This is a genomic window from Caballeronia sp. SEWSISQ10-4 2, assembly GCF_030464885.1.
Taxonomy (GTDB): Bacteria; Pseudomonadota; Gammaproteobacteria; order Burkholderiales; family Burkholderiaceae; genus Caballeronia.
Map to the genome: position 1 here is coordinate 1 of NZ_JALPRJ010000026.1, position 112164 is coordinate 112164.

104 protein-coding genes and 2 pseudogenes are annotated in these 112164 nt (G+C 60.7%); 37 read left to right on the forward strand and 69 right to left on the reverse strand.

The features are described 5' to 3' along the window. Positions 1–204: 204 nt before the first annotated feature. The gene (locus M0D69_RS18745) at positions 205–414 is read left to right on the forward strand and encodes a dodecin (protein WP_301783449.1); all 210 of its coding nucleotides are present in this window, start codon (positions 205–207) and stop codon (positions 412–414) included. A gap of 166 nt (positions 415–580) precedes the next feature. Here the strand turns inward: M0D69_RS18745 and M0D69_RS18750 are convergent, their stop codons facing one another. The 4 genes from M0D69_RS18750 to M0D69_RS18765 form a co-directional block, all read right to left on the reverse strand. Continuing rightward, entirely contained in the window at positions 581–1633 is a 1053-nt protein-coding gene (locus M0D69_RS18750) for a BMP family ABC transporter substrate-binding protein (protein WP_301783537.1), read from the reverse strand. A 205-nt stretch (positions 1634–1838) separates the two neighbouring features. Then, positions 1839–2768 carry an ABC transporter permease gene (locus M0D69_RS18755; protein ID WP_301783450.1) on the reverse strand — a complete coding sequence of 310 codons (930 nt, stop codon included), beginning with the start codon at positions 2766–2768 and terminating at the stop codon, positions 1839–1841. A gap of 8 nt (positions 2769–2776) precedes the next feature. Further along, positions 2777–3883 carry an ABC transporter permease gene (locus M0D69_RS18760; protein ID WP_301783451.1) on the reverse strand — a complete coding sequence of 369 codons (1107 nt, stop codon included), beginning with the start codon at positions 3881–3883 and terminating at the stop codon, positions 2777–2779. After that, a complete protein-coding gene (locus M0D69_RS18765; protein WP_301783452.1) occupies positions 3880–5472 on the reverse strand; it encodes an ABC transporter ATP-binding protein in 1593 nt (530 codons plus the stop codon). The genes M0D69_RS18760 and M0D69_RS18765 overlap by 4 nt, the downstream gene beginning before the upstream one ends. Between M0D69_RS18765 and M0D69_RS18770 the strand changes: the two genes are divergently transcribed. After that, positions 5471–5665 (forward strand): hypothetical protein, encoded by a 195-nt coding sequence (locus M0D69_RS18770; protein ID WP_301783453.1) that lies wholly within the window; start codon positions 5471–5473, stop codon positions 5663–5665. The two genes, M0D69_RS18765 and M0D69_RS18770, sit on opposite strands and share 2 nt — an antisense overlap. 76 nt (positions 5666–5741) lie before the next feature. Continuing rightward, positions 5742–6674, forward strand: coding sequence for a LysR substrate-binding domain-containing protein (locus tag M0D69_RS18775; protein WP_047896764.1), 933 nt, complete (start codon positions 5742–5744; stop codon positions 6672–6674). A gap of 18 nt (positions 6675–6692) precedes the next feature. On the opposite strand, the gene M0D69_RS18780 is transcribed toward M0D69_RS18775, so the two are convergent. Further along, positions 6693–8063, reverse strand: coding sequence for an 8-oxoguanine deaminase (locus M0D69_RS18780; RefSeq protein WP_301783454.1), 1371 nt, complete (start codon positions 8061–8063; stop codon positions 6693–6695). A gap of 236 nt (positions 8064–8299) precedes the next feature. Between M0D69_RS18780 and M0D69_RS18785 the strand changes: the two genes are divergently transcribed. The 3 genes from M0D69_RS18785 (at position 8300) to M0D69_RS18795 (ending at position 10188) form a co-directional block, all read left to right on the forward strand. Then, positions 8300–8455 (forward strand): hypothetical protein, encoded by a 156-nt coding sequence (locus M0D69_RS18785; protein WP_301783455.1) that lies wholly within the window; start codon positions 8300–8302, stop codon positions 8453–8455. Between the two features lie 92 nt (positions 8456–8547). Beyond that, entirely contained in the window at positions 8548–8901 is a 354-nt protein-coding gene (gene uraH, locus M0D69_RS18790) for a hydroxyisourate hydrolase (RefSeq protein WP_301783456.1), read from the forward strand. Between the two features lie 93 nt (positions 8902–8994). Continuing rightward, positions 8995–10188, forward strand: a complete 1194-nt coding sequence (locus tag M0D69_RS18795) for a urate hydroxylase PuuD (RefSeq protein ID WP_301783457.1) — start codon at positions 8995–8997, stop codon at positions 10186–10188. Between the two features lie 143 nt (positions 10189–10331). Here the strand turns inward: M0D69_RS18795 and M0D69_RS43800 are convergent, their stop codons facing one another. The 23 genes from M0D69_RS43800 to M0D69_RS18900 all read right to left on the reverse strand — a co-directional run bounded on the left by M0D69_RS43800 (position 10332) and on the right by M0D69_RS18900 (position 29693). Continuing rightward, positions 10332–10607, reverse strand: a complete 276-nt coding sequence (locus M0D69_RS43800) for a DUF1214 domain-containing protein (RefSeq protein ID WP_367619733.1) — start codon at positions 10605–10607, stop codon at positions 10332–10334. Continuing rightward, positions 10489–11010, reverse strand: coding sequence for a hypothetical protein (locus tag M0D69_RS43805; RefSeq protein WP_367619734.1), 522 nt, complete (start codon positions 11008–11010; stop codon positions 10489–10491). Before M0D69_RS43805 ends, M0D69_RS43800 begins: the two co-directional genes overlap by 119 nt. A 30-nt stretch (positions 11011–11040) precedes the next feature. Continuing rightward, a complete protein-coding gene (locus M0D69_RS43810; RefSeq protein WP_367619729.1) occupies positions 11041–11349 on the reverse strand; it encodes a DUF1254 domain-containing protein in 309 nt (102 codons plus the stop codon). Positions 11350–11620: 271 nt separating this feature from the next. Beyond that, positions 11621–12130 (reverse strand): ureidoglycolate lyase, encoded by a 510-nt coding sequence (locus M0D69_RS18805; RefSeq protein ID WP_301783538.1) that lies wholly within the window; start codon positions 12128–12130, stop codon positions 11621–11623. A 13-nt stretch (positions 12131–12143) separates the two neighbouring features. Then, the gene (alc, locus tag M0D69_RS18810) at positions 12144–13154 is read right to left on the reverse strand and encodes an allantoicase (protein WP_301783458.1); all 1011 of its coding nucleotides are present in this window, start codon (positions 13152–13154) and stop codon (positions 12144–12146) included. Positions 13155–13193: 39 nt separating this feature from the next. Continuing rightward, complete coding sequence (gene uraD, locus M0D69_RS18815) at positions 13194–13715, reverse strand: 2-oxo-4-hydroxy-4-carboxy-5-ureidoimidazoline decarboxylase (protein ID WP_301783459.1); 522 nt, start codon at positions 13713–13715, stop codon at positions 13194–13196. Next, entirely contained in the window at positions 13715–14662 is a 948-nt protein-coding gene (puuE, locus tag M0D69_RS18820; RefSeq protein ID WP_301783460.1) for an allantoinase PuuE, read from the reverse strand. Before puuE ends, uraD begins: the two co-directional genes overlap by 1 nt. Positions 14663–14806: 144 nt before the next feature. Next, positions 14807–15550, reverse strand: a complete 744-nt coding sequence (locus tag M0D69_RS18825) for an aspartate/glutamate racemase family protein (RefSeq protein WP_301783461.1) — start codon at positions 15548–15550, stop codon at positions 14807–14809. Positions 15551–15680: 130 nt separating this feature from the next. Then, the gene (locus M0D69_RS18830; RefSeq protein WP_301783462.1) at positions 15681–17183 is read right to left on the reverse strand and encodes an NCS1 family nucleobase:cation symporter-1; all 1503 of its coding nucleotides are present in this window, start codon (positions 17181–17183) and stop codon (positions 15681–15683) included. 317 nt (positions 17184–17500) lie between these two features. After that, complete coding sequence (locus M0D69_RS18835) at positions 17501–18259, reverse strand: GntR family transcriptional regulator (protein WP_301783463.1); 759 nt, start codon at positions 18257–18259, stop codon at positions 17501–17503. Positions 18260–18541: 282 nt separating this feature from the next. Then, complete coding sequence (gene ldcA, locus M0D69_RS18840) at positions 18542–19468, reverse strand: muramoyltetrapeptide carboxypeptidase (RefSeq protein WP_301783464.1); 927 nt, start codon at positions 19466–19468, stop codon at positions 18542–18544. Continuing rightward, positions 19465–20034 carry a tRNA adenosine(34) deaminase TadA gene (gene tadA, locus M0D69_RS18845; RefSeq protein ID WP_301783465.1) on the reverse strand — a complete coding sequence of 190 codons (570 nt, stop codon included), beginning with the start codon at positions 20032–20034 and terminating at the stop codon, positions 19465–19467. The genes ldcA and tadA overlap by 4 nt, the downstream gene beginning before the upstream one ends. Next, entirely contained in the window at positions 20031–20453 is a 423-nt protein-coding gene (locus tag M0D69_RS18850; protein ID WP_301783466.1) for a DnaJ family domain-containing protein, read from the reverse strand. The genes tadA and M0D69_RS18850 overlap by 4 nt, the downstream gene beginning before the upstream one ends. 259 nt (positions 20454–20712) lie before the next feature. Beyond that, entirely contained in the window at positions 20713–21477 is a 765-nt protein-coding gene (locus M0D69_RS18855; RefSeq protein WP_301783467.1) for an ABC transporter ATP-binding protein, read from the reverse strand. Continuing rightward, positions 21474–22334 carry an ABC transporter ATP-binding protein gene (locus tag M0D69_RS18860; RefSeq protein WP_301783468.1) on the reverse strand — a complete coding sequence of 287 codons (861 nt, stop codon included), beginning with the start codon at positions 22332–22334 and terminating at the stop codon, positions 21474–21476. The genes M0D69_RS18855 and M0D69_RS18860 overlap by 4 nt, the downstream gene beginning before the upstream one ends. 1 nt (position 22335) lies before the next feature. Next, positions 22336–23250, reverse strand: a complete 915-nt coding sequence (locus M0D69_RS18865; protein ID WP_301783469.1) for an ABC transporter permease — start codon at positions 23248–23250, stop codon at positions 22336–22338. Positions 23251–23301: 51 nt separating this feature from the next. Then, entirely contained in the window at positions 23302–24372 is a 1071-nt protein-coding gene (locus M0D69_RS18870) for an ABC transporter permease (RefSeq protein ID WP_301783470.1), read from the reverse strand. 2 nt (positions 24373–24374) lie between these two features. Next, on the reverse strand, positions 24375–25922 hold the full coding sequence (locus M0D69_RS18875; RefSeq protein ID WP_301783539.1) for an ABC transporter substrate-binding protein: 1548 nt from the start codon (positions 25920–25922) through the stop codon (positions 24375–24377). A 117-nt stretch (positions 25923–26039) separates the two neighbouring features. Beyond that, the gene (gene ddpX, locus M0D69_RS18880; RefSeq protein WP_301783471.1) at positions 26040–26603 is read right to left on the reverse strand and encodes a D-alanyl-D-alanine dipeptidase; all 564 of its coding nucleotides are present in this window, start codon (positions 26601–26603) and stop codon (positions 26040–26042) included. A 403-nt stretch (positions 26604–27006) separates the two neighbouring features. Beyond that, complete coding sequence (locus M0D69_RS18885; protein WP_301783540.1) at positions 27007–27240, reverse strand: pentapeptide MXKDX repeat protein; 234 nt, start codon at positions 27238–27240, stop codon at positions 27007–27009. A gap of 89 nt (positions 27241–27329) precedes the next feature. After that, on the reverse strand, positions 27330–28106 hold the full coding sequence (locus M0D69_RS18890) for a molybdopterin-dependent oxidoreductase (protein ID WP_301783472.1): 777 nt from the start codon (positions 28104–28106) through the stop codon (positions 27330–27332). A gap of 37 nt (positions 28107–28143) precedes the next feature. Beyond that, positions 28144–28767: a cytochrome b/b6 domain-containing protein gene (locus tag M0D69_RS18895; RefSeq protein WP_301783473.1), complete on the reverse strand. Its 624-nt coding sequence runs from the start codon at positions 28765–28767 to the stop codon at positions 28144–28146. Positions 28768–29093: 326 nt separating this feature from the next. Next, complete coding sequence (locus M0D69_RS18900; RefSeq protein ID WP_301783474.1) at positions 29094–29693, reverse strand: TetR/AcrR family transcriptional regulator; 600 nt, start codon at positions 29691–29693, stop codon at positions 29094–29096. 207 nt (positions 29694–29900) lie between these two features. Here M0D69_RS18900 and M0D69_RS18905 point away from each other — a divergent pair, with 207 nt between their 5' ends. The 4 genes from M0D69_RS18905 (at position 29901) to M0D69_RS18920 (ending at position 32964) form a co-directional block, all read left to right on the forward strand. Next, a complete protein-coding gene (locus tag M0D69_RS18905) occupies positions 29901–30605 on the forward strand; it encodes a glutathione S-transferase family protein (RefSeq protein WP_301783541.1) in 705 nt (234 codons plus the stop codon). Between the two features lie 362 nt (positions 30606–30967). Further along, the gene (locus tag M0D69_RS18910) at positions 30968–31540 is read left to right on the forward strand and encodes a sigma-70 family RNA polymerase sigma factor (protein WP_301783475.1); all 573 of its coding nucleotides are present in this window, start codon (positions 30968–30970) and stop codon (positions 31538–31540) included. Further along, a complete protein-coding gene (locus M0D69_RS18915) occupies positions 31537–32178 on the forward strand; it encodes a DUF1109 domain-containing protein (RefSeq protein ID WP_301783476.1) in 642 nt (213 codons plus the stop codon). The genes M0D69_RS18910 and M0D69_RS18915 overlap by 4 nt, the downstream gene beginning before the upstream one ends. A gap of 144 nt (positions 32179–32322) precedes the next feature. Next, positions 32323–32964 carry a DUF1109 domain-containing protein gene (locus M0D69_RS18920; RefSeq protein ID WP_301783477.1) on the forward strand — a complete coding sequence of 214 codons (642 nt, stop codon included), beginning with the start codon at positions 32323–32325 and terminating at the stop codon, positions 32962–32964. Positions 32965–33035: 71 nt separating this feature from the next. On the opposite strand, the gene M0D69_RS18925 is transcribed toward M0D69_RS18920, so the two are convergent. Continuing rightward, a complete protein-coding gene (locus M0D69_RS18925) occupies positions 33036–34628 on the reverse strand; it encodes an MFS transporter (RefSeq protein ID WP_301783478.1) in 1593 nt (530 codons plus the stop codon). Positions 34629–35137: 509 nt separating this feature from the next. Between M0D69_RS18925 and M0D69_RS18930 the strand changes: the two genes are divergently transcribed. Further along, positions 35138–35929: a DUF1223 domain-containing protein gene (locus tag M0D69_RS18930; RefSeq protein ID WP_301783479.1), complete on the forward strand. Its 792-nt coding sequence runs from the start codon at positions 35138–35140 to the stop codon at positions 35927–35929. A 130-nt stretch (positions 35930–36059) separates the two neighbouring features. Here the strand turns inward: M0D69_RS18930 and M0D69_RS18935 are convergent. Continuing rightward, a pseudogene (locus M0D69_RS18935) lies at positions 36060–36224 on the reverse strand (GTP-binding protein); the annotation flags it as partial. A gap of 250 nt (positions 36225–36474) precedes the next feature. Between M0D69_RS18935 and M0D69_RS18940 the strand changes: the two are divergent. The 4 genes from M0D69_RS18940 (at position 36475) to M0D69_RS18955 (ending at position 40560) form a co-directional block, all read left to right on the forward strand. Next, a complete protein-coding gene (locus tag M0D69_RS18940; protein ID WP_301783480.1) occupies positions 36475–38832 on the forward strand; it encodes a TonB-dependent receptor in 2358 nt (785 codons plus the stop codon). A 33-nt stretch (positions 38833–38865) separates the two neighbouring features. Beyond that, on the forward strand, positions 38866–39471 hold the full coding sequence (locus M0D69_RS18945) for a MotA/TolQ/ExbB proton channel family protein (RefSeq protein WP_301783481.1): 606 nt from the start codon (positions 38866–38868) through the stop codon (positions 39469–39471). Beyond that, entirely contained in the window at positions 39468–39866 is a 399-nt protein-coding gene (locus tag M0D69_RS18950) for a biopolymer transporter ExbD (RefSeq protein WP_301783482.1), read from the forward strand. Before M0D69_RS18945 ends, M0D69_RS18950 begins: the two co-directional genes overlap by 4 nt. A 457-nt stretch (positions 39867–40323) precedes the next feature. After that, the gene (locus M0D69_RS18955) at positions 40324–40560 is read left to right on the forward strand and encodes an energy transducer TonB (protein ID WP_301783483.1); all 237 of its coding nucleotides are present in this window, start codon (positions 40324–40326) and stop codon (positions 40558–40560) included. Positions 40561–40570: 10 nt separating this feature from the next. Here the strand turns inward: M0D69_RS18955 and M0D69_RS18960 are convergent, their stop codons facing one another. The 4 genes from M0D69_RS18960 to M0D69_RS18975 form a co-directional block, all read right to left on the reverse strand. Continuing rightward, on the reverse strand, positions 40571–41212 hold the full coding sequence (locus M0D69_RS18960) for a 2'-5' RNA ligase family protein (RefSeq protein ID WP_367619730.1): 642 nt from the start codon (positions 41210–41212) through the stop codon (positions 40571–40573). 61 nt (positions 41213–41273) lie between these two features. After that, on the reverse strand, positions 41274–41654 hold the full coding sequence (locus M0D69_RS18965; RefSeq protein ID WP_301783485.1) for a DUF190 domain-containing protein: 381 nt from the start codon (positions 41652–41654) through the stop codon (positions 41274–41276). A gap of 212 nt (positions 41655–41866) precedes the next feature. Beyond that, on the reverse strand, positions 41867–42187 hold the full coding sequence (locus M0D69_RS18970; protein WP_301783486.1) for a DUF190 domain-containing protein: 321 nt from the start codon (positions 42185–42187) through the stop codon (positions 41867–41869). 46 nt (positions 42188–42233) lie between these two features. Beyond that, positions 42234–42956: a carbonic anhydrase gene (locus tag M0D69_RS18975; protein WP_301783487.1), complete on the reverse strand. Its 723-nt coding sequence runs from the start codon at positions 42954–42956 to the stop codon at positions 42234–42236. A 224-nt stretch (positions 42957–43180) separates the two neighbouring features. Here M0D69_RS18975 and M0D69_RS18980 point away from each other — a divergent pair, with 224 nt between their 5' ends. Beyond that, entirely contained in the window at positions 43181–43846 is a 666-nt protein-coding gene (locus M0D69_RS18980) for a DUF3313 family protein (protein WP_301783488.1), read from the forward strand. Position 43847: 1 nt separating this feature from the next. Here the strand turns inward: M0D69_RS18980 and M0D69_RS18985 are convergent, their stop codons facing one another. After that, a complete protein-coding gene (locus tag M0D69_RS18985) occupies positions 43848–44189 on the reverse strand; it encodes a hypothetical protein (protein WP_301783489.1) in 342 nt (113 codons plus the stop codon). 408 nt (positions 44190–44597) lie between these two features. Between M0D69_RS18985 and M0D69_RS18990 the strand changes: the two genes are divergently transcribed. From M0D69_RS18990 to M0D69_RS19015, 6 genes are all read left to right on the forward strand, one after another. Beyond that, positions 44598–44903, forward strand: coding sequence for an EF-hand domain-containing protein (locus tag M0D69_RS18990; RefSeq protein WP_301783490.1), 306 nt, complete (start codon positions 44598–44600; stop codon positions 44901–44903). 96 nt (positions 44904–44999) lie between these two features. Further along, on the forward strand, positions 45000–46568 hold the full coding sequence (locus M0D69_RS18995; RefSeq protein WP_301783491.1) for an efflux transporter outer membrane subunit: 1569 nt from the start codon (positions 45000–45002) through the stop codon (positions 46566–46568). After that, positions 46552–47610: an efflux RND transporter periplasmic adaptor subunit gene (locus tag M0D69_RS19000; protein WP_301783492.1), complete on the forward strand. Its 1059-nt coding sequence runs from the start codon at positions 46552–46554 to the stop codon at positions 47608–47610. Before M0D69_RS18995 ends, M0D69_RS19000 begins: the two co-directional genes overlap by 17 nt. Next, positions 47607–50744 (forward strand): efflux RND transporter permease subunit, encoded by a 3138-nt coding sequence (locus M0D69_RS19005; RefSeq protein ID WP_301783493.1) that lies wholly within the window; start codon positions 47607–47609, stop codon positions 50742–50744. The genes M0D69_RS19000 and M0D69_RS19005 overlap by 4 nt, the downstream gene beginning before the upstream one ends. Further along, positions 50745–51458, forward strand: coding sequence for a response regulator (locus M0D69_RS19010; RefSeq protein WP_301783494.1), 714 nt, complete (start codon positions 50745–50747; stop codon positions 51456–51458). It abuts the gene before it with no gap. After that, positions 51455–52816, forward strand: coding sequence for an ATP-binding protein (locus M0D69_RS19015; RefSeq protein WP_301783495.1), 1362 nt, complete (start codon positions 51455–51457; stop codon positions 52814–52816). Before M0D69_RS19010 ends, M0D69_RS19015 begins: the two co-directional genes overlap by 4 nt. On the opposite strand, the gene M0D69_RS19020 is transcribed toward M0D69_RS19015, so the two are convergent. The 3 genes from M0D69_RS19020 to M0D69_RS19030 all read right to left on the reverse strand — a co-directional run bounded on the left by M0D69_RS19020 (position 52813) and on the right by M0D69_RS19030 (position 55123). Then, complete coding sequence (locus M0D69_RS19020) at positions 52813–53517, reverse strand: glutathione S-transferase C-terminal domain-containing protein (protein ID WP_301783496.1); 705 nt, start codon at positions 53515–53517, stop codon at positions 52813–52815. The genes M0D69_RS19015 and M0D69_RS19020 overlap by 4 nt on opposite strands. A 108-nt stretch (positions 53518–53625) precedes the next feature. Beyond that, positions 53626–54696: an NAD(P)/FAD-dependent oxidoreductase gene (locus M0D69_RS19025; RefSeq protein WP_301783497.1), complete on the reverse strand. Its 1071-nt coding sequence runs from the start codon at positions 54694–54696 to the stop codon at positions 53626–53628. Positions 54697–54838: 142 nt separating this feature from the next. After that, entirely contained in the window at positions 54839–55123 is a 285-nt protein-coding gene (locus M0D69_RS19030; protein WP_301783498.1) for a hypothetical protein, read from the reverse strand. Positions 55124–55379: 256 nt separating this feature from the next. Here M0D69_RS19030 and M0D69_RS19035 point away from each other — a divergent pair, with 256 nt between their 5' ends. The 8 genes from M0D69_RS19035 (at position 55380) to M0D69_RS19070 (ending at position 66062) form a co-directional block, all read left to right on the forward strand. After that, a complete protein-coding gene (locus M0D69_RS19035; RefSeq protein WP_301783499.1) occupies positions 55380–55961 on the forward strand; it encodes a TetR/AcrR family transcriptional regulator in 582 nt (193 codons plus the stop codon). Positions 55962–56158: 197 nt separating this feature from the next. Further along, positions 56159–56287, forward strand: coding sequence for a hypothetical protein (locus M0D69_RS19040; RefSeq protein ID WP_301783500.1), 129 nt, complete (start codon positions 56159–56161; stop codon positions 56285–56287). A gap of 445 nt (positions 56288–56732) precedes the next feature. Continuing rightward, positions 56733–57032 carry a hypothetical protein gene (locus M0D69_RS19045; protein ID WP_301783501.1) on the forward strand — a complete coding sequence of 100 codons (300 nt, stop codon included), beginning with the start codon at positions 56733–56735 and terminating at the stop codon, positions 57030–57032. Continuing rightward, a complete protein-coding gene (locus tag M0D69_RS19050; RefSeq protein WP_301783502.1) occupies positions 57032–57460 on the forward strand; it encodes a type II toxin-antitoxin system VapC family toxin in 429 nt (142 codons plus the stop codon). The genes M0D69_RS19045 and M0D69_RS19050 overlap by 1 nt, the downstream gene beginning before the upstream one ends. 370 nt (positions 57461–57830) lie before the next feature. Then, on the forward strand, positions 57831–59357 hold the full coding sequence (locus M0D69_RS19055) for a TIGR02677 family protein (protein WP_301783503.1): 1527 nt from the start codon (positions 57831–57833) through the stop codon (positions 59355–59357). Then, positions 59354–60646 carry a TIGR02678 family protein gene (locus M0D69_RS19060; RefSeq protein ID WP_301783504.1) on the forward strand — a complete coding sequence of 431 codons (1293 nt, stop codon included), beginning with the start codon at positions 59354–59356 and terminating at the stop codon, positions 60644–60646. Before M0D69_RS19055 ends, M0D69_RS19060 begins: the two co-directional genes overlap by 4 nt. Beyond that, on the forward strand, positions 60643–64815 hold the full coding sequence (locus M0D69_RS19065; protein WP_301783505.1) for a TIGR02680 family protein: 4173 nt from the start codon (positions 60643–60645) through the stop codon (positions 64813–64815). Before M0D69_RS19060 ends, M0D69_RS19065 begins: the two co-directional genes overlap by 4 nt. Continuing rightward, a complete protein-coding gene (locus M0D69_RS19070) occupies positions 64812–66062 on the forward strand; it encodes a TIGR02679 family protein (RefSeq protein WP_301783506.1) in 1251 nt (416 codons plus the stop codon). The genes M0D69_RS19065 and M0D69_RS19070 overlap by 4 nt, the downstream gene beginning before the upstream one ends. A 120-nt stretch (positions 66063–66182) precedes the next feature. Here the strand turns inward: M0D69_RS19070 and M0D69_RS19075 are convergent. The 8 genes and pseudogenes from M0D69_RS19075 to M0D69_RS19110 form a co-directional block, all read right to left on the reverse strand. After that, positions 66183–66632 (reverse strand): annotated as a pseudogene (locus M0D69_RS19075) (nucleotidyl transferase AbiEii/AbiGii toxin family protein); the annotation flags it as partial. After that, positions 66616–67437: a type IV toxin-antitoxin system AbiEi family antitoxin domain-containing protein gene (locus M0D69_RS19080; protein WP_301783507.1), complete on the reverse strand. Its 822-nt coding sequence runs from the start codon at positions 67435–67437 to the stop codon at positions 66616–66618. The pseudogene M0D69_RS19075 and the gene M0D69_RS19080, both read right to left, overlap by 17 nt. A gap of 457 nt (positions 67438–67894) precedes the next feature. Further along, on the reverse strand, positions 67895–69151 hold the full coding sequence (locus tag M0D69_RS19085) for a tyrosine-type recombinase/integrase (protein ID WP_301783508.1): 1257 nt from the start codon (positions 69149–69151) through the stop codon (positions 67895–67897). Positions 69152–69450: 299 nt separating this feature from the next. Beyond that, positions 69451–71031 carry a glutamine-hydrolyzing GMP synthase gene (guaA, locus tag M0D69_RS19090; protein WP_301783509.1) on the reverse strand — a complete coding sequence of 527 codons (1581 nt, stop codon included), beginning with the start codon at positions 71029–71031 and terminating at the stop codon, positions 69451–69453. Positions 71032–71236: 205 nt separating this feature from the next. Then, a complete protein-coding gene (locus tag M0D69_RS19095) occupies positions 71237–72052 on the reverse strand; it encodes a hypothetical protein (protein WP_301783510.1) in 816 nt (271 codons plus the stop codon). A gap of 2 nt (positions 72053–72054) precedes the next feature. After that, positions 72055–73515: an IMP dehydrogenase gene (guaB, locus tag M0D69_RS19100; protein WP_301783511.1), complete on the reverse strand. Its 1461-nt coding sequence runs from the start codon at positions 73513–73515 to the stop codon at positions 72055–72057. A gap of 212 nt (positions 73516–73727) precedes the next feature. Next, positions 73728–74057 (reverse strand): RnfH family protein, encoded by a 330-nt coding sequence (locus M0D69_RS19105; RefSeq protein ID WP_301783512.1) that lies wholly within the window; start codon positions 74055–74057, stop codon positions 73728–73730. Next, complete coding sequence (locus M0D69_RS19110) at positions 74057–74491, reverse strand: type II toxin-antitoxin system RatA family toxin (RefSeq protein WP_301783513.1); 435 nt, start codon at positions 74489–74491, stop codon at positions 74057–74059. The genes M0D69_RS19105 and M0D69_RS19110 overlap by 1 nt, the downstream gene beginning before the upstream one ends. Before the next feature lie 99 nt (positions 74492–74590). On the opposite strand from M0D69_RS19110, the gene smpB reads away from it, so the two are divergent. Continuing rightward, positions 74591–75040 carry an SsrA-binding protein SmpB gene (gene smpB, locus M0D69_RS19115; RefSeq protein ID WP_047896703.1) on the forward strand — a complete coding sequence of 150 codons (450 nt, stop codon included), beginning with the start codon at positions 74591–74593 and terminating at the stop codon, positions 75038–75040. 87 nt (positions 75041–75127) lie between these two features. On the opposite strand, the gene M0D69_RS19120 is transcribed toward smpB, so the two are convergent. From M0D69_RS19120 to ppsA, 3 genes are all read right to left on the reverse strand, one after another. Then, on the reverse strand, positions 75128–76069 hold the full coding sequence (locus M0D69_RS19120) for an SPFH domain-containing protein (protein ID WP_213764120.1): 942 nt from the start codon (positions 76067–76069) through the stop codon (positions 75128–75130). Positions 76070–76150: 81 nt separating this feature from the next. Then, the gene (locus M0D69_RS19125; protein ID WP_301783514.1) at positions 76151–76579 is read right to left on the reverse strand and encodes an NfeD family protein; all 429 of its coding nucleotides are present in this window, start codon (positions 76577–76579) and stop codon (positions 76151–76153) included. A gap of 97 nt (positions 76580–76676) precedes the next feature. Further along, positions 76677–79082 (reverse strand): phosphoenolpyruvate synthase, encoded by a 2406-nt coding sequence (ppsA, locus tag M0D69_RS19130; RefSeq protein WP_301783515.1) that lies wholly within the window; start codon positions 79080–79082, stop codon positions 76677–76679. 593 nt (positions 79083–79675) lie between these two features. Here ppsA and M0D69_RS19135 point away from each other — a divergent pair. Further along, positions 79676–80494, forward strand: a complete 819-nt coding sequence (locus M0D69_RS19135) for a pyruvate, water dikinase regulatory protein (RefSeq protein ID WP_301783516.1) — start codon at positions 79676–79678, stop codon at positions 80492–80494. Between the two features lie 85 nt (positions 80495–80579). Here M0D69_RS19135 and M0D69_RS19140 read toward each other — a convergent pair whose 3' ends face one another. From M0D69_RS19140 to rpsB, 16 genes are all read right to left on the reverse strand, one after another. Beyond that, positions 80580–81365, reverse strand: coding sequence for an RNA methyltransferase (locus M0D69_RS19140; RefSeq protein ID WP_301783517.1), 786 nt, complete (start codon positions 81363–81365; stop codon positions 80580–80582). A gap of 12 nt (positions 81366–81377) precedes the next feature. Further along, positions 81378–82109: a ribonuclease HII gene (gene rnhB, locus M0D69_RS19145; protein WP_301783518.1), complete on the reverse strand. Its 732-nt coding sequence runs from the start codon at positions 82107–82109 to the stop codon at positions 81378–81380. After that, complete coding sequence (lpxB, locus tag M0D69_RS19150) at positions 82109–83275, reverse strand: lipid-A-disaccharide synthase (protein ID WP_301783519.1); 1167 nt, start codon at positions 83273–83275, stop codon at positions 82109–82111. Before lpxB ends, rnhB begins: the two co-directional genes overlap by 1 nt. 11 nt (positions 83276–83286) lie before the next feature. After that, on the reverse strand, positions 83287–84075 hold the full coding sequence (gene lpxA, locus M0D69_RS19155; protein ID WP_301783520.1) for an acyl-ACP--UDP-N-acetylglucosamine O-acyltransferase: 789 nt from the start codon (positions 84073–84075) through the stop codon (positions 83287–83289). Positions 84076–84141: 66 nt separating this feature from the next. Next, on the reverse strand, positions 84142–84615 hold the full coding sequence (gene fabZ / locus M0D69_RS19160) for a 3-hydroxyacyl-ACP dehydratase FabZ (RefSeq protein WP_031364018.1): 474 nt from the start codon (positions 84613–84615) through the stop codon (positions 84142–84144). Between the two features lie 95 nt (positions 84616–84710). Beyond that, positions 84711–85814, reverse strand: coding sequence for a UDP-3-O-(3-hydroxymyristoyl)glucosamine N-acyltransferase (gene lpxD, locus M0D69_RS19165; protein WP_301783542.1), 1104 nt, complete (start codon positions 85812–85814; stop codon positions 84711–84713). Between the two features lie 28 nt (positions 85815–85842). After that, complete coding sequence (locus M0D69_RS19170) at positions 85843–86358, reverse strand: OmpH family outer membrane protein (protein ID WP_301783521.1); 516 nt, start codon at positions 86356–86358, stop codon at positions 85843–85845. A gap of 193 nt (positions 86359–86551) precedes the next feature. Further along, complete coding sequence (bamA, locus tag M0D69_RS19175) at positions 86552–88864, reverse strand: outer membrane protein assembly factor BamA (protein WP_301783522.1); 2313 nt, start codon at positions 88862–88864, stop codon at positions 86552–86554. 98 nt (positions 88865–88962) lie between these two features. After that, a complete protein-coding gene (gene rseP / locus M0D69_RS19180; protein WP_301783523.1) occupies positions 88963–90348 on the reverse strand; it encodes an RIP metalloprotease RseP in 1386 nt (461 codons plus the stop codon). A 7-nt stretch (positions 90349–90355) separates the two neighbouring features. After that, complete coding sequence (locus M0D69_RS19185; protein WP_301783524.1) at positions 90356–91561, reverse strand: 1-deoxy-D-xylulose-5-phosphate reductoisomerase; 1206 nt, start codon at positions 91559–91561, stop codon at positions 90356–90358. Positions 91562–91579: 18 nt separating this feature from the next. Continuing rightward, positions 91580–92413 (reverse strand): phosphatidate cytidylyltransferase, encoded by an 834-nt coding sequence (locus tag M0D69_RS19190; RefSeq protein ID WP_301783525.1) that lies wholly within the window; start codon positions 92411–92413, stop codon positions 91580–91582. Beyond that, the gene (gene uppS / locus M0D69_RS19195) at positions 92407–93189 is read right to left on the reverse strand and encodes a polyprenyl diphosphate synthase (protein WP_301783526.1); all 783 of its coding nucleotides are present in this window, start codon (positions 93187–93189) and stop codon (positions 92407–92409) included. The genes M0D69_RS19190 and uppS overlap by 7 nt, the downstream gene beginning before the upstream one ends. Before the next feature lie 64 nt (positions 93190–93253). Beyond that, positions 93254–93814 (reverse strand): ribosome recycling factor, encoded by a 561-nt coding sequence (frr, locus tag M0D69_RS19200; protein ID WP_301783527.1) that lies wholly within the window; start codon positions 93812–93814, stop codon positions 93254–93256. A gap of 97 nt (positions 93815–93911) precedes the next feature. After that, positions 93912–94625: a UMP kinase gene (gene pyrH / locus M0D69_RS19205; protein ID WP_047896685.1), complete on the reverse strand. Its 714-nt coding sequence runs from the start codon at positions 94623–94625 to the stop codon at positions 93912–93914. A gap of 331 nt (positions 94626–94956) precedes the next feature. Further along, the gene (tsf, locus tag M0D69_RS19210; protein WP_301783528.1) at positions 94957–95838 is read right to left on the reverse strand and encodes a translation elongation factor Ts; all 882 of its coding nucleotides are present in this window, start codon (positions 95836–95838) and stop codon (positions 94957–94959) included. 223 nt (positions 95839–96061) lie between these two features. Further along, a complete protein-coding gene (gene rpsB, locus M0D69_RS19215) occupies positions 96062–96814 on the reverse strand; it encodes a 30S ribosomal protein S2 (protein ID WP_301783529.1) in 753 nt (250 codons plus the stop codon). Positions 96815–97297: 483 nt separating this feature from the next. Here rpsB and map point away from each other — a divergent pair, with 483 nt between their 5' ends. From map to M0D69_RS19235, 5 genes are all read left to right on the forward strand, one after another. After that, entirely contained in the window at positions 97298–98107 is an 810-nt protein-coding gene (gene map / locus M0D69_RS19220; protein ID WP_301783530.1) for a type I methionyl aminopeptidase, read from the forward strand. 423 nt (positions 98108–98530) lie between these two features. Further along, entirely contained in the window at positions 98531–101116 is a 2586-nt protein-coding gene (locus tag M0D69_RS19225; RefSeq protein WP_301783531.1) for a [protein-PII] uridylyltransferase, read from the forward strand. Between the two features lie 169 nt (positions 101117–101285). Beyond that, complete coding sequence (locus tag M0D69_RS43815; protein ID WP_367619731.1) at positions 101286–102449, forward strand: hypothetical protein; 1164 nt, start codon at positions 101286–101288, stop codon at positions 102447–102449. Positions 102450–102583: 134 nt separating this feature from the next. Continuing rightward, positions 102584–103333, forward strand: coding sequence for a pseudouridine synthase (locus M0D69_RS43820; RefSeq protein ID WP_367619732.1), 750 nt, complete (start codon positions 102584–102586; stop codon positions 103331–103333). 215 nt (positions 103334–103548) lie between these two features. After that, positions 103549–103788 (forward strand): hypothetical protein, encoded by a 240-nt coding sequence (locus M0D69_RS19235; protein WP_047896678.1) that lies wholly within the window; start codon positions 103549–103551, stop codon positions 103786–103788. 233 nt (positions 103789–104021) lie between these two features. On the opposite strand, the gene def is transcribed toward M0D69_RS19235, so the two are convergent. The 4 genes from def to smc all read right to left on the reverse strand — a co-directional run bounded on the left by def (position 104022) and on the right by smc (position 111765). Next, positions 104022–104555 (reverse strand): peptide deformylase, encoded by a 534-nt coding sequence (gene def / locus M0D69_RS19240; protein ID WP_301783533.1) that lies wholly within the window; start codon positions 104553–104555, stop codon positions 104022–104024. Then, positions 104552–106648: an NAD-dependent DNA ligase LigA gene (gene ligA, locus M0D69_RS19245; protein ID WP_301783534.1), complete on the reverse strand. Its 2097-nt coding sequence runs from the start codon at positions 106646–106648 to the stop codon at positions 104552–104554. The genes def and ligA overlap by 4 nt, the downstream gene beginning before the upstream one ends. 135 nt (positions 106649–106783) lie before the next feature. After that, on the reverse strand, positions 106784–108028 hold the full coding sequence (locus M0D69_RS19250; protein ID WP_301783535.1) for a cell division protein ZipA C-terminal FtsZ-binding domain-containing protein: 1245 nt from the start codon (positions 108026–108028) through the stop codon (positions 106784–106786). A 221-nt stretch (positions 108029–108249) separates the two neighbouring features. After that, entirely contained in the window at positions 108250–111765 is a 3516-nt protein-coding gene (gene smc / locus M0D69_RS19255) for a chromosome segregation protein SMC (protein WP_301783536.1), read from the reverse strand. Between the last annotated feature and the right edge of the window lie 399 nt (positions 111766–112164).

A 112164-nucleotide genomic window follows, 5' to 3' on the forward strand; every position in this document is an offset into this window, starting at 1 on the left:
GTGATAAAAAATACATCTAACTCACGCAGACCGCTAAGGCCGAAAGCACCAACCCAGCACCAACTCAAGCCCACTCGCCCCGGCAGCCCCTAAAAACCCCGTCCACCGGCGCGAGCGAAACCCCACCTCACAAACCCCAAGTGCGAACGCCCCGCCTCAGGCGCATGATTTGCTCCATTCGCTCGGACAGTCAAAGGAGAAACCATGACCAACCACGTCTACAAGCAAATCGAACTCACCGGGTCGTCGACCCAATCAAGCGATGATGCAATTCGCGTCGCGCTCGAAAAAGCATCGAAGACGCTCCGCAACCTGCACTGGTTCGAAGTCATCGGCACCCGCGGCCAAGTAGAAAACGGCAAGGTCGCCCACTGGCAAGTCACGCTTAAAGTTGGACTGCGAATCGACGATTAAGATTAATTTCGACGCAGACAACAAAGGCCGCGCTTCATCGAAGCGCGGCCTTTTCTTATGCCTCATGCTATTTCTTATGACGTAAATGTTGACAAGCAACAGGTAAGTTTTGCGAACCGCGAACCGCGAGTCGCCTCGCGGCTTTGCAAAAAGCACCATCCGCCGATTACTTCGGCAGCGCTCCATCCACGCCTTCCACGTACCAGTTGATACGCTGCAATTCAGGATCGGTCAGATTCTGGCCAGCCGCGATCTTGACCGCACCCGACTGATCCTTGACCGGCCCCATGAACACGTCCCACTTGCCGCTCTGCAGCTGTTCACGCTTCGCCTCGACAGCCTGCATCGCCTTGGCCGGCACCACCGCCGTATTCATGTCCTCGATATCCACCGCCTTCTGCGGCATCCCCAGCCAGACCGGATCGGTCTTGACCTTGCCGTCCAGGAGTTGCTGGACCATCGTGTTGTAATACACGCCCCAGTGCGACACCACCGAACCCAAATGCGCGCTCGGACCGAACTTCTTCATGTTCGAATCCCAGCCGAATGCGTAGACCTTCTTCTCGGCAGCCGTCGCCAGCGTCGCGTTCGAATCCGTGTTCTGCAGCAGCACATCGGCGCCCTGCCCGATCAGCGTCTCCGCGGCCTGCTTTTCCTTACCCGGATCGAACCAGCTATTGATCCAGATCACTTTCGTATGGATCTTCGGATTCACCGAACGCGCGCCCATCGTGTACGCGTTGATGTTGCGGATCACTTCGGGAATGGGCACCGAGGCCACGAAACCCAGCGTGTTTGTCTTGGTGACGTAACCCGCCGCGACGCCAGCCAGATACGCGCCCTGGTACATGCGGTTATCGTAGACGCCGAAGTTCTTGGCCTTCTTGTAGCCCGTCGCGGTCAGGAACGTAATGTCCGGATAGTCGCGCGCCACCTTCAGCTGAAAGTCCTGGTAACCAAAACTCGTCCCGACGATAACCTTGTTGCCCTTCGCGGCCAGATCCCGGAATACGCGCTCCGAGTCCGCCGATTCCGGCACGTTTTCAACGCGCGTGATCTTGATCTTGCTGCCGTACTTGGCCTCTACTTCCTTCGTGCCGGCGTCGTGGGCGAAGGTCCAGCCTGCATCGCCGGGATTGGCGAGGTAGACGAACGCAATGCCCGGTGCATCGGCGGCCTGCGCGGGACCGGCGACCATCGTGGCGGATAACGCGAGCATCGTGCCCACGGCTCCAACCGCGCCCAAGGTGTTCAGCCAGCTTTTTTTCATCGTGATTCTCCTGTCGATGGTTCGATGTTGTTTATGAAAATCGTGGTGCAATCTCATCGGCTAAAATCGGGCCGTGAACAGCCGGCCATTCGTCCCCGGTCTACCTCGTCCAGCAGCGACATTCACGGTTCGAGCCGGAGCCAATCCCCCGGCATCAACTAGCCGCAAAAAACGGCTTCCCGAGCGATGCCGGCGCATTCAGCTTGATCGTGTTTGGATTGCGCGAGATCAGCACCAGCACGACGATCGTCGCAATGTACGGCAGCATGGCGAGGAACTGCGTCGGGATAGGCACGCCGATGGCCTGCGCGTAGAACTGCAGCGCCATCACCGCGCCGAACAGCAATGCCCCGATCAGCAGCCGCCCCGGCCGCCACGTCGCGAATACGACCAGTGCCAGCGCGATCCAGCCGCGCCCGGACGTCAGCTGTTCCTGCCACAAATGCAGGTAGACGATCGAGTAATAACCACCCGCGATCCCCGCCATGCCGCCACCGAAAAGCGTCGCGCCATAACGCACGCCGACTACCGGAAAACCCACGGAATGCGCGACCGAAGGCGACTCGCCCACCGAGCGCAATACCAGCCCCGCGCGAGTTCTATACAAAAACCAGCCGATAACGCCGAACATGATGAACGCGAGATAACCGAGTGGCGTCAGCGTGAAAAACGCCGGACCGATTACGGGAATGGAGGAGAGGCCGGGAATCGGCAGCACATCGATAGTCGCGCGCACCGCCGCCGACGTATAAGGCTTGCCGATATAGGCCGAGAATCCAATGCCGAAAATGGTCAGCGACAAGCCGGTCGCGACCTGGTTCGCCAACATCGTGATGGTGAGGAACGCGAACACGAGCGACATCAGCACGCCCGCGACGATCGCGCCAACAATGCCGAGCCATGGATTGCCGGTGATCGCGGTCACCGCGTAACCGGTCACGGCGCCCATCAGCATCATGCCTTCCACGCCGAGGTTCAATACTCCCGACTTCTCCGCGACAAGCTCGCCAGCACCGGCGAACATCAACGGAATGGCTGCCACAACGGCGCTGGAGGAAAGCGAACTGGCCTGATTGATGTCCATGGTTTTATCTACGAATGTGCGTGCGCCGCGACCCGGCGCCGCACGCGATAGTTGACGAACAGGTCCGCGCCCAGAAGGCAAAACAGCAGCAATCCCTGGAACACCCCGGCGAGCGCCTGCGGCAATTGCAGCGACGTCTGCACTGCTTCGCCGCCGAGATAAAGCAACGCCATCAAGAGGCTCGCGAGGACGATGCCGACCGGATGCAGCCGTCCGACAAACACTACGATGATTGCCGTGAAGCCGTACCCCGGCGACCAGCTCGCCTGCAATTGTCCGATCGGACCGGCCACTTCGCCCATGCCGGCCAATCCGGCGAGACCGCCGCTCAGAAGCAGCGAGGTCCAGATGGCCTTTTTATCGGAGAAACCGGCGTAGCGCGCGGCCAGCGGCGCCAAACCACCCACGTTCATCCGATACCCCGCGAAACTCTTGCGCATGAACAGCCACACGAGCGGGATCGCTACCACGGTCAGGAATACGGACGCATTGATCCGCGTGCCCTTCAGCCACGCCCAGCCCCAGTCGCTATAGAGCCGCGGAAACTGCGCCGAATCGCCGAACATCGCGGAAATCGGGAAATTCATGCCCTCAGGATCGCGCCACGGACCGCTCACCAGATAGATCAGCAACTGCGTCGCGACGTAGGTGAGCATCAGGCTCGTGAGGATTTCGTTGGTGTTGAAGCGGCTCTTGAGCAGCGCGGGAATCGCCGCCCACACCATGCCGCCGATCACGCCGCCAATCATCATCAACGGGAGGACCCACCAGCCGGTGGCGTCTCCAACATGAATCGCTATGCCGCCCGCCACGATCCCGCCAAGCAGCATCTGCCCTTCCGCGCCGATGTTCCACACGTTCGCCCGATACCCGACCGCAAGCCCAAGCGCAATCAGACACAGCGGCGACGCCTTCAGCACGAGTTCAGACCAGCCATTCACGTTCGACAACGGTTCGATAAAAAACCCGTGCATCGCGCGCAGCGGATCCTGGCCCACCAGCGTAAAAATCAGAAAGCCAATCATCAGCGTCAGCACCGCGGCGACCAGCGGCACGGCAATCTGCATGGCGCGCGACGGCGTCGGCCGCGCTTCGAGTCGATAAGGAAAATTCATTGTGTCGGAGCCGTGGTGTCGAGGGCGACGGTGTCGGCGCGGTTGCCATCGAAGAGACCGGCCATGAAAAGGCCGATTTCTTCTGCGTTTGTCAGGCCGGTCTCGCGAACCGGGGAAAGCTTGCCGCGTGCGAGGACGGCGAGGCGGTCGCAGATATCGAAGAGTTCTTCCAGCTCCTCCGATATCACGAGGATTGCTACGCCGCGTGCAGCCAGATCCAGCAGTTGCTGACGGATGAAACCCGCTGCGCCGACATCGACGCCCCAGGTCGGTTGCGCGACGACGAGCACCTTCGGCTCCTGCAGGATCTCGCGTCCCACGATGAACTTCTGCAAGTTACCGCCGGACAAGCTTTGCGCAAGCGCGCCGTTGCCGCCGCAGCGTACGTCGAAGGCGCTGATGCAGTGGTCAGCGAACGCGCGCATGGATTTCGTGCTGATCCAGCCGCCGCGCACCATGTGTTCGCGATGCCCGGTCAGCAGCGCGTTCTCTGCCAGCGACATAGCCGGCACCGCGCCGCGCCCGAGTCGTTCCTCGGGCACGAAGGCGAAGCCGAGCGAGCGCCGTCCGCCCGCGCTGTAGCGTGCCGCCGGCTGGCCGACGATGCTGATGGCATCGGCGGGAATGTGTTTATCGCGGATCTCGCCTGAGAGCGCGGCCAGCAATTCGGCCTGCCCATTCCCCGATACCCCCGCGATGCCGAAAATTTCCCCCGCATGCACCGAGAACGAGACGTTCTCCAGCGACGTACCGAACGGATCGGCGCTCGCGACAGACAGGTTCTTCACCGCGAGTTTCACATCGCCTGGCGTGTGTTCGCGGCGCGTGTAATCGGGCAACGAATGACCGACCATCAGTTGTGCGAGCGATGCATGCGTTTCCTTGCGCGGATCGACGCGGCCCGTCACGCGGCCGCCGCGCATGACCGTCGCGGTCTGGCAGAGCGCCTGGATTTCGTCGAGTTTGTGGCTGATGTACAGAATGCTGCAGCCCTCCGACGCCAGCCGTCTCAACACCGTAAAGAGCTTTTTAACCGCTTGCGGCGTGAGCACGGACGTCGGTTCATCCATGATCAACAGGCGCGGGTTCTGCAGCAGGCAGCGCACGATCTCCACGCGCTGGCGTTCACCCACCGCGAGACTATGCACGTGGCGTTGCGGATCGACATCGAGCCCGTAATCCGCCGATACGTCACGAATCCGCTTGCCTAGCGTCTTCAGGTCGAATTTATCGTCGAGAGCGAGGGCGATGTTTTCGCCCACCGTCAGCGTCTCGAACAGCGAAAAGTGCTGGAACACCATGCCGATGCCAAGCTTTCTCGCCGCCGCCGGACTGCCGATCTCGACCAGCTCGCCCTCCCAGCGAATCTCGCCTTCGTCTGGACGCACCGCGCCGTAGATGATCTTCATCAGCGTCGACTTGCCCGCGCCGTTCTCGCCGAGCACCGCGTGGATTTCACCCGGTTCGACGATGAGCGTCACGTCGTCGTTGGCCTTGACGGCGGGATATTGCTTGCTGATGCCGTGGAGCGCGAGGCGCGATGTAAGCGCACCGCCCGGCTGAATGGATGAGGAAATGGCGTCGCCCATGAAGACTCAGAAAGTGCGGAAATTGCGCAAAACCGGAATGACCGGCATGGCAGCAACGGAAACAAGCAGTCTGCGAGCAAAAGATACCCAAAATGGTGCGGGTCGTCGATTGCTCAAAATTGTGCGCGCAATTAGCAACAGCACGGTGTTGCGTCCGATGCAACGAATGTGCTTGCGGGTATGCCCAGCTTGACGTAGACAATGTGTCATATTAAAAATGATATGTTTTGTACCTTGGTCGATCAGCCTGACCGTATATTGGAGAGAAGATGAGTCAGCAACGCGAAGCGATCGACACTTATCTGTTACGCGTCCTTCACACCCTCTTGATGGAGCGCAGCGTCACGCGCGCGGCCGTCAAGCTCAATCAATCGCAACCGGCGATCAGCGCGGCGCTCAGGCGTCTGCGCGACATCACCGGCGATCCGCTGCTCGTGCGCGGCAAAGCGGGCATGGTGCCGACCGAATACGGCCTGCGCCTGCTCGAGCCCACGCAAAACGCGCTGCGCGAAATTGAGCGCATCAAGGTTCAGCAGCACAACTTCGAACCGTCCACGTCCGTGCGCTGTTATCGCATCGGCTGCCCGGACTATCTGAACGTGCTGTTCGTACCGACCGTTGTGGAGCGCTTTCGTATTGCCGCGCCTAACGCCACGCTCGAATTCCATTCACTCGGTCCCGCTTTTGACTACGAACTCGCGCTGGAGGAAGGCAAGCTCGATATCGTGGTGGGCAACTGGCCCGAGCCGCCGGAACAACTGCATTTGTCGAATCTTTTCGTCGACAAGATTGTCTGTCTCGTCAGTTCCAATCATCCGTTCGCCCGCCGCGGCGCGCTCACGCTCGATCAATATCTCAACGCGCCGCACCTCGCGCCTACGCCGTATTCCGTCGGCCAGCGCGGCGCGATCGATGTGCATCTGGCCCGCGAGCGCCTTAAACGCCATGTGGTCGTCACGCTGCCCTACTTCAATCTCGCGCCGTACGTGCTGATCAAGTCGGATCTCGTGTTCACCACCACGCGTCTCTTCGCCGATCACTATGCCAAGTTCTTGCCGTTGACCGTCGTGCCCGCACCGCTCGATTTTCCGCCGATGCAGTACTACCAACTGTGGCACGAGCGCTGCCATTACTCAGACGAAGTGCGGTGGCTGCGCCACCTCGTCGCCGATGCCACGCGCTCGCTGATCGAAGCGCCCTAGCCTTAGCAATAGCCTTGCTTAGCTGGCCATCGATATAAGCTGGCCCGCCAGCCGGTTATGACGTTCGACGATCGGTCCAAGATCGACGGTCGTCAACTGGCCGTGGCGTACGACCACGCGCCCGTCGATGACGCTCGTCGATACTTGCGACGGCGCGCAGAACACCAGCGCCGCGACGGGATCGTGCAGCGCGCCCGCGAAGCTGTGCTGGCTCAGATCGAAGGAAACGAAATCCGCCGCCATGCCCGGTGCCAACGCGCCGATATCGTCGCGACCCAGCACCTTTGCGCCGCCCAGCGTAGCGATTTCCAGCGCTTCGCGCGCGCTCATGGCATCGGGCCCGAAGCCCACGCGCTGTAGCAGCAACGCTTGCCGCACTTCGGCGACCATCTGCGCGCCATCGTTCGATGCCGATCCGTCGACGCCTATACCGACCGGCACGCCGGCATCGCGCATCGCCCGGATTGGCGCGATACCCGACGCCAGCCGCATGTTCGAACACGGACAATGCGCGACGCCCGTGCCCGTGCGCCCGAACAACTCGATACCCGCACGGTCCAGCTGCACACAATGCGCGTGCCACACATCCGGCCCCACCCAGCCGAGATCTTCCGCATACTCAGCCGGCGACATGCCGAACTTCTCGCGGCTATACGTGACATCGTTCACGTTCTCGGCCAGGTGCGTATGCATCGATACCCCGTATTCCCGCGCCAGCGCCGCCGAGTCGCGCATCAACTCGCGGCTGACCGAGAACGGCGAGCACGGCGCCACGACCACGCGCAGCATCGCGTAACGGCCTTCATCGTTATACGTTTCGATCAGGCGCTGTGTGTCCTTCAGGATCGCGTCTTCTTTCTCTACCACCGAATCGGGCGGCAAACCGCCGTCCTTTTGCCCGACGCTCATGCTGCCGCGCGCCGCGTGAAAACGCATACCGATCTGCTGCGCCGACACGATGCTGTCATCCAGGCGCGCGCCGTTCGGATAAATGTAGAGATGATCGCTCGACGTCGTGCAGCCCGAGAGCAGCAGTTCCGCCATGGCGGTGAGCGTTGATACCTCGATCATCTCGGGCGTCAGGTTCGCCCAGATTTTGTACAGGCTGGTGAGCCAGCCAAACAACTCGGCGTTCTGCGCGGCCGGCACGGCGCGCGTGAGGCTCTGGTACATGTGGTGATGCGTGTTGACCAGACCGGGAATCACCAAGTGACCTGAGAGGTCGAGCACTTCATCCGCGTGCTGCGGCAAGTCGCTTGTCGGTCCCACGGACACGATGCGATTACCTTCAATAAACAAACCACCGTCGCAAATCTCGCGCCGTGTCTCGTCCATGGTCACGAGCACTTGCGCGTTCTTGACCAGTAAGGTCCGGGCTTTCTGTTGCATGTCGATCTCCGATCTTCCACTGTTTTACCGAGGGCGCAAAAGCACCGCTTTGATTCGCGCCTATTACCCGGTTACCCAGCGTCGATCGCCGTCTTCGGGATGCCCAGCCAGCCGAGCTGTGCAAGGCGTTACTGTCCCTAGCCAAAAAGCCCGTGACAATGCGAACACTGCCATAGTTGTCTTCACAGACTCGATATGATCGCGAATTTTGGCTCGCGTAGCATCGGCGGGAAGCGATGAAAAAGGGCTCGAACGTAGGTGACTTTGCGGCAGTTCGCGCGGCCTGCGCTCATGTGCTGCAGATTATTTTGCTTATCGCGGGCGTTATCGTCACCGCAACTTTTTACAATGCTGTACACGGCGCGCATCCTCTCACGCCGACGGGTATGTAGCCACGCTTGTGGAGCCTCGATCCGCCGCTGAATGCCAGAACACAGACGGTTCGATGCGCAGCCGCTCCTCGCACACTATAAGGACAACGCGAATGGGCAAGCTAACAACCCACGTACTCGATACCGCGCACGGCCGCCCCGGCGCCGGCATCAAGGTCGAACTTTTCGTGCTCACCGGCGACGTCCGGCGCGCGCTTCTCACCACGCACACGAACGCCGACGGCCGTTGCGACGCCCCGTTGCTACAGGACGACGCGTTCGTCACAGGCGAATACGAACTGGTGTTTCATGCCGGCGATTACTTTGCAGCCAGTGGCGTGACGTTGCCTCAACCGCGCTTTGTGGATCGGGTGGTGTTGCGCTTTGGCATCGCCGACGCGACGTCGCACTATCACGTGCCCCTGCTAGTCTCGCCTTGGGCTTACAGCACGTATCGCGGCAGCTGAGGTTTTTCCTGGCGCCAGGTCAATTTGGCCGACGCTTTTTCATTCGGCGTCCGTCCGATGTGTGGATAACAGAATTCGTAGTGGAGACGTTTCATGCAAGGTTTTATTGTCGACTGGCTGAATCTGGCGTTGCGCTGGTTGCATGTGGTGGTGGCGATCGCGTGGATTGGGGAGTCGTTCTATTTCGTGGCGCTCGACAACAGCCTGAAGCCGCCGAAAGATCCGGCTGCGACCAAGCGCGGCGTGTTTGGCGAGTTGTGGCATGTGCATGGCGGCGGTTTTTACAACATGCAGAAGTACACGGTTGCGCCGCCGAACATGCCCGACGACCTGCACTGGTCGAAGTGGCCGTCGTACACCACGTGGATGTCGGGCTTTGGCCTGTTCATGGTGTTGTATCTGTTCTCGCCGAGCACGTATCTCATCGATAAGAACGTGCTCGATATGGGGCCTGTGGTTGCCGTTTCAGCGGCGCTTGGGTTCTTGCTCGCGGGCTGGATCGTGTATGACTCGCTGTGCCGCTTGCTGGGCAATCGCGACGGTTTGCTAGGAATCGGCGTGGGCGCTTACGTGATCATTGCTGCGTGGCTCGCATGTCACGTGTTTGCCGGTCGCGCCGCTTATCTGATTACTGGCGCGACCTTGGCCACGATCATGTCAGCGAATGTGTTTTTCGTGATCATTCCCGGCCAGCGCAAGATGGTCGAGGCCATGCTCAAGGGCGAAGTGCCCAATGCCATTTACGGCAAGCGCGGCAAGCAGCGTTCAGTGCACAACACGTATTTCACGTTGCCGGTGGTGTTCGTGATGTTGTCGAATCACTACGCCATGACGTATACGCATCCGTATAACTGGGCTGTGTTGCTGGTCATCATGCTGGCGGGTGCGTTGATCCGACAGTTCTTTGTGATGCGGCATCGTGGGCAGGTGTTGTGGTATTTGCCGGTGATCGGCGTGTTGCTGATGTTTGGCGCGTTTGCGTGGACCATGCCGAAGGGGCGGCCGACCGTGGCGCCGGTGGCGGGTGCGCCGGCGGTTCGTATCGCCGATATTGCGTCTGTGTTGCAGCAACGGTGCGCGACCTGTCATGCGGCGCATCCTACGATGATGGGCGCGGCTCCCGCGGGGGTTTTGCTTGATACGCCGGAGTCGATTTCGCTGAACGCACAGCGGGTTTATCAGCAGGCTGTGGTGTTGAAGGCGATGCCGCTGGGGAATGTCACCCAGATGACCGATGGTGAGCGGCAGAAAATTGCCGCGTGGTTTCAGGGTGGTGCTTTGAAATAGGCGTCAAGCGATAAATTGCGCCAATGCAGCCCGATTTGCTGAATGCATTGGCGGTGCTTTTCATTTGCTCATCTAATGCTTCGGCCGTCATAGGCGCACAACTTAGAGACAGGAACCGGCAGGCACTAGCCGGTTTCTTCCTTTCAAGAAGCAGGTTGCGCTTCGGGAAAATGCCAGTTTCCGTTCAACGCCTCGGTCTGAGGACGATACAGCCGAACCATGTAATTCCACCCTGGCGTGATCGGCAAGCAGTTGACTGTGTTTGCATCGCAACCGCCGAACTGGATCTTGATGGAACCGTCAGCGTCCTTCTTCGCGGTACCGTTGTTGAGCAAGTAGGCGCCGCACTTGTTCGGCTCGTAGTAGCCTTTGGCGTCGTAGACACTCCACGGACCAGAAGCCGTCGGCGGGCACGTCAGCGGCCCGAAGTGTGTAGATGGTTTTTCCGTCGTTCCTGGCTGGCGTGAAGTTGAGATAGCTTGCATCCTTGTCCGGATTGCCTCCCCACGCAGCCGCCGCGCCAATCAGACGTCGCACCGGATCGACCTCGTCCTTCCTGCCAAACGCGCCTTTGAAGGCTGGCATTGTCGACGCGAGGATCAATAGGGCATCACGCACCTTCTGTTGGCTAACCGCGTCCCACTTGGGAATGTCGAGATTACCCGGCGCTTCCTGGCTGACCTTGATGCGGTCCTGTAAGACGTGAACTTGCTTGATATCGTCAGGGCTGCTCGGGTCCACGAGCGTACGAATTGCGACAACCAGGTATCGCGTGCCGACGTTCTCCCGCGTCAAGGTATGAGTGCCCGCGCCATAGAACACGTTCGGAACGTAGTGATCCTCACTGATGACCTACATCGCCATGTAGCGTTTTCCCGGGTCGGGCATCGTGATTGTCACCGGTCCGGGGTCGAGGTCGAAGACACCGGACGAATAGAGCGTGTCACGATTCAGGCGCATCACGGTCTGATGCTCGATCGATGCAGGCTCCCGTCGATGCAAAAGCTTGCCCAGTCCTCCTTGTTTGGCCAATGCGACCACATACTTGTCGGATTCAGCGCGAACGAAGTTGTCGACGGTGACAGGAACGGTGGCGCCGCTGGGCGGCGCAGTTGCGGTTTGAGAATGGGCGGTGCCGAAGACGGCGATGGCCGCGCCCATGCTACAGGTGAGAAACAGTGCTTTCTTCGCGAATCGTTCCTTCCGGTTATGAGATCGGGGCCACCGGCGGCTCATTGCTGAGTTCCGCCAGGACGGCTCTTTACCCGACCGATATCAGAAACGTTAGTGGAGTGCAATTAATGCGATGCGGCGAATGGCACCGCTATTTTCAGCAGGCCAACCCCGACCGGGGCAAAAGTGGAAAGTACCTGTTCGTTACGCCGGACTCAAGGCGAACCGCCCGCGTCCGGCTACCGCATCTCCGTTGACATCACGGAAAGTGCGAGGAACCCTCGTCCATTAACCATACCGACTCATCGAGCTGGACCTCGTTAAGGTTGGCCCCCTCCCCACCCCGATCCACCACAATAAAATCGCTCACTTCGTCAAGTGCAATCAACGGGTGATGCCAGACGCCCTTGGCATAATTCACCCCTTGCCATCCGCGAGTAACGAAGCCGCGAATAGCAGATTCATCAAGCTCACCAGCGGGAGCCACAACGACAAGATACGGCCGATCGTTGAGCGGCAAAAACGCCTGACTTCCTAACGGATGCCGCTCGAGCATCGACACTTCAAACGGCAGCACCCTCGGCTGCCCGCGAAACAGATTCACGATCGGCCGGCCGCCTTTATCCTCCACATCGACTCGGGCAAGATCGTGAAACCGAATCGTCGTGCCGAGGTTGATCGGGATCTGCTTCGCGCCCTCAAGCTCGATTACGTCGCCAAACGGCTCGAACGCCGCCCGGGTCAGCGGTTCAATCGCCAACTTTTTCATCGCAAAGCCTGTCTCAAACCAGCGTGCCAAACAGCCGCAACCGCGATACGCCGCCGTCCGGGTAAATGTTGAACCGCACATGCGTGACGGGACCCAACGCAGCCAACTCAGACTCGAACACATGCTGCTTGTCCATCTGCAACTTCTGCTCGCCAAGCAACACCGGCCAGAACATCGCTTGAGTCACAAGCGAGCTGTCCGTGCCACCCTTCACATACGCAGCCTGCAACGAACACCGGTCAGGATAGTTACCCTTGAAATGCGCGGTATCCACTTCGATCTTCTTGATCACGCCCGGCTGAGCAAGCGCCACGATGCACCAGTCATTGCCCGGCTCACGGCGACGCCGCGTCTCCCAGCCATCCCCCATGTTCGCGCCGCGCCCGGGCATCAGCAAGGTCGAAGCCGGTCCGAAATGCTGGTTGTTCGCACCAACGATGTACGCGCCATTTTCCATGGCGGCGAGATCAAACAGCTCGCTGCGGCTCGCGCTGCTCCAGTCAAGCTGCGGCTGTCCATACACGCGCAATCTCGCGATGCCCCCATCCGGGTAAATGTTCACGCGCAGATGCGTAAACGCCTGCTCGCGAGCGATGTCGACGTAATGATGCGTGTTCCCCTGCAACGTCATGGACGGCACGACCTCGGTCCATTCGGTCGCCTGCGTCGGCGCACCGTCCACCACGTGCGCACCCTCTATGGACGCGGCCGGCGGGAAGTTGCCGGTGAAGTGGCTCGTGTCAATGTCGATGCCCTTGATCACACCCGGCCGCGCCAGTTTCACCACGCACCAGTCGAAGCCGCTCACGCGCTTGCGACGCGTTTCCCAGCCATCCATCCACTTGCCGTTATCGTCGTATTTGCCCACGATAAACACCGCCGGCTCGGGATTCAGCATGCGCTCTTTCGGCGCGAAAAATTCGTCGCTGGCTTCGAGCGCCTGCGCGCCAAGCCGCGGGTCCGCGAGGTTCACATAACGGTGCGTGAATTCTGGCGCGTTGGCATCGAGTGTCGGTAGGGCCATGATGTTTCCTTATAAGGTTTTGAAGTGGGTGCGTGGCTTTCAGGCCGTCAACAAATCGTCGAGCCTGAAGCGCGCTATCCGGTAAATTTGCTGCAGGCTTTCGCGCAACTCGATCTCGCGGCCGTGGTGCAAGCGCGCCTCAAAGTTCGCGATGATGCCGTGGCGATCGAACCCGCGCACAGCCAGGATGAAGGGGAAGCCGAACTTCTCGCGATACGCGGCGTTAAGCGCCTGCAACCTGTCGAACTCTTCTTGCGTGCACAGATCGAGGCCGGCGCCGCTTTGCTCGCGCGTGGATTCATCGGTGAGTTCACCGCGCACCGCAGCCTTGCCGGCGAGCTCCGGGTGAGCGTTGATCAATGCAAGTTGCCGCGTGTCGCTTGCATTATTCACGGCGGCCGTCATGGTCTCGTAAAGCGCATCAATATTCGCAAACGGTCTCTTTGACACCGCCTCTTCCGCCACCCATCGCGAGTGCTCGAAGATACCGGCAAGAGCGCCAACAAACGCGTCCACATTTAAAGTATTGAGTTGATCCAGGGTCATTCGTACAGTGGTCATCACGCGCTCGCTCCAGCCGTGCCTTCGTACGGATGATGCTCGCGCCAGTGACGCGCGATATCCACACGCCGCGTTACCCACACGCGATCGTATTGCTCGATGTGGTCGAGGAAACGTTGCAGCGCGCGGAAGCGTCCTGGACGCCCCAGCAACCGGCAATGCATGCCGATGGACAACATCTTCGGCGCTTCGCTGCCCTCTTCGTAGAGCACATCGAACGCGTCGCGCAGGTACGTGAAAAATTGCTCCGCCGTGTTGAAACCTTGCGGCGTGGCAAAACGCATGTCGTTGGTGTCGAGCGTATAAGGCACGATCAGTTGCGGCATCTTCGCGCCACCGCTCACCTCCACGTCCATCCAGAACGGCAGGTCGTCGCCGTAATAATCCGAGTCGTACAAAAAACCGCCGTGCTCCGCCACCAGGCGGTGCGTGTTCGGGCTGTCACGCCCGGTGTACCAGCCGAGCGGCCGCACACCCGTCACGCGCTCGATGGCCTCCATACCAAGCCGCATGTGCTCCGCTTCTTTCTCCGGCGACATGTCCTGATAGTGAATCCACCGATACCCGTGGCACGCAATCTCATGCCCCAGTTCGACGAATGCACGACCGAGATCCGGATGACGCTCGATCGCCATGCCGACGCCGAACACGGTCAGCGGCAAGCCGCGCTTTTCGAACTCGCGAAGGATGCGCCAGACGCCGGCGCGCGAGCCGTATTCGTAGATGGATTCCATGCTCATGTGACGCGACGGATACGCCGCCGCGCCCACGATTTCCGACAGGAACTGCTCCGATGCCGGATCGCCATGAAGTACGCAGTTCTCCCCGCCTTCCTCGTAATTCAGGACGAATTGCACGGCAATGCGTGCGTCGCCGGGCCAGTTTGGCTGCACGGGATACCGGCCGTAGCCGATCAGGTCGCGTGGGTACTTCGATTCATTCGACATGGCTGGATGAGTGCGTAGAAGTCGATGGGGCCGCACGCGGTCAAGGACCCGCGCGACGATGGGTCAGTTTAGCGAAAACACATCGCCGCGCCCATATTCATACGCAGATATTGCCTGTCAGGCGGGATGTATGGTCCCGCCGTTTTATGTGGGTTTACCTGGGCTAAAGGGCGCTAACGCGCCGTCGTATTGCTTCGCTAGGGGGCGCGCATAGTCGCCGCGTTTCGACGTTCGCAGTTTTAGCGCAATCAACGCCTCCGCCCATTTCACCGCCGTTGTCACGCCTTCTATGACCGGTGCACCGATCGCATCCTCGATCTCGCGGCAGAACTCGGCCATGCCCGCGCAGCCCAGGACGATGGACTCCGCATCGTCTTCCGCCAACGCACGGCGACACTCATCGATGATGATCGAACGCGCCTTCGAGCCGGGGATATCCAGGTCCAGAACCGCTACGTCGGTTGCGCGAACGTTCTTGCAGAAACGCTTCATGCCGTAACGCTCCGCCAGATGCCACGACATCGTGCAGGTACGTTTCAAGGTCGTCACTACGCTGAAGCTCGGTGCTATGACGCTTGCTGCATGCATCGCAGCCTCAGCTATGCCTATGACCGGACCTTTCGATAACTCTCTCGCCGCGTACAGCGCCGGGTCGCCGAAGCAGGCTATGACGTAACCGTCCATGCCCTCTTTCTCGCCCTTTTCTATCTCCTGCAGCAAGGCTAGTGAGGCAAGCGCTTCGTCGTAGTAACCCTCGATGGACGGCGGCCCCATCGACGCGCTTACCGAGATTATTTCTGTTCCTGTTGATGCTACTTCCCTCGCGCAACGGTCCATCGCCAACGTCATGCGTTCAGTTGTGTTCGGGTTAATCAGCTTGATGCGCATTTGGTTTGCCCTTTAGTTCTTGCCAGCGCTATTTGATTCGGATTGCGTAGCGCTTTCCTACACTGTGCCTAGCCAACCGTGGCCATCGCTTCCTTGGGTTCACGGACGCGATGGCTGCCTGATCCTGTCCTCATGCAAAGTTAGACACCGATTTCTTGTCCGCGATGATCCTGTAGAACAAAGCGCCCAACCCTGCTCCGATAAACCACGAGAAGTTGCCCGCGCCCTCCAGCGAAGGAACCATCACGCATGCTACTGCAATGGCCGCCGCCGGCAACAATGCTGCCACCGCACGCCAATTCACACCGTTGCTATACCAGTAGCGACCCGACTCCGACGTCGTGTACAACTCTTCCACCTTGAACTTGCCACGCTTCATCAGGTAGAAGTCCACGATCAGCACGCCATACAACGGACCAATGAAACTACCGAGCACATCGAGCGTGTAGTGGATCACTGCAGGGTTGTTGAAGAGGTTCCACGGGGTGATGAAGATCGATGCCACCGCGGCCATCATGCCGCCCATCCGCCAACTGATCAGACGCGGCGCGACGTTCGAGAAATCAAACGCCGGCGAAACGAAATTAGCCACGATGTTGATACCGATAGTCGCGATGGTGAAGGTCAACGCGCCCAGGATCACTGCGGTCGGCTGGTCGATACGTCCTACCGTTTCCACAGGGTCTGTGATCAACTGCCCAAAGACCGGCAAGGTCGCCGCCGTCGTGACAACCGTCACCAGCGAGAACGCCAGGAAGTTGACCGGCAAGCCCCAGAAGTTGCCTCGCTTCACGCTCTTGAAACTCCGGCAGTAACGCGAGAAGTCGCCGAAATTCAACATCGGCCCGGAGAAGTACGAGACCACCAGGGAGATCGCCGTGATCATGACCGGCACGACCTCCATGCCGTGGTATTTCACGCCGCCCAGATTCAAGCCGATGTTGCGCCAGCCCGCACGCCACACCATGTAGCCGGCCAGGATGAACATGACCACGTAGACCGCCGGACCCGCGAAGTCGATGAACTTCTTGATCATCTCCATCCCGCGCCAGAACACCACTGCCTGCAATACCCACAGCAACATGAATCCAGCCCAGCCCAGCGCCGATAACCCGACAAAGCCATATTTATGGACATCGGCGTAAGGCAACCATTGCGGCACGAATTTCAGCACCACGATCACCAGCGCACTCGACGCCAGGAACGTCTGGATGCCATACCATGCCACTGCGATCAAACCGCGAATCACTGCGGGAAGGTTCGCACCCAGCACACCAAAGGTCACCCGGCACGCCACGGGATACGGCACGCCTGCCTGCTGGCTCGGCCTTGCTATCAGATTGCACAGCAGGTTCACTATGCCGATTCCTATGAGCAATGAAATCAGCACCTGCCAGCTCGTCAGCCCCAATGCAAACAAGCTCCCCGCGAACACATAACCGCCCACGCTGTGCACATCCGACATCCAGAACGCAAAGATGTTGTAGGCGCTCCACGTCTGATGTTTGAGCGGCGCGAGGTCATCGTTGTAAAGCCGGTCGCTGTATCCGGCCGGATGATCAGGATCCCTACCTGAATCGTCTTCATAAGAAGGTATTGCAGCACTACCCGGGGTCGCACTGAACTGAACCATGACTTCTCCTTGAATGAGCTCGGCAATCAAGCCGCGAATAGTCGACTTCGTATAGCCTTCGTATAGCAATACGCACCGTCGCGTCGTCAACGCGCAGCGCTTTCTTGTCGGTATGGGCTAACCGTCCGGCAGCCGTGGGCAAATCCGCGTCCAGACGCAATTCATCCACTCGGCACGCGCAATAACGCGCATGCGTCCACGGAAAAGGCATGGTGAAAGACCACGCATTCATTGAATGCGGGCTTTGAACTTCATTCGGCTTTCAGATATAGGTATTACGTCGCGCCCTGAGAACGGTCGCGCGGTTTTGCTGCAAGTCAGGCGCTTTTATCGCGCTCACTTAGCTTCGGCTTTGCAAAGACTTCACGCAAATCGACCGCACCACGGGCGGGCCGGTCAAGCATCTTCAGTTCGACTTCCTGCAAGTGGCGCGCCATCAGTTCGGCGGCCTTGGGTGCATCGCCGGCATCGAGCGCGGCCAGGATATGTTCATGATCTTCAAAGCTGCACGAGCTCTTGCCAAGCGATTCGTACAGCGCCGATATCAGCGTGGAGCGAGCCACCAGCCCCGACAAACATTCGCACAACACGGTATTGCCGGTAAGCTGCGCAAGCTCCGTATGGAACTCGCCGGACAGCCGTATCCATGATGGAAAATCGCGGCTCTCATATGCTTTGCGCTCGCGTCCGATCGTGGCGCTGATCGACTTGAGCCGGCGCGTGCCGTGCCCTTTACAGATCCGCTCAACCACTGCCATTTCGATGATCCGCCGCATCTCGAACACTTCGTGCACTTCCTGCACCGAAGGGCTTGCGACGAACGCGCCACGATTCGGTTCAAGGTCGACCAGCCGCTCACTCGCGAGTTGGGCCAACGCCAGTCGCACGGTCCCGCGCTTCACGTCGAATACTTCGCATAACTGTGCTTCTGTCAGCTTCGCGCCGGGAGCGAGACGGTGCTCGAGAATAGCGTCGCGAATATTCGCCGCAATCGATTCCGCCGTCGCCGCTGCAACCGACGCCGCAGTGCCAATGACGCTCACCTTCGATAAGTCTTTCAGTTTCGCTTCGGACATGGTCGTGTTCGCTCTATGTGATACATCTTATGACGGACATAAAAACTGTCAACAATTTCGGAGAACTTTTTTTGTTTTGAGAATGAATTTCGTCAGGTCAATTCCTTAAGTCCCTTCGTAGCAAGGGATACAGTAAATTAATTAAGCAATAAAGGCGAAGATCAAGGTCTATTTTTGTTGACAATCTTATGCACGATATTCGTGCGAGTTTGCTCAGAAGCGGTGCGGTACGCAAAAAAAAAGCGCCCTTCCGGACGCTCGCTTCAATCGCATGACGCGCTGCTACGCCAGGTGCGGATAGTCGGAAAGCTTCATTTCAAAGCCGTGTGAGCGGGCGACAAGATGCGCGGTCGCGCCGAACGGCAGCGTCAGCAAATCGGGCACGTGCCCGAACTTCAATCCCGTCACGACAGGGATCCGGATCACCGACCGGACTTGTTCGAGCATGGTCTCGAACATATAGCCATTGTCGTACTCAGATAGCGTCCCGCCCGTGAATTCGCCAAGCACCAGCACCTGCTGCCGCGCAAGAATTCCCGACTGATGCAACTGATAAATCATGCGTTCAACGCGATACGGATGCTCGTTCACATCTTCAATGAACAGGACCCCGCCCTCCACCGGCGGCATGTACTGCGTGCCGATCAGCGACGCGATAATCGCCAGATTGCCGCCCCACAACATGCCGGTAACATCGATGGACTGGGCCTGCGGAACGTGGCTCGTCACCTTGAACGACGGTTTCGTGATCGCGTTCCAGAAATGCTCCATCGTGAATGCGCTCGGTTCTTCCGCGCCGAAATCGGCGGTGAGCATCGGGCCGCCAAAGCTCTTGATGCCGGCGCGAGCGTACAGCGCGAGCTGGATCGCGGTGAAGTCGCTATGGCCGACAATCGCGATCGGCCGGTCTTGCAAACGGCGTTGCAATCCCTCGTAGTCGAGGCCGTGAAGAATGCGCGTGGCGCCGTAACCGCCACGCACCGCAAGCACGATGTCAGGCAGGCTGCGCGACGGATCGGCAAGCCGGTTGATGTCTGCGGCGCGTTCGCAGTCGGTGCCACCGAAGCGTTCATGACGACGGTGCGCCGCCGACACATTTTCCAACCGGTGCCCCTGCGCACGCAGGCGCTCCGTCGCGCGCTCCACCGCTTCGGAATTAGGATAGCCGGAGGGTGCGACGAGATCGATGCTACGCGGCTGGTGGGTCATGAGCGAATGGAAAGAGGATCGGTAGAGTTGTCAGTTTGTCCGGCGTTGCGAGCATCGCGTGCCGCCCGCACAGCGCGTCGGCGTTCGGCAAAAAAACTGCGCAGCGCGTTCGCGCATTCGTCGCCGAGCACGCCGCCTGTGACGGTCGTGTGGTGGTTGAGATTGCCGATGGCGAATGCATCGACAACACTCCCGCACGCGCCCGTCTTCGGATCGTGCGCGCCGAACACCACGCGGGCAATCCGCGCATGCATGATCGCGCCCGCGCACATGATGCAGGGTTCAAGCGTGACGTAGAGTTCGCAACCCGGCAACCGGTAGTTTTCGAGCACCACCGACCCCGCGCGCAACGCGGCCATTTCGGCATGCGCCGAGGGATCGTGAGCGCCTATCGGATGATTGAAGCCGGTCGCGATAACTTCGTCGCCACGCACCAACACCGCGCCGACCGGCACTTCGCCCAACTCGCGCGCTTGCTCGGCCGCGGCCTGCGCGAGCGCCATGAAACGGCGGTCGCGTTCGGCGGCGGCCGTCAGGGCAAGATCGGTTGCGGGTGTAAGGGTCACTTTTTGGCGGCCTGATCGTGCGTCTCGGCTTGGGCGTTCCTGTCGTTCTCCGACAGGCGCTCAGACAAACGCTCGGCAATGCGCCGCCGGTATTCCAGCGGCATCACCGTGCTGCCGCCGCGCAACGATTCAAGCGCCATGTCGAGCGCCAGCATCTTGGCTTGCAGCTTGCGGCGGGTCGCCGGATCTTCCGTGCTGCCAGATTCGTTTTGCAGATCGCGCAGCGCCCGCAAATGTTCGACGGCAGGCGGCACAAAGCCGGCATTTTTCATAATGCGGTTGGCAACGCGGACTTCTTCGGGGACCAGGGCGTCGTCGTCGAACTCGAGAGGCTCGCCCGCGCCGGGCAGATTGTCGAACTCACCGCGCGCGGCAGCGGCCGAAATTCGCTGTTCGACCAGGGCATCTAGCAGTTTCATCGGCGTTTTAGGTGCCGGTGACCGGCGTGTCGAACGTTTGTTGAGAAACGTTTCGAGCAGCGGGATCGAGCCGGACTGTCACGTTTTCAGGGTTGCGCTTCGCGGCTTCAATCACCTTCAGTGAGCCGCCGGCTGCGTGGGAAGCCGGGTGAGCGATCCCGGCGCAACGCGCTTCGGGGATGCCAACTTGCCAATTTCACATTCTATCAGGGCGGTTCGTGCCGAACAGAAGCATGCCGCAAGGTGGAAAACCGCGGAGCTAAGCCGGATCGACCGCCTTGCGTCGATAACCTTCCGTCGCAAGCAACAAACTTCGGGTGTATTCGTGCGCCACGTTTTGCTCGCGCACCGCTTCGATGGGAAGCTGCTCCACGATCTCGCCATCACGCATCACCGCGACTCTCTGGCATAAAAATCCGACCACGGCCATGTTGTGACTCACGAGGATCATCGTGAGATTGCGTTCACGATGCAGCCGCCGCAGCAGGTTCAAAATCTCTGCCTGCACGGACACGTCGAGCGCGGACGTCGGTTCGTCGAGCAGCAGCACACGCGGCTCGACAATCAGCGCCCGGGCGATCGCTACGCGCTGGCGCTGCCCGCCCGACAGTTGATGCGCATACCGGAAGCGGAATGCGGGGCCGAGGCCGACTTCGCGCAACGCGTCAAGAATGCGGGCGTCATGGCGATCCATGCCGTTGATGGTGAGCGGCTCCCGCAGCGTCTGGTCGACGGTAAAGCGCGGATACAGAGACCCGTACGGGTCCTGGAACACCATCTGCACTTCGCGCCTGAACGCGCGCTCGATGTGTTTGCCAAGCGTATGGCGGCCGATCCGCATCGAGCCGTTGGCGATCGGCAGAAGTCCGGTCAGCGCACGAAGGACCGTCGATTTACCCGAACCCGATTCGCCGACGAGTCCAAACACTTCGCCTTCATCGACATGAAAGGTAGCCGAGCGAACCGCATCGGCGAAACCGGTTTTCGTTTTAAAGCGTACCTGTACCTCGTTTGCTTCGATCATGGCGCGACCTCGCTGAACCATGCGGGATCGCGTTGCAGCACCGGCAGTTCGTCCGGTGGATTGCGCAATGGCGGGCTCGCGGCCAGCAAACCACGCGTATACGGATGCTGCGCGTGGGCCAGATCGCGCGCCGCGCAGGTCTCGACCACACGCCCGCCGACCATCACCAACACGCGGTCGCAGAACGACATCACCAGCGGCAAATCGTGGCTGATGAAGATCAATCCCGTATTGTGCTTCGCGATCATTTCGTCGAGCACCGACAACACCTGCATGGAGACGAGCACATCGAGCGCGCTGGTCGGTTCGTCGGCGATCAGCAACTTGGGGCCCGACGACACCATCATCGCGATCATCACGCGCTGGCCCATGCCACCGGACAATTCGTGCGGATAGGCATCGGCGACGCGCTGCGGATCGCGGATATGCACCGCGTCCAGTGCGGCCACGATGCGTTCGCGCATCGCGTTCGCATTCAGCTTCGGCGACTGCCGCGCGAACGCTTCGCGCATCTGCTGCGCAACTGTCATCACCGGGTTCAGCGAATACTTCGGGTCCTGAAGGATCATGCTCATATGCGTGCCGCAAAGACGCCGCCGCTCCTTCGGGCGCATGGCGAGCAGATTGTGGTTATCGATGTTCATGGCATCGGCCGACCAGCGCGCCGACGACGGCAACAGCCCCAGCAATGCCCGTCCGGTCAGCGATTTGCCCGACCCCGATTCGCCGACAATGCCTAGCCTCTCGCCCCTCGCGACCGTCAGAGATATACCGCGTACCGCTTCAGTCAGCGTACCGTCGTGGGCCTCGAAGGCGATGCGCAGGTTATCGATCTCGCAGAGGGTATCGGCTTGCATGTCAGCCTCCTTGGCGGGGATCGAAGACATCGCGCAGACCGTCGCCGAGCAGGTTGAACGCAAGACTCACCAGCAAAATAGCGATACCGGGAATGGTCGCAACCCACCATGCATCGAGCAGCACGCCGCGCCCCGAGGCCACCATGAAACCCCATTCAGGACTCGGCGGTTGTGCGCCGAGCCCAAGAAAACCCAGCCCCGCAACCGTCAGGATGATGCCGGCCATGTCGAGCGTCGCGCGCACGATCACCGACGACGAACACATCGGGACGATATAACGCAGCAAGATCCTCATCGACGATGCCCCTTGCAAGCGCGCCACGTGGATGAAATCAGCCTGCACCAGCCGCAGCGTCTCGGCACGTGCGAGCCTTGCATACGGCGGCCACGCTGTAATCGAGATCGCGATCACCGCATTGATCACGCCTGGCCCAAGCGCCGCGGCGAACGCGAGCGCCAGCACGATCTTCGGAAACGCGAGCGCGATATCGGTCAGGCGCATCAGGACGGTATCGACGAAACCGCCGCAAAAACCCGCTGTCGTGCCGATCAGCAAACCCACCGGCACGACCAGCACCACGACCAGGATCGCGATACTTAACGTCAGCCGCGAACCAATCACAAGCCGCGCGAGAATGTCGCGGCCGAGCTGATCGGTGCCGAACCAGTGCGACGGAGAACCGGGAGGCAAGAGCCGGTCGCTTAGTACTTGCCGCAAGGGATCCTGCAGCGGCAGCAACGGGCCGATAGCGGCGAACACGATCAGCAGCAGCAGGATCACCAGCCCGAATACGCTCAGCGGATTGCTGGCGAAACGGCGCCAGCGCCGGTACGCCAGCCCCAACGCGGCTTGCCTGCGCGACGCGGGCGTGTCCGTAAGAAGCCACGCATGACACTCTTTGCGCGAGGACTTCATTGCGTTAGCGGAGTTGTCGGTGGATGGAAGCACGTCATGAACCTTTGACAGTCATCGGGCACGCGGATCGAACACGCGATACAGCGCGTCCGTCAGCAGGTTGAGCGTGATGAACGTGGCGCCGATCACGAGCGTGCTGCCGAGCACCGCGTTCATGTCCGCGTTGAGCAACGCGCCCGTGAGATAGGAACCGATGCCCGGCCACGCGAACACAATTTCCGTCAGGACGGAGCCTTCCAGCAGATAGCTATAAGCGAGCGCAATCACAGTCAGGAGCGGCACGGCGATATTGCCGAACGCGTGACGCCAGATCACGCGACGTTCGCTCAGGCCCATCGCGCGCGCGGTCACGATGTATTCCTGACTCAATTGCTCAAGCATGAACGATCGCGTCATGCGGCTTAAGTAGGCGATGGAATAGAACGCGAGAATGGCCGCGGGCAACACAATATGCGAAAGCGCATTCTTGAACACGTCCCACTCGCCGGCCAGAATGGAATCGACCAGCAGACTGCCTGTGCGGGTATCGACCAGACCGTCGTACAGCGGGTCGATGCGCCCCGGCCCCGATACCCAATGCAACTTGGCATAGAACAGCAGCAGGCCCATCAGCGCGAGCCAGAACACCGGCAGCGAGCTTCCCGCCAGCCCGATGAATCGCGCGACGTGATCGACCCAGCGGTTATGACGAACAGCCGCTGCCACGCCGAGCGGCACGCCGATCACGATGCCAATGAACGTAGACAGTGTGGCGAGTTCTAGCGTAGCCGGAAAGACACGTTTGATGTCGTCTATCACCGGGTTCGACGTCAGCAGCGACATGCCCAGATCGCCATGCAGCACGTCGCGCACGTAGATCATGAATTGCACGATCAACGGCTTGTCGAGCCCGAGCGCCACACGCGCCGCTGCATATGCCTGCGCCGACGCACGCTCGCCGAGCATCGCGAGTAACGGATCGATCGGGATTTTTCGCCCGATGAAAAACGTCACCCCGAGCAACCCGATGAACGTCACGGCGAGCATCAGCAGCCAGCGCACGAGCAGCCACGTCCGACGCACGCCGGCGTGACGGGCGAGCACGCCTTGCAGGCGCTGAAACGCGGTGAGTTGTGCGGCCACGCCTACTGTTTCTTCAGGTCACGGTACGACACGAGGTCGAAGATCGGCCCGACTTCCAGACCGGTCACGCCCGGTCGCACCGCAACCTGCGAGACCTTCTGGAACATGATCACAAACGGCGAGTTCGCGAGAAACTCTTTCTGCATCGCTTCATAGCGTTGCGCGCGCTTCGTCGTCGACGATTCCTCCAGCGCCGCCTGAGTCTCTTTCGTCAATTGCGGAATGTCCCACGAATTACGCCACGCAAGCATCTTGAAGCTCGATTTGTCGGAGTTATCCGGATTCCAGGCAAAGCCCTGCGCGTTGCTGTGCGGATCGATGTAATCCGCCGACCACTCACCAATATAGATGTCATGCTGACGCGCGCGATACTTGCCGAGGGTCTGTTTATTGTCGCTGGATATCAGTTCGACCTTGATGCCGCCAAGCGCCAGATTCGCCTGCACAGCCTGCGCGATTTCGCCGTACGGCGAGTCGTTACGCACGTCCATCTTCACCGTGAAGCCGTTCGGCACGCCCGCTTTTGCCAGCAGCGCTTTCGCCTTCACTACGTCCTGGCGATACGGATTCGTGTTCAGCGCACCGAGGAAACCTTCGGGCAGGAACGTCTCGTGAACCTTGTACGTGGTCCGCACAATGTTGTGCTGGATGCCGTTGTAGTCGATCAGCCATTTCATGGCTTCCTGCACATCGGGCTTCGCGAGATTCGGGTTCTTGTTGTTTAGCCCGAGATACATCAGCGTGGCTTGCGGCACCGAGGTCACGCGAATCGTGCCCTTCTTCGTCAGCGTATCCAGGTCGTCGGGGCTCAGGTCACGCGCGACATCGATATCGCCATTTTCGATCATCAACCGCTGGCTCGACGCTTCCGGCACATGCCGCATCACGATGCGTTTCATGGCCAGCTGCATCCGATAACCATCGAAACGCTGCAGCACGATGCTGTCATTCGCGGTCCACTTCACGAGCTTGTATGCGCCCGACCCCGCCTCGTTCGTCTTCAGCCACTCGTTGCCGAAATCGTTACCCTTCGCATGCGATTCGAGCAGTTTCCTGTCGAGCACGGAAGCGGGCCATGAGCCCAGCACGTTCAGCACGAAGGTGGGAGCGTACTTCTGGTCGGTCGTGATCGAGACTGTGCTGTCATCGATTTTTTTCACGTTCTGCAACGCGTTTTCCTTTGTCAGTCCGATGCCTGCGAGCACGGCCGCCGCGCCCTTATCGAGTAACGCGGTGCGCTGGATCGACCACGCGACGTCGTCGGCGGTTAGCGGGTTGCCCGAGTGGAACTTGAGGCCGGTGCGAATCTTGAAGGTGAACGTGAGACCGTCTGCACTCACTGCCCACGACTGCGCAACGTCGCCGTTGAAGCGAGCTGGATCTTTCAGGTCGACGCGAATCAGGCGATCATAGGTATTCGCAACGTATTCCTGCGGCACCAGTTCGTAGATCTCGCCCGGGTCGAGCGTGGTGAATTCGTCGAGCAAGGTTGCCATCACCAGCATGTCCTTCGGCGTGGCCGCTTCCGCGATGCGCGTGCCGGCAAGCATCAGTACCGACACTGCGGCAATGGCTGCCAGCGCGTTGCACAATACCCCGTTGAATACCCTTTTCATACTCGCTCCGTGAGAGATAGTGATTGTTAGATATTCTGCGCGCACCAGCGGCTACATGAGCCGCAACGGGCCGCTGTCGGTGTTGTCGATTACTTCGAGTGCTCGCGAGCCGGGCAATTCGTAATGCCACCACTCGCTGGGAATATGGGTGAACCCTGCGCCATGCATCACGCCAAGCAGCAGCGTCCGGTTGCGCTGGATATGCTCCGGCAGACCCGGATGGAAGTGTTCCGAGGCGATCGACATCTCGTCGAAACCGGTGCCCATATCGAGGTCCTGACCGTTTGCATCGACCAGTGTCAGGTCGATCGCCGTACCGCGGCTATGGTTTGATCCGCGCTTCAAGTCGGCGATGTAGGTCGGGTCGGGAAGGAAGTCCCATAGCACCTGCTGGGCTTGCGGCGGACGGTAAGCGTCGAATATCTTGAGCGTCATGCCAATGTTGGCCGCCAGCTCGACAGCTTTCTTCAGGGCGGCTTCGGCAGGGGCCAGGAGCAGGCAATGCGCCGTCTTGTAGATCGGCTTGCCTGTCAGGTTGCGATCGGTTGCGTAGACCAGGTCGATCGCGACGCGGTGCGTTTCAGGGGTGATTCTCAGCAGACGGTGATCGGGCATCGGCGGCGTTGGTTTCAAAGCTCACGGGTTCGTGCGGTGCCGTTATTGTTTATCAAAACGAGGAGTTTGGGGGTGAATGTGGCGGACATACCTCACTCTGTGGATAAAGGTCATATTCGCACAGGGCGTTGGAGGGGTCGCGCTCAAGGCGTAGTCAACGCACCTGACTCTGCGCCGACGGTCGCACCGGTGGGAATCTCAGGCCCCGTCAGCGATCATCGAACCTCAATTAAACCTCGCCAAAAATCGGGCGTTTGGGTTCGAAAGGAGGATGGTGAAGATACTCGCGGTACGGCAGGCGCCGCCCGATTGTGGGGATACTAAGCGCTACCGGACAAGAACCGGCAGCAATCGAAAGCGGTTCGATGCACACCCGTCGAACCGCTTTCGAAGCGTAGACAGATTACTGCGCCATCGCGCCCGAAGCCGGATGGTCCATCTTCTTCATCTTGTCGTCCTTCTTCATCGCGTCCTTTTTCATCGCGTCTTTCGACATCGAATCTTTCGACATGGCATCCTTGGACATGGTGTCCTTTGCCATCGAATCGTGGGCCATGGCATCGCTAGCCTGAGCGTATGCCATTGAACCACCCAGGGCCAGCGTTGCTGCGAGTGCTGCAGTGATGAACAGTTTCATATCAACCTCTTCTTGGAGTAAAAGTATCCGGTCCTGCCGGGGTGAATCGAAGTACCTGACGCCGCGATGTTGCTCGGTCATTCGTGCCGTCAGGAACCTCCGAACCAGTTGTAGCCCTGATCGACCCAATAGCCGCCAGGGAATTTGTTGGTGACGAAAATCTCCATGATGTGCTTCGGATTCTTATATCCCAGTTTAGTAGGCATCCTTAGTTTCATCGGATAACCGTACTTGGGCGGCAATTGCTGGCCATCGAAAGTGAACGTCAGCAGCGTCTGCGAATGCAAGGCTGTGGGCATGTCGATGCTTTCGTAGTAGTCGTCAGCGCATCTGAAACCGACATACTTCGCCGACGTATCCGCCCCCACCTGCTTCAGGAACTCCGAGAATGGCGTGCCGCCCCAGCGTCCGATCGCACTCCATCCTTCCACGCAGATGTGCCGCGTGATCTGCTCCGCTTTCGGCAACGCGTATAGCTCGGGCAAGCTCCACGTTTTTGTGTTCTGCACCAGCCCGCTTACTTTCAGGCGAAAGTCGGAGCCATCGACTATGGGAACGTCGTCGATTCCATAGAACGCGTTGAACGGAAATGGCCGCGTGATCTGCGCTTCGGTATAGGTCGGCGCCAGACGGTTCGGATCGAAGAGCCAGCCTTGCACGGTATCGTTCAGACGCGAGACACGGCTCAGGAACGTCTCGACGGATTTATCGTCAGATAGACTGCAGCCGCTCAGCATCGCGAGGCCGCCGAGCGTGACAATGCGCTTGCCGAACAGGCGGCGGGACGGCATGTCCAGTTCACGGCGAACGTCGATGATCAGCGACTCGCGGTCTACGCTCACGCGGTTTGGCTTCACGGGTTTCATGATCGAGATTCCTCGAGTCTTTAAGTAATCGGCTGACTCAGCGGCCACGAATCATCGTGAGCAACGAGCGCGGCACCAGTGACACCATCACCAGGTGCACGACAATGAATGCCGCCAGCAACGCCATGGCCGAGAAGTGCACAACGCGCGCAAAGTCATAACCGCCCATCAGTTCGCGCAGCAACGGAAACTGCACCGACTTCCAGATTGCAAGGCCGGACAGGATGAGCACGGTGATATCAAGCATCACGAACAAATACGCAAACTTCTGCACGGCGTTGTATTTGCTCGGATCGGCATGCGATAAATGTCCCTTAAGCGCTTCGCCCAGGTCATGCAGAATTGCGCGCGGCGACAGCGGAAAAAACTTGTGCCTGATGCGGCCCGTGACAACGTTCATCGCGAGATAGAAAATCCCGTTGAAGAACAGCAGCCACATGGCAGCGAAGTGCCATTGCAACGCGCCACCCAGCCATCCCCCAAGCGTGATGCCCGGCGGAATCACAAAACCCTTGAATACCGGCGACGCGTCGTAGATCCGCCATCCCGACAACATCATCAGGATTGCCGCGAGTGCGTTCAGCCAATGCGAGATGCGTACCCACGCAGGCTGGATCGTCCGTACGGGACTCACACTGCCCGCTTCATGTGTTGCGTTCATCTGGACCTCCACGACTTGCTTTCGTCTTGCGCAACGATCTGTTTTGAACCGCTCCTTCATCGTCTGCATGAAGTCTTCAAGAGAGCGTTGTTTGTGGTTAGTTGCCAGGTAATTCGTCGGATTTATCTGGCGGGTTACATCGTCGAATGAAATTTTTGTTGGCGCGAAATCGGTCATGCAGTGCGCGTATGTGAGTTAGTTCGTCGAAGAAGGCCAACGGGTTACAGCGGAAGATTTTTTGTCGCCGACAACCCGTCGCAGCGAGCACACGACTTAAAAGAAGGGTCGACTAGGCGATGAAGAGCTATGCCAGGGCGGCCGCTCTGTTATCCGGCAAAGGACCGGTCATCGAGCAATACAAGCACGGGACGCAGGAGTCCCTCCAGCAACGCGGGTTCCGGCCGGGAGCGCGCCAGGACGCGAATACCAAGCAGGACCGCCAGCAGCAGCCGCGCGAAATCTTCAGCCGGCTGCACGGTCGAGATCTCGCCCGATTGCTGACCTGCCGCCACGCAGCGGCGAAAATAGGCTTCGAGCTTCACCAGCACATCCGCCACGACCTGCTGGAACTCGGGATCGTGAGGCGCCACTTCCATCGCCGAATTGACCAGCATGCAGCCCTTGCGATCCTCGTCGGTGAGCGACCGGTGCACGATCTCGTGGAAGAACGCCTTGATCGATTGAAGCGGTGAGAGCTCACCTTCGCAACGCCGGATACGATCGTCGACGCTATGCGATACATAGTGAGCCAGCGCCTTTCCAAATAGCCCCCGCTTGTCGCCGAATGCGTTGTAGAGGCTCGCGCCCGTGATGCCCATGCTCTGCGCCAGTTCACGAACCGATGTGGCTTCGTACCCGTGGTTCCAGAAACACAGGACCGCAGCGTCGAGCACTGCGGCTTCGTCGAACTCTCTTGGCCGTGGCATGCGATCCTTCACTCCCTTGACCGAGGCAATATTGCCATTCCGGTTTCGTTCGGATATTCTAAATCGATCGATCTAGAATGCAAATAATCGAGGTCATCAGGCAATAAAGCCTCTGTCTTCGCGTGAACCTTACAAATTTATTGCGTGCCGGACTCGCCGATTGGCGGCGCCGAAAACGGTCTCATCGAACTCACACTCAAGGACGACATGATCCGTTTCTACTTTCATCCAACGCCGAATCCCGCCAAGGTCGCGCTCTTTCTCGAAGAGAGCGGACTGGAATACGAAGTGTGCCCCGTCGACACCAGCAAGGGCGAGCAGCATCTGCCGGCATTCAGGAGCATTAACCCGAACGGCAAGGTGCCTGCCATCGTCGATACCGACGGTCCCGGCGGATCCGAAGCACGGGTGTTCGACTCCAGCGCCATCCTGCTGTATCTCGCCGACAAAACGCAGCGCTTTGCCGGCACACCTGCGGACCGGCCCGAGTTGTTGTCGTGGCTGTTCTTCATCAGCTCGGGACTCGGCCCCTTTTCGGGCCAGGCGGTGCACTTTCAGCATGCCGCACCGGAAAAAATCCCTTACGCGATCAACCGATACCGGCGGGAAATCGAGCGGCACTATCGTGTGCTTGACGAGCACTTGTCCAAGCGCGAGTACATCGTCGGAGACAGTTATTCGATTGTCGATATGTCCGCCTGGGGATGGCTCGAACGCGCGCCGCGCGTATTGGCCAGCGAGGAGCCGCTTGCCGCATTGCCGAATCTGCGCCGTTTCTTCGATGCCATCAGTGCACGACCGGCGGTGGAACGGGCACGCGCGGTGGGACGCGACTTTACGTTCAAGCGAGAGATCGACGAAGCGGCACGGCGGGCACTGTTCCCATCGAACTATCCCGAGACCGCGCGTTAAGCGCGCCAGGCGGCTATTTCGACCCAACGCGCAATCGACAGCAGCAAGCCGATCCGGCACAATCCGCGCACCTCGCCGTCGGCCGCCGATTCTGCGGCTTACGTTGCGCGGCTTTAGCTGCGCTAACGCGGTCGTCCGCACGGCAGCTAAAACCGATCCTGACATTAAAATCGCGGTAATCTCCGGCCCAGAATCTGGAGCGACGAGCCGCGCGCTGCATGATCCCGCGTTGCTCGGATCGTGAAATACCAGCAGTAGTATTGCCGCCACGAACCGTGTTCGTCCCCCGGCGCTGGGAACGTCGACATCCATCGACGCGCCCGTCGCAATTTATTTGAAGCGCGCTGTAACCCGATTCCGCGATGAAGCGAATAATACAAAGTGGTTCTGTGCCTGGCGTCGAAGAACGGCTGAGGGCGTTGTTCATACGCGGCCTGAATGGCGACGCCGTCGCCTATCGGGCGTTCCTCGACGACTTGACCGGACACCTGCGCGGTTTCCTGCGAAAGCGCATTTATTACCTGCAGGACGATATCGAAGATGTCGTGCAGGAAATCTTGCTGGCCGTGCATAACAGCCGCCACACCTATCGTCCGGACGAGCCGCTGACTGCCTGGGTACATGCAATCGCGCGATATAAACTGATGGATTTTTTCCGCGCGAGATCGCGGCGTGAAGCATTGAACGATCCGCTGGACGACACGCTCGAGATCTTCGCGACCTCGGATGAAGAACCCGCCGATGCAAAACGCGATGTCGGCAAGCTGCTCGAACAGTTGCCCGACCGCCACCGGTTGCCGATCCTTCACGTGAAGCTGCAAGGGCTCTCCGTGACCGAAACCGCGGCGCTGACGGGTATGTCGGAGTCGGCTGTTAAAGTGGGCATCCACCGTGGATTGAAGGCGCTGGCAGCAAAGATTCGAGGCACCGCATGAAAACCGAGGACCTGATTTCGCTTTTATCGACTGGCGTGGCGCCCGTCGACTCCCGCGCTCCCGCGCGCCGCTTCGCGCGTGCGATCGTACTGGGCGGGCTGGGCGCGCTTGTGCTGATGGCGGTGATTTTCGGCTTACGGCCGGACATCGCCGTGATGTCGCGCACGCCCATCTTCTGGGCCAAGTTCGCTTTCCCGACAACGCTCGCCGCGACCGCATTGTTCCTGGCGGCGAGGTTGTCGCGGCCTGGGACAACCATTGGCAAGTGCTGGGCAATGCCCGCGGTGCCCGTGCTCGTAGTGTGGAGCGCGGCGGTGGCCGTCTTGTGTCTCGCCTCCCCCGACGCCCGCATGCCGCTCGTCATGGGCTACACGTGGCGTACCTGTCCGTTCAATATCCTGTTGCTGTCTGTGCCCGCGTTTGTCGCCGTGTTCTGGGCAATCCGTGGACTCGCACCGACCCGGCTACGGCTCGCCGGTGCAGCGGGCGGCATGCTTGCGGGGACCATCGCGACGATGGCCTATTGCTTCCATTGCCCGGAGATGAGCGTCGCGTTCTGGGCCGTCTGGTACATGCTCGGGATGACTCTTGCCACGCTGATTGGCGCGTTGCTCGGACCACGATTCCTGCGCTGGTAAGCGGAACAAATCATAAAAATTATCACGCGGGCGTAACCCGGCCGCTGCCGGAAACGAATAGAAATCATGCGCTAGCGCATGACGCTGCTTGGCACGTAGGACGTAGGACGGGCAGCGCCGTCGTTTCCAATCAGCGGAGTGGTCATGAAAACCAGCGAGTTCGTTTCGATGCTTGCCACCGGCATCGTGCCGACCCATCCGCATGTCATCGCGCGACGCTTCGCAACAGCACTATTCTTCGGATTGACGGGCGCTACCTGCATGGTGGTCGCCATCTACGGCGTTCGCGGCGACATGCCGCAAATGCTGACAACCCCCCTCTTCTGGTTAAAGGTTGCGTTCCCGCTTGCTGTCGTAGGCGCGTCGCTTTTCATCGCGATGCGTCTTTCACGCCCCGGGGCCGACACAGCAATGGCCTGGGTAGCGCTCGCCATTCCGCTCGTGCTGATCTGGCTGACAGCCCTTGCTGTCATCGTCGCGGCTCCGCCGACGTTGCGGCTTCAGCTCGTGCTCGGTAAAACCTGGCAAGTCTGCACGATGAATATCGTGATTCTGTCGGCGCCTACGTTCATCGCCGTGTTCTGGGCCATGAAGGGGCTCGCGCCGACGCGGCCGGTCATTGCAGGCGCAGCGGCGGGCCTGTTGAGCGGCGCGCAAGCGGTACTGGTCTATACGCTCTACTGCGTAGAGATGACCGTGCCGTTCTGGGGCGTGTGGTACGTGCTAGGCATGTTGGTGCCTACGGTCCTCGGCGGTTTGCTCGGCCCCAGGGTGCTGCGGTGGTGATCGACTCGCGATGCCGACTCGTGACGCCGACTCGTAATGCCGATCAAGCTGACGCTTTAGCAGCTGACGCTTTAGCGGCTCCGTGTCCCGGTATCCAGCCGGTCCACGCGCACCGGCGGCACGAACCACGCAAGGCAAAGCCCCACGATCGCCGCTGCGGCAGCAAGTCCGAGTCCCACATGAATCGATTCGATCAACGCACCGCGTGCAGACTGCATCATCGCGTCGCCGGCATGACCCGCCATGATCAGACGGGCGATGAGCGCTGCCTGTTCCGCACGATCGATCAGCAATTCAGGGCTCGCGAATGACTTGAACCACTGCGTTGCCTGATACGTATCCAGCGACCGGTGCACACCGCTCGTATAGAGGCGGCCGAGCAAGGCGCCGGTCATCGCCGTGCCGAGCATACCGCCGAACATGCGCAGAGATTGAAGCAAGGCCGTCGCCGCGCCGAGATGATCGCGGGCAACAAGCTGCTGCGAAAAGAGCGTGAGGTTCGACACCACCAGACCGAGCCCGACACCACTGAAGCCCATGCACGCCATCCACACAAGATGAGGCACGGTCCCCGTGATCGCGACGAGACAAAGCGCCGCGCACGCGAACAGCGCGAAGCCGATATACATCACCCCGTTCGCACGCCTGATGCGCGTGACGATCCGGTTATTCACGACGCTGCCCACGGTGGTGCCGAGCAGCAGCGGCGTAATCAGCATGCCCGAGTCATGCGGCGACATCGCGAAGCCGCCTTGAAACAGCAAGGGCACATAGAAGACCAGCGAGAAGAGCGAGAAACCGCCGAGTACGGCCATCGCAAACAGGGCGATGAGCTTTCGATCCATCAGCATGTCGACGGGAACGATCGGGTAAGCCATGCGTTTTTCCCAGAACAACAGCACCGCAAAGCCGGCCACCGTAAGCGCGCCGAGCACAAGCGTGTTTCGCGTGATGCCATCGGCGGGAGCCGACTCGATGAATAGTTGCAGCACGCCGAATGTCGAAGCCAGCACGATCGCCCCGAGCCAGTCCAGTTTCACCGGGAGGGCCGAGCGCGGCCGTCGAAGGTGCGGCAGGAAAGCGCGCACGAACAGCAACGAGACGATGCCCACCGGTAGATTGACGAAAAACACCAGCCGCCAGCCGCCGTATTGGGTCAGCATGCCACCAAGCGTCGGGCCGACGATATTCGCCAACGCAAACGCCGAGCTGACGAAGACGAGCCAGCGCAGACGGAGCTTCGGGTCGGGGAAAAGATCAGCGACGGTGGCGAACATCGTGCCCACCAGGATGCCGCCGCCGATCCCCTGTAGGCCGCGCGCGATCACGAGGAACAACATGTTGGAGGCCAAGCCGCACAGGACCGACGCGACCGTAAACAGCGCGATCGCGGCCATCAGAAACGGCTTGCGACCGAACAAATCGCCTAAGCGCCCGAAGATCGGAATCGTGATGACCGACGTGAGCATGTATGACGTGGCGACCCATGCGTAGAGATCGAATCCCTTGAGATCGGCGACGATCCGCGGTAACGCGGTCCCCACAATCGTCTGATCGAGAGCGACCAGCATCGCGACGAACGATACGCCAAGCATCGCCAGCACCGACTCGCGGAATGGCAGCAACTGCCCGGCTTCATTGGGTGCAGCGATATCCGGGGTCATGGCGTTCTCCTGATGCTGTCGGGAACTGCGGCGGTATGTACGGTGGTTCTGGCGGCTTAGGCAGTGCAGTTGTGCACGAGGCAAGTTCTGCCGCCTGGTCAAACTAATACGCGGCAGCACGAGCATTGGATGCTCGTCCCTCGAATGCGGTCACGATGATGTCGGTAGTTCGGTTCATCGCCCCGTGTGGTTACACGCGAGGCAATCATGAGTGCATTCTCCGCGCGCTTGCGCGGCGCGCATAGGGCTTGGGCTGCCCTCTCTTATTCAGACAGGGTGATATGCGTTTTATGCGAGTGTTCCGTTCGGATCAGATCGTCTAGTCGAACCATCAGGAACACACGCAGGGAATTGCACGCTCGCTGTAACCCGTTCCTGCGGATCATCGAAATAACTTTCAGGTTAGGTGACTTCTTAATCGGGCATTCGCTGGCCTGATTCAAACCGCAGACGATAGCGAACAGGACCACGTTCGTACGGCGTCTTTCTTTTCACCTTCGGAGTCCGTTATGCGAGCTTCATCGATTCTGTCTCTTGCTGCGATTCTTGCCGCGATTCTCGTCTCCTTTTCCGCCGCGACTGCCAGCGCCGCTTCCGCCAACGCATGCAGCGCGTCCAGCCCTGAGCATCGTGCCGCGCTCGTCGAACTCTATACAAGCGAGGGCTGCAACAGTTGCCCGCCTGCGGATAACTGGCTGAGCGAACTCGATCATGCACGCAAGACAAGCACCATCGTGCCACTGGCGCTGCATGTGGACTACTGGGATAGCTGGGCGTGGAAGGATCGCTTCGCGCAACCCGCATTCACCACGAGGCAGCAGCAACTGACCTTCACCGGTGGCGGGCACGTCGTCTACACGCCAGAAATATTCGTAGGCGGCCGCGAGTTGCGCAGCTGGTCAAATGGCGCGAGCTTCGAGTCGCGGATTCAGCAATTGAATAGCGAAGCACCGCTCGCCGATATCCGTATCGATGGACATCCTTCCGCGCCCGGCCATGTCGCATTCAACGCTGCATTCGTGGCTCGCAAGGACCTTCCCGACGATGCGGTCGCATATGCCGCCGTGTATGAAAACCAGCTCGTCAGCGCGGTGAAAGGCGGAGAAAACAGCGGTGCGACGCTGCATCACGACCGCGTGGTGCGTCGCTGGATCGGACCCGTGCGGATTGTCGACGGGCGCGCGTTAATCTCCGGCGACTACGCGTCGGAGGATAAGCACGCCGGCGTGGTGGCGTTCGTCGAACGCGGAGCGACGGGCGAAGTGCTGCAAGTGGCGGAGCTGCCATCGTGCGGCAGTTGAAGCCCCTGGCTTAGCAACGCCAAAGCCTGTTCCGTGCCTTGATCATCGCTACCCCATGCGGGAAAACGGTCCGTGAATCGATGCGGCCGTTGCTCATCTCCACCATCTTTTCGTCCGTTCGCGCCAGCTATGCACCACCGCCGCGAACCAGCGCGGCGTCGATATTGACCTCGCCCATGTCATTGATGAACACCACGACGCGCCTGCCCTCCCGATTGTTCAGTATGTGATTGAGCAAGGTGGTTTTTCCTGCGCCTAAGAAGCCCGGTAAAACAGTCACCGACAGCTTGTTCATCGTTGTCCGCCCAAAAAGTTCTCGCGCAGTTATCTAAGAATGTTATAACATTGCATTCATAACTTGTAGAAATTCTTGTCCGATTGGCGTTCCGCGGCCCGACCTTGGCCGCGCGGCTTGTCGCGTCTGCCCGATGCGCCCGTTCAAATTACATTAGGACTACGTTCTTTCTGAAGGCAGATCGAGTTTCCGAAACCGCCAGACCCCGATGCAGCGCACATCCAACGCAATTCATTCAGAAAAATAATCGATGAAAAATCGCACGCTCTTCGCTCACGCAGCTCTATTGCTCTTCGCTCAGATCGCGGCTGGACACGCGTATGCCGCAGGTTCGGATGGCGCCGTGTCAGGCTCCGTCACCGACAATTCGGGCAAACCCATCGCCAATGCCAGCGTTGCGCTGCAAGATGCCAGCGGCGCGTCTGTGGGAGCCACCAGCACGGACGCCAGCGGGCACTTCTTCGTCCACCATGTCGCACCAGGCACTTACGCAGTCGTCGTAGCCGCGCCGGGCTACGCGAGCGGCTCCAGCATCGCGACGGCGAACGACGGCGCGGATGCTTCCGTATCGGTCGCGCTCAGCAAAAGCGACGCACTCGATGTGCAGGTCAACGCGAAGCGGCTCGATCGTGCGCGCAACGGCCTGCTGCCTGAAACGGGCAGCAGTGTGTATCGCTTCAGCCAGGCGGATATCGATACCCTCCCCGCCGGCCAGAACACGCCGCTCAATCAGGTGTTACTGCAAGCGCCGGGGGTCGCAAGCGATTCCTACGGACAGCTGCACGTGCGCGGCGATCACGCGAACCTGCAATACCGTATCAACGGCATCATCATCCCAGAGCCGATCAGCGGTTTCGGCCAGTCGCTGGATACGCGCATCATCGATCAGCTCAATCTTTTGACTGGCGCATTGCCGGCACAGTACGGCGACCGGACCGCTGGTATCGTCGATATTCGTACGAAGAACGGCGACCAAGGCGACGGCGGCTCCATTGATGTGTTCGGCGGTAGTCACCAGACCATCAAGACCAGCGCCGATGTCTTCGGCAGCAGAGGACCGTTCAGCTACTATTTCAGCGGCTCGCTTGGCGAGAACAATCTCGGCATAGAGAACCCGACGTCGAGCGCAAGCCCGATCCACGATCACACGCGTCAGGGCGACGCGTTCGGCCTCATGTCCTACATCATCAATCCACTCACGCGCGTGAGCCTGATGTTCGGCACGACGAGCAACCAGTTCGAAATCCCCAATACGCCGGGCCTACCGACTGCCTTCACCTTGAACGGCAACACCACGTTCGATTCAAGCAAGCTCAACGAGACACAATCCGAACTCAATCAGTTCGCGGTCGTCGCCCTGCAGGGCACCAACGGCGGCGCGCTGGATTATCAGGTCGCACTCTTTACCCGCTACTCGCGCACGCAATTCAACCCTGACCCGGTGGGCGACCTCCTGTTCAACGGTGTGGCCGCAAGCGACTTCCACAGCGACACTGCCAACGGCGTGCAAGCGGATACGACCTACCGGCTCAACAATAAGCACACGCTGCGAGCGGGCATTTCGTTCCAGCAGGAACATGCGGTTTTCAACAACAATCTGAGCGTGTTCCCCGCCGATGCCGACGGCAACCAGACCTCCGATCAACCGTTCAACGTACCGGATTCGAGCAGCAAGACGGGTTATCTGTACAGCGCTTACATCCAGGATGAGTGGAAACTCACCGACAAACTCACGATCAACTACGGCCTGCGCTACGACAAGATGGACGAGTATGTCAGCGCGAGCCAGCTAAGCCCGCGCGTCGGACTCGTCTATGCATTGACGCCTTCAACGACGGTTCACGCCGGTTATTCGCGTTATTTCACGCCACCTGCTTTCGAGCTGGTGTCGGGCGAGGATATCGCGCGCGTCGCCGGCACGACTGCGCAGTCGTCGTCGACCAGGAACGACCCTGTGCAGCCGGAACGCAGCCACTATTTCGATCTCGGCATAACGCAACGGCTGACATCGACGATAACGGTCGGCGTCGACGCCTACTACAAGAAATCGACGAACCTGCTCGACGAAGGGCAATTCGGCACTGCGTTGATCTTCACGCCATTCAACTATAAATACGGCCGTGATTACGGCGTCGAATTTACCGGCAACTATAAGCGGGGCAATGTCTCGGCGTACGTCAATGTTGCGTACAGCCGCGCACAGGGCAAGGACATCAACTCGGCGCAGTTCAATTTCAGCGCTGACGAACTCGCTTTCATCAGCAACCATTATGTGTTCCTCGATCACGACCAGCGCGTGACCGCGTCGTTCGGCGGCGCGTACCAGTTGGGCAGGACCATCTTCACACTCGACGGCATTGTCGGTAGCGGGTTGCGGAGCGGTTTCGCGAACACGGACCGCTTGCCGGTCTATACGCAGGTGAATCTGGGCGTCATCCATCACTTCAACTTCAACGAACCGTTGATCGGCAAGTTCGATGCGCGCCTGTTGCTCATCAACGCGTTTAACCGTGTGTATGAGTTGCGCGATGGTTCGGGCATTGGTGTGGGCGCACCACAATATGGGCCCCATCTCGCCATGTATGCCGGGATCACCAAGAATTTTTAATCCATTGGATAACTAAACAAAAGGCTTTTGATCATGCAGGATTGGGCAGGTATTACTGCTGCCGCGCAGGTGGGTGGCTGGGTGGTGTACCCGCTCACGCTGCTCGCGGTGCTGGCGATCGCTATCGTCATTGATCGCGCGTATATGTTTGTGCGGTTTGCAAGCCAGCCGGGAACGAACCTCGGCACGCTGCCGTCGCAGCACGCGTTCAGGCGTCTCGACGAGACGGTGATCGTGCAAGCCGGGACGCCACTGTGGTTAGTCGAAGCCCGGGCGCAATCGCTTGCTACGTGCATCGAACGAGACATGAGCCGCGGCTTCTGGGTATTGGAGACAATCGTCACGGCAGCGCCCTTGCTCGGGCTGCTGGGAACCATTGTGGGAATGATGCATTCGTTCCAGCTTTTTGGCGGCAACGGCCTGGTCAATCCGGGCGGCGTAACCGGCGGCGTAGCGCAATCGCTCGTGGCCACCGCTATCGGACTGGTCGTCGCATTGTTCTCGCTCTTCGCATTCAATTATTTCTCGCGACGCCTTGAACGCCTGATCGATGATCTCGAAGTGCACGCCAACGAGCGTCTCAACGAGATTCGGCTCAAGGCAGAAAGCACCGGAGAGCTGGCCGGAGACGGACGATGAAGTTCAAGCGCTCGCGAGCATCGAAGCGCGGACGTATCGAGATCATTCCGATGATCGACGTGATGTTTTTCCTGCTCGCCACCTTCATGCTGGCGTCGCTGGCCATGCAGCGGCTTGATGCTGTCCGGGTCGATCTGCCATCGGGACAGGCGCAGCACATGTCGGAGGATCAGCCGCTGACGTTGGCGGTCGATCGCACGAACGCCATCTTCCTGAACCGTCGGCCGGTGCATCTCGATCAGGTGGAAGCCGGGGTCAGGCGACTTCTCAGGCCGGACCGGAACGTGGTAATTGCAGCGGACGATAGCGCGGCACAAGGGGCCGTCGTTCAAGCCATGCTGGCAGCGCGACGGGCCGGCGCCGAGCATTTTTTTATCGCGATACATCGTGATTGACAGGACGCGGCGGCGAGAGGGCCCGGCCAATGAGCCGCCAATCAGATTTGGCGTTGCCCTTCTGATTGCATTTGCCCTGTGGGCAGCGCTGTTGACCCAGATCGTGAACCCGCTCTTGCGGCCTTCGCCGAACGCGGCTGCGCCGGAGCAAACGGTGATTGAGATGCGCCTTGTCGAGTTGGCCGCGCCCCCCGCACCTGCGCACGCTGTTGCTCCTGCGGTCACCCCGCAATCTCATGTTCGACGAGATCCAACCCCGGTTCGGGTGACGCCATCGCACGAAACCCGGCGGCCGGTCGCGGAGCATGCAGTTGCGAAAGAGGAAAGCCCCGCAATACCAGTGCAGCCGGAAGCGAGCTCCACAGCAACGCCCACGGCTGCGGTGGCAACGCCGGCATCGGCAAGCAATAAAACTGCCCCATCGGCGGGTTCCACGGCACGTGTTATCAGTCAACCCATGCCTGCTCTCCCCGACGATCTTCGCGAAGATGCGTATCAGGCGGTCGCCGTTGCGCGCTTCGATATCCACGCGGATGGAACGATCGAAGTAGAACTTTCAAAGCCGACGCAGAACCCGCGCCTGAATGCGCTACTGCTCGAGGCGCTGCGGAAATGGCGCTTTTTCCCCGCGATGCAAGGCGGCCATGCTGTGGAAAGTCATCAGGACGTGCGAGTGCATTTCAACGTAAGTTGACCGCGTTCCGTCAAATCGACGACCGCGTTAAAAGCGGCCATCGTGCAAGCTGCACATGCTTCGTTTGACCAACCAGGCTGTCCACGAGAACGAACTCGCGAGCGGTCCAGCGGACGGGCTCGATAGCTCGTTCATCGACTTCGCGCTTGTCGTACAGCAAAGTCAGGTGCGGCGTGAAACTCGACGTCGAATTGCAATTAAATCCGGCCTTCTTCAAGGTCGTACCAAGAGCCCCATGGAACTCCTTCAATGCCGCAGCGCCGTCGCTTCCAAGCAGGACGAATGGACGGTCGTGGTCCGTCCGGTGAAAACTACGGGCAAGGTCGAGAATAATGTCGAAGGGCGGCATCCGGATGGTTGCCGCCACGGCTTCCAATGTCGAGGCTACACGCTGAGGGAAATACGGATATGTGTCGATGGAATGCAAGGTGACGTGAAAGTGTCCAATCGGAAGCGGCCTCCGTTTCAAGCCATGTTCAATACGCAGATGCTGTGCCCGCTGCTCGATACGCATGGCGGTGTCCGGGTCCGGCAAGATCGCGAAGAACAGATGATGACGGTCAACTGGCCGTGGCGCAGGTCTCGCGTCTAATCCAGGTAGAGATAGCTGCTCTGGCATAGGATTGCCACCCCATGGATCAAAGGGCTTCATTCAGAACTTTGCAAGTATCGGAGCCAATGCACAGGAGTTCTCGCTTGAAACCGCCCCGCTTTCACCCCAGCTTACTACCCATCGATCGATGAAACCGGAAGAGCGTTCTCGCTTTCTTCGGCGGCTGTTCGTCACCCAAAAAACCAAATTCGATAGGTGCGCGTGTGTAGAAGACATGCACGTTTTCCGCTCGCACAGCCTCCAGGATCTCGTCGGCTTCACGCTCGGTCACAGCCAGAATAACCTGCACCGGTTGGTCCGCGAGCTTAAGAATATGCGCCGCGTGATGAGCGCCGGCGTGGCCAATACCTTCCGCTGCGCTGATAACCGTCGCCCCTCGAATACCGCGCTTGCGAACCTCCTGCAAAATCCATTCACAAACCGTCAGATGACCGCATTTGCGGTTCTGCTCCGTGTAGAACGTCAGTTGATACCCGTTCATACCGACCTCCACAGTAACGTCCCGCGTACTGACGGAACGCCACCCTTACAAGCTTTCGCGCAACCCACTACCGGTGCAGGAAAAATATAGACTGCGAGGCTCCCGCGAAAAATCGCGCATAACTTAATTCTAGATCAGCGCTTGAACGTCGTCGCGTTTGCGCAATGCAGCAAGTGAAGCCCTACGGCAACGACTCTCCGCCTGCGATCCTCTCACGTCTCTCCCAGCACCTCGTACTCGACCAAACCACGCGTATAAAACAGGCTTGCCCCACCCTGCCTGAGACGGTCGAGCAACGCATCGATCCGCCCGTCCTCCGCAACGACCGTCACCGCGACCGGTTGATCGGCCAGTTCGAAAAACCGCGCGGCGTGATACTTGCCGTGCATATCGACGGTTTCTGTTACCTCAACGACCGTCGCCCCGACAATGCCGGCCATCTTGACCTCTTCGAGAATCCAGTCGACCACCGTCAGGTGATGCTGGCGATGACCCTGCGTTGCGGCATAGACCGTAAGCTGGCTTCCTTTCATAGGATCCTCCGCTTGGCAACGGGTCACGCAAACACAGGCGATGAACTCACTCAACGAGCCCGACCTTCCCCGAAGCGAGATCGTAGATCGCTCCGACCACCTGCACCTTGCCCGCCCTCACGTACTCTCCGATCAATGGCTTCGAGACCCTCAACCGATTGGCGTTCAGCCGCACGTTTTCGATAGTCGTGTCCGCCACCAGATCGCCGTGCCCATGCGCCTTGGCAATCTCGATCGCCGGCCTGATCGCCTGGACGAGTTCCGGCAAATGCCCCGGCAACACCGCGTGTTCCCGAATCGCCTTGACCGCCGCGGAGACCGCACCGCAGTTTGTATGTCCAAGCACCATGATTAATGGTACGCCCAGGAACTTCACCCCGTATTCGAGACTCGCCAATCCATCGTCGTTGACGAAATTTCCCGCAACCCGCACGACGAACAGATCGCCCGGACCCTGGTCGAACGCCAGCTCCGGAGAGACACGCGAATCCGCGCAACCGACGATCGCAGCTATCGGATATTGCGCCGCGGCGCGTGTGGCCCGGCCGGCAGAATAGTCCTTGTTTGATGGAGCATTGGCGACATAACGGCTGTTGCCTTGCAGCAGGCGGGAAAGCGCCTCCGCGGGTGCAATCGCGTTGGGACCAGGTCCCGCGGACGATTCATCGGCACGCGCGTCGGGGAGCGAAAAAGCAGCCACGGTCGCAGACGCCAAACCGGCGAACAACACGCGACGCCGTGACAGGGAGCACATCGGATCAACACACATGGATCGACTCCAAAGGGACAAACGCCCGCACCATTCGCCTGGTGCAGGTGCAAACCAGCCAGCTCTCTTCGATGGTGCGGCAATCACGCTTGAATGAACGTATCCTTCGCCTCACAACGCTTCAATCACCCGGGCGACGCCAACAGCATGACCTATAACTTAGGAGCCGGCGGAAACGCCGAAATATCAGCTCGCGGCATACGAATTCGCTAACGGAGCGCATTATGAATGGACGATCCAGATCGTTGCTGCTGTCGCTGTGGATGAGCGTTGCAACAAGCCTTGCCTGCAGCATCGCCAACGCCGAGAACCTCATACCCGCGAGCGTGCCGCTTACGCCGATCACGCAATTCCCCGGCACCACCGGCTACATCGCTCCGGACTATGACGCGCGGCGCGCTTTGCTGCATAGCGTATATATCGCGCCGATCGAAATCTTTCTCGCACCGGACTCGCTGTACAAGGGCATCGAACCCGGCCAAATGGCCGAACTGACCAACGCCTTCAGCAATGCGTTGCGCGAGAACGTGCTGAAAAACGCCAACGTGGTCGACACTCCGCAGCCCGATTCCATGATCCTGCAACTCGCACTAACCGATGTCCAGCTGACCAAGCGGTCACTGCGTTTGCGCGACCTCACGCCAATCGGCGCTGCGATCAACGGAGCGAAACGCGTGGCAGGCATCAGCAAGATATCGCTCACTACGTTGACCGTGCAGGCCATAGGCGTTGCCCCTGACAGTGACATTGCGCTCTTCGCCATCAACAATCCGCCGGCTCCCGGCGACGCAGGAACAGAGCCGGTGCGTCTGGATCAGGTGCCTGCGCTGCTCGACAAAAAAGCCGAGCGCTTGCGCGCGGCGTTCACTGCGATACGCGAGCAACGCTAGCTCAGTTCATCCCGGCCACGGGAACCGCGACAACAGGTTGTGCGTAGCTGACATTCGCGGCAGGCACAGCAGCGTAGCTGCCCTGCATGGGCATGTAGACCACGGACGCAGGCTTCGGCGCGGGCACATACACCGTCGGTGCAGGCGCCACAACGACCGGAGCCGGGCGCACCACCGTGACATAGGTCGGCTGGACCGGGACCGTGTAATAGACAGGCCGCGGCGGCGGTGCATAGACCACCGCGGGTACTGCGTAGACAACAAATGTTCTGGCTTCGGCGCCGGTGGAGAGAGCCAGGCCGAGAGCGGCGGCTGCAGATGCACTGATAAGACGAATGTTCATTTGGATTCCCTTCGATGCTATCGGCAGGTGTCGTCTTCGCTTTGGAAGCCGTTCCGCCGTGTGGTTCGCATTGCATGAGAGCCTTGCGAATCCGTTGAAGCGCTCGTGGCGCCGACCACCGAAAGATACGCAAAGTGAGCCTGAAAGCCACGTCAAAACATATTTCATTCGATGTCACGGATCGCCGGTTTCCAGACACCGGGGCAAGCCATTTTTGTATGGAGCAGATGTTTCATTCGCGCTCCGGATACATGACATACGGCGACACTATTCGTAGCCCGTTTGTCATCCTTTTTCCGGTGCCGGCCGATAAGCTTCGGTCTGCCATCGGTCGGGTCGGCATCAAACGGCAAACGCCAAACACCGGCGACCGATGGCAAACGAACCCATCACTCTCTGGAGAACCTCATGAAAAAAGCCCTTTCCATCCTCGTCCTGTCAATCGCCGTCTCCCTCGGCAGCACTGCCGCGATGGCGCAAACCACCCCGCAACCGATGGCCAGCTCGCAGCGCATGGAGCGCGCCATGCAGCAACTGCAGGCGCGCTTTGCTGCCGCCAACTCCACACACGACGGCAAGCTGACCAAAGCTCAGGCCGCGCAAGGCATGCCGATGGTCGCGCAGAATTTCGATCAGATCGATGCGCAGAAAGCGGGCTACATTACCCTGCCGCAGATCGAGCAATTCATGCAGCAGCGCGCGACATCGCACTGACGGTTGCACAGTTTCCGATGAAAACTTCTTGATCCGTGCATACGATGGTTATTGTCTGTTGAACTGAGGACCGCTTTGCCCTGCTAAAGAGGCGCGATGAAAACAACCGCGGATCGCCAGCTTTGCCTTTCTGTTGCAACCAGCGCGGCGCTCATCCTGACGCTCGCCGGTTGCGTAACGGTCGGCCCCGACTTTCACCAGCCGGAAGCGAGCGTGGAGAACCAGTGGTTCGAAAGTCTGCCCTCGCAGGCGCAGTCCTCGCCGGATGCGCAAGCTGCATGGTGGAAAACCTTCAATGACCCGGTCCTCGCCGCGCTCGAACAACAAGCTTACGAACGTAACCTGTCCTTGCAGGTGGCCGGCCTGCATATCTTCGAGGCCCGCGCGCAACTCGCGATCAGCGCGCGCAATCTGGTTCTGCAGCAAGGCAGCTTATCTGCGGGGGTGGCGCGTCTCGACAACTCGGGCGTCGGCCCATTTCCGCCAGAACACATCTGGACCGAACACTTCCGCGCGACGGCAAGTTGGGAGCTGGATTTCTGGGGGAAATATCGTCGTCAGATCGAGTCGGATCACGCGCGGCTGAAGGTCTCTGAAGCTGCATACGACAACGCGCTCGTCTCCCTGTTCGCCGATGTCGCGAACGCGTATATCGACCTGCGTGCGGTCGAATTGCGAACGCAAGTCGCGAAGCAGAACCTTGCCGCGGTGCAGCAGACGCTCGGTATTACCCAATCCCAATACAAGCGCGGCGCTTCCAGCATGCTCGATGTCGAACAGGCGCAGGCGCTGCTGGCAGAAACGGAAGGACAGGTTCCGCCGCTCGAAAAAGCGCGTGCACAGGACCGCGACACGCTCGCGGTATTGCTCGCGCAAACGCCCGATTCCGTCGATGCCCTGCTCGGTTCCGCATCGTCGATTCCTGCTGCGCCTTCAGGTATCGATACCGGTATTCCCCGGGACCTGCTGCGTCGCCGCCCCGATGTCAGGCAAGCCGCGCTGACGGCCGCTTCACAGTCGGCGCTGATCGGTGTCGCCAAGTCCAAGCTGTATCCATCGTTTTCACTGACCGGGATGTTCGGGATGTCGTCCGGCGACCAGCATTCGCTTGGACCGCTCGAATGGGGCAGCAAGACCGTCACACTGTTTTCCGCCGGCGTAACGTTGCCGATTTTTGATCGCGGGCAGTTGCAAAACGCCGTGAGGATCCAGGACGCGACCTTCCAGGAAGCGTTATTCGATTACCAGAACACAGTGCTGCAGGCGCAGCGTGAAGTGGAAGATGCGATCGCGACGCTGCGCACGACCAGCGCGTCGCTTGGCTCGGCTCAACGTGCCGCCGATGCATCGCAACGGGCGTTGAAGCTTGCCAACGCGCAGTACCTCGCGGGCTCCGTAGCGTTCGATTCAGTGCTCAGCGCATCGCGTTCGATGCTGCATGACCGCGACGCGCTCGCACAAAACCAGGGACAGTTGGCGCTGGCGGCGGTATCGCTGTATCGAGCGCTCGGCGGCGGCTGGCAGGTCGCCGAAGGGCGGCAAGTCGTGAACGACGAAGCAATCGCGGAGATGGAAAAACGCACGGACTGGGGGCGGCTGATCGCACCGCCCGACTACTCGCCGCTCGCACGCAAAGTGGAAGACGCCGATGAAACAAAAAAATAACGCGATCCTCGCGCTCGTGGCCATGCTGTTCGCCGGATGTCACGATCGGGGAGAGACTGCCGCGGCGCAGCCGCCGCCAACTGTCACTGTCATGCGACCTGTACAGCGTCAGGTGACTGAACAGGTAGAAGTGCCGGGCTCGGTCGCGCCGTCGCTTACGGTCACGCTGGTTGCACGCGTGACGGGGGTGCTGACATCGATCGGCTTCGTTGACGGCTCGCGCGTAAAGAAGGGCCAGTTGCTGTTCCAGATCGAACCGGACGTGTATCGCGCGCAGCTTGCCTACGATCAGGCGACCCTCGACAACGCCAACCAGGAACTCACGCGCCAGAAAGAGCTGACCGGCGACAACGCGACCTCGAAATCCAATCTGCAAAAGGCGCAGGCGACCCGCGATCAGTCGACCGCCAAGCGCGATATGTCGCGCATCAACCTTGGTTACACCGAGATTCGCGCGCCGTTCGCGGGACGCATCGGCGCGCGTACGGTTGACGTCGGCAACATTGTGGGAACCTCGGACTCGTCGAAGCTTGCAACGCTCGATCGCATCCAGCCCGCTTACGTCGAGTTCACGCTCAACGAACGCGATGCGAATCGAATCGGTCTGTTCAAGCCCGGCAAACGCACCGTACATGTGTCCCTGCCCGGCGACAAAACGGGTGACGACATCCCGCTCGATTTCGTCGATACCCATGTCGACTCGGCAAGCGGTGCGCTCAAGCTCCGGGCCACCGTCAGTAACGAAGATGCTCATCTGATTCCCGGCATGTCGGTCACCGTGCAGGTCCCCGCAGGCGCGCCACGGGACGTGTTACTTGTACCGGAAACGTCCATCACGCGCGATCAGACCGGCGCGTCGGTAATGGTGGTCGACGCAAACAGCACGCTCGAGAAGCGCCTGATCGAAACGGCCCGTTTGTATGAGCCGCTGCGCGCGGTGACGTCGGGCCTCGCGGCTTCCGATCAGGTTGTCACAGGGGGTGCTTTGTCGGTCGCTCCCGGACGCAAGGTACAGACCGCAAGCGCGCAAGGACAACCATGATCCGCTTCTTCGTCGAGCGGCCCGTGCTGGCCAATGTCATCGCGCTGATCGTGATGTTGCTCGGCGGCGTCGCACTGATCAATTTACCCATAGCGCAGTATCCGCCGATTACGCCGCCGACAGTGCAGGTGGTTGCGCGGTTCCCCGGCGCGAGCGCGGCAACGGTGATCGACCGCGTGGCCTTGCCGATCGAGACGCAGGTGAACGGCGTGGAAGACGCCATCTACATGCAGTCGACCAGCACCAACGACGGCACCTATACGCTCACGGTGACCTTCGCGGTAGGCACCGATGTCGACAAGGCGCAGGTACTGGTGCAGAACCGCGTATCGGCCGCTACCGCTCTGCTGCCGCAAGCGGTTCAGCAACAGGGCGTGACTGTCAGGAAACGCTCGACCGCCATCCTGCAGCTTTACACGCTGCAATCGCCCGACCCAAGGTACGACTCGCTCTTCCTCGGCAACTACGCGACCATCTCCCTGCGCGATACGCTCGCGCGCATTCCCGGCGTGGGCGATGTCAGCGTGTTCGGTACCGGTCAATACAGCATGCGGATATGGCTCGATCCGCGTCAGTTGAGTCAACGCAATCTCACCGCCGCCGACGTGGTGCAGGCGATCCAAAGCCAGAACAAGGAGGTCAGCGCCGGGCAACTCGGCTCGGAGCCCAATGCGGGCGGACAAGCATTCCAGTTGACCGTCACCGTGCGCGGTGCACTCTCCGACCCGCATGAATTCGACGACATCATCATCAAGGCCGATCCCAGCGGCGGTGGCCGCTTTGTACGCGTCCGGGACGTTGGCCGTACGGAACTCGGGTCATCGAGTTATGGCCAGTTCTTCAATCTCGACGGCAAGCCTGCCGCGGGTATAGCGATCTATCAGTTACCCGAAGCAAATGCGCTGGAAGTGGGTAACGCCGTGCGTGCGGCGATGGCTCAACTCGGCGCCACGATGCCCAAGGGCATCAGTTATTCGCTGCCGTTCGACACCACCACTTTCGTTCGGCAATCCGTCGATGACGTCTACATGACGCTATTCGAAGCTGCCCTGCTCGTGCTCGCCGTGATCCTGCTGTTCCTGCAGAACTGGCGCGCGATGCTGGTCCCTGCCACGACCATTCCCGTGACGATCATCGGCACGTTCGGCGTGATCTACATGCTCGGCTTCTCGATCAACCTGCTAACACTGTTCGCGATCGTGCTGGCGATCGGCATCGTGGTCGACGACGCCATCGTCGTGGTCGAAGGCATCACCGAGCATATCGAGCGCGGCAAGACGCCGAAGCAGGCCGCCATCGATGCAATGCATGAACTGCTTGGGCCTATTGTCGGCATCACGCTGGTGCTGGTCTCAGTGTTCCTGCCGTCGGCGTTTCTCGGCGGCGTGACGGGCCAGATGTACCGGCAATTCGCGCTCGTTGTGGTGGCTACCACGCTCATCAGCGCAGTCAACGCGGTGACGCTCAAGCCCGTGCAAAGCGTGAAGTGGCTGCGCCACAAGCGGCCCGAGAAACCGAACTTCGTTTATCGCGGTTTCGATACCGCGTATCAGCGGGTCGAGCGTTTCTATCTACGGATCGTAACGTGGTTGGTTCACCGCACCTTGCTTGCGCTTCTGATCGCGCTCGCGCTGGCGGCGGGGTCCGCGGTGCTGCTTACGCGCGTGCCGACCAGTTTCATTCCGCTCGAGGACCAGGGATACATGGTGATCGCCGTACAACTCTCCGACGCCGCCACGCTCGCGCGCACCCGCGAAGCCACCGCGGAAATCGAACGGCGGATCAAAGCAATTCCGGGCGTGAATCATGTTGTGTCCATCGGTGGAATTTCTCCACTCGATAACAACGCGTCGCTATCCAACGCAGCGCTTGTCTATGTCACGCTCGACGACTGGGCAAAGCGCGGCAAGAACGAAGACCTGCGCTCGCTGTACATGCGTTTCAACAGCGAACTCGCCAAACTGCCCGACGTACGCACACTGGTGATCGTACCGCCGCCCATCCAGGGACTCGGCAACAGCGGCGGCGTGCAGATGCAAGTGCGTCTGACCGACGGCAGCCAGGACTATCGACGCCTGCAGCAAGCTACCGATGCGCTCGTCGCACGTGCATCGCAACGTCCCGAACTGCAGCGCGTGTTTACGCCGTTTCGCGCCTCGGCGCCTGCGGTCGATCTTGTTATCGACCGCTCCAAGGCGGAGTCTTTGCAGGTGCCGGTGGGCAACGTTCTCGACCTGCTGCAGGACTATGTCGGTTCGAGTTATGTGAACCAGTTCACGCGCTTCAATCACACCTTCCCGGTCTTCGTTCAGGCCGACGGCGCGTACCGCCGCGAAGCCGATGACATCCGCCGCATCCAGATTCGCAGTACGACGGGCAGCATGGTCGAACTCGGCACCTTCCTCGATATCCGCACGAGCGAAGGGCCCGCTGTCGCGTCGCTTTACAACCTCACGCCCGCGGCGGCCGTGAACGGCAATCCCGCCGATGGCTACAGTTCCGGCGATGCCATCGCCGCACTCGAACAAGAGGCCGCACGCGTGCTGCCGGCGGGCATTGGTTATGAATGGACGGCCATGTCCTATCAGGAGAAGCTGGTCGGCAACTCCGCGTACTGGATCTTCGCGGTCGGCGTGCTGCTTGTCTTCTGCGTGCTGGCTGCGCAATATGAAAGCTGGTTGTTGCCGCTTGCCGTCGTCCTCGCCGTGCCGCTCGCGCTGCTCGGCACAGCGGGCACGCTCGCCGCTCTCGGCGCAGCCAACAACTTGTATACGCAGATCGGACTCGTGCTGCTGATCGCGTTGTCAGCCAAGAACGCGATCCTGATCGTGGAGTTCGCGCGGCATTTGCGCGCCCAAGGCAGCGACATCGTCGATGCCGCCGTCGAAGCTGCACGCCTGCGCTTCAGGCCGATCATGATGACTTCGTTCGCGTTTATCCTTGGCGTAGTGCCGCTTGTGATCGCGACCGGAGCAAGCGCCAGCGCGCGGCGTTCGCTCGGCATTGCCGTGTTCTCGGGGATGCTCGCCTCGACCTGCGTGGCCGTGCTGTTCATCCCGTCTTTCTACGTACTGCTGCAGCGGCTTGCCGAACGTCACGAAGCGCGTACACCCGACGCATCAAAGGAGGCATGAATGGAAAGTCTGCCGAAGATCATCGTTCTCGACGATGAAGCCGAATTGCGCAACATGCTGCAGCGCTTCCTGAGCAGTCACGGGTTCGAAGTGCGGGTGGTTGCCGACAGCAAGCGGCTCGACCGCTATCTGCAACGCGAGCCCTTCGACTTGCTGATCCTCGACCTGATGATGGAACAGGAGGACGGGTTGTCGGTCTGCCGGCGCCTGCGCGCCGAAGGCCAGACGCTGCCGATTCTCATCCTCACCGCGAAGGGCGATCCGGTCGACAAGGTCATCGGTCTTGAGACCGGCGCCGACGACTACCTCGCCAAGCCGTTCCTGCCGCGTGAACTCGTTGCACGCGTTCGTGCACTGCTAAGACGCCAGAAGATCGCCGCGGGCGAACCTGTACTCAGGTCGCAGACCGTGCGTTTTGGTGACTTCTGCCTGGATCTCGGCAAACAGCGCCTGTATAAATCGGGCGAGCCGTTCGAGATTCATTCAACCCAGATGCTGCTGTTGAACGCGCTGGGCGCCTCGCCGAACCGGCCCGTCAGCCGCGACAATCTGATCGCACGCTCGCGCGGACGCGATCACGATGCGCTCGATCGCAGTATCGATGTGCAGGTGCTGCGGTTGCGGCAGATCGTGGAAGCCGATCCGTCGAAACCGCGCTTCATCAAGACAGTCTGGGGCATAGGCTACATGCTGGTCGCGGAAGTCGAACCATGAGCCGTTTCACGCTGCCGCGCTCGTTGTTCGCGCGCAATATCGCACTGCTCGTGGCGCTGGTCATTGTCAGCCAGATTGGTTCGTTAAGCGTATTAATGAACTTCGTTCAGAGGCCTCGGATCGAACGCGCCGCCGAGACCTTCGCGATCTACGTGCAAACGCTCGACGACCTGTTGAAGACTGCTGCGCCCGATGCGCAAATCGATCTCGCGGTCCGCTTCGAAGCTAGCCGGCAATTCCCGGCCGGCGCCGCCTCCGAGCCTTCGGTGACATGGCGCAATTTTTATCGGACCTATCAGCGCGATGTTTTTATCGATACCTTGCGCGAGCATCTGCCCGCGAGCATGCCTGTTCAATGGCAGACAGGAAGCGAGCAACGGCTGTGGATTCGCGCTCATCTCGGTCATGAACCCTACTGGATCGCACTGCCCGTTCCTGAAGCCGCGCACAACGACGGCATGCTTTTCACGATCGCGCTATCGATTGGACTCGGCGCGCTTGCCATCGTCACTGCCTACCTGATCCAGCGGCACATCAACCGGCCGTTGCGCGATCTCGCCGATGCAGCGCGCGGCTTGAGCGCAGGAGCCGCACCGCAAACGCTGCGTATCGATGGTCCGACCGAGATCGCGCAAGTCAGCGCTGCGTTCAACCAGATGGTCCACGCGTTGCAGGAGGCCGATGCGACCCGTTCATTGATGCTTGCCGGCATCTCCCACGATATCCGCACGCCGTTGACCAAGCTGCGCCTCGCTGTGGCAATGACGACTCCATCGGACGAGCATGATGCGTTGGCGGTATCGACGGATCATTATCTCGATCAGATCGACGCCATTCTCCAGCAGTTCATGGACTACGCCGGCAGCGGCACGCGTGAGGTGACTGAGGTCACTGACCTTAACGCGCTGGTGAGCAATCTTGCGGCGGACTTTGCGGGACTCGGTCACGTTTTCGAGTTGACTCTCGGCGAGCTCCAGCCGTTCGCGTTCCGGCCAATCAGCGTCATGCGCGTGCTGATGAACCTGATGCAGAACGCGGTGTTGTACGGTCGCGTGGGCTTGTCGGTACGGACCTGGGCTGACGATGTTATTCACACCGCGTATGTCGAGGTCGCCGATCGTGGTAAGGGCGCGAGTGGCAGCGATCTCGACGCGTTGAAAGCGCCGTTCAAGCGGGGGCGTTCGACGGGCGCGCATCCGGGGGGGACGGGATTGGGCCTGGCTATCGTCGAAAGGATCGCGAAGTTGCATGGCGGCGAACTTCAGCTGCTGCAGCGTGAAGGCGGCGGGTTTGCAGCTATCGTTTCGTTGCGAACGGCAAAAGGTCTGCCTTCGCGGGAAGGACATGGCGAAGCTTAGTGGCCGTTACGACTGATGCACGCCACGCGCACTGCATGGCAGTGCCGGACAAGATTGGGTTGCGCCAAGACAAACTGCTTGAGCGGCGTGTCGATGTCGTAGAAGAAGACGTTTGCCACGAAGCCATAAACGCTGGCGTCGATGCTGCCGGGTTCCGGGCCGAACATGAATTCATTATCGCCAAGCAGGTTCGCTATGGCCTGCAAGTCCGCGATACCGCGGGCATACGCCTCATCCGGCTCAAAGCGGCCGATACCTTGATAGTGATACCGCTCGAAGTTGAATTTTTGCGCCGCGTCGAGGCTATCCGCCGTGATGCCGGAATGTGTTTTTAAAAACGCTTCCTTGAACAATGGCCAAAACCGCGGATCGCGCCAACGCGAATACGACATGACCCAATAGAGATCATCCAGCGTTCGGCGGATCAGAAGGTGCAGATCCTGCTGGGCATTCGTCAGCGAACCGTCGATGGTCAAACTGTACTTACGCTTGAGATGAGCGACGATGGCATCGCTGTCGCCAATCGATTCCTCGTCGTCGACGATATACGGAAGCTGCCCGCGAGGCGCCGACTTTGTATCGAGGATATGCCGATGATCGAAAGGCAGCCCGCATAGCTTGAGGAACGCGAATACCTTCAGACCATACGGATTGTTGTCTTCAAGACCAAACAATTCCGGGTAGGAAAAGAGTGTGATCATGCGACGCTCCCTGATAGGGGTGCTGCGTGGCGAGGTTGAACTGCTTCAGTTTATTCCAGCCGGCTCCCGGTAACCACGAGATCAGCCGCAAGAATGTTAGTCCGCCCCTCACTCATGATGTCCCGAACCCGACGCAATACGCTCAGCCAGCCCCGCGTCGTAACTGGAATGCACATGCACCCGCTTCTTGTCGGGATACGCATACGTGTAGGCCTTCCTCAACGCCAGCGATGCCTCATGAAACCCCGAAAGAATCAGCTTCTGCTTGTTCGGATAGTTCGCGATGTCCCCTACCGCGAAGATCCCATGTCGTGAGCTTTCGTAATTCGACGTATCCACATCGACCCGTCCGCCAATGATCTTCAAGCCCCAGTTCGCAATCGGTCCGAGGTCCGCGACCAGGCCGTACAACACCACCAGATGTTCCGCATCGATCTGCGCTGTGCCGCCAATCTGCCGGATTTCGATAGATGCCAGCTTGTCCCCAGGCGCATGCAACGCCGCAATCGAACCCACCATGAATTCCATTTCGCCTGCATCCACTGCACGCCTCATCTCGTCGACGCTCGATGCAACCGCGCTAAATCCATTGCGCCGATGTACCAGCACGACCCGGCGCGCAACCTTGCGCAATGCCAACGCCCAATCGAGCGCCGAATCGCCACCACCGGCAACCACCACGGCCTTGTCCGCGAAATCAGAGAGATTGCGCACGCTGTAGTGGACCTGGCGCTCTTCCAGCGGCACCGCTTCGGGCAACGTAAGACGCTGCGGCACGAACGCTCCGTTCCCGGCTGCCAGCATGATTGCGGCCGTATCGAATACGAGGCCCTGCCCGGTCGTCACTGTCCACCGGCCGTCGTCGCGCTGATGCACCGTCTCTACACGCTGGCTTAGGTGAATGGGCACGTTAAACGGGTGGCATTGCTCCATGAGCCGGTCCACCAACTCACGCGCGGTACATGATGGAATAGCAGGAATGTCGTAGATCGGTTTGTCGGGATACAACTCGATGCATTGCCCGCCAATTCGTTCGAGCGTATCGACGATCTGACACGACAGGCCGACAACGCCCGCCTCGAACGCAGCAAAAAGCCCAACCGGCCCCGCGCCGACGATCAGTATGTCGGTGCGTATCGGTGATGATGTTTGAATGGGCGAACCTGCTTCTGAAGTCATTCGGTATCCGTGATGGTGTGCAAGCGAACGCATTGCATCTCGCGATCACCATACAGAAGCAGCTAACGCTCGGCAACGATGCCACCACCAACGGCGTGGGGACTCACGGTCATGTTTCTACGTGGACAAACCAAATTGCCGATCACTTGCGCGAAGCGATAACGATCTCGCGCGATGCACCCGATGGCACCACCGCAGTCAGCACATTGCGGGGCAAGTGCCGCGAGTCCTCCTTCGATACCGCCCCGACAAATTTCCATCCTGTCGGCATCTTTACAAACGTAAAACCGGTGGGCTGGTCGACGAACACGTCGAAGGTTTTTGCCTGGTCGTGAGCAGCGGTCACAGATGCGCTCGATTGAGCGAACGAAGCAAACGAAGCGCCAAGAGCCAAGGCGGCTACTACTGCGCGAATCAATGATTTCATGATTGTTCCTTGAGGTTCAGATTGCAGTTAGCGAGCAACGACACTATATTTGTGTCGATCAACATAAATATAGTTAAGCACAGCAACTGGAACCTGTCCAGTATTTTTGTTATAGTCGACACATAAATAGAAAATCGCTTGTCGCAGGTGGTTCCAACTTCAGGAGAGGCTCATGTCGTCATTGGATCAGCAGACCGAACGCCGGCCGCGCGGCAGACCTAGAGCGTTCGACAGGGAAGCCGCACTGAGACGCGCCATGGAGGTGTTCTGGACGAAGGGGTTCGATGGCTGTTCCATGAGCGACCTTGTCGATGCAATGGATATCAATTCGCCCAGTATTTATGCGGCTTTTGGCAGCAAGGAGAATTTGTTCCGCGAGGCGATAGATCTATACGCAATATCCGAAGGCGCGATAACGCGGCAAGCGATAAGGGAACATGGCAGCGGCCGGGAGGCGATTGCAGCCGTGCTCAAGCGGAATATCGACATGCTTACCCAAGCGTCCGCTCCAAGGGGATGCATGGTCATTCTCGGCACGGTAAACATCGGTGTGGGACATGAGGAGCTTCGAGCCCTTCTTCAAAGCCGGGCGCAGAGTGTCGCGGAGCTGATCGAACAAAGGCTCGTACAATCGCTGGCAGACGGCGAGCTCGCGGCAGACGCGGATACGGATGCGCTGGCAACGCTTTGCATCACCGTGCTGAGCGGATTATCGGTCCAGGCGCATAACGGGGTTACCCGGCAAACCCTGCTCGATGCAACCGATGCATTCGTCTCGATGCTCCCCTTCACCAACAGGAAGAAGAAAAAGGAAGCACGACGATCGCTGTCGGTTTGACCGACACCTGAGCCGCATGTACGAGACGCTGGCGGCATGTGGACTTGTGATTGGAGTGCCCGCGTCCAAGTGGAAAATATGGCGGACAACAAAGACAAAACGCGGCGCAAAACGCCGCGTTTTTTGAGTCTTACGATCCCGGGCAAGCTGCTTCAAATTACTCCCACTCAATCGTCAATCCGTGGCTGGAGCCTTGTGTGGACGGCGTTTCCGCCCGGTCGGGCGGCGTCGATACCGTCAGCGATACCGAAATTTCTGCCTGGCACTTTATGGCTTTCGCCGGACCGTATCGGAGAATCAACCCCGCTTTGCTTGAAAAATCGTGAAGACCGGGCATCTCAAGACGGTTTGCGAAGGTGATACCGTTCACGATACCGTCAGCCTCTTTCCAACGCGGTCCGACCAAAGCCAGCCGGTGCCACGATCATCAACTCCGGCCATTTCTCCTGCCAGAAACACGTAAAACGCTGCAGCCGCAAGAGCCGAACCGCAGTGCGCGCTCGTTGTGGAGGTGCTGCGCTAGCGCTTCCGACAACTGGACGCCGCTGTCATCTTCGAAACGAACTGGAGAAACCGTTTTACCGGCCGCGCTGGGTGGAGAATACGAGGATCAAGTCACGGACGATGGCGATCCTGACCTCCTGCAGTCATCGGCGTAGAGACGATCAGGGCCCGAGCCTCAGAGCAAATATCTAACAATAGCCCGGCGACAGCGGCCCTTGCTCAAATCTCGATTCCCGGCTATATTACTGGATACATCCGGAGGGCATCGTGGGTACAGCACAAAATCGCGCCATTCAGAACTATCGCACTCGCCTCAGCGAGCGTGGCCTTGCACGCTTTGAAGTGCTGGGCCGCGATGCTGATCGCGACCTCATCCGTTCGTTGGCTCGCCGCTTGGCAGAAGATAGCCCCGAAGCCTCACAACTGCGTGTTGTAGTAAGCCAAACTATCTCTGGTAACCCACCCACAAAGGGCGGAATCTTGGCTGCTCTTCGGCGCTCTCCGTTGGTAGAAACCGATATTGAGCTGGTTCGTTCACGCGATGAAGGACGTCACGTAGATATCTGATGCGCTACCTGCTCGACACCAACATCATCAGCAACGTCACCAAACCAAGCCCATCCGAGTCATTGCTGATGTGGATGGCCCAACAGAACGACGAAGACCTTTTCATCGCCTCCCTTACGGTCGCAGAGATCCGTCGGGGCTTGCTGGAGAAGCCGGCGGGCAAACGGCGTGATCAACTCGATGCCTGGTTTTTCGGGCCTGAAGGTCCTCAATCGCTGTTCGCCGGGCGCGTACTTTCCTTCGACGAAAGCGCCAGTCTTATTTGGGCTCGCCTGATGGCCGATGCAAAGACCGGAGGACAGCCAAGGAGCGCATTCGACACTATCATCGCGGCCGTCGCCGAGGCCAACCATTGCGTTGTAGTGACCGACAATGAAAGAGACTTTCATGGCGTCGAGACGTTCAATCCTATTCGGGCACGTGCTTGATCGGCAGCATTCGATCAACTGACATGATCTTCTACGAAGACGTGTTTGAATTGGAACGAGGGTCGCCAGGAGTCAAATGCGCGGGAGTGCCCGTGTCGTCGCGACAGGTCAGGGTGGGGGCGAATTCGAGAAGCACATTGATGCATCTTTTTCAGCATTGCTCATGGAGAAGTCCTTCACGAGAAACTGCGAGTCTCTGAGACGAAAGCGAAACACGAAACGCCCACTCCGCGCCCCGAATCCAACGAATCGGGCATGGGGCAAGCGGCAACCTAGGCGCCTCCACGCAAGGACGGACGGCCACCAGTAGACAAGACCGATGGCGCACTGATACGCCCATGACAACAGGCAACCGGGAGCCGAAACGCCGATGCCCGCATCAATCGATACCGCCGACCTCTTCCGGCATGTGAGCGCCGACAAGGCAGCGTTCTACCGCTGCATCATGGACGTATTCGCCGCAGCCAAACGGCAGTATCGCCTGCAACTGCGGCCAGACGAAGTCCTCACCGAGGCAGCCTGGTCCGACACGGCACCGCGTCTCGAGGACGTGACCACGGCGCTGACCCAGCTTGCCGCGTGGGGCAATCTCGAATCGCAGCCCGATACCGCACGCGTATCGAGCTTGAGCGACTTCTACCGGGCCCGCTTCCTGTACCGGCTTTCGCAAGGCGGCGAGGCGGTCGAGTCCGCACTGGCTGTCTTCGCGAGGACGCTGAAGCGCCGGGCGGAACTTCAGACCGTTGCGCTCGAGGACATCGCCAACCGCCTGAGAGCTTTGGAAGTGCTCTGCAACCAGGCAGAACCGGATGCGGCCAAGGTCCATGAGAACCTCCGCGATCTGGTACGTGTGTTCGAAGGTCTCACCGACAATGCGCAGGCCTTCATGGCCGGTGTCGCGCGCAGCATCGAACTCCAGCAGGCCGAGGCGCGCGCAATCGCGGCTTATAAAACCCGGCTGATCGATTATCTGGAACGATTCATGAGCGATCTCGTGCGACGCTCCGACACCATCGCACGGTTGATCCTGGCGCTGGGCCCCCGCATCGACTCCATGCTGTGGCTCGTCGCCGAGCGTGAAGCACGAGATGCGGCGCCGGGCGATGCACAACCTGACGCCGGCGACTCGCGCAGCCGCAGTTGGCAGGCGTGGCGGGAACGCTGGAAGGGCTTGTGCGGCTGGTTTCTCAGCAACGGTCACGAACCTCCACAGGCGGAACTGCTGAGGGCACGGGCGCGCTCGGCCATCCCGCAGTTGCTGAACGCGATTGCCGCGCTCAACGAGCGGCGCAGCGGCCGCAGCGACCGTTCGGCGGACTTTCGCACCCTCGCCTATTGGTTCGACGCCTGCGCCGATGACTCCGCCGCACACCGGCTCGCCCGGGCCGCGTTCGCTCTGAATCCGGCGCGGCACTTCTCGCTCAACCCAGCGGCCGATGCCGCCCTGCCAGCGAGCACCCGCTGGGCCGACGCGCCGCCGCTGCAAATCCATCCGCGGCTGCGTGAATACGGCGAAGCGGCGCCGCGCGGCCCCCTGCCGCGCGTCGTCGATCGCACGCGGGCGCGCGCACTGCTTGCCGCGCAGCTCGCGGAGGAATCCCGACAGGTAGACGCCGCGCGCGAACGGCTTGCCACCGGCGCGCCAATCCGCTTGTCCGACCTCGGCGCGCTCGACGTACACGCTTTCGACTTGTTCCTGAACCTGCTCGGCGAAGCGTTGACCGACCAGCACCACCCGGATGCAGCCGTCGAGCGAATGACCGGCGACGGACTGCTCCACATCCACTTGCAGCCGCTTGCAGCCGACAGCCGCGCGGTTATCGAGACGCCCCGCGGCGTCTTCGCGGGCCGCGACCATGTGATCACGATCTCGCTGGTCGAGGAGACAGTCCAATGAAGCAGGCAAGCATGGCAGACCTCGACAGCCAGGACATCGAGCAACAACAGCACCGCTACCAGCGCGAAGAATTTCGAAGCGCCGTGCGCGCCCTTCTGATGAGTCCGCTAATGAGTCCCGGTCACGAGGACTTCTCCGCAGTTCGGCGGCAGGCAGATGTCCTGCGCGAATGGTTCTCGCGCGAAACCGGCTGGGCACTGCAGATCGAACGGGAAGGCGCGCGTCTCTACAAGCGCCCGGCAGACCTCATCGATAGCACACGCGGCCTGCCTGACTACGACCGGCGCCGCTATGTCCTGCTAAGTCTCGCCTGTGCTGTGCTTGAACGCGCCGATGCGCAGATCACCTTGCGCGTACTCGGGGAACGGCTGCTGGCGTTCGCGACCGATCCGGTGCTCGCCCTCGGCAATTTCAGTTTCACGCTGGGCACGCAGCACGAGCGTCGGGACCTTGTCACAGTCTGCCGCACGTTGCTGGAGCTTGGCGTGCTACAGCGCGTCGCCGGCGATGAGGAAGCGTTCATCAATGCAGGCAGCGACCAGGCCGACGCGCTGTATGACGTCCAGCGCCGCGCACTTGCGGGCATGCTCGCGGCAGCGCGCGGCCCATCGACGTGGCAACCCGAAGAAGCACCCGTAACACTGGAGGAACGCCTCCATGCGCTGGTCAACGAATACGTGGCGGACAGCGACGAGGGCCGGCGCACTGCGCTGCGCCACCACCTCGCGCGCCGGCTGCTCGACAACCCGGTCGTCTACACCATGTCGCTCGAGCCCGAGGCGCAAGCCTACTTCGTCAATCAACGCGGGGTGCTCGCCGCACGCCTGTGCGAGGCCACCGGCCTCACTGCAGAACAACGCGCCGAGGGACTCGCTCTCGTCGACGAGTCCGGCACACTCACGGATCTCGCCATGCCTGCAGAAGGGACGGACGCGCACGTCACGCTGCTGGTCGCGGAGTACCTCGCCGCCGACGAGCGCGAGCGCACCACACAACGCAGCAATGCGCCTTTCAAGCGCACACAGGACATTGCCGACTTCTTGCGCGAAGCGCGCGATCGCTATGGACGCTTCTGGCGCAAGTCGGCACGCGAAGCCGGCTCCGAGCGGGAACTCGCCGCCATCGCCATTGAGCGCCTCGACAAATTGCAACTGATCGAACGCCGTGCCGACAGTGTGTGTCCGCTCCCGGCGCTCGCCCGCTTTGCCCTCGGCGAGGCGGACGTGCGCACTACCAGCCCCCGCCGCGGCACTGACGTGCCCGACCCGGACACCTTTACATTGACATGAACGACAGCCTTCCCGATTGGTCCATCCGGCCGACCCGCCCCCGCGCGCTGCCCGTTCCCGCCCGTACCCGCTGGCAGCCCTTGCGGCTGGGCCTTGTGGAGCTATTTCACTACGATAGCGAGGAGTTCTGGTTCCACGACGGCCATTTGCTGCTGCGCGGCAACAACGGTGCAGGAAAATCCAAGGTGCTGTCACTCACGCTCCCCTTCTTGCTCGACGCGCAGCTCAAGTCGTCACGCATCGAACCCGATGGTGACGCGGGCAAGAAAATGGCGTGGAACCTCCTGTTGGGCTCTTACGATCGCCGCATGGGCTATACCTGGATCGAATTCGGCCGTCTAGACGAGCATGGCACGCCGCGCTACCTGATGCTCGGCGCCGGGTTGTCAGCGGCCGCTGGCCGCCCGCAAGTGGACAGCTGGTTCTTCGTGCTCGAAAGCGCCGATGGGCAGCAGCGCATTAATCAGGATATCTGGCTAACCACCCCACAGCGCGTCGTGCTAACGCGCGAACGCCTGCGCGAAGCACTCGTGGACCGTGGCCAGGTGTTCGAGACCGCGGCGAGTTACCGGCGCGCTGTTGACGAACGGCTGTTCCATTTGGGCTCACGGCGCTACGACGCGCTGATGGACACGCTCATCCAGTTGCGCCAGCCGCAGTTGTCAAAGAAGCCCGACGAAGTCGCGCTGTCGAATGCGCTCACCGAGGCGCTCCCACCGCTCGCACAGGAACTGCTCGGCGATGTCGCTGAGGCGCTCGGGCAGTTGGAGGAGGATCGTCGGCAACTCGACGAGTATCACGCGCTATCCAAAGCGATCCAGCACTTCGACGACCGCTACCGCGTCTACGCCGGGACCCAAAGCCGGCGCCAGGCTGCAGTCCTGCGGCATGCGCAGACCGAATTCGACAACGCCAGCCGCGCCCGCAATGAAGCGGCCGCACGAGCATTGGCGGCGCAAGAGTACGAAGTGCGCGCCAAGTCCGCACACGAGGATGCGGAATTCGCGCTCGGTCGCGAGCGCACCCGCCTCGAGATCCTTCTCGCCGATCCAACGATGAAGGACGCGAACCAACTCGCAATGGCCGTGAAGGAAGCCGAAGCCCGCAAGGAATCGCTGCGCCGCGCCACGTCGGTGCTCGCGGAGACCGAGCAACGCGTGCGACGGGCAATCGACGCCACCACAAGCTACACCGACCGCGTACACGAAACACAAAGCACGCTGGCCGACACGCGGCGGCGCGGGACAGCCCAGGCGGAAACGGCTGGCATTGCTACGCTGTTCGCCGCCAATGCGCTCGGCTCGCTCGACAGTGACGCGCTCGCCGCGCTGACGCCGCAGACGTTCGACTCGGCCCAGGCAGACATGCGCGAGACGATCGCACACCGACAGGACGACATCGCGCTGGTTCGGAAGCGCCAGGGAGAGCTCGTGCGCACCGAAGCGCACCACCGTCAACGCCAGCAAACACGAGACGAGCGTCACGAAGCGGCACAGGAGGCTATCGAGAGACGCGAGCAAGCCGATACCAGCGTCGAACGCGAGGGCCAGGCGTTGGTCGACGCGTGGGAGCGCCATTTTGCCGGTCTAGAGCAGCTCCAGGTAGACTCGCGCGTTCCGCTCGCCGACTTGGTCAACTGGGTGGCGGGATTGAGCGGAGAGAACCCGGCGCGTCAGGCACTGCAACGGGCGCAGCAGCAGGCAAGCATGCGCCTTGCGCTTCAGGGTCAAGAGCTCGAAAGCAAAAGGGTGGACCTGGGGACCGAAAAGCAAAGTTTGGAGCAGGAACGGGAACGACTCGAATCTGGCGCCGACGCGCAACCGCCCATCCCGTACACACGCAGCGAAACAGCACGCGCCACCCGGGCGGGCGCACCGCTATGGCAGCTGACGGATTTCCGCGAGACAGTCGGTGAAACACAACGCGCGGGACTAGAAGCCGCGCTCGAAGCGGCCGGTCTGCTCGACGCCTGGATCGCACCTGACGGACTTCTCTACGTGGATAGCGGTGAAGCCATGCCGCTCGACACCCAGCTCCTGCGGCGCCCGGCCCATACTCACTCGCTCGCCGACTGGCTGCAACCCACTGATACACCGAATGATAGCGTCCCTCGCGATGTGGTCGCGGCGCTGCTCGCAGGAATTGCCTGCGGCGAGCACGACCCGGCCAATTCCGAAGCCTGGGTGTGCACGGATGGCCGCTACCGTTTGGCCGCGCTCGCAGGTTCGTTCAGCAAACCGACGGCCGAATACATCGGCTACAGCGCGCGGGCGGCGGCGCGAGCCCGGCGAATCGCGGAGATTGCCGCACGCCTCACTCAGCTCGCCGACGAGTTGGCCGCGCTCCACGCGCTGCTTGACCAGCACGCGCTCGATGAACAACAAGCGGCCGGCGAATGGCTCGGCGCGCCGGGCGATGAGGCCCTGCGCCAGGCGCACCTGAGCGCGACGACCTGCGCTCGCGAATATCTGCTGGCGCGCGACCGGCTGGCGCAGGCCGACGCAGACCTTCGCGCGGCCGAGGCGCTTGTGCAAGACGCCCGCGATGCGCTTAAACGCGACGCCGCCGACCTGCGCCTGCCAGAGCGCGCCGATGCTTTGCCGGATATCGAAACCGCGCTCAATCGGTTCACCGAGACTCAGTACCGGTTGGTGCAAGTGACCGGCGAGCTGCGTCTGGCAATGACCGAACTGGAACGGCAGCGGGAACGCGAGAGCGAGATGCGGCGGGATCAGTGCGAGCACGCGACCCAGTTGGCCGACTCCCGAGTCGAGGCCGAGCAAGCGATAGTACGGCTGGAAGTGCTGCAAGAGTCCGTCGGCAGCAAGGTCGACGCATTGCAGCAACGCGTGCGCGCCGTGCAGCAGGCCGTCCACGATGGCGATGCGTTGCTGAAGGCTGCTGCTCAGGAATGGCGCAAGAGCGGCGAAGCGCGGGCCATCGCCCAGGAACAGGCCGAGACCCGCGAGCGCCAGTTACTGCAGAGTACCGACGTGCGCGCGCAGGCGGTTGCCCGCTTCCAGCAGTTCGCTGCAACCGGCCTCCTCGCGGCAGCGCTGCCCAACGTCGAGTTGCCGGACATGACGAACGCGTGGACGATCGAGCCGGCGCTCACACTCGCACGCCGCGTGGACCAGGCGCTCGGCGCAATCGACTATGACGACAAGGCTTGGGAACGCGTGCAGCGGCGGATAGGGGAGGAATTCGTGGAGCTGCAACGCGCGCTCAGTGCGCTCGGCCATCAGGCGACCGCGGATCCGAGTGACTGGGGCTTCATCATCCAGGTTGTCTACCAGAACCGCTCCGAGCGCCCCGCCACGCTCGCGGCGCGTTTGAGCGAGGAGATCGCGCATCGCGAAGAACTGCTCACGGCGAACGAGCGCACGGTGCTCGAGAATCACCTGCAAGCCGAAATTGCCGCCGAGGTTCAGCGGCTTTTGCAGACCTCCGAGAAACAGGTCGACGCGATCAACGCGGAATTGCACAAACGCCCGACCACCACCGGCGTACGCTACCGGCTGATGTGGCTACCTCTGTCGGAGGAAGAAGGGGCGCCGGTCGGCCTCGAAGCGGCGCGCAAACGCCTGCTCAACACGAGCACGGAGCTGTGGTCAACCGAGGATCGGCGAATCGTGGGAGCAATGCTGCAGCAACGCATCGCCGCCGAGCGCGAGCGCGCCGATTCGGGCGTACGCAAAGACGACGGTGGCAGTCTGCTCGACCAGCTAGCACGCGCGCTGGATTACCGTCGGTGGCACCGCTTTCGGGTCGAGCGCTGGCAGGATGGCCAGTGGCGCAAGCTCTCCGGTCCCGCGTCGAGCGGCGAGCGGGCGCTGGGCCTGACCGTGCCGTTGTTTGCCGCGGTCGCGAGCTTCTACAGCCACAGCAACTCTGCGCTGGCGCCGCGCCTGATGCTGCTCGACGAAGCGTTCGCCGGTATCGATGACACCGCCCGGGCACACTGCATGGGCCTCATCCGCGAATTCGATCTCGACTTCGTCATCACGAGCGAGCGCGAGTGGGCTTGCTACTCGACCCTGCCGGGAGTCGCGATCTGCCAGTTGCAACGGCGCGAGGGCATCGATGCCGTGTTCGTCTCGCGCTGGACCTGGGATGGCCGGGCCAAAGCGCCCGACGCCGACCCGGACCGCCGGTTTCCGACACCATGAGTGCGCCGGTGGACGCCCGGCTGGAGCGGCTGCTTGGGGGCATCGAACTCGCGGCGCTGCGCGAGCGGCTGCGCCGTTTTCTTGGTAGCCGAAACGCGGATGGGCGAGCCGCCACGCTCCGCGTCGTAGGGCTGTCTCCGCATGAGTACGACGTGTTGGCGTCGTTGATGGGCAAAAAGCCGCGCTTTTCGAACTCGATGCTCGTCGACATCGATCTCATCGACGCCGCGCTGCATCGGGCCGGCCTCGCCGCCTCGTTGCGGGACGCGCTCGAACACCTTGACGGTCCGATCGTCCATGCACCGGCCGTTCGCGCCGAAGCCCGGGCGCGTTGGGCAGATGTCGCTGCCGGTGCACGGCATGGGGATCTTGCCGGCTTGTTGCACACGCCGCTTGGACTAGGCCTCTTAAAACGGCTTGCACGACAGGACCCGACCGTAGGGGTCCGGCTGCGGGAGCGCGCCGAAGCCGTGCTGATGCGTCTCCCTGCCTCCGGCCTGTCGCGCGCGCAACTGGCGGCGCAGACGCTCGGCGACGCGCACGCGCTCGATGTGGGCGAGGCTACCGCGTCACTCGTCCTCGCCGCATGGCGACAGCATGAAGAGCGCAGCATGCGTGCCGATACCGAAGATGCCTTCGATACCCCAAGCAATGAGCGCATCCGCGATGTCTGGGCGCGCGCCGGCGTGCTGATCAACGAGTTGGCGCGACCGGCCCTGTTCCTGAATCTGCCGATGGCTGACGGCGCACACCCGCTCTCGCCCGCAGGCGAGCCCGGTTACGCCTCCTTGCGCATGCTGCTGCGCTCTCCACCGCGTTGCGCGGTGCGCGGCCGCGAAGTCTATGTCTGCGAAAATCCCAACTTCGTTGCAATTGCTGCAGACCAGCTCGGGCGCCATTGCGCGCCTCTGATCTGCACGGACGGTATGCCGGCGGCCGCGCAGCGCGCCCTGCTCGGCCAGCTCGTTCAAGCGGGAGGGCAACTGCTGTACCACGGTGATTTCGATTGGGCGGGAGTGCAGATCGCGAACCACGTAATGCGGGCATATGGTGCTCGACCGTGGCGATTCAGTTCTGCCGACTATAAGACCGCGGTTGAGGAACATGCACGCTCGGAACATCGGCTGGAGGGCCCGGTCGTCGAGGCGCTTTGGGATGCAGCGCTCGCGCCGGCGATGCAGGAGCATGGGCTGGCGTTTGCGGAAGAAGGGTTGAGCGACGAGTTGGTGAGAGATCTGAAGCGGTAGGGGTTCGGGATAGGCAGCTTGTAGAAGCGGCGGCGCGCAAGGCGCGATGGCAAAAGAAAGAAGTATGGACCGCTCATTACCGGTCACAGCCGCAAAGCTGCGTGAAGATCCTCGTGCTCTCTCCAGCACCTGCACCGAGGCGAAACCGAACGCCTCCTCGACCCTCGGGCGCACCACCATGTTCCGCGCTGGATGCACCGTACCGCGCATGACCGGCGTTGTCTCGATCTGCACACGCGCACGACCGCGGCTGGCCACCAACCGCGTGACGCCAGCGCCCTCACCTGCCGATAACTGCACCTGTAATTGCAGGGGCCGGGCACGCAACATATCGGCCAGTCGCACAAGCGCTTCTGCGATCAGCTTCGCATCCTCGGCATAGTCATGCACCGGCAACCAGGCCAGATCAATGTCCACCGACAACCGTGGCAAGTCGTGCTCGAACAGGTTGATAGCCGTGCCACCCTTGAGCGCGAACCTCGGCTCCTGTGCCAGCACCGGTAGGATCTCGACCAACAGCCGAACCCGGTCGGTGTAGCGGCGATCCCAGTGATCAAGCCAGGTGTTCATCGAGGTCTCCCGGCAAGGTGATCTTATAAGCCGGATGCAGACGACCGCCAGGCACCAGCGCGCGCTTTCCCCGCCCCAGATCGACGCCATCCATCGGCACGTGTGACAGCCACGCGTGCCGATGGCGATCGGCCAGCGCCAGGAACAGCCGCTTGGCCTTGATGCTGCGGCAGTGGCGCAGCATCAGGCCAACCCGCTGCGGCCGCAGCGTCGTCATGGCCTGCATCAGCGCATCCACTTCGTAGACCTGCGCCGCATCTGATACGCCATCGCACAATTCCAGCATGGCTCGCTCCGGCGTTGAACAAATCAGGGCATCGGCACCGGGAGCAGCCTGGTGCCATGCCAACCCCTGATCCGACAGCTCCGCCTCGGATACCTCTACCGTGAACGACACGGGTGGCAGATCGAATGGCCCCTTGCCCAGATACTCGACGCGCTGCGCCAATGGGAGCTTGCAGAGCCAACCCGGAGGCCGTCCCGGCCCATACAGCGTGACCGTCCCCACATCGCCCAGGCGCAGGTAGTGTTCGTGCCCCTGCAGGCCGAGCGCGAAACGGCCTCCAACGCGCAGCGGCATCCCTTCATCGACCTGCAGGCTGCGAATCACGCCCTCCCACTGCAGGCGGCCTCCCTTGCGCATATAGACGCCGCGCGCAGGCGACACCAGCCACCCGCTGCTCACGTAGCGCGCGACGAGGCTGTTGGAATAGTCGTGAACCCGCAGCCATCGACTCGACACCAGACGCGTATCGCCCAGTTCGGCCAGTAGAAGGTTCAATTTTCCTGTATTTTGATCACCCATAGTGATCAAAATACTCTTCTTATAAACCCCTGCCAAGCCCCGCGAGTTCGATAGAGGGGAAAAACAATCACTCATAGTGATCGTTTTTGGACGACTACAAACCAATTCATGACTAGCAGTCGCCGACGCAAGGGAAATCATCGCTCCATCCCCCTTGTCATCGGCGATCTGAAAGTCGTCAAGAACTGACGGTGTGAAACTCACAGCGTGGAACCAACCTTTCTTGGTTCATTTTCTTCGGGTCTGATTTATTCACGGCCTGATTCTTCTTTGGTTTTTCTTCGCTCCTCTCCGTTGTAGCCCTCACAGTTGTTCACATTCTGAGCGGATTAGCCGCTGAGGGCAGCCGCGGTGCAGAACCAGTTTGGCATTTGATCCCGCCATCGCGCTCTCGCCCCATCACGGTGAATTTCGAACCGTCCGTTTTAGGTGAATTTGACGCCGCCGCTGACACCCCTTACACCGTCGCACTCAGTACCGGTACGACCACGTTCTCCGGCATCAGCTTCGGCACGTAGGTCTGGCCACCGCCCCAGGCATCGACCAGGTTGGCCCACTCTTGCAGCATGTGGCGCCGCTGCTCGGCGTACTCGGCCTTGTTGTAGACCGAACGCGAGGAACGTCCGTCCTCGTGCGCCAGGCACTTCTCGATCCAGTCGCGGTTGAAGCCGATTTCGTTCAACAGCGTCGAGCCGGTGCGGCGCAGGTCATGGACGGTGAACGGTTGTAGCGGCAGCCCTTTGGTTTTTGCAGCCGCCGCCACAAGTTGCGTGACACGATTCAAGGTTGCATTGGACATGAATCGCTCCGCATCGTAACGAGAAGGGAAAACGAACCTTGAGCCCGCCGCACAGGCGTGCAGCGTGACGAAGATGTCGAGCGCCTGGCGCGACAGATAGACCACATGCGGATTGCGTCCCTTCATCCGCTGCTTCGGGATCGTCCAGGTCGCGCTCTCGAAATCGACCTCATCCCAGGTGGCCTGGACCAGTTCGCTCTTGCGCACCAGCGTCAGCAGAATCAGGCGCAGCGCCAGCTTGATGGTCGGATAGGTCGCCACTAAGTCCATCTGTTGCACCATCAGCCGGATTTCCAGCGGCGACAAGGCGCGATCCTTCGGCACGAAGGTGGCGATCGAGGCCACTCCCACGCTGTTAGCGGGGTTGTCCACCTTTTCACCGTGGGCGATGGCGAAGACATAGACCTGCTTCACGATGTCCCGAATCTGCACCGCAGTGGCCGGCGCCCCGCGTTCCTTGACCTTGTTGCACAAGGCCCGTAAGTCTTCGGCCTGGATTTCGGTCAGCAGGCGATTCTGGAAAACCGGCAGGATGTCCCGGTCAATGATGTGCTTGCGCATGGCGCGGGTGCTGTCAGCCAACCTTGCATTGGCCAGCCATGTCTCCATCGCCGTGCCGAAGGTCTTGATGGCGACCACACGGCGTTTCTCGCGTTGCTTTTTAAGCGCGGGCGATATGCCCTTGAGAACGGTTTTCCGCGCGTCCAGGAGCAGTTCGCGCGCCATCGCCAGCGAAATACCGTCAGGGCCATAACGCCCGAGGGTCAGCGTTTCCCGGCGTCCGTTGAAACGGTAGTCGTAGAGGAAAGTGACGGTACCGCTGGGCGATACCGTCACGTACATCCCGTCCCAGTCAGAAGCCTTATAAATCTTGGACTTAGGCTTCAGATTGCGCAGTGCAGCGTCGGCAAGCATCGAGGTTTTCCTCCTGTTTTTTGACGGCTTTTACCGTCAGGGATCAGGAGACCTGCTGATGCCCGGAAAGCCGCATAAAACAAGCTTTCCCGAGAAGACTTTTACCGTCAAAGACGGTAAAAGTCTGAATAGTGAACAGGAGGGTCTTAATTCGGCCTCGATTCTTACCGTCAGTTCTACCGTCAACCTGTTTTGCTGGCCGACGATAGCTACCGATAGATACCGTAACGTATTTACTTCTAAATCAACACGTTATGGCAGTTTTCCGATAGCTGGCGATAGCCTCGAAGGACGTTAATTCACTCCCACTCGATCGTAGCCGGCGGTTTCCCCGAAATATCATAAACAACGCGATTAATCCCGCGAACCTCGTTAATGATCCGGTTCGAAACATGCCCTAACAACTCATGCGGCAGATGTGCCCACTGCGCGGTCATGAAATCCAGCGTCTGCACGGCCCGCAGAGCCACCACATACTCATAAGTCCGTCCATCGCCCATCACGCCCACGCTTTTCACCGGCAGGAACACCGCAAAAGCCTGACTCGTGAGTTCATACCAGGACTTGCCCGATTCCTTATCGAAGGTATTCCTCAACGTTTCGATAAAAATCGCATCCGCATGACGCAGCAGATCCGCAAACTCGCGCTTGACCTCGCCCAGAATCCGCACACCTAACCCCGGCCCCGGGAACGGATGCCGATAAACCATCGCCGGCGGCAATCCGAGCTTCACGCCCAATTCCCGCACTTCGTCCTTGAACAATTCGCGCAACGGCTCAAGCAACTTAAGGTTCAGCGTCTCGGGCAAACCGCCCACGTTGTGATGACTCTTGATCGTATGGCCCTTCTTGCCCTTGCCCGCCGACTCGATCACATCCGGATAAATCGTCCCTTGCGCGAGCCACTTCGCGTCTTTCAGCTTATTGGCTTCCGTCTGGAACACTTCAACAAACTCGGCGCCAATAATCTTCCGCTTCGCCTCCGGATCCGTCACACCGGCAAGCTTCGACAAAAACACTTCGCTCGCATCGACGTGAATCACCTTCACGCCAAGGTGATCGGCGAACGTGGTCATGACCTGTTCAGCTTCGTTCAATCGCAGCAAACCGTGATCGACGAACACGCACGTCAATTGCGCCCCGATCGCGCGATGCAAAAGCGCCGCCGCCACCGACGAATCCACACCACCCGACAAGCCGAGAATCACGTGCTCATCGCCGACTTGTGCGCGGATCTTTTCCACGGCTTCATCGACGTAATGCCCCATCTCCCAATCCGGCCGCGCACCGCACAACTCGAGCACGAAGCGGTCGAGCATCGCCCGTCCCTGCACCGTGTGCGTGACTTCCGGATGCCATTGAAGGCCGTAGAAATGGCGCTCGTCGTCGGCCATTGCGGCGACCGGGCAAGCCGGCGTCGATGCCATCAGCTTGAATCCGACCGGCATGTCCGACACCTTGTCGCCGTGGCTCATCCACACTTTCAGCATGCCGTGACCTTCGGCAGTCTGGAAGTCTTCAATGCCGTTCAGGAAGCTCGTGTGGTTATGCGCCCGCACTTCGGCATAGCCGAATTCACGGACATTGCCGAGTACGACCTTGCCGCCGAGTTGTTCGGCCATCGTCTGCATGCCGTAGCAAATACCGAGCACCGGCACGCCGAGATCGAAGACGGTTTGCGGCGCACGCGGCGAACCGCCTTCGGTAACCGAGTTCGGACCGCCCGACAAAATGATGCCCTTCGGCGCAAAATCGCGGATGAACGCTTCGTCGACGTCGTACGGATGGATCTCCGAATACACATGTGATTCGCGGATGCGTCGTGCGATCAACTGGGTGACTTGGGAGCCGAAATCGAGAATCAGGATCTTGTCGTGCATGGCAGCGGCCAGAAGGCGAGTGAACGGAAACGGTTGGCAAAAGCGAAAGCGCAAGCAGCAGGAGCAGTGTCCCGCGCATTGCGTCGCGCAGAAAGTTTAACGGCCGGCACTTGTTGCCGACCGCAGCAAGACAGATTCATCGATACAACGAAACCCGAAGCTCCGTTCCTCGATCGGTGTTCGAACGACGCACTCGCCCGAGCGTTCAGTGCGGATCGCGGCGAACCGGGTCGATGAGCTGGCCCGTGATTGGATCAACAGTACGACCTGTAACCGGGTCGATCGCTCGACCGGTTTCAGGATCGATCTTGTGACCGCTGACGGGATCGAACGCCCGGCCGGTGGCGGGATCGAGCGAACGGCCCGTCGCCGGGTCGATGGCATGTCCGGTAGCAGGATCAAACGCAGTAGCCGATGGCGCGGGCGCTTCGGAACGTGGAATAGCCTCGCCCACGACCGGCTCGGCCATCTCACTATCCCAGCGGGGATTCGCCGGCGCAACGGGATCGGACGACAAAGGCCTCGGCGGCGGAGTCACACGCTCCACACGCTCTTCGGCCTTGGTCTTCGCCGCACGCTTCTCGGCGCGCTCAGCGGCAGCAGCCCCGGCCAGCGCGGCGCGCTCGCGCCGCCGCACAGCACCGGACAAGCGCACGCTTCCGAGCCCGAGCACCAGCATGACCACACCGACCAATGCCGCAATTACCTGCCCGAAACCCGTCAACTCGGGCGTGTGCAGCCCGAGCAGCCAGACCATCATCACGATTGCCGACAACCACTCCACATGTCCCGACACCTTGGCGGCCGTCGCGGTCAACGCGCCATCGATAGCAGCATGAACCGCAAGCCACGCGATACCAATGAGCGCCACCCCGAACAACTGCCCTACAAACGGCGGCTGCACGGTCACGAGATGCATCGATGCCCATAGAGCTGTCCATGGCGTGAGCAGAAACAGCACGCCGAAGGCCAGGAAGATCAGTGCATTGATGACAAGGACAGCGCGCAGCAGCGGTTTCATGGTCAGTCCACGTGGTAGTTGGGCGCTTCCTTCGTGATCTGCACGTCGTGCACGTGCGACTCGCGCATGCCGGCGCCCGTGATCTGGACGAATTCGGCCTTGTCGTGCATTTCAGCGATATTGCGGCAGCCGCAATAACCCATGCTTGCCCGGACGCCGCCGACCACCTGGAACAGAATGGCGTTGACCGAGCCTTTATAAGCGACCTGCCCTTCGATGCCTTCGGGCACGAGCTTGTCGATATTCGCCGAGTTGTCCTGGAAATACCGGTCCGCCGCGCCGTCCTTCATCGCGCCGACCGAACCCATGCCTCGATACGCCTTGAACTGACGGCCCTGGAACAGGAAAACGTCGCCGGGAGATTCTTCCGTGCCGGCAAGCATGCTGCCCATCATCACGGCGTCGGCACCTGCGGCGAGCGCCTTGCTGACATCGCCGGAAAAACGCACGCCGCCGTCCGAGATCACCGGCACGCCGGAGCCGCGCAATGCGTCAGACACGTTCGCCACCGCCGTGATTTGCGGTACGCCGACGCCCGCCACGATCCGCGTCGTGCAGATCGAACCCGGGCCAATACCCACTTTCACGCCGTCCGCGCCGTATTCCACGAGCGCCTTGGCAGCTGCAGCCGTGGCGATATTCCCGCCGATCACTTCAATATGCGGATAGTTCTGCTTCACCCAGCGCACGCGTTCGAGCACGCCCTGGCTATGCCCGTGCGCCGTATCCACGACGATCACGTCAACACCCGCCGCCGACAACAGCTCGACACGCTCTTCGTTTTCCGGACCAACGCCGACTGCCGCGCCAGCGCGCAGCTTGCCGTGTTCGTCCTTGCAGGCATCCGGGTGTTCGGTTTGCTTCGTGATGTCCTTGACGGTCATCAGGCCGCGCAATTCGAACGCGTCGTTGACCACCAGCACGCGTTCCAGCCGATGGCTGTGCATCAGCGCCTTGGCTTCCGCGAGCGGCGTGCCTTCCTTGACGGTCACGAGACGTTCACGCGGCGTCATGATCTTGCGCACTTCGTCGTCGAGACGCTCTTCGAAGCGCAGATCCCGGTTCGTCACGATACCGATCAGTTGCGGCCCTTCCACCACCGGAAAGCCGGAAATGCCGTGCTGTTTCGTGAGAGCAATCACGTCGCGCACTTTCATTTGCGGCGGAACGGTGATCGGATCGCGCACCACGCCTGATTCGAAGCGCTTTACTTTCGCGACTTCGCGGGCCTGTTCGGCTGCGGTAAGGTTCTTGTGGATGATGCCGACGCCGCCGAGCTGGGCCATCGCGATAGCGAGCCGGCCTTCGGTGACTGTGTCCATGGCGGCGGACAGCAGGGGCATATTCAGGGAGATCTTGCGGGTAACCTGGGTTTTCAGGCTGGTGTCGCGCGGGAGAACGTTGGAAAACGCGGGCACGAGGAGCACGTCATCGAATGTGAGTGCTTTCTGGATCAGACGCATGGCAAATCCTATGGGCGCAAAACCGAATTATACCGATAGTTCCCCGGATTTTCACTGCCCGAACAGCAGCTTAGCTGGCGTCTCTCGTTTTCCGGCGCAATTTACGGGCCCCGGCCGGGCGGGCGATTTACATCGCCGTTTCGGTTTTTCGCTCGATTTACGTTCGATATAAGTTCGGTTTTGCGGATGCCAGGACGCCGCGGCAATGCCCCTTATCGCGCTTCTTTACGCGTCCACCGCCGCCCTTCAATGGATCCGCCGCGCCGCGTCTTCTCCACCCGCCTCTGCCGCGCAACTTTCGGATCGACCTTCAAGGGCCGATAAATCTCCACCCGGTCGCGATCGGCGAGCACCTCATCCAGCGGCCGGATCTTCCCGAAAATGCCCACTTTCTGCACATCAAGATCGATCTCGGGAAACCGCGCGAGCAATCCGCTCGCCTCTATAGCCTCCCGCACAGTCACGCCCTCGCCCAGCGAAAGCGCGCAAATCGCGCTGTTTCCCTCCGGCAACGCGTAGCAAACCTCAATAGAAAGTGTCATCACTTCCCATACCGCTGATCGGCGCGCTTCACGAACGAATCCACGAACGTGTGCGCAATGTGACTGAAAACAGGCCCGATGATCTTCTCGAGAATGATGTTCGAAAACTCGTAATGCAACGCGAACTCGATCTTGCAGGCATCGGCCCGCAGCGGCGTGAACCGCCAGTACCCGGTGAACTTCTTGAAAGGACCGTCCATGAACTCCATATCGATTGTGGTCGGCCGCGTGTGCACATTGCGCGTCGTGAAATGCTGCTTGATGCCCTTGAAATTGATGTGGATCTTCGCTTCCATGCTGTGTTCGTCGTGCTGGCCTACCTCAACGCCTCCACACCACGGCAAGAAATTCGGGTAATCGGCGACATCGGTAACGAGGTCGAACATCTGCTCTGCAGAGTGGCGGATCAATACAGTTTTCTGGACATCTGCCATAAAGGGCGCAACGCGTGGCAAGAGTGGGAAGCTTTGCGGGCTTTACCGAGCCCGCGCTGCTAAAATCAGGATTTTAAACGAGTTAGGCACTTTTCATTCATGAGCATCATCGACAACAGAAAAGCCTTCTTCGATTACTTCATCGAAGATCGCTACGAGGCGGGGCTCGTGCTGGAAGGGTGGGAAGTCAAGGCTCTCCGGGCCGGCCGCGGCCAGATCAAGGAAGGCTACGTCATCATCCGCGACGGCGAATTGTTCCTGATCGGTGCGCACATCAGCCCGTTGCCTGAAGCATCGACCCACATCCATCCGGATCCGGTCCGCACGCGCAAACTGCTGCTGCATAGCGAAGAGATTTCGAAGCTTATCGGCAAGGTCGAGCAGAAAGGCCACACGCTCGTGCCGCTGAACTTCCACTACAAAGGCGGTCGCGTGAAGTGCGAGATCGGCCTGGCGAAGGGCAAGAAGCTGCACGACAAACGCGAAACCGAGAAAAAGCGCGACTGGGAACGCGAAAAAGCGCAAATCATGCGTGGCGCCAAACATTGAGCGCCACCAGCATGGCAATGAGTCTGTCAAAACAAAAAGGGCGTCGACTTACAAGGTCGACGCCCTTTTTTATTCCACCAACGTAGATCAGCTCTTCCGGATCACTCCACCGCCCGTTCCGTCGCCCTTGATGATGCTCAGCGCCGACGCGATCATCGAACTCATCTCCGACAAATTCCCCGGCACAATCAGCGTATTGCCCTGCTTCGCGATATTCCCGAACGCAGTGACATATTGCTCGGCGACCTTCAGGTTCACCGCTTCCATGCCGCCGGCTGTCTGGATCGCCGCGCCAATCTTCTCAATCGCCTGAGCATTCGCCACAGCCACCGCCAGAATGGCCGATGCCTCGCCTTCGGCCTGATTGATCTGCGCCTGCCGCTCGCCTTCGGACTTATGAATGGCCGCTTCGCGCGCGCCCCATGCAATATTGATCTGCTCCTGCTTGCGACCTTCCGACGCAGCGATCACCGCCCGCTTCTCTCGCTCGGCGGTGATTTGCGCCTGCATCGCGTGGAGGATTTCCTTCGGCGGCGTCAAATCCTTGATCTCATAACGCAGTACCTTCACGCCCCAGTTCGCCGCAGCCTGATCGAGCGACGTGACAATGCTGTGATTGATGTAATCGCGCTCCTCGAAGGTCTTGTCGAGCTCGAGCTTGCCGATCACCGAACGCAACGTGGTCTGCGACAACTGCGTGATCGCGTAAATAAAGTTGCTCGATCCATACGACGCTTTCATCGCGTCGGTCACCTGAAAGTACAGCACGCCGTCCACCTGCAACTGCGTGTTGTCGCGCGTGATACAGACCTGGCTCGGCACTTCGAGCGGAATTTCCTTCAGCACGTGCTTGTACGCCACGCGATCGACGAACGGCACGACGATGGTCAGCCCCGGCGTCAGGGTCGCGTGATAGCGTCCGAGCCGCTCCAGCACCCATGCATGTTGCTGCGGCACGATCTTGATCGTCTGCGCCGCAATCGCAATGACGATAATCAACAAAATGGCCCCAATGATAGTCACGTCCATCTCTACTCCTTGTTATGCGTGTCTTGCTTATCGATCTGCTTATCGATCTGCTTAGGAAACCTTAAACCCCGGTCCAACGTCTCAGCGTTTTGCCGCCACCACCAGCGTGTTGCCGGAAAACGCCGTGATCCTGTACATATGCGCGCCTTCGGTTTCCCCCGGCGCCAGCTCAATGTCCCATTCCGCCCCGCGATACAGCGCCCTCGCGCGACCCTCGTGCCACTCGTTCACCTTCAGCGTCTCGCCTATATCCAGGTTCACGCCCGGATCATGCGAGGCGTCGCGCCGTGTAACGTGGCCGAGCTTCGAGCGCCGCAGCACGGCCACGGCGATTATCGCGACCAGCGCGGCCACGAGCAATTCAATCTCCAGTCCTACTCCAAACAAATGCGCGATCCCGCCCGCGATAAAACCCAGCGCGATCATCAACAAATAAAACGTGCCGGACATCAGCTCGAGCAAAACGAGCGCCCCGGCGCCGATCCACCAAAAAAGTCCGTTAGCAGCCATGCGTTTCCTCCAAACAAAAACACCCCGGAATGTCCGGGGTGTTATAGCACGCTTACTGTTTTGAAAGGTTGACGTCCTTTCAGTGCAGCCGCATGTTTTACTTATTCAATGCAGCCGCAAGCGTCTTCCACGTGTCGATGATCGTGTCCGGATTCAGCGACATCGACTCGATACCTTGCTTCGCGAGCCATTCGGCGAGGTCCGGGTGATCCGACGGACCCTGACCGCAGATGCCCACGTACTTGTTCAGCCGCAGACACGTTTCGATCGCGCGCTTCAGCATGAACTGCACAGCCGGGTCGCGTTCGTCGAAGTCGACCGCGAGCAACTCCATGCCCGAATCCCGGTCCAGGCCCAGCGTGAGCTGCGTCAGGTCGTTCGATCCGATCGAGAAACCGTCGAAGAACTGCAGGAACTCTTCGGCAAGGATCGCGTTCGACGGAATCTCGCACATCATGATAAGCCGCAAGCCGTTCACACCGCGCTTCAGGCCGAACTTCTCGAGCAGGCCGACCACTTTCTCAGCCTGCGCCAGCGTACGCACGAACGGCACCATGATCTCGACGTTGTCGAGGCCCATCTCTTCGCGCACCTTCTTCAACGCGATGCATTCCATCTGGAAGGCTTCGGCGAAGTCCTCCGAGATGTAACGCGATGCGCCACGGAAACCGAGCATTGGATTTTCTTCGTCCGGCTCGTAACGCGAACCGCCGATCAGCTTCTTGTACTCGTTCGACTTGAAGTCGGACAAACGCACGATCACCGGCTTCGGATAAAACGCGGCCGCGATCGTGGCGATGCCTTCCGTCAGCTTGTCGACATAAAACGCTCGCGGCGATGCATGACCGCGCGCGACGCTTTCCACCGCCTTCTTCAGATCGGCATCGACATTCGGATACTCGAGAATCGCCCTCGGGTGCACGCCGATGTTGTTGTTGATAATGAACTCGAGCCGCGCCAGACCCACGCCTGCATTCGGCAGATGCGAGAAGTCGAACGCGAGTTGCGGATTGCCGACGTTCATCATGATCTTGACCGGAATGTCGGGCAGTTCGCCGCGCAGGACTTCGGTCACTTCAGTTTCGAGCAGGCCGTCGTAGATCTTGCCTTCGTCACCTTCCGCGCACGACACCGTCACCAACTGGCCTTCCTTCAGCAAGTCGGTTGCATCGCCGCAACCCACCACTGCCGGCACGCCCAGCTCGCGCGCAATAATGGCCGCGTGGCAAGTCCGCCCGCCGCGATTCGTAACGATTGCCGATGCACGCTTCATCACCGGCTCCCAGTTCGGGTCGGTCATGTCGGCCACCAGCACGTCGCCCGGCTGAACACGATCCATCTCCGACGGATCGTGAATCACACGCACCGGCCCTGCGCCGATCTTCTGTCCAATCGCGCGCCCGGTAGCAAGCACATTCGACTGGCCCTTCAGCTTGAAGCGCATTTCGGCCTTGCCGGCGCTCTGGCTCTTCACCGTTTCAGGACGTGCCTGCAGGATGAAGATCTTGCCGTCGCGGCCGTCCTTGCCCCACTCGATGTCCATCGGACGCTGATAATGCTTTTCGATGATCACCGCGTACTTCGCGAGCTGGATCACGTCTTCGTCGGTGATGGAAAAGCGGTTGCGCTGCTCGTGCGACACGTCGACGGTCTTCACGCGGCCGGCTTCGCCGGCGCTCGTGAATTCCATCTTGATGAGCTTCGAGCCGATCGAGCGGCGGATGATCGGGTACTTGCCTTGTTCGAGCGTGGTCTTGAAGACGTAGAACTCGTCCGGATTCACGGCGCCCTGCACGACCGTTTCGCCCAGGCCGTAGCTCGACGTGATGAACACGGCGTCCTTGAAACCCGATTCGGTATCGAGTGTGAACATCACGCCGGCTGCGCCCACGTCCGAGCGAACCATGCGCTGCACGCCCGCCGACAACGCGACTTCAGCGTGCGTAAAGCCCTTGTGCACGCGATACGAAATCGCGCGGTCGTTGTACAGCGACGCGAACACGTGCTTCATGCGATCGAGCACTTCCTCGATGCCGACCACGTTCAGATAGCTTTCCTGCTGACCGGCGAACGATGCGTCCGGCAAGTCTTCAGCGGTTGCCGACGAACGCACGGCGAACGACAGTTCCTCCGGCGAGCTTGCCTGAAGTGTGTCGAAGCCTTTGCGGATCAGCTCTTCGAGGCGCGGTTGCATCGGCGCGTCGACAATCCATTGACGGATCTCCTTGCCGGCTTCGGCAAGGGCCTTCACATCGTCTACGTCAAAGAGTTCCAGACGTTTGGCGATGCGCTCGGTCAGGTTGTTGTGATGGAGGAAGTCGCGAAATGCCTGCGCCGTGGTCGCAAAACCGGTCGGCACCTGCACGCCGGCTTCGGCGAGCTGACTGATCATCTCGCCAAGCGACGCATTTTTACCGCCGACAATGTCGACGTCGGTCATTCGCAACTGCTCGAATGGCACTACATACGCCTGGTCCTTTGCAACGTTAGCTTCGTTAGTCATACAAGCCCCTAAGGTGGATGGAATTCACGATCATGCAAGTGGGCTCGAAGCGGCGGCGCTCATTGGGGGCGCGTACCGCAACCTGCATAACCTGTTTGATAAGCACATGCTGAAGAGCGCCAAGGCCGCTTGAGCGCCGTCGCAAAAACACGCGATAACGCTCAAAAACACGACTTTGAAACACCTCCACGACAATCAAAACCGCTCAAAAAAGCGATCTTTTGCCACTAAAACGCACGATAAGTACGTAAATTCGTGTGATTGAGTGGCAGATCGTCCGCAATTGCTTATCGAACAGGTTGCCGCTATTCTACCGTGCTGGCTCTTGAAAATGTTTCATCGCGGGGCATAAAAGCGCTCGCAAATGAGACCCTTCACACGTGCATGGTGTGGCGGCGCACATCGGGTGTTTTAGCGAATGCTTAGTTTAAAGTCATTCGCCTGAACGCCGTTCGCGGTACGCCTTTGCCAACCGCTCGCAACCAGGCCTTTTGCGCCGGACCGTCGATCATCCTGCCCGATTAATTAATCGACGATAATCACCGTCAGTTTCATTTCACGTCATTTACGTAATTTCACGCACCTTAACGCCGATGCCGCCTACCGTATTCATCGTCTCCGATGGCACCGGGATCACTGCCGAGACATTCGCGCATTCGATCCTGTCCCAGTTCGACCAGAAATTCCGGCTCGTGCGCGTGCCGTTTGTCGATTCGACCGACAAGGCGCATGCAACCATCGCGAAAATCAACGAAGCGGTGTCGCTTGATGGCCGTCGTCCGATTGTGTTCACCACGCTGGTGGACAGCGCGTCGAACGAGATCGTGCAGCGTTCGAATGCGCTCGTGCTGAACATGTTCCAGACCTTTATTGAGCCGTTGGAACTTGAACTCGACATCAAGTCGACGCACGCAATGGGCCGGGTTCACCAGAACGCGGATACGGAGGAGTACAAGAACCGGATCGAGGCGATCAACTTCTCGCTGGCGCACGACGACGGCCAGTCGAATCGCAATCTGTCCGATGCCGATGTGATCCTGGTCGGCGTGTCGCGCAGCGGGAAGACGCCGACGTCGCTTTATCTGGCCATGCAGTACGGGGTTAAAGCAGCGAATTACCCGTTGATCCCGGAGGATTTTGAGCGCGGGCGTTTGCCGACGCCGTTGCTTCCGTATCGGGAGAAGATGTTTGGCTTGTCGATCGATCCGCAGCGGCTGGCGGAGATTCGCAACGAGCGGCGGCCCGGGAGCAAGTACGCGGCGCTCGAGAATTGCCGTTACGAGATCAACGAAGCCGAAGCAATGATGAAGCGTGAGGGGGTCAAGTGGTTATCGTCGACGCACAAGTCGATCGAGGAGATTGCCACGACCATCTTGCAGGAGATTCGCTTGGAGCGGCCTTCGTATTACTAGTACTGAGCGAGTATCGAGCGGCCAAGTAAAAAGCCGTTTTCAACTTTCGTTGAAAACGGCTTTTTTGCGGGCGCTTGGCGCATGACTATGCGCGCTGCTGCCGGCACTGCTCGAAGATGCACACCGCAGCGGCAGCCGCCACATTCAGCGACTCCATGCCGCCCGGCTGGGGAATCGTCACCCGAAGCGCCGCGTGATCGCGCCAAAATGGCGAGACGCCTGCGCCTTCATTGCCCATGACCCAGGCCACGGGCCCGGACAGATCGGCATCGTAGATCGCTTTTGCGCCGTGTGAATCGGTGATGGTGACGAGCACGTCCGGAGTCAGCCGCGACATCAACTCCGCCGGCTCGACGTCCTCGTGAATGCCGAGCAGAAAATGCGCGCCCATACCGGCCCGAAGCACCTTCGATGACCATGCATACACCGTTCCTGGCGCACAAAAGACGTGCTGAATCCCCGCCGCCGCCGCGCTTCGCAAAATGGACCCAACATTACCGGCGTCCTGGATGCCGTCGAGCATCATGCAGGTCTGCGCGATGCGCTCGGGCAACGGCGCCGCAAGCTTCTCGACCAGCAACACCATCCCCACACCATGCACGACACTCGATAGCTGTCCAAACAAAGCATCGGGCAAGGTATGAACGTGCGCAGGATCGATCCGCCCGACGATCTGCCGCGCTTCATCGTGTTGAAGCGCGCCCTCGGTCACCACGCAAGTCTCGGGCTGCCCGGCTGCATCGAGATAAGCATCGGCGAGATGCAGTCCTTCGAGCAACGCGTGACCGCTCCGGCGCTGCTGTGCCGTCGAGCCGGCGAGCGCCTTCAACCGCTTGTAGAGCGGGTTATCCCGCGAGGTAATGGATTTCACGTGAGGAGAGATTCAGAACGGAGGAGCGTCGACGCCCTGCTCCGCAGCGGCAGCAGCAAGCACCTCGGGGGCGACAACCGGCAACACAACGCCCAATCGCGCATGCGCTTCACGCACAGGCGCAAACGAGCGCCGATGATGCTCGCAAGGCCCATGCTCCAGCAACGCCTTCAAATGCTGCGGCGTGCCGTATCCGGCATGGGCATCGAAACCGTAAACGGGATGGACTTCGTGTAATTGCAGCAGCATCCGGTCACGCGTGACCTTGGCCAGAATCGACGCCGCCGAAATCTGCGCAATCAGCGCGTCGCCGCCAATAACGGCCACTGAGCGCATCGACAAAGCTGGACACCGGTTACCGTCGATTTTCGCGACCGTCGGCCTGACCGAGAGCCCTTCCACCGCGCGTTTCATCGCGAGCATGGTGGCGTGAAGGATGTTGATCGTGTCGATTTCCTCGACCGTTGCCGAGGCCACGCAATAGGCCAGCGCACGGTCGATGATCTTCTCGTACAACTCCTCGCGCTTCCTGGCGCTCAGCACCTTGGAGTCGTCAAGACCGCGAATCCTGGGTTTCGATGGATCGAAGATCACCGCCGCCGCGACAACGGGACCGGCCAGCGGGCCACGCCCGGCTTCGTCCACGCCGCAGATGATGTCGGACGGGGAATCGAAGTCGAACTCAGGCTGCGGCGTTTTCTGCACCCCGCGCCGTACCCCGCCTTTCACGACGATCTTCGCCATTACCGCGGCCTCCTCGCTTCCAGCACTTGCGCCACCGCCTCCGCCGCGCGTAACGCCGTGTTCTGACGCAGCGCGTGGTGCATTTCCGTGAAGATTTCCGTGAGTGTCGCGCGGTTCGCTTCGTCGTTCAACTGTTTAAGCGTGGCGTCGGCCAGCGCTTCGGGCGTCGCGAAATGCTGGAGGATTTCCGGCACGACAAATCGCCCGGCCAGGATGTTCGGCAAGCCGACATACGGCAGATAACCCTGCCGCTGCATGATCTGACCCGTCAGCCAGGGCACCTTGTACGAGATGACCATCGGCTTTTTAAGCAACGCAGCTTCCAGCGTGACCGTGCCGCTTTTGACCAGAATGGCGTCGGCGGCGGTCATGGCGACCTGGGCCTTGCCTTCCGTGATGGTCAGCGCGAGGTTCGGATGAGCATCCACAAGAGGCTGCAGCAATTCACGCAACGCAGCGGTCGCTGCCGGCATCACGAAACGCACGCCAGGCTCGCGAAGCTGCATCAATTCCATCGCGTCGAAAAAGGTCGGGCCGATCAGCGAGATTTCCGAACGCCGGCTGCCGGGCAACACGGCGATGATCGGGCCGCCTTCGGGCAAACCCAACTCGCGGCGCGCGCCTTCAACATCGGGCACGAGCGGGATTTCATCGGCGAGCGGATGGCCTACGTACGTGGACGCAATGCCCGCCTTCTCCATCAGCGCCGGTTCGAACGGAAACACGCACAGCATGTGATCGACGGCTTTGACGATCTTCTTGATCCGCCCGCCGCGCCACGCCCAGATCGACGGACACACGAAATGCACCGTCGGGATGCCGGCATCGCGCAACGCATGTTCAAGGCCAAAATTGAAATCGGGCGCATCCACGCCGATGAACACCGACGGCGGCTCGGCGAGCAGTTGCCGCTTGAGCTCGTTGCGAATGCCCAGGATCTCGGGAATATGCTTCAGCGCTTCGACGTACCCACGCACGGTGAGCTTGTCCATCGGCCAGTGGGCGTCGAAACCGGCGGCCGTCATGCGTGGACCGCCAATACCGTTGAATTGCGTACCGGCCGGCAAACGCTCGTTCAGGCCGCCCAGCAGCGCCGCCGCCAGCAAATCGCCCGACGGCTCCCCCGCGACCATTGCAACGCGCAGGGGGGCGGGCGCCAGCGTCATTGGGCGCTCGGTCAACGGATGATGCCGCGCTGCGACGCGTCGATAAAATCGGCCAGCGCCGTCACGGGCGCGTCGCCGTCGCCGCCGGCAGACGCCAGTTCGCGCAATTGCGCCTTGGCTTCCTCGAGTGTCGCGCCGCTCTTGTACACCACACGATACGCCGATCGCAGCGCCGAAATAGCCTCAGCCGAAAAACCGCGCCGGCGCAGCCCTTCGACGTTGATGCCGTGCGGCTCGGCCTTGTTGCCGGCGGCGATCACAAACGGCGGGATGTCCTGCACGAGCGCGGACGCTCCGCCCAGCATGGAATGCGCGCCGATACGCACGAACTGATGCACGCCCGACATGCCACCAACAATGGCGTAGTCGCCAATGATCACGTGACCCGCCAGTTGCGCGTTGCTCGACATGATGATGTTGCTGCCAAGCTGGCAGTCATGGCCCACGTGCACGTACGCCATGATCCAGTTGTCGTTGCCGATGGTCGTGACGCCCGTATCCTGCACCGTGCCCGTATGAATGGTGGTGAATTCGCGGATGGTATTGCGGTCGCCGACCACGAGCCGGGTCGGCTCGTCCTTGTACTTCATGTCCTGCGGCCGGCCGCCGACCGACGCGTAATGGCCGATGCGGTTGTCGCTGCCGAGAACCGTATGGCCTTCGATCACGCTGTGCGAGCCAATAGTCGTGCGCGCACCAATCTGTACATGCTGGCCGACGATCGCGTAAGGACCGACTTCGACGGATTCGTCGAGCTGCGCGCCCGGCTCGATGATCGCGGTAGGGTGAATCTTGCTCATGCGCCCTCGCTTGATGTTCTGTTGCTTGGTCTGCCCTGGTCTGCCGCGCCTGTGGCGCGGCCGGCATCACTTCGTGTCGGCGGCCGTGTTTTTCACGGTGCACATCAGTTCGGCTTCGGCTGCCACCGCGCCGTCCACTTCGGCACGCGCGCTGAACTTCCAGATGCCGCGCATGTAGCGCTCGAAGTTCACGTTCAGGATCAGCTGGTCGCCGGGTTCGACCACACGCTTGAAGCGCGCCTTGTCAATGCCGACGAAGTAATACAACGTCGTTTCCGGATCGTGCGGTTCCTTTTCCTCGGCGAACGTCAGGAGCGCCGCCGCCTGCGCGAGCGCTTCGAGAATCAGCACGCCGGGCATCACGGGCCGCGTCGGGAAGTGGCCCTGGAAATACGGCTCGTTGATCGTCACGTTCTTGAGCGCTTTGATGCTCTGATGCGGCGTGAGTTCAAGTACCCGATCGACAAGCAGGATCGGATACCGATGCGGCAGCAACGTGAGAATCTTGTGAATGTCTAGATTGATTTTTTCGGTGCTCATAGTCGTTCTGCTCGCGCGCTTCGCAGCGCGGGTGTTGACTGCGAAGCCACTCGTTTTACCGGGCGACTTCGCGTGGGATGCCGGTCTTTACGGTCTTAGTGCTTGCCTGACGTGCTGTCCGGGATGTTATCCGGCGTGTTGCTTGCGCTTGCAGCCGCTTCGAGCGTCTTGATACGTTCGCGCAGCTTATCCAGATTACGTACGATGGCGGCGCTTTTGTTCCAGTCGGCGTGATTGACGGCGGGGAAAGCGCTCGTGTACATGCCCGGCTTCAGCAGCGACTTCGACACGCCGGACTGCGCCGTGACAATCACGTAATCCGCCAGCGTCACGTGGCCCGCAATGCCCACCGCGCCGCCGATCATGCAATGCCGCCCGATGTTCGTGCTGCCCGCAATCCCCGCGCAGCCCGCGATCACCGTGTACGCGCCAATCCGGCAGTTATGCCCGATCTGCACGAGATTATCGATCTTTACGCCTTCTTCGATCACCGTGTCGGCCATTGCGCCGCGATCGATCGTGGTATTCGCGCCGATCTCCACGTCCTGCGCCACGACCACCGCGCCGACTTGCGGAATCTTGACCCAGTTGCCGGTGCGCGCGTCGCCGTCGCCGACGAAATCCGGCGCGAAGCCAAAACCGTCCGCGCCGATCACCGCACCCGCATGCACAATCACGCGCGCGCCGAGCGTACAGCCATGATAGACGGTCACATGAGGGTACAAATGAACGTCGTCGGCCAGCTTCACGCCCCGGCCGATCGAAACGCCCGCATCCAGCTTCACGCGCTCGCCGACCACCGCGCCCGCGTCCACACTCACGTGCGGCCCGATCACGGCGCTGGCCGCCACCTTCGCGCCGGGATGGATAAACGCCGTGGGATGCACACCGGGCACAACCGGCGGCGTCGCGAGGTCGATGAAAACCTGCGCCACCCGCGCAAAATAAGCGTAGGGATTCGCCGTGACGATAAAGTTACGCCCTTCCGGCGACGCCACTTTTTCTAGGTCAGCGGGTGAAATCAGCACCGCGCCGGCCTGGGTGCTGTCCACTTGCGACAAATACTTTTGGTTCGCGAGAAACGCGAGTTGTGTAGGGCCAGCCTTGTCGAGCGGCGCGAGGCCGTTCACGCGATGCGATGCATCGCCAGCTATGTCTCCGCCAAAGCGCTGTGCCAGTTCACCGAGCGTGATCGCGATGTCTGATGCCATCCGGTACCGCTCCGTATCAGTTCGAAGTGCCTGGATTGGTCGACAGGCTCGCTTGATTCGCGGCCAGCGCCTTCAGCACCTGATCGGTGATATCGATACGCGGACTGACATACACCGCTTCCTGCACGATCAGGTCGTAATGCTGCTGCTCGGCAATCTGCTTGATGACCTTGTTGGCCCGATCCAGCACGGCCGCGAGTTCTTCGTTGCGGCGCTGGTTCAGGTCCTCGCGGAACTCGCGCTGCTTCCTCTGGAAGTCCTGGTCGAGCTGCGACAGATCGCGTTGCTTGGAGGCACGGTCGGCGGGCGCCATGGTGGCGCCGTTCTTGTCCATTGCGTCCGACATGGTCTTCAAGCGCGCTGCCATGTCCTGCAACGCCTTGTCGCGCTTCGAGAACTCCTGTTCGAGCTTCGTCTGCGCCGCCTTGGCCGCTGCCGACTCACGCAAGATGCGATCGGAATTGACGGCTGCAATCCGGGTCTCCTGCGCCTCTGCCTTAGCGGCGCCCATCAGGCCGAGCGTCACCGACATTACAAGCGCCAACGCCACATGTTTCGAAAGCTTACCGGTTCGCAAAGTCTTCCTCACGTTACTTATTTACGCCACTGACTTATGTCACTAACTCATGTCATAAGTTAAGCCACTGAATTCCGCCACTGCGTCAGACGCCCCAGTTCCGCGATAACAGCAGAAAACCGGGGCACCGATGTGTCCCGGTCGGGATTTAGAACGCCGTACCGATCTGGAACTGGAACTTCTGGTACTGGTCGCCGGCATGCTTCGTCACCGGGAAACCCAGGCTCAACTTGAGCGGACCGATTGGCGAGATCCACGCCAGACCGAAACCGTAACCATACCGCAGGCCGTTCGCGCCCGTGCTGGTGCCGCCCTGACCCGGATCGCCCCAGACGTTACCGCCGTCGAGGAAGGTGAAGACACGCAACGTGCGGTCATACCCCGTACCCGGCAACGGGAAGGTCAACTCGATGTTACCCACTGCCATGCGCGAACCGCCGATCGGGTCTCCCGTGGTCGTGTCGCGCGGACCCAGCGAGCTCGGTTCATAACCGCGAACCGAGCCGATACCGCCGGCGTAGTAGTTCTTGAAAATTGGGTACGTCTGGCCTTTCAGGCCCTTACCGTAGCCGCCCTGCAGGTTGAAGCCGAGCACGAAACCGCGCGCGAACGAGTAGTAATACTGTGCCTGGGCGTCAACCTTGACGTACGTTGTGTTACCTGCCGGCGTGCCGTATTCCGCGTTCGTCTGCGTGTAATAACCGCGGCTCGGGACCAGCGCGCTGTCGCGATTGTCACGCGACCAGCCAACCGTCACCGGTACGTTGTTCACCACGCGACCAAATTCCTTCACGTAGTCGATATAGCTTTGCGGCGTGTTGGCATCGACGTCGAGCGTGTTCTGCTCGAGGCCCGCGCCAAAGTACACCGTATCCTGCTCCGAGAACGGAATGCCGAACTTCAGGTCGCCGCCGACGGTGACGATCTTGAAGCTGGAATCCGTGGAGTAATAGAGCGGCTGATACGTGCGGTAGTACAGGTCGGTAATGCGCTTGATGCCGTCGATGGTGAAGTACGGATCGACCTGGGTCACAGTCAATGTCCGATACGTCTTGGCCGTGTTGATATTGACCGAAAGGCTGGTACCCGAACCGAACACGTTGTCCTGCGACACGCCTGCCGACAGCACCACCTTGTCCGTGGACGAAAAACCCGCACCGAGCGTAATCGCGCCGGTCGGCTTTTCAGCGACCTTTACGTCCACGTCCACCTGGTCGTTCGTGCCTTCAACCGGAATCGTGGTCACGTCGACGTCGGTAAAGTAGCCAAGACGGTTCACGCGATCCTTCGACAACGCCAGCCGGCTCGAATCGAACCACGAGCTTTCGAGCTGGCGCATTTCACGGCGCACCACTTCGTCACGCGTACGCGTGTTGCCCACGATGTTCACGCGGCGCACATACACGCGGCGGCTCGGATCCACATTCAGCGTCAGATCGACAGTGTGATCGGCTTGATTGATCTGCGGCTGTGCGTTGACCTGCGCAAACGCGTAGCCGTATTCGCCGAGCTTGTCGACGATGGCCTTCGTGGTCGACTGAAGTTTTTCCGCCGAGAAACGATCGCCCGCCTTGATCTTGACGAGCTTGTTCAGTTCCGCTTCGCGGTCGAGCAGATTGCCCGCGAGCTTGATGTGGCTGATCTTGTACGGCTCGCCTTCGTGCAGCGCGATCGTCAGGTACATGTCCTTCTTGTCGGGCGAGATGGACACCTGCGTCGAGTCGATATTGAACTCGAGATAACCGCGATTCAGGTAGTACGACCGTACGTTTTCGAGGTCGCCGGTGAGCTTGTCCTTCGCGTACAAGTCGTTCTTCGTGTACCACGAGAACCAGTTCGGCGTGGAAAGCTGCATCTCGTCGCGCAGCGTGCTCGTGCTGACCGCCTTGTTGCCGATGAAGTTGATTTGGCGGATCTTCGCGCTCGGACCTTCAGCCACCGAAAACAGGATCTGCACGCGGTTGCGGTCGACCGGCGTGACGGTGGTCGTGACCTCGGCAGCGTAGAAACCGCGCGTCAGGTACTGGCGCTTGAGTTCCTGTTCGGCTTTGTCGACGAGCGCCTTGTCGTACGAGCGGCCCTGCGACAAACCTACCGAGCGAAGCGCCTTTGCCAGGTTGTCCTTTTCGAACTCGTGGATCCCGGAGAAGTCGATCTGCGAAATGGCCGGGCGCTCCTGCACCTGCACCACCACGACGTTGCCCTGCGTGGCGATCTGGACGTCGTTGAAGAAGCCCGTTGCATAAAGCGCGCGAATTGCCTCGGAGGCTTTGTCGTCGGTGAACGTGTCGCCCTGCTTGATAGGCAAGTAGGCGAATACCGAACCGGGTTCAATGCGCTGAAGGCCGTCAATCCGGATGTCCTGCACGACAAATGGCGTTGTCGCGTGCGCCGCCATTCCAGTTGCGGCCAATGCTGCGGCCACGGCCGACTTAGGAACAAAGCGATGAGGTTTGAACAACGTGCTTCCCCAGTGTGTATAGCTGCATCAAGTCGGGCGCCGTTCGTTCAAGCGCCGCCAGACAGGATGAAAAAGGATCAATGTAATCGGAAGCCGGATCAAAAGCGGATCAGGCGGGCAAGGTCGTTGAAGAGCGCAATCATCGACAGGGCGACGATGCAAACAAGACCCGCCCGCTGCAAAACCAGCTGCCAGCGATCTGACACGGCCTTGCCGGTTGCGGCTTCAACCAAATAATATAACAGATGCCCACCGTCCAGAACCGGAATCGGTAACAAGTTCAAGACGCCGAGGCTGATACTCACGAGCGCGAGGAACGAAAGAAACGCCGACAATCCCAGCCGCGCGCTCTTGCCCGCGTAGTCGGCAATCGTCACCGGCCCTGAAAGATTCTTCAGCGACGCTTCGCCCGTGATCATGCGCCCGAACATGCGCAGCGAATAAATGCTGATGTCCCAGGTCCGGTTCACGCCGAGCTGCAGACTTTCGACGGGACCGTAACGCACATCCACCGTCGGAATCCGGGTCGCAAGCGACGCGCCGATGCGGCCGACATCGCGATGCGTAGCCGCGTCCGGCTTAAGCTCCGGCACGATCTGCACCGCGCGCTGCGCGCCGTTGCGCTCGACCGTCAGCGAGACCGGCGTACCCGGACGATGCTGCACGTAATCGATAAAACCCATCGCGTTATCGATCTTTTTACCGTCGATAGCGCGCAGCACGTCGCCGGCCTGCAAGCCCGCTTTCGCCGCCGCACTGCCCGCTTCCACGCCCGCGACGGCCAACGTTCCGCCGCCCGGCTCGAAGCCGAGTGTGTCCATGAAATCGTGATCGACGTCCTGATCGTCGATCTTGCCCACGCTCACCGGAAAATCGAACGTGCCTTCGTGCGTCTTGGCCGTCAGCACCACGCGCCGGTGATCGAACGAAGCGTCGAGCAGTTTCCAGCGCAGGTCGGACCATGACCGCACCGGATGCGTCTCGCCGCTCGAACCACTACCGCTCTGACTATCGCGCATCGACACGATCGTCTCGCCGCCCTCGAAACCCGCCTTGGCCGCAACGGTATTGGCTCCGGGAGCCGCGAGAATCGCTGCCGGCTCCGACACGCCACCCGCGAACACCCCGGCGAACAGCAGGATGGCGAGAATAAAGTTCGCGACCGGCCCCGCTACAACAATCGCGATCCGCTTGAACACCGGCTGACGGTTGAACGCGCGCGGCAAATCGGCTTCGGGAATGGTCGCTTCCGCTTCCCGTTCGTCGAGCATCTTGACGTAGCCGCCGAGCGGCAGCGCCGAGATCGTCCACTCGGTGCCGGTGGTCTTGCTGACCCACTTCACCAGCGGCTTGCCGAAGCCAACCGAAAATCGCAGTACCTTCACGCCGCACAGCCGCGCGACGCTGTAATGGCCGAATTCGTGGACGACGACCAGCACGCCGATAGCCACCACAAAAGCAACGATCTCAGTCACGAAGTTCATGGCCGTCTCAATGCAGGACGCGGTCGGCTTGCGGCGCGTCGGCGGTCAGCAAAGCAGCGAACTCACCTGCCAGGCGACGCGCTTCGGCATCGGCGGCGAGCACTTCATCGAGCGTCGATGCACTGCCGTTCGGCAACGCATTCAACACGCGCTCGACCACTTCCGCGATTGCCATGAAGCCGATACGGCGTGCAAGGAACGCTTCGACGGCGATCTCGTTGGCCGCGTTAAGCGCCGCGCTCGCCGTGCCGCCGGCTTCCAGCGCCTTCAGCGCGAGCGCCAGGCACGGGAAACGGTTCAGGTCGGGCTTCTCGAAGGTGAGCGTTGCAATTTGCGCGAGATCGAGCGGCGCGACACCCGAGTCGACCCGCTCCGGAAACGCCAGCGCATGAGCGATCGGCGTGCGCATGTCGGGGTTACCGAGTTGCGCCAGCACGGAACCGTCGGTGTATGACACGAGCGAATGAATCACGCTCTGCGGATGGATCAACACTTCGATGCGCGATCCCGGCACGTTGAAAAGCCAATGCGCCTCGATCACTTCGAGGCCCTTGTTCATCATCGTGGCGGAATCGACGGAGATCTTGCGGCCCATCGCCCAGTTCGGATGTTTGCAGGCTTCCTCGGGCGTGACGCGCCTGAGCGTCGACGGTTCGCGGGTGCGGAACGGGCCGCCCGACGCCGTCAGGATGATCTTCGATACCCCGCCGTGCAACGCCACGTCACGCGGCAGGCACTGGAACACGGCGTTGTGTTCGCTATCGACCGGCAGCAGCACGGCGTTGTGATCGTGCACCGCGTCGATAAAAATCTTGCCCGACATGACCAGCGCTTCCTTGTTGGCCAGCAGGATGCGCTTGCCCGCACGCGCGGCGGCCAGTGTGGGAGCCAGGCCGGCGGCGCCGACGATCGCGGCCACCACCGTGTCGCAGCTCGCGCTCGACGCGACGGCCACGAGCGCTTGCGGGCCGTAGCTCACCTCGGTTTTGCAACCCTCGGCGCGCAGCGCCGCTTCGACCTGCGCGGCGGTATCGGCGTCGCCGACCACCGCCACTTCCGGCTGGAACCGGACACATTGATCGACGAGTTTGTCGCCGTTGCGATGCGCGCTCAGCGCGTAGACCTTGAAGCGGTCGGGGTGACGCGCCACGACGTCGAGCGTGCTTTCGCCGATCGAGCCCGTGGAACCGAGCAGAGTCAGACGTTTTTGCATAATTCCTTCTTTAGCCGATTAGCCGATTGACTGGGCAACAGGACCGAGCAACAGGAGTGCGATCGGCAATACAGGCAACAATGCGTCGATCCGGTCGAGCACGCCGCCGTGCCCAGGCAGCAATCCGCTTGAATCCTTGACGCCGGCCTGGCGTTTCAGCAACGACTCGAACAGGTCGCCAATCACGCTGAACACGGTCAGCACCGTCAACGCGAGGAGCGCCCCGGCCCAGCCGAGATGCTCCACCAGCGCCGAAAAAAGTGTCGGTGCAAAAACCAGCGTGGCCGCGCCCGCCGAGCCGACGATCATTACCGCCAGCCAGCCGCCCAACGCGCCTTCGCGGGTTTTGCCCGGACTGATGGAGGGCGCAAGTTTGTGACGGCCAAACGCTTTTCCGGCGAAGTATGCGCCAATGTCCGCCAGCCATACGACTAGGAGAAGCGATAGCACGAACGCAACCCCTACCGTGCGGGCTGCAACAAGCGCGTGCCAGCAGGCCACGAATGTAACAATTCCCGCGAACAGCAGGAAAATGCGCCAGGCGCCATCGGCGAGAGCGGGTTTGCGGGCGAGCGCGAACGGACCGGCCAACACCCAGAATATTGCCGCCATTTGATACAAAGGTTTGTAACCGAGCCCGAGTCGCGTGCTGGCGATCAGCGCCATGCCCGCAATCACCGCATACACCACCGGCGACCCGCCGGTAAGCTTCAGCAGCCGCGCCCATTCCCAGGCAGCGAAGATGACGACCACGGCAATCAGTGCCGCGAAAGCGCCCACCGGCGCGAACAACGTGATTGGCAGAAGAACCGCCAGCAGGACGATTGCCGTGATGACACGGGTCTTTAGCATGAAAGAGTATCGGCCTTCTGCGACTGCGGTTCGAGCTGCGCGCTGGTCCGCCCGAAGCGGCGTTCCCGCTCGGCATACGATTCGATCGCGCGAGCCAGCGCCTCGGCGTCGAAATCGGGCCAGTAGGTATCGGTGAAATAGAGTTCTGTATACGCCATTTGCCACAGCAAAAAGTTGCTGATGCGCTGCTCGCCGCCTGTGCGGATGAACAAATCCGGCTCCGGGGCGTAAGCCATGGCGAGATGCTGCTCGAACGCCGCTTCGTCGACTGGCAAGACGCGGCCTTCCTGTACCGATTGCTCGGCCAGCTTCTTGGCCGCCTGCATGATGTCCCAGCGCCCGCCGTAGTTCGCGGCAATGGTCAGTGTCAGGCGCGTATTGCGCGCCGTCTTGGTCTCGGCGCGCTGGATCAGCGCACGGATACGGTCGTCGAACATGGAGGTGTCGCCGACCACGCGCAAACGGATGCCGTTGGCGTGCAGCTTGCCGACTTCCCGTTCCAGCGCCGTCACGAACAGGCGCATGAGGAACGAGACTTCATCGGTCGGACGACGCCAGTTTTCGGAACTGAAAGCGAACAGCGTCACGAATTCGACGCCCTGGCGCGCACAGCTTTCAACCGTTGCCCGCACGGCGTCGACGCCGCGCGTGTGGCCGGCCACGCGCGGCAGGCGCCGCTGTGTCGCCCAACGGCCGTTGCCGTCCATGATGATCGCGATATGGCGCGGGACAGCCGCGACATCGGGTACGCGAACGGTAGAGCTGGTATAGGTCATGGCCGCTGAATCTAAGTATCGACAGAGTGACGCGCCGGCACGACGCAAGAGACCGGAAACGGCCTCAAACCGTCATGATTTCGGCTTCTTTCGACACCACCAGCCTGTCGATTTCAGCAACGTTTTTGTCGGTGAACTTCTGGACGTCATCGCTTGCACGACGCTCGTCGTCCTCGGAGATTTCCTTGTCCTTCACGAGCTTCTTCAGTTGCTCGTTGGCGTCGCGACGCAGATTGCGCACGGCAATCTTGGCGTTTTCGCCTTCGCTCTTGACGACTTTCGTCAGTTCGCGGCGACGCTCTTCGGTCAGCGCGGGCATCGGCACGCGGATCTGATCGCCTTGCGTGGCGGGGTTCAGGCCGAGATCCGACTCACGGATCGCCTTTTCCACCACCGGCACCATCTTCTTTTCCCACGCCTGCACGCCGATCGTACGGGCGTCGATCAGCGTCATGTTCGCCACTTGCGAGATGGGTACGCTCGAGCCGTAGTAGTCCACCTGGATATGGTCGAGCAATCCCGTATGGGCGCGACCCGTGCGGATCTTGGCGAGATCGTTCTTGAACGCTTCGATCGACTTCTGCATCTTCTGATCGACGCTCTTCTTAATGTCAGCCACACTCATTTGAGCCTCCGTACTTTTATTACGTGCGGTGCACAGGCGGTGGCGGCGCAGTTCCCGTGGGAGCGCGCCCGCCCTCGCCCTTTGTCACCGCGAGAGTTTACACGTGGACGAGCGTACCTTCGTCGTCGCCCTGAACGATGCGCTTGAGCGCCCCCGGCTTATTGATCGCAAACACGCGAATAGGCAGCTTCTGGTCGCGGCACAGCGCAAACGCCGTCGCGTCCATCACCTGCAGATTCTTGCCGATCGCTTCGTCGAAGCTGATCGTGCTGTAGCGTGTGGCGCTCGGATCTTTCTTGGGATCGGCGGAATATACACCGTCCACTTTGGTCGCCTTCAACACGACTTCCGCACCGATTTCCGAACCGCGCAATGCTGCAGCGGTGTCGGTGGTGAAAAACGGGTTGCCCGTGCCGGCCGCGAAAATCACCACTTTGCCTTCTTCGAGCTGGCGAATGGCACGCGGGCGGATATACGGTTCGACCACCTGGTCCATGCGCAGCGCCGACTGCACACGCGCCTCGATACCGGCGTGGCGCATGGCATCCTGCAACGCAAGCGCGTTCATCATGGTGGCGAGCATACCCATGTAGTCGGCAGTCGCACGGTCCATACCGGCCGCACCGCCTGCCACGCCGCGAAAGATATTACCGCCGCCGATGACAACCGCGAGCTGTGTGCCCATGCGCACCACTTCCGCGACGTCTGCCACCATCCTTTCGATTGTCGCGCGATTGATGCCAAAGGCATCGTCGCCCATTAGTGCTTCGCCGGAGAGTTTGAGGAGTACGCGTTTGTAGGCTGTGGGCATATGAGGGTTCCGTTCGCGCCGAGAGGGAGTCCAACAACGTAGAACTGTAGGGGTGAAACGATATTTACGGCAAGCATCCCATATTGGGCAAGCCGCGGCGGCACAACGGGTTAACCCCGGTTTGCCCATCCGGCGCGGTTTTGACCGCTATGAGGGTGCGGGACGGACGTTCCGCGATGGGAACGCCAGACCTGCATCCAACTGCTTTTCACTGCATTTTTGACTCGGCGGCCCGTGCGCTTGAATCGAGCGGCCCGGTTGAACGGACCGATTGACTGCTGCTACGCGCAATCGTCATGCGCAGCACTGACACTGACCGCCGTTTGACGCTTTAGCCCTGCTTGGCGGCGGCAACTTGTGCAGCCACTTCGGCAGCGAAGTCGTCCGTACGCTTTTCGATGCCTTCGCCGACCACGAACAGCGCGAACTTCTGCACCGATGCGCCTGCCGCCTTCAACATCTGTTCGATCGTCTGCTTGTCGTTCTTAACGAACGTCTGGTTCAACAGCGACACTTCCTTCAGGTACTTCTGCACGCTGCCGTCGACCATCTTCGCGACGATTTCAGCCGGCTTGCCCGATTCCGCGGCCTTTTGCTCGGCAATGCTGCGTTCCTTCGCGATCAGTTCCGCCGGGACGTCGTCCGAAGACAGCGAGACCGGCTTCATGGCAGCCACGTGCATGGCGACATCCTTGCCGACCTGCTCGTCCGCGCCCGTGAATTCGACCAGCACGCCGATGCGCGTACCGTGAAGGTACGAAGCCAGCTTGTTGGCGGATTCAAAACGCACGAAACGGCGCACCGAGACGTTTTCGCCGATCTTGCCGATCAGCGCGAGACGCACTGCGTCGACCGTCGAGCTTTCCAGCGGCAGCGTCGACAGAGCAGCCACGTCAGCCGGATGATTCTTTGCGATGAGTTCAGCCACCGTCTTGCCGAACCCCAGGAAATCGTCGTTCTTCGCAACGAAGTCGGTCTCGCAGTTCAGCTCGACCAGAACACCCACGCCGTGAGCGATATGCGCCGCGACAATGCCTTCAGCCGTCACACGCGATGCCGCCTTGCTTGCCTTGTTGCCCAGCTTCACGCGCAGCAGTTCTTCAGCGCGCTCCATGTCGCCGTCGGCTTCCGTCAGCGCCTTCTTGCATTCCATCATGGGCGCGTCGGTCTTTGCGCGCAGTTCTGCCACCATGCTTGCGGTAATTGCCGCCATCATTTGCTCCTTGAGTCTGTGCCGTGTTTTCACACGTAAATCGCACTATTGACACGCGCCGCCGGCGAAAAACGCCCGCGGCAAGAATGGGGGTGCTGCCTGATACTTCACGAATACTGCCGTTGTTACTTTACGTTGCAGTTGCGGCCGGTTAAAAAAAGGGGGCCTTTCGCAAAGCCCCCTTTTTTGCCGGAACCATCAGGTCGGCGTCTTATGCAGAGACTTACGCTTCTGCGTTGACTTCCACGAAGTCGTCGCCATCACCACTGCGAACTGCCTGGACCACTTCGTTCACCGCATTCGAACGGCCTTCCAGGATCGCGTCGGCCACGCCTTGCGTGTACAACATGACAGCCTTGCTGGCGTCGTCGTTACCCGGGATCACGTAGTCGATGCCTTCCGGCGAGTGGTTCGTGTCGACCACGGCGATAACCGGAATGCCCAGCTTCTTGGCTTCGGTCACAGCAATCTTGTGATAACCGACGTCAACCACGAAGATTGCGTCCGGAATGCCGCCCATGTCCTTCACGCCGCCAATCGACTTCACCAGCTTGGCCATTTCGCGTTCGAACAGCAGCGCTTCCTTCTTGCTCATGCGCTCCGTTTCACCGGCTTCCAGCGCTGCTTCCATGTCCTTCAGGCGCTTGATCGATACTTTCAGCGTCTTGAAGTTGGTCAGCATGCCACCGAGCCAGCGTGCGTTCACGAACGGCATGCCAGCGCGTTGCGCTTCTTCTGCCACCGTGTCACGCGACTGACGCTTCGTGCCAACGAACAAAATCGTGCCGCGATTCGCTGCCAGTTGACGCACGTACTTCAGCGCGTCGTTGTACATCGGCAGCGTTTTTTCGAGGTTGATAATGTGAATCTTGTTGCGATGACCGAAAATGAACGGGGCCATTTTCGGGTTCCAGAAGCGCGTTTGGTGACCGAAGTGGACACCGGCTTCCAGCATTTGACGCATTGTTACTGCCATGAGAGTTCTCCGCGAGGGTTAGGGTCTTAAGCCGGCTGCCGCATCGGGCGCCCCGTGTTTCTCGATTTTTCGGGGCGCCGGACACCCTGGGTGCGCCGGCTTGCGATTCAAGTCCGATCTTCTCCGCCCTTCCTTTTTCGGGCGAACGTTCCAGAAAAGCATACTGTTTTCAGGAACGTCGCATTGAAAAGACGATTGCAAAGTGGATGCAGACTTAGCCAGCGAGTATATCACGCTCAAATGACTCGGCTCAAGCTGCCCGTTGATCCGGATGAGGCCCGGGACAGCTTTCCCCCACTGTTCTGTCGAGAGCCGCGGTCGCGCCCGGAATCACAGTAAAGGGGGTAAAACAATCGGTAAATTTGTGCGCAGATCCCTCTAAAACCGCCGCGCCAGCCCGCGCCCGGGTGCGGCGAGCCCTGTAAGGTGCGATAATGGCCGATTGGCGCTAACAGCCGCATACACGCATTCTCGATACAAGTCATGTCCATTACGCTGAAAAACGACCACGATATCGCGCAAATGCGCATCGCCTGCCAGCTTGCCAGCGAAGTGCTCGATTTCATCACGCCCCATGTTGCCGCGGGCGTGACGACGGGCGAACTCGATCGCCTTTGCCACGAGTACATGTTGAAGGAACAGGGCACGGTGCCCGCTCCGCTCAATTACCAGCCGCCTGGCTATCCGCCGTACCCGAAGGCCACCTGCATTTCCGTCAACGACGTGATCTGCCACGGCATTCCCGGCGACAAGACCCTGAAGAACGGCGACGCGCTCAATATCGACGTCACGGTGATCAAGGACGGTTATTTCGGCGATACCAGCCGGATGTTCCTGGTCGGCGAAGGCTCGATCCTGGCGAAACGGCTGGTGCAAACCACGTTCGACTGCATGTGGCTCGGCATCGACCAGATCAAGCCGGGCGCGCATCTCGGGGATATCGGCCACGCTATCCAGAAGCATGCCGAGGCGCAGGGCTACAGCGTGGTGCGCGAGTATTGCGGCCACGGCGTGGGCCAGGTTTTCCACGAAGACCCGCAAGTGCTGCATTACGGCCGGCCGGGCACGGGCATCGAGTTGCAGGCGGGCATGATCTTTACCGTCGAACCCATGATCAACGCCGGTCGCCGCGATATCCGCACCATGCCCGACCAATGGACCGTCAAGACGCGCGATCGCAGCCTGTCGGCGCAATGGGAGCATACGGTGCTGGTTACGCCGACGGGGTATGAAGTGCTGACCGTTTCGGCGGGTACGCAGGCGCCTTCGGAATTGATCGCCGCGACAGCTTGAGTGAAAACTCGACGGGTGTGATTCTCGCGGTGACGAGATGAGATTTGCTGACGCTTGAGGTTTCACCCTGATCGTCCGCGCAGAGTGTTTCGCTCAATGCAAAACGGCCGAATTGTTCACGCCTGTTCCTGTTGTTCCGCTCGATTTAAAGACGGCTTAAGCTTGCTGTATCGGTGGTACGGGGGTATCGCGAACGCCGGGGTCTGTCGCGTTGTTCGTTCCCGTAATCACCGAGCTCGCTGATCGGGCTGATGGTCGGCGCCTGGCACTGCGCGGCGCCGAGGTTAGCGGGCGAGCGCCAGGTCCAGCGCCAGCAGAAACATGTTGTGCACGCACCAACTGCATCGCCACGACCGATTAACCGGCGAACCGCCCATTCGCCACGATCAATTTCCACCCACTGACTAGACGATCCGCCTGCCCATGAGCGTACCTGCCGTCGCCCCGCCCTGCGCCGATTCGCTGAAAGCCTCGTACAAGACCGCCAAAGCCGCCTTGCTCGAGCGCTTTCAAAGCGCGACCAACGTCGATGGCCTGATGCACGCCCTCGCGCGCGCCACCGACGATGCGCTCAAAGGCGCATGGGAAACCTGCGGGATGCCGGCATCGGCGGCACTGATCGCAGTTGGCGGCTATGGGCGCGGTGAACTGGCGCCGTTTTCGGACGTCGATATCCTCGTTTTATTGCCCGACCATGAGGCGCCCGACCACACTGCTTCGCTGAACGCGCGTATCGAAAGGCTGATCGGCATGGCGTGGGATCTCGGGCTCGAGATTGGCAGCAGCGTGCGTTCGGTGTCGCAATGTATCGATGAAGCAAGCAACGACATCACCATCCAGACCTCGCTGCTGGAAGCGCGGCGGATCGTGGGCAACGAGAAACTGTTCGATACGTTCGAAGGGCGATATCAGCAAACGCTCGATTCGCGCGCGTTCTTCCAGGCAAAGGTCCTGGAAATGCGCCAGCGGCACGCCAAATATCAGGACACGCCGTACAGCCTGGAGCCGAATATCAAGGAAAGCCCTGGCGGGCTGCGCGATCTGCAACTCATTCTGTGGATCTCGCGCGCGGCCGGTTTCGGCAGCAGTTGGCGTGAACTGGATTCTCGTGGCCTTATCACCGAACGCGAAGCGAGCGAACTGCGCCGCAACGAAGGTTTTCTGAAGACCCTGCGCGCGCGGCTGCATGTGATTGCCAAGCGGCGGCAGGACATTCTCGTCTTTGACTTGCAGACGGCGCTGGCGGAAAGCCTCGGCTACAAAGCGACGTCGTCCAAGCGCGCGAGCGAACAGCTCATGCGCCGTTATTACTGGGCCGCGAAAGCCGTTACGCAGCTTGCCACCATCCTGATCCAGAACGTGGAAGCGCAACTGTTTCCATCGACGAGCGGCATCACGCGTGTGCTCAACGAGCGTTTCGTCGAGAAGCAGGGCATGCTGGAAATCGCCAGCGACGACGTTTTCGAGCGCGAACCGAACGCCATTCTCGAAGCGTTCCTGCTGTACGAACAGACGCGCGGCATCAAGGGTTTGTCGGCGCGAACGCTGCGAGCCATCTACAACGCGCGCGACCTGATGGGCCGCGACTGGCGGGGAGACCCCGAGAACCGGCGCCTGTTCATGGCGATCCTGCAGCAGCCCGAAGGCATCACGCACGCGCTGCGGCTGATGAACCAGACGAGCGTGCTCGGGCGCTACCTGCTTAACTTCCGGCGCATTGTCGGGCAGATGCAGCATGACCTGTATCACGTCTATACCGTCGATCAGCACATCCTGATGGTGTTGCGCAATCTCCGCCGTTTCGCGATGGCCGAACATGCGCACGAGTATCCGTTTTGCAGTCAGTTGATGGGCAATTTCGAGCGCCCTTGGGTGCTGTACATCGCGGCGCTTTTTCACGACATAGCCAAGGGCCGCGGCGGCGATCACTCCGTGCTCGGGATGGCGGACGCGCGGCGTTTTTGCCGCGATCACAATGTTGGCGTGGACGACAGCGATCTGGTCGTGTGGCTCGTGGAGCAGCACCTGACCATGAGCCAGGTCGCGCAAAAGCAGGATACGAGCGATCTGGAAGTCATCAAGCAGTTTGCATCGATGGTCAAGACGGAGCGCCGGCTGACCGCGCTGTATCTGCTGACCGTCGCCGATATCCGCGGCACCAGCCCCAAGGTCTGGAACGCGTGGAAAGGCAAGCTGCTCGAGGATTTGTACCGGGCCACGCGCTCCGTGCTCGGCGGCGCCGAGCTTCACGCGCACTCGGAACTCAAATCGCGCCAGGAAGACGCGCTCGCGTTGCTGCGCCTGGAAACCGTGCCCGAAAACGCGGAAAAAGTGTTGTGGGAGAAGCTGGATGTCGGCTATTTCCTGCGCCACGATGCCGCCGATATCGCCTGGCAGACCCGCGTGCTCTACAAACACGTGGAAAGCGAAAAACCGATCGTGCGCGCGCGGCCATCGCCGATTGGCGCAGCGCTCCAGGTACTGGTGTATGTACAGGACCGGCCCGATCTGTTCGCCGGGATTTGCGCGTATTTCGATAAAAATGGCCTGTCCGTGCTCGATGCACGCGTCACGACGACCCGCCACGGCTACGCGCTCGACAATTTTCTGGTCGCGCATCCGGACCATGACGGGCATTATCGCGACATTGCGAATCTCGTCGAACAGCAGTTGAGCATGCTGCTCACCGCTGAAGGCATCTTGCCGGAACCGTCGAAGGGACGTGTTTCACGGCTTGTGCGCACTTTTCCGATCACGCCGCGCGTGGATTTACGTCCCGACGAACGTGGTCAGTATTACATCCTGTCCGTATCGGCTAACGACCGGCAGGGCCTCCTTTATTCGATCGCGCGGGTTCTGGCCCAGCACCGGATCGGCGTCCATGCGGCGCGGATCAATACGCTTGGCGAACGCGTGGAAGACGTGTTCCTGCTCGACGGCAAAACCCTATCCGACAACCGGACGCAGATCCAGGTCGAAACCGAACTGCTGCGCGCGATCGCAGCCTGAGAATATATGCGCGTCAAACTGACAGCGAAGCACCCGCGCCCGGCATCGCCGGCGCGTTCCCCCGTTCGTACCGGCAGCGCCGCCGGACGGAAAAAGCCCGCACGTGCCGAGATGGCAAGCGGAGATCGGCCAGTGCGCAGTGATAAAGCGGCCGGCGGCGCGGAACGCGGTGATCGCGGACCTCGGCCTTCGTTTGGCGACCGTGGCGCTCCGCGTGGCGATCGGCCTGCTGGCGGTGGTGAACGTCGTCCGTTTACGCCGCGTGGCGATGCTCCAAGGGGTCCGAGTGGTGATCGTGGGCCGCGCCCTTCGTTTGGCGATCGTGGCGCGCCGCGTGGTGACCGGCCTTCCGGCGACGGCGAACGTCGTCCGTTCACTCCTCGTGGCGATGCTCCGCGTGGTCCGAGCGGCGATCGTGGGCCGCGCCCTTCGTTTGGCGATCGTGGTGCGCCGCGTGGTGATCGGCCTTCCGGCGATGGTGAGCGTCGTCCGTTCACTCCCCGTGGTGATGCTCCGCGTGGTCCGAGCGGTGATCGTGGGCCGCGCCCTTCGTTTGGCGATCGTGGCGCGCCGCGCGGTGACCGGCCTTCCGGGGACGGCGAACGTCGCCCGTACGCGCCGCGTGGCGATGCTCCGCGTGGTCCGAGCGGTGATCGTGGGCCGCGTCCTTCGTTTGGCGACCGTGGCGCGCCGCGTGGCGACCGGCCTTCCGGTGATGGTGAGCGTCGTCCATTTACGCCGCGTGGCCCCAGTAACGACCGTGGCCCCCGCCCATCATTTGGCGACCGTGGCGCTCCGCGCGGTGACCGGCCTTCCGGCGATGGCGAACGTCGTCCGTTCAGCCCGCGCGATGATGCCCCGCGCGGTGCGAGCAGCGATCGTACGCCGCGTCCTTCGTTTAACGATCGAGGCGGACCCCGTGGCCCGAGCAATGATCGCGGTCCGCGTCCGTCGTCCGGCGATCGCGGCGCTCCGCGTGGCGATCGGCCTTCCGGCGACGGCGAACGTCGTCCGTTCACTCCTCGTGGCGATGCTCCGCGTGGCCCCAGCAGCGATCGCGGTCCACGACCTTCCTTTGGTGACCGAGGCCCACGCCCATCGCTTGGCGACCGCAACGCCCCCCGTGGCGATCGCCCCGCAGGCGACAGCGAACGCCGTCCGTTCAAAGCCCGCGAAGATTCGCGCGGCCCAGGCAGCGATCGCGCGCCCCGCCCATCGTCCAGTGATCGCGGCGACCGCCCGGCGCCGCGCGAGCGCAACCACGCATACGACGGCAGCCCGCGTCCGGCTTCCGCCGATCGCCAACGGCCTTCGAGCGACAGCCCTTACGTAAAACGCGACGCCCCCGAGCGCTTCGGCGAGGAGCGTAAGCCCCCGCGCAAACCGGCATCGAAGCCCTCGAAACCGCGCGATGCCGATGCCCCTCCCTCACTCGCCCGTGTCGCGCGCGAAAGTGAAGAAGGGCTCGTGCGCCTGTCGAAAATGATGTCGGAGCTTGGCCTGTGCTCGCGCCGGGAAGCCGATGAGTGGATCGAAAAGGGTTGGGTGCTGGTCGACGGCGAGGTCATCGATACGCTCGGCACCAAGATCCGTCCCGATCAGAACATCGAGATCGCGCCCGCTGCCCACGCGGCCCAGATGCAGCAGGTCACCATCCTGATCCACAAGCCGGTCGGCTACGTGTCGGGTCAGGCTGAAGATGGCTACCAGCCGGCTGTCACGCTGGTGAATCCGTCCAATCATTGGGCCGACGACCAGTCCGGTATCCGCTTCTCGCCGCTGCATCTGCGAACGCTCGCGCCGGCGGGCCGGCTGGATATCGATTCCACCGGGCTGCTCGTCCTGACCCAGGATGGCCGGGTAGCGAAGCAACTGATCGGTGGTCATTCGGATGTCGATAAGGAATATCTCGTGCGCGTGAAATTCGGCGAGCATGAAGTCGATATCGAACCGCACTTTCCGCCCGAAAGCCTCGCGTTGCTGCGCCACGGACTCTCGCTCGACGACGTGCCGCTCAAGACCGCGCAGGTCAGCTGGCAAAACGGCGAGCAATTGCGCTTTGTGTTGCGCGAAGGCAAGAAGCGTCAGATTCGCCGGATGTGCGAGCTGGTCGGGCTGGAAGTGGTCGGCCTGAAGCGTATCCGGATGGGCCACGTGACGCTCGGCGCGCTGCCGCCGGGTCAGTGGCGTTATCTCGGCGCGGACGAAGCGTTCTAAAACAGCTTCGCGGCCTCCTCCGCCCGTTTCAAAGCGTCGCGGAAAAACGAGGAAATTGTTACCAATCGATGCGAAATGGCACCTGCCGATCGCATCGATTTTTTTTGGCCGACTTTTTGGCTAAAGAAAATATGACAGACGACCGTTAGTCAGATACACGCGCAATTTACCGCTTCGAGCCGCGTGTGCTTGGTGAAAAGCCTCTGGAGAATCCCATGTCCGTTGAAATCATTGTTCGCGAAACGAAAACCGGCCTCGAAATTGTCAGTGGCCGCCGCCGGCTCGACGCGCTGCTCGCCTTGCGCGACGAAGTTGTTGTGACGAGCCCGGGCGTGGGCGAAGTTGTCATTGCACGATTGCCGGACGGACGTTTGCAGGCATCGGCGAATCCGGAGCACATCGAATTGTTCCGCCAGCCGGAAACGGCTTCGGGAAGCAAGAAAAGCTTCGCCTGAGGATGAAACCGCCGGGTTCCGGCGGTTTCGCTTCCTGGACGCATTAAATGATCAGGTGAAACGGGCGGATCGTATTGGCTCGTCTTGTGTTGTTGCTTCGCGGATAAAGCGTGCTGACCGAAGCCAGGCACCCCGCCAAACCCGCCAAACATACAGGGCCGCGATTCTTCGCGGCCCTTGTTCCTTCCAGATACCAAACGGCTGATCAAATCAGCCGTTCAGACATCCATCGTTCAATCATCGGCCTTCGGATCGAGCCCTGGAAACAGGATTTCGGTGAAGCCGAATTTCGAGAAATCCGTGACGCGCATGGGATAAAGCTTGCCGATCAGGTGATCGCATTCGTGCTGTACGACGCGCGCGTGAAAACCCTCGGCCATCCGTTCGATGGGGGAACCGTATTGATCGAACCCCTGATAACGGATCATGGAATACCGCTGCACGGCGCCGCGCAGGCCCGGCACCGACAAACACCCTTCCCAGCCTTCCTCCATATCGTGCGAGACCGGCGTGATGATCGGATTGATCAGCACCGTTTCCGGTACCGGCTCGGCCTCCGGATAACGCTCATTGTGAGCAAAACCGAAGATCACGACCTGCAGATCCACGCCGATCTGCGGCGCCGCGAGCCCCGCGCCGTTTGCGTGACGCATGGTGTCGAACATGTCCTCGACAAGAGCATGCAACTCAGGGGTATCGAAGTGATCGACCGATTCGGCGATACGCAACAAACGCGGATCGCCCATCTTGAGGATTTCGCGAATCATGGGGTTTCTCCCTCCAAAAGCTTGCGCATACCATCTTCGTCGAACACCGGGACGCCGAGTTCCTCGGCTTTCACGAGCTTGCTGCCCGCCTCCGCCCCCGCCACCACGTAATCCGTTTTCTTCGACACCGATCCCGCCACTTTCGCGCCCGCGGCCTCCAGCATCGCCTTCGCGTCTTCGCGAGAGAGTGAGGGCAACGTACCGGTCAGCACCACGGTCTTGCCAGCGAGCACGCCCTGCGGCGCTTTCGGCGCAGGCGGGCCCTCGGGCCACGTTACCTTGCCTGGCGCGCGCAACTGCTCGATCACCATCTGGTTGTGCTCTTCGCTGAAAAAGTTGTGGAGCGATTCGGCAACGACCGGGCCGACATCGTTCACTTCCAGCAATTCTTCGACGCTGGCCGCCATGATCGGATCGAGCGAGCCAAAATGCTTGGCGAGATCCTTCGCCGTCGATTCCCCGACGTGACGAATACCGAGCGCGTAGAGAAAGCGCGGCAAGGTAGTTTGCTTCGCCTTTTCGAGGGAATCGAAGAGATTTTGAGCGGATTTATCGGCGAAACGATCCAGCGCGGCAAGCGTTGCCACGCCGAGATTGAACAGATCCGCCGGCGTGCGCACGATGTTCTCCTCGACCAGCTGGTCGATGATCTTTTCACCCAGGCCGTCAATATCCAGCGCGCGCCGTTGCGCGAAATGCCACAGCGCCTGTTTGCGTTGCGCCGGACAAATCAAACCACCCGTACAACGCGCGATAGTTTCGTCAGGCAGCCGCTCGATTTTCGATCCACACACCGGGCACTCGGTCGGCATCACGAACTCGCGGGCATCGTCCGGACGCCGGTCGAGGATCGCACCGACCACTTCGGGGATGACGTCGCCGGCTCGCCGCACAATCACCGTATCGCCGATGCGGATGTCCTTGCGCCGCACTTCGTCTTCGTTATGCAACGTAGCGTTGGTCACCGTCGCGCCGCCGACAAACACGGGCGTGAGGCGCGCGACCGGCGTAATTGCGCCCGTCCGCCCGACTTGCACGTCGATGGCCAGCAACTGCGTAAGCGCTTCCTGCGCCGGAAACTTGTGCGCGAGCGCAAAGCGCGGCGCGCGCGAGACGAACCCGAGCTTGTCTTGCTCCTCGCGCTGGTTGACCTTGTAGACCACGCCGTCGATGTCGTACGGCAAACCGTCGCGTTTCTCGCCGGTCTTGTGGAAGAACTCGAGCAGGCCGTCCGCGCCCTGCACTACGCCACGCTCCGCGTTCACCGGTAGACCCATTTCCTTGTACCAGTCGAGCAGCGCCGAGTGCGACGGCGGCATCTCGGCACCTTCCAGCATGCCAATGCCGTAAGCAAAAAACGACAACTGGCGCTGCGCGGTCATCTTGGGATCGAGTTGCCGCAACCCGCCCGCCGCCGCGTTACGCGGATTCGCAAATTCGCGTTGTTCGGCCTCACGCTGACGCGCATTGAGCCGTTCAAAATCGCGTTTGAACATCAGCACTTCACCGCGTACGTCGAGCCGCTTTGGTACGTTTTTGCCTTTGAGCTTCAGGGGAATCGAGCGGATGGTGCGAACGTTCTCGGTAACCTCTTCGCCTGTCGCGCCGTCGCCGCGCGTGGCCGCCTGGACAAAGAGCCCGTCGTCGTATCGCAGAGAGATGGCGAGACCGTCGAACTTCAATTCGCACGCGTATTCCACGGGCGTGTGACCCAGCGTGTCCGCGACGCGTTTATCGAATGCGACGATGTCTTCGTCGGCGAAACCGTTGTTCAGCGAGAGCATGGGCACGTCATGCGTGACCGGCTGAAAACCCGTTGCCACCTCACCGCCAACGCGTTGCGTGGGCGACTCCGGCGTGATCAGGTCCGGATGATCGGTTTCGATCTGCTGCAGTTCCTTGAACAGAACGTCGTATTCGGCGTCCGGTAGATCCGGCTGATCAAGAACGTAATACGCGTAATTCGCGCGCTCGAGCTCCGTGCGCAACCAGACGGCGCGTTCGGCCGGCCGCTCGGCGCTCGCAATGGGCGCGTCGGACACAGCGGAAACGGCGGACTCTGCTTTGGCAGCGGCTTTCGGTTTGGCAGACATGCGGCAAGACAGGCTAAAAAGTTAGAAGAAACCGACCTGTCGATTGTCTCAGAGATCGGCTGATCGTGGCATCGCCCAAATAGCCGATGCCTTTCGAAAATCGCTAACTATTCACCGCTTGACCACCGTAGGATCCTACTGGCTGAACAAGCGCCGCGTCGCGGGGGAGCCGGCTGGAATGCCAGCCTGTTCGAGCTTTGCGTACAAGGTCATCAACTGCTTTTCGATGGCAAGCAGCGACGATTCCGGCAACGGCCGGCGCTGGTCGTCGACCACCCGCGCGCCAATGCGCTCGGAGAGCGATTTGGCGTAATCGCACATCAGGCGGAATGGCAGGATGTCTTCATCGGCCACGGGCACGTCCAGCACGAGCGTGATCATCTGACCGCCCTTGTAGGTCAGGTCGTCGCGCAGGAAGTTGGTATCGCCGAAAAGGAGCATGAACACCGGATTCTGGCGCGCGTCGAGCTTGACGAAACGCGTGCCGTCGCGCGACAGCAGCAAGCCATCCTGCGACGCCACCGCCTGCACATAGTTTGCAGACCAGGGCGCGCCGTCGGAGAGAATGTTGATGGACAATTGCGCGTCGCACTGGGCGGCGAACGCGTCGAGCTCGCGCGCCATGCCGACCGTTTCCAGCATGTCGGGAAACTCGGGCGAACCGTCAATGCCGTCGGCGAAACGCTGCACGCCCGTCACGAACTCCGAGAATTCCAGTTCGTTCAGCGGGCCGCCCCGATTGGCCAGTTGGGCGGCCGCGCGCAATTCCTCGTAACGCGCGCCGTTCTTGAGCAATTCCCAGGTCGTGCCCCCTTCCGGCTTACCTTCTATATACACAGGCTTCGCGCCCGCGCGGCGCAACTTCTGCGCGCTCGGAATCAGCTTTTCGCCGGCGATCGGCGCAAGCAGACGGATCGGCACCACGCAATCGATCCGCCGGTCCACGATAGCCGGCGGCGCCGATGAAATCGTGGTCGCGGCGGGCAAAACGGGTTCGTCATCGTCGGCGAGAATGGACGCCGAATCCGGCTCCGGGAAATCGCCATTCATCGACGTCGATTCGGCCTGGAGGTCCACTGCGGTATCGGCCGGCGCTACCGTCGACATTGGCGTACCGCCAAAACTCGGCTCGACGCGCGCGTGCGACGCATCAGACGTGTCGCCCTCGCTCATCGCGGGTTCGCGCCGCACCGGGCGCGTAGGTTCGATGAACGGCTGTTCTTCGTCGGCGTCGTTGCGCGCGAGCGACTCAGCCGCTTCGTCAGGCATCGGACGCGGCATCTTGCGGCGCACTTTGGCGCCCTGCCAGGCGTTATAAACCACCACGCCGCCTACCACCACGGCTCCTGCCCCGATCAACCCGAGTGTCAACTCGTCCATGCACGCTCCGTCATTCTTCTGGTTGCGCTCTCTCGCGCGCTTGCCGCGCTATTGAGGCTTCCGGCGCTTCATTGAAGTTACGCCGCGCGATCTGCGCCGCACGCGCTCGGATATCGGCTCCGAAATGCGTCGGTCACTCCGCGCCGGCGCGCCAGAACCGGCCGCCGGGGCCGGTTCTCCCCACTATTTTGCTGTCCGTTTCGTAAAATCCGGCCACACGATCAAGCATTCTGGGCGAAACCCGCCGCGGATTCCATATCCACGGCAACAATCCGCGAGACACCCTGTTCCTGCATCGTCACGCCGATCAGTTGTTGCGCCATTTCCATCGCGATCTTGTTGTGCGAGATGAAGAGGAATTGCGTCTTCTCCGACATCGCCCGCACGAGGTTCGCGAAGCGTTCCGTGTTGGCGTCGTCGAGCGGCGCGTCCACTTCGTCCAGCAGACAGAACGGCGCCGGATTCAACTGGAACATCGCGAACACCAGCGCGGTGGCCGTCAGTGCCTTTTCACCGCCCGAAAGCAGGTGAATGGTCGAATTCTTCTTGCCTGGCGGTTGGGCGAGCACCTGCACGCCGGCATCGAGAATTTCGTCGCCGGTCATGACGAGTTTCGCCTGGCCGCCGCCGAAAAGACGCGGGAAAAGCTCGCCGAAATGACGGTTCACTTCGTCGAACGTGCCCTGCAGCAACGCGCGCGTTTCCTGGTCGATCTTGTGGATCGCGTCTTCCAGCGTGCCGATAGCGTCGTTCAGATCCGCTGATTGCGCGTCAAGGAAATCCTTGCGTTCGCTGGCCGCCGCGAGCTCGTCGAGTGCGGCCATGTTGACCGCGCCGAGTGCCGCGATCGCGTTATTCAGCCGCGTGACTTCGCCCTGCAGATACGAGGGCTTCAGATCCGGCGTGAGTTTGGCCTGCAACTCGGCTTCATCGACACCCGCCGCCGCCAGTTGTTCGACAAACTGCTCGCCGCTGATGCGCGCCGCCTGTTCCTTCAACTGCAATTCGCTGATCTTGTCGCGCAACGGCTGCAACGAACGCTCTGCAATGAGCCGCAGTTCATCGGCTTGACGCAGCCGCGCGGTGAGATCGTCGAGTTCGATACGTGCCGAGTGCAACGCTTCTTCTTTTGCCGCACGCACTTCGAGCGCGTCCTGCAAACCGGTGTGCGCCGTTTGCTCGTTGATCGTTTCGAGTTCGGCGCGCGCGTCTTCCAAAGCACCGGCTACGCGTTCGCTCTGGTCCTTCGCCGTTTCGATATTGCGCCGGTATTCCTCGATCTTCGCCGCCAGTCCGCGCGCCGCAAAGCTGGCGTCGGTGGCCGCGCGTTCGAGATCGCGGGCTTCCTGACGCGCGTTGGTCAGCGCTTCATCGAGTGCTTCGAACGCGAGTTGATGATCTTCAAAACGCGCCTGCAACTCGGCGAGTTCGCCGTCGTGACGTTCGAAATTAGCTTCCGATTCGGCACGCAGTGCACGCTGTTCATCGATTTGCGCGGTGATCTCGGCCAGTTCCTCGCGGATCTGCGTGCTGCGCTGCATGTAGCGCTCATGCGCTTGCGTGAGCTTCAGCACGTCCATTTGCAGTGCGTGCATGCGTTGGGTCGCGCGTTCGGCGGCGGAACGGGCATCGCCAAGACTCGCCGATGCCTGCGTATGCGCCGCTTCCGCTCGTACCGCGGCGGCTTTGGCTTCATCGGCGAGGAGCGCCTGAGCGCGTACTTGCTTCGTCAGGTTTTCGATTTCCTGCTGACGGGCGAGCATGCCGGCCTGTTCGGAATCGGCGGCGTAAAGCTGCACGCCAACCCGCGTCACTACGTGACCCGCTTTCACCACGAACGACCCGCCGTCGGGCAATTGCGAACGCGTGGAAAGCGCTTGAGCGATGTCATCGGCGACGAACGTGTTGCCCAGCCAGTCGGTCAGCACGGCGCGCAGGCCTGCATCGTCGATACGAAGCAGAGCAAGCAATGGCCGCAAGCCCGCGGGCGTCTCCTGCGGGCGGCCGGCGTTGGGCGGTGCGTAGAACGCGAGCTTGGCGGGCGGTGCGTCGGTCGCAAACGCCTTCACCCAGTCGAGATTCGATACTTCCAGCGCAGCAATCCGCTCGCGCAGAACCGCTTCCAGCGCCGTTTCCCAACCCGCTTCCACGTGCAGCTTTTTCCACAGACGCGGCAGCGAACCGAGTTCGTGTTTATCGAGCCACGGCTGGATCTTGCCTTCGGTCTGGACGTTTTCCTGCAACTGTTTCAACGCCGCCAACCGCGCTTCGAGCTGGTGAATCAGCGCGCTTTCAGCCTGCACTTTCTCTTGCGCCGCGCGACGCTCGCCATCCAGACGCGGCAGCGTGTCCTGAGCGTCGGCGAGACGCGCTTGGGCGTCGGCGAGAATTTCCTCGTGCTCGGCCAGTTGCATGCGCAACTCTTCAAGCTGCGCTTCGTCGGGCGCATCCAGCCCGCCCGCTTCGCTTTTCAGACGTTCCTGACGCTGCTGCAACTGTTGCAGTTGCTGGTCGGCATTGCGCTGATGCGCGGCCTCCAGCTTCAACGCTTGTTCAGTCTGCGCGATACCGCCACGCTCTGCGTTCAACTCAGCCTGGGCATCGCGGAAACGCGTTTCGAGCGCGGGCAGTTCATCGTGCTTCGCGGCGGCGGTTTCCTGCGCGATGGCCGCTTTCTCCTCGCCGATGGCCAGTGCCTGTTCAGCATCCACGATCTCGCCGCGGGCTTTCTCGGCCTGCATCTGCCACTGCTCGCGCTGAGCGGTCAGCGCAGCGATCTGCGCCTGCACCCGATTACGCGATTCGACAATGAAGCGGATCTCCGCCTCGAGCTTGCTGACTTCGGAGTTCGCCTCGTACAGTGCGCCTTGGGCGCCCTGCATGGCGTCGCTGGCGCTGTAGTGCGCCACGCGCAGCGTTTCCAGTTGCGCTTCGACTTCGCGCAGCTTCGCGGTTTGGGCTTCGAGTTCGATCTGCGCGTCGCTGATGGCGCGTTGCTGGCGCTCCGACTCGTTGCCCGCCTCGTTCTTGCGCAACAACCACAAGAGCCGCTGCTTTTCTTCGCCTTCGGCCTGCAGCGTCTTGTATTTCGTCGCGACGATCGCCTGGGCTTCGAGCTTCTCTAGATTCGCGCTCAACTCGCGCACGATGTCTTCCACGCGGGTCAGGTTTTCGCGTGTGTCGTGCAGGCGGTTCTCGGTCTCGCGGCGGCGTTCCTTGTACTTCGACACGCCCGCGGCTTCTTCCAGGAATACGCGCAGTTCTTCGGGCTTCGCTTCGATGATCCGCGCGATCATGCCCTGTCCGATGATCGCGTAGGCGCGGGGCCCGAGGCCGGTGCCCAGGAAGATGTCCTGGATATCGCGGCGGCGGGCCGGCAGGTTGTTGATGTAGTAGCTCGACGTGCCGTCGCGCGTGAGCACGCGCTTGACGGCGATTTCGGCGTAGGTGCCCCACTGGCCGGCGGCGCGGCCGTCGGCGTTATCGAAGATCAGTTCGACGCTGGCGCGGCTGCCGGGCTTGCGCGCCGTGGAGCCGTTGAAGATCACATCCTGCATCGATTCGCCGCGCAGTTCCGAGGCACGCGATTCGCCGAGCACCCAGCGCACGGCGTCGATGATGTTCGATTTGCCGCAGCCATTCGGACCTACCACGCCGACAAGCTGGCCTGGGACCTGGAAATGGGTGGGATCGACGAAGGACTTGAAGCCAGCGAGTTTTATCGAGGTCAGACGCACGGCGATATCGCTGATTGAAAAGAATTCTGGAGAACGGGCCGGCGGGCCTCTGTGCCGTGATGCTTGTGCGGCAGGAGATAACTGCTAACGCCGGTCGAAAACGCTCGGGCGGTGGATTGAACCCGTCGATGCGGAGCGACGGGGCGCAACCCGTGGTGCCATTATTGCTTGACGGCTTATATGTAACCGCAAGCAGGCAGCCCGGCGAACGGTGACAATCATACCATCGGGGGGGTTCTTTTCGTTCGCACTTGATCGGGATGGGGGTGGTTTCGGGTGTAGTGATCGGGCGGCGATGCTGGGTTGCTGCTTTCGGCCTTAGCGGTCTGCGCGAGTTAGCTGTATTTTTTATCACTATTAGCCACTGTGCGTGGCGGCACGTCATTTCTGTCCAAAGCG

Bases quoted from the DNA above. Each gene is read 5' to 3' on its own strand.
- M0D69_RS43810 (WP_367619729.1), bottom strand. From the start codon at position 11,349: ATGGGCGCGGCCATCGCCGTCTTCGGCACCGCCCATTCTCAAACCGCA.
- M0D69_RS19000 (WP_301783492.1), top strand. From the start codon at position 46,552: ATGAAACAAAAAAATAACGCGATCCTCGCGCTCGTGGCCATGCTGTTC.
- M0D69_RS18915 (WP_301783476.1), top strand. From the start codon at position 31,537: ATGAAAACCGAGGACCTGATTTCGCTTTTATCGACTGGCGTGGCGCCC.
- tsf (WP_301783528.1), bottom strand. From the start codon at position 95,838: ATGGCGGCAATTACCGCAAGCATGGTGGCAGAACTGCGCGCAAAGACC.
- M0D69_RS18910 (WP_301783475.1), top strand. From the start codon at position 30,968: ATGAAGCGAATAATACAAAGTGGTTCTGTGCCTGGCGTCGAAGAACGG.
- M0D69_RS19050 (WP_301783502.1), top strand. From the start codon at position 57,032: ATGCGCTACCTGCTCGACACCAACATCATCAGCAACGTCACCAAACCA.
- M0D69_RS18900 (WP_301783474.1), bottom strand. From the start codon at position 29,693: ATGCCACGGCCAAGAGAGTTCGACGAAGCCGCAGTGCTCGACGCTGCG.
- M0D69_RS18930 (WP_301783479.1), top strand. From the start codon at position 35,138: ATGCGAGCTTCATCGATTCTGTCTCTTGCTGCGATTCTTGCCGCGATT.
- M0D69_RS19235 (WP_047896678.1), top strand. From the start codon at position 103,549: ATGTCCGTTGAAATCATTGTTCGCGAAACGAAAACCGGCCTCGAAATT.
- M0D69_RS18945 (WP_301783481.1), top strand. From the start codon at position 38,866: ATGCAGGATTGGGCAGGTATTACTGCTGCCGCGCAGGTGGGTGGCTGG.
- ppsA (WP_301783515.1), bottom strand. From the start codon at position 79,082: ATGACTAACGAAGCTAACGTTGCAAAGGACCAGGCGTATGTAGTGCCA.
- M0D69_RS18875 (WP_301783539.1), bottom strand. From the start codon at position 25,922: ATGCTTGCCGGCACGCGCATCGCGGAAGCGGCCACGCCGAAGGACATG.
- M0D69_RS18885 (WP_301783540.1), bottom strand. From the start codon at position 27,240: ATGAAACTGTTCATCACTGCAGCACTCGCAGCAACGCTGGCCCTGGGT.
- M0D69_RS19030 (WP_301783498.1), bottom strand. From the start codon at position 55,123: ATGAAATCATTGATTCGCGCAGTAGTAGCCGCCTTGGCTCTTGGCGCT.
- M0D69_RS19080 (WP_301783507.1), bottom strand. From the start codon at position 67,437: ATGGGTGATCAAAATACAGGAAAATTGAACCTTCTACTGGCCGAACTG.
- map (WP_301783530.1), top strand. From the start codon at position 97,298: ATGTCCATTACGCTGAAAAACGACCACGATATCGCGCAAATGCGCATC.
- alc (WP_301783458.1), bottom strand. From the start codon at position 13,154: ATGGCCCTACCGACACTCGATGCCAACGCGCCAGAATTCACGCACCGT.
- M0D69_RS18890 (WP_301783472.1), bottom strand. From the start codon at position 28,106: ATGAAACCCGTGAAGCCAAACCGCGTGAGCGTAGACCGCGAGTCGCTG.
- M0D69_RS19125 (WP_301783514.1), bottom strand. From the start codon at position 76,579: ATGGCTGCTAACGGACTTTTTTGGTGGATCGGCGCCGGGGCGCTCGTT.
- M0D69_RS19105 (WP_301783512.1), bottom strand. From the start codon at position 74,057: ATGACACTTTCTATTGAGGTTTGCTACGCGTTGCCGGAGGGAAACAGC.
- M0D69_RS18955 (WP_301783483.1), top strand. From the start codon at position 40,324: ATGCCTGCTCTCCCCGACGATCTTCGCGAAGATGCGTATCAGGCGGTC.
- smpB (WP_047896703.1), top strand. From the start codon at position 74,591: ATGAGCATCATCGACAACAGAAAAGCCTTCTTCGATTACTTCATCGAA.
- M0D69_RS18795 (WP_301783457.1), top strand. From the start codon at position 8,995: ATGCAAGGTTTTATTGTCGACTGGCTGAATCTGGCGTTGCGCTGGTTG.
- M0D69_RS19110 (WP_301783513.1), bottom strand. From the start codon at position 74,491: ATGGCAGATGTCCAGAAAACTGTATTGATCCGCCACTCTGCAGAGCAG.
- M0D69_RS19005 (WP_301783493.1), top strand. From the start codon at position 47,607: ATGATCCGCTTCTTCGTCGAGCGGCCCGTGCTGGCCAATGTCATCGCG.
- M0D69_RS18920 (WP_301783477.1), top strand. From the start codon at position 32,323: ATGAAAACCAGCGAGTTCGTTTCGATGCTTGCCACCGGCATCGTGCCG.
- M0D69_RS18925 (WP_301783478.1), bottom strand. From the start codon at position 34,628: ATGACCCCGGATATCGCTGCACCCAATGAAGCCGGGCAGTTGCTGCCA.
- rpsB (WP_301783529.1), bottom strand. From the start codon at position 96,814: ATGGCAGTAACAATGCGTCAAATGCTGGAAGCCGGTGTCCACTTCGGT.
- rnhB (WP_301783518.1), bottom strand. From the start codon at position 82,109: ATGGCGAAGATCGTCGTGAAAGGCGGGGTACGGCGCGGGGTGCAGAAA.
- lpxB (WP_301783519.1), bottom strand. From the start codon at position 83,275: ATGACGCTGGCGCCCGCCCCCCTGCGCGTTGCAATGGTCGCGGGGGAG.
- M0D69_RS19060 (WP_301783504.1), top strand. From the start codon at position 59,354: ATGAAGCAGGCAAGCATGGCAGACCTCGACAGCCAGGACATCGAGCAA.
- M0D69_RS18755 (WP_301783450.1), bottom strand. From the start codon at position 2,768: ATGGACATCAATCAGGCCAGTTCGCTTTCCTCCAGCGCCGTTGTGGCA.
- fabZ (WP_031364018.1), bottom strand. From the start codon at position 84,615: ATGAGCACCGAAAAAATCAATCTAGACATTCACAAGATTCTCACGTTG.
- guaA (WP_301783509.1), bottom strand. From the start codon at position 71,031: ATGCACGACAAGATCCTGATTCTCGATTTCGGCTCCCAAGTCACCCAG.
- M0D69_RS18745 (WP_301783449.1), top strand. From the start codon at position 205: ATGACCAACCACGTCTACAAGCAAATCGAACTCACCGGGTCGTCGACC.
- def (WP_301783533.1), bottom strand. From the start codon at position 104,555: ATGATTCGCGAAATCCTCAAGATGGGCGATCCGCGTTTGTTGCGTATC.
- M0D69_RS19135 (WP_301783516.1), top strand. From the start codon at position 79,676: ATGCCGCCTACCGTATTCATCGTCTCCGATGGCACCGGGATCACTGCC.
- puuE (WP_301783460.1), bottom strand. From the start codon at position 14,662: ATGTCGAATGAATCGAAGTACCCACGCGACCTGATCGGCTACGGCCGG.
- uppS (WP_301783526.1), bottom strand. From the start codon at position 93,189: ATGACCTATACCAGCTCTACCGTTCGCGTACCCGATGTCGCGGCTGTC.
- M0D69_RS18995 (WP_301783491.1), top strand. From the start codon at position 45,000: ATGAAAACAACCGCGGATCGCCAGCTTTGCCTTTCTGTTGCAACCAGC.
- M0D69_RS19170 (WP_301783521.1), bottom strand. From the start codon at position 86,358: ATGTCGGTGACGCTCGGCCTGATGGGCGCCGCTAAGGCAGAGGCGCAG.
- M0D69_RS19020 (WP_301783496.1), bottom strand. From the start codon at position 53,517: ATGATCACACTCTTTTCCTACCCGGAATTGTTTGGTCTTGAAGACAAC.
- rseP (WP_301783523.1), bottom strand. From the start codon at position 90,348: ATGAACTTCGTGACTGAGATCGTTGCTTTTGTGGTGGCTATCGGCGTG.
- M0D69_RS18805 (WP_301783538.1), bottom strand. From the start codon at position 12,130: ATGAAAAAGTTGGCGATTGAACCGCTGACCCGGGCGGCGTTCGAGCCG.
- pyrH (WP_047896685.1), bottom strand. From the start codon at position 94,625: ATGCCCACAGCCTACAAACGCGTACTCCTCAAACTCTCCGGCGAAGCA.
- M0D69_RS19010 (WP_301783494.1), top strand. From the start codon at position 50,745: ATGGAAAGTCTGCCGAAGATCATCGTTCTCGACGATGAAGCCGAATTG.
- M0D69_RS18950 (WP_301783482.1), top strand. From the start codon at position 39,468: ATGAAGTTCAAGCGCTCGCGAGCATCGAAGCGCGGACGTATCGAGATC.
- M0D69_RS18895 (WP_301783473.1), bottom strand. From the start codon at position 28,767: ATGAACGCAACACATGAAGCGGGCAGTGTGAGTCCCGTACGGACGATC.
- M0D69_RS18785 (WP_301783455.1), top strand. From the start codon at position 8,300: ATGAAAAAGGGCTCGAACGTAGGTGACTTTGCGGCAGTTCGCGCGGCC.
- M0D69_RS19035 (WP_301783499.1), top strand. From the start codon at position 55,380: ATGGAGGTGTTCTGGACGAAGGGGTTCGATGGCTGTTCCATGAGCGAC.
- ligA (WP_301783534.1), bottom strand. From the start codon at position 106,648: ATGTCTGCCAAACCGAAAGCCGCTGCCAAAGCAGAGTCCGCCGTTTCC.
- M0D69_RS18770 (WP_301783453.1), top strand. From the start codon at position 5,471: ATGAAGACTCAGAAAGTGCGGAAATTGCGCAAAACCGGAATGACCGGC.
- M0D69_RS19120 (WP_213764120.1), bottom strand. From the start codon at position 76,069: ATGGACGTGACTATCATTGGGGCCATTTTGTTGATTATCGTCATTGCG.
- frr (WP_301783527.1), bottom strand. From the start codon at position 93,814: ATGAGTGTGGCTGACATTAAGAAGAGCGTCGATCAGAAGATGCAGAAG.
- M0D69_RS19025 (WP_301783497.1), bottom strand. From the start codon at position 54,696: ATGACTTCAGAAGCAGGTTCGCCCATTCAAACATCATCACCGATACGC.
- M0D69_RS18970 (WP_301783486.1), bottom strand. From the start codon at position 42,187: ATGAAAGGAAGCCAGCTTACGGTCTATGCCGCAACGCAGGGTCATCGC.
- M0D69_RS19190 (WP_301783525.1), bottom strand. From the start codon at position 92,413: ATGCTAAAGACCCGTGTCATCACGGCAATCGTCCTGCTGGCGGTTCTT.
- M0D69_RS19085 (WP_301783508.1), bottom strand. From the start codon at position 69,151: ATGCTTGCCGACGCTGCACTGCGCAATCTGAAGCCTAAGTCCAAGATT.
- lpxA (WP_301783520.1), bottom strand. From the start codon at position 84,075: ATGAGCAAGATTCACCCTACCGCGATCATCGAGCCGGGCGCGCAGCTC.
- M0D69_RS18960 (WP_367619730.1), bottom strand. From the start codon at position 41,212: ATGAAGCCCTTTGATCCATGGGGTGGCAATCCTATGCCAGAGCAGCTA.
- M0D69_RS18905 (WP_301783541.1), top strand. From the start codon at position 29,901: ATGATCCGTTTCTACTTTCATCCAACGCCGAATCCCGCCAAGGTCGCG.
- M0D69_RS19055 (WP_301783503.1), top strand. From the start codon at position 57,831: ATGCCCGCATCAATCGATACCGCCGACCTCTTCCGGCATGTGAGCGCC.
- M0D69_RS18825 (WP_301783461.1), bottom strand. From the start codon at position 15,550: ATGCGCATCAAGCTGATTAACCCGAACACAACTGAACGCATGACGTTG.
- M0D69_RS18780 (WP_301783454.1), bottom strand. From the start codon at position 8,063: ATGCAACAGAAAGCCCGGACCTTACTGGTCAAGAACGCGCAAGTGCTC.
- M0D69_RS19095 (WP_301783510.1), bottom strand. From the start codon at position 72,052: ATGAAACCGCTGCTGCGCGCTGTCCTTGTCATCAATGCACTGATCTTC.
- M0D69_RS18865 (WP_301783469.1), bottom strand. From the start codon at position 23,250: ATGAAGTCCTCGCGCAAAGAGTGTCATGCGTGGCTTCTTACGGACACG.
- guaB (WP_301783511.1), bottom strand. From the start codon at position 73,515: ATGCGTCTGATCCAGAAAGCACTCACATTCGATGACGTGCTCCTCGTG.
- M0D69_RS19185 (WP_301783524.1), bottom strand. From the start codon at position 91,561: ATGCAAAAACGTCTGACTCTGCTCGGTTCCACGGGCTCGATCGGCGAA.
- M0D69_RS18980 (WP_301783488.1), top strand. From the start codon at position 43,181: ATGAATGGACGATCCAGATCGTTGCTGCTGTCGCTGTGGATGAGCGTT.
- M0D69_RS18760 (WP_301783451.1), bottom strand. From the start codon at position 3,883: ATGAATTTTCCTTATCGACTCGAAGCGCGGCCGACGCCGTCGCGCGCC.
- M0D69_RS19015 (WP_301783495.1), top strand. From the start codon at position 51,455: ATGAGCCGTTTCACGCTGCCGCGCTCGTTGTTCGCGCGCAATATCGCA.
- M0D69_RS18940 (WP_301783480.1), top strand. From the start codon at position 36,475: ATGAAAAATCGCACGCTCTTCGCTCACGCAGCTCTATTGCTCTTCGCT.
- M0D69_RS18860 (WP_301783468.1), bottom strand. From the start codon at position 22,334: ATGCAAGCCGATACCCTCTGCGAGATCGATAACCTGCGCATCGCCTTC.
- M0D69_RS18990 (WP_301783490.1), top strand. From the start codon at position 44,598: ATGAAAAAAGCCCTTTCCATCCTCGTCCTGTCAATCGCCGTCTCCCTC.
- M0D69_RS18985 (WP_301783489.1), bottom strand. From the start codon at position 44,189: ATGAACATTCGTCTTATCAGTGCATCTGCAGCCGCCGCTCTCGGCCTG.
- M0D69_RS19225 (WP_301783531.1), top strand. From the start codon at position 98,531: ATGAGCGTACCTGCCGTCGCCCCGCCCTGCGCCGATTCGCTGAAAGCC.
- M0D69_RS18965 (WP_301783485.1), bottom strand. From the start codon at position 41,654: ATGAACGGGTATCAACTGACGTTCTACACGGAGCAGAACCGCAAATGC.
- M0D69_RS19250 (WP_301783535.1), bottom strand. From the start codon at position 108,028: ATGGACGAGTTGACACTCGGGTTGATCGGGGCAGGAGCCGTGGTGGTA.
- M0D69_RS18775 (WP_047896764.1), top strand. From the start codon at position 5,742: ATGAGTCAGCAACGCGAAGCGATCGACACTTATCTGTTACGCGTCCTT.
- ddpX (WP_301783471.1), bottom strand. From the start codon at position 26,603: ATGCCCGATCACCGTCTGCTGAGAATCACCCCTGAAACGCACCGCGTC.
- M0D69_RS18830 (WP_301783462.1), bottom strand. From the start codon at position 17,183: ATGGTTCAGTTCAGTGCGACCCCGGGTAGTGCTGCAATACCTTCTTAT.
- M0D69_RS18750 (WP_301783537.1), bottom strand. From the start codon at position 1,633: ATGCTCGCGTTATCCGCCACGATGGTCGCCGGTCCCGCGCAGGCCGCC.
- ldcA (WP_301783464.1), bottom strand. From the start codon at position 19,468: ATGACCCACCAGCCGCGTAGCATCGATCTCGTCGCACCCTCCGGCTAT.
- uraH (WP_301783456.1), top strand. From the start codon at position 8,548: ATGGGCAAGCTAACAACCCACGTACTCGATACCGCGCACGGCCGCCCC.
- M0D69_RS18765 (WP_301783452.1), bottom strand. From the start codon at position 5,472: ATGGGCGACGCCATTTCCTCATCCATTCAGCCGGGCGGTGCGCTTACA.
- M0D69_RS18975 (WP_301783487.1), bottom strand. From the start codon at position 42,956: ATGTGTGTTGATCCGATGTGCTCCCTGTCACGGCGTCGCGTGTTGTTC.
- M0D69_RS18855 (WP_301783467.1), bottom strand. From the start codon at position 21,477: ATGATCGAAGCAAACGAGGTACAGGTACGCTTTAAAACGAAAACCGGT.
- uraD (WP_301783459.1), bottom strand. From the start codon at position 13,715: ATGACCACTGTACGAATGACCCTGGATCAACTCAATACTTTAAATGTG.
- M0D69_RS18835 (WP_301783463.1), bottom strand. From the start codon at position 18,259: ATGTCCGAAGCGAAACTGAAAGACTTATCGAAGGTGAGCGTCATTGGC.
- M0D69_RS18850 (WP_301783466.1), bottom strand. From the start codon at position 20,453: ATGAAACTGCTAGATGCCCTGGTCGAACAGCGAATTTCGGCCGCTGCC.
- M0D69_RS19070 (WP_301783506.1), top strand. From the start codon at position 64,812: ATGAGTGCGCCGGTGGACGCCCGGCTGGAGCGGCTGCTTGGGGGCATC.
- M0D69_RS19065 (WP_301783505.1), top strand. From the start codon at position 60,643: ATGAACGACAGCCTTCCCGATTGGTCCATCCGGCCGACCCGCCCCCGC.